General features: G+C 52.5%; 83 protein-coding genes, 3 pseudogenes and 1 riboswitch (1 of these 87 running past the window's edge). Of the genes and pseudogenes, 47 read left to right on the top strand and 39 right to left on the bottom strand.

The genetic code is table 11. The features are described from left to right. A partial coding sequence (locus tag ACHHZ7_RS10765) for an IS1 family transposase (RefSeq protein WP_001691633.1) occupies positions 1-112 on the top strand: 112 nt, incomplete at its 5' end. Between the two features lie 936 nt (positions 113-1,048). Here ACHHZ7_RS10765 and gss read toward each other — a convergent pair. Continuing rightward, positions 1,049-2,908 carry a bifunctional glutathionylspermidine amidase/synthase gene (gene gss / locus ACHHZ7_RS10760; protein WP_060683236.1) on the bottom strand — a complete coding sequence of 620 codons (1,860 nt, stop codon included), beginning with the start codon at positions 2,906-2,908 and terminating at the stop codon, positions 1,049-1,051. A 153-nt stretch (positions 2,909-3,061) separates the two neighbouring features. Continuing rightward, positions 3,062-5,350, bottom strand: coding sequence for an FdhF/YdeP family oxidoreductase (locus ACHHZ7_RS10755; protein WP_060683235.1), 2,289 nt, complete (start codon positions 5,348-5,350; stop codon positions 3,062-3,064). A 218-nt stretch (positions 5,351-5,568) separates the two neighbouring features. Here ACHHZ7_RS10755 and yghU point away from each other — a divergent pair, with 218 nt between their 5' ends. Next, the gene (gene yghU / locus ACHHZ7_RS10750) at positions 5,569-6,435 is read left to right on the top strand and encodes a glutathione-dependent disulfide-bond oxidoreductase (RefSeq protein ID WP_060683234.1); all 867 of its coding nucleotides are present in this window, start codon (positions 5,569-5,571) and stop codon (positions 6,433-6,435) included. 94 nt (positions 6,436-6,529) lie between these two features. Here the strand turns inward: yghU and hybG are convergent, their stop codons facing one another. The 11 genes from hybG to yghX form a co-directional block, all read right to left on the bottom strand. Continuing rightward, entirely contained in the window at positions 6,530-6,778 is a 249-nt protein-coding gene (hybG, locus tag ACHHZ7_RS10745) for a hydrogenase maturation factor HybG (protein ID WP_003024459.1), read from the bottom strand. Between the two features lie 30 nt (positions 6,779-6,808). Then, the gene (gene hypA / locus ACHHZ7_RS10740) at positions 6,809-7,150 is read right to left on the bottom strand and encodes a hydrogenase maturation nickel metallochaperone HypA (protein WP_003828349.1); all 342 of its coding nucleotides are present in this window, start codon (positions 7,148-7,150) and stop codon (positions 6,809-6,811) included. After that, positions 7,143-7,631, bottom strand: a complete 489-nt coding sequence (gene hybE / locus ACHHZ7_RS10735; protein ID WP_008785804.1) for a hydrogenase-2 assembly chaperone — start codon at positions 7,629-7,631, stop codon at positions 7,143-7,145. The genes hypA and hybE overlap by 8 nt, the downstream gene beginning before the upstream one ends. Continuing rightward, positions 7,624-8,118, bottom strand: coding sequence for a HyaD/HybD family hydrogenase maturation endopeptidase (locus ACHHZ7_RS10730; protein WP_032944999.1), 495 nt, complete (start codon positions 8,116-8,118; stop codon positions 7,624-7,626). Before ACHHZ7_RS10730 ends, hybE begins: the two co-directional genes overlap by 8 nt. Then, the gene (hybC, locus tag ACHHZ7_RS10725) at positions 8,118-9,821 is read right to left on the bottom strand and encodes a hydrogenase 2 large subunit (RefSeq protein ID WP_003828353.1); all 1,704 of its coding nucleotides are present in this window, start codon (positions 9,819-9,821) and stop codon (positions 8,118-8,120) included. The genes ACHHZ7_RS10730 and hybC overlap by 1 nt, the downstream gene beginning before the upstream one ends. Then, positions 9,818-10,996, bottom strand: coding sequence for a Ni/Fe-hydrogenase cytochrome b subunit (gene hybB / locus ACHHZ7_RS10720; protein ID WP_060683233.1), 1,179 nt, complete (start codon positions 10,994-10,996; stop codon positions 9,818-9,820). The genes hybC and hybB overlap by 4 nt, the downstream gene beginning before the upstream one ends. Next, entirely contained in the window at positions 10,986-11,972 is a 987-nt protein-coding gene (gene hybA / locus ACHHZ7_RS10715; RefSeq protein WP_003828357.1) for a hydrogenase 2 operon protein HybA, read from the bottom strand. Before hybA ends, hybB begins: the two co-directional genes overlap by 11 nt. Before the next feature lie 2 nt (positions 11,973-11,974). Beyond that, positions 11,975-13,093, bottom strand: a complete 1,119-nt coding sequence (hybO, locus tag ACHHZ7_RS10710) for a hydrogenase 2 small subunit (RefSeq protein WP_003024486.1) — start codon at positions 13,091-13,093, stop codon at positions 11,975-11,977. A gap of 188 nt (positions 13,094-13,281) precedes the next feature. Beyond that, positions 13,282-13,569 carry a DUF2623 family protein gene (locus tag ACHHZ7_RS10705; RefSeq protein WP_003024490.1) on the bottom strand — a complete coding sequence of 96 codons (288 nt, stop codon included), beginning with the start codon at positions 13,567-13,569 and terminating at the stop codon, positions 13,282-13,284. 84 nt (positions 13,570-13,653) lie between these two features. After that, entirely contained in the window at positions 13,654-15,294 is a 1,641-nt protein-coding gene (locus ACHHZ7_RS10700) for a methyl-accepting chemotaxis protein (RefSeq protein WP_008785806.1), read from the bottom strand. A gap of 215 nt (positions 15,295-15,509) precedes the next feature. Continuing rightward, a complete protein-coding gene (yghX, locus tag ACHHZ7_RS10695) occupies positions 15,510-16,397 on the bottom strand; it encodes a YghX family hydrolase (protein WP_060683232.1) in 888 nt (295 codons plus the stop codon). A 155-nt stretch (positions 16,398-16,552) separates the two neighbouring features. On the opposite strand from yghX, the gene ACHHZ7_RS10690 reads away from it, so the two are divergent. Then, positions 16,553-17,593, top strand: coding sequence for an aldo/keto reductase (locus ACHHZ7_RS10690; RefSeq protein ID WP_032945003.1), 1,041 nt, complete (start codon positions 16,553-16,555; stop codon positions 17,591-17,593). A gap of 68 nt (positions 17,594-17,661) precedes the next feature. On the opposite strand, the gene ACHHZ7_RS10685 is transcribed toward ACHHZ7_RS10690, so the two are convergent. Beyond that, positions 17,662-18,165: an ESA_00282 family adhesion-associated protein gene (locus ACHHZ7_RS10685; RefSeq protein WP_008785809.1), complete on the bottom strand. Its 504-nt coding sequence runs from the start codon at positions 18,163-18,165 to the stop codon at positions 17,662-17,664. 104 nt (positions 18,166-18,269) lie between these two features. Here ACHHZ7_RS10685 and ACHHZ7_RS10680 point away from each other — a divergent pair, with 104 nt between their 5' ends. Together ACHHZ7_RS10680 and ACHHZ7_RS10675 are read left to right on the top strand one after the other, a co-directional pair. Next, on the top strand, positions 18,270-18,674 hold the full coding sequence (locus ACHHZ7_RS10680; RefSeq protein ID WP_008785810.1) for a hypothetical protein: 405 nt from the start codon (positions 18,270-18,272) through the stop codon (positions 18,672-18,674). A gap of 1 nt (position 18,675) precedes the next feature. Next, positions 18,676-19,083: a hypothetical protein gene (locus ACHHZ7_RS10675; RefSeq protein ID WP_057068268.1), complete on the top strand. Its 408-nt coding sequence runs from the start codon at positions 18,676-18,678 to the stop codon at positions 19,081-19,083. A gap of 77 nt (positions 19,084-19,160) precedes the next feature. Here ACHHZ7_RS10675 and exbD read toward each other — a convergent pair whose 3' ends face one another. Beyond that, positions 19,161-19,586 (bottom strand): TonB system transport protein ExbD, encoded by a 426-nt coding sequence (gene exbD, locus ACHHZ7_RS10670; protein ID WP_008785812.1) that lies wholly within the window; start codon positions 19,584-19,586, stop codon positions 19,161-19,163. 6 nt (positions 19,587-19,592) lie between these two features. Beyond that, positions 19,593-20,327, bottom strand: coding sequence for a tol-pal system-associated acyl-CoA thioesterase (exbB, locus tag ACHHZ7_RS10665; RefSeq protein ID WP_003024507.1), 735 nt, complete (start codon positions 20,325-20,327; stop codon positions 19,593-19,595). 250 nt (positions 20,328-20,577) lie between these two features. Between exbB and metC the strand changes: the two genes are divergently transcribed. Both metC and yghB read left to right on the top strand, forming a co-directional pair. Next, positions 20,578-21,765, top strand: coding sequence for a cystathionine beta-lyase (gene metC, locus ACHHZ7_RS10660; RefSeq protein WP_060683231.1), 1,188 nt, complete (start codon positions 20,578-20,580; stop codon positions 21,763-21,765). 131 nt (positions 21,766-21,896) lie between these two features. After that, entirely contained in the window at positions 21,897-22,556 is a 660-nt protein-coding gene (gene yghB / locus ACHHZ7_RS10655) for a DedA family general envelope maintenance protein YghB (protein WP_003024510.1), read from the top strand. A gap of 70 nt (positions 22,557-22,626) precedes the next feature. Here the strand turns inward: yghB and ACHHZ7_RS10650 are convergent, their stop codons facing one another. Further along, positions 22,627-23,526 (bottom strand): AraC family transcriptional regulator, encoded by a 900-nt coding sequence (locus ACHHZ7_RS10650; RefSeq protein WP_060683230.1) that lies wholly within the window; start codon positions 23,524-23,526, stop codon positions 22,627-22,629. Positions 23,527-23,720: 194 nt separating this feature from the next. Between ACHHZ7_RS10650 and yqhD the strand changes: the two genes are divergently transcribed. The 4 genes from yqhD (at position 23,721) to ACHHZ7_RS10630 (ending at position 28,079) form a co-directional block, all read left to right on the top strand. Then, positions 23,721-24,884: an alcohol dehydrogenase gene (yqhD, locus tag ACHHZ7_RS10645; protein WP_048215537.1), complete on the top strand. Its 1,164-nt coding sequence runs from the start codon at positions 23,721-23,723 to the stop codon at positions 24,882-24,884. A gap of 224 nt (positions 24,885-25,108) precedes the next feature. Next, a complete protein-coding gene (dkgA, locus tag ACHHZ7_RS10640) occupies positions 25,109-25,936 on the top strand; it encodes a 2,5-didehydrogluconate reductase DkgA (protein ID WP_032945014.1) in 828 nt (275 codons plus the stop codon). A gap of 188 nt (positions 25,937-26,124) precedes the next feature. Continuing rightward, entirely contained in the window at positions 26,125-27,579 is a 1,455-nt protein-coding gene (locus tag ACHHZ7_RS10635) for a DASS family sodium-coupled anion symporter (RefSeq protein WP_060683229.1), read from the top strand. 44 nt (positions 27,580-27,623) lie between these two features. Continuing rightward, positions 27,624-28,079 (top strand): HIT family protein, encoded by a 456-nt coding sequence (locus tag ACHHZ7_RS10630; protein ID WP_008785817.1) that lies wholly within the window; start codon positions 27,624-27,626, stop codon positions 28,077-28,079. 103 nt (positions 28,080-28,182) lie between these two features. Here ACHHZ7_RS10630 and ACHHZ7_RS10625 read toward each other — a convergent pair whose 3' ends face one another. Next, on the bottom strand, positions 28,183-30,354 hold the full coding sequence (locus tag ACHHZ7_RS10625; protein WP_060683228.1) for a YgiQ family radical SAM protein: 2,172 nt from the start codon (positions 30,352-30,354) through the stop codon (positions 28,183-28,185). Between the two features lie 199 nt (positions 30,355-30,553). Between ACHHZ7_RS10625 and ACHHZ7_RS10620 the strand changes: the two genes are divergently transcribed. Beyond that, positions 30,554-32,029, top strand: a complete 1,476-nt coding sequence (locus ACHHZ7_RS10620; RefSeq protein ID WP_020996330.1) for a TrkH family potassium uptake protein — start codon at positions 30,554-30,556, stop codon at positions 32,027-32,029. 16 nt (positions 32,030-32,045) lie between these two features. Here the strand turns inward: ACHHZ7_RS10620 and ftsP are convergent, their stop codons facing one another. The 3 genes from ftsP to parC all read right to left on the bottom strand — a co-directional run bounded on the left by ftsP (position 32,046) and on the right by parC (position 36,721). Next, the gene (ftsP, locus tag ACHHZ7_RS10615) at positions 32,046-33,458 is read right to left on the bottom strand and encodes a cell division protein FtsP (protein ID WP_060683227.1); all 1,413 of its coding nucleotides are present in this window, start codon (positions 33,456-33,458) and stop codon (positions 32,046-32,048) included. 71 nt (positions 33,459-33,529) lie between these two features. Beyond that, positions 33,530-34,267 (bottom strand): 1-acylglycerol-3-phosphate O-acyltransferase, encoded by a 738-nt coding sequence (gene plsC / locus ACHHZ7_RS10610; protein WP_003024540.1) that lies wholly within the window; start codon positions 34,265-34,267, stop codon positions 33,530-33,532. 195 nt (positions 34,268-34,462) lie between these two features. After that, positions 34,463-36,721, bottom strand: a complete 2,259-nt coding sequence (parC, locus tag ACHHZ7_RS10605; protein WP_057068261.1) for a DNA topoisomerase IV subunit A — start codon at positions 36,719-36,721, stop codon at positions 34,463-34,465. 277 nt (positions 36,722-36,998) lie between these two features. Between parC and tssD the strand changes: the two genes are divergently transcribed. Genes tssD through ACHHZ7_RS10585 form a run of 4 tightly spaced genes read left to right on the top strand, consistent with a single transcriptional unit; the run spans position 36,999 to position 40,354 of the window. Next, positions 36,999-38,666, top strand: a complete 1,668-nt coding sequence (gene tssD, locus ACHHZ7_RS10600) for a type VI secretion system tube protein TssD (protein ID WP_225623082.1) — start codon at positions 36,999-37,001, stop codon at positions 38,664-38,666. Further along, positions 38,644-38,985, top strand: coding sequence for a hypothetical protein (locus ACHHZ7_RS10595; RefSeq protein WP_225623083.1), 342 nt, complete (start codon positions 38,644-38,646; stop codon positions 38,983-38,985). The genes tssD and ACHHZ7_RS10595 overlap by 23 nt, the downstream gene beginning before the upstream one ends. Continuing rightward, positions 38,982-39,665: a DUF2931 family protein gene (locus tag ACHHZ7_RS10590; protein WP_020996332.1), complete on the top strand. Its 684-nt coding sequence runs from the start codon at positions 38,982-38,984 to the stop codon at positions 39,663-39,665. Before ACHHZ7_RS10595 ends, ACHHZ7_RS10590 begins: the two co-directional genes overlap by 4 nt. A gap of 5 nt (positions 39,666-39,670) precedes the next feature. Further along, complete coding sequence (locus tag ACHHZ7_RS10585) at positions 39,671-40,354, top strand: DUF2931 family protein (RefSeq protein ID WP_192464008.1); 684 nt, start codon at positions 39,671-39,673, stop codon at positions 40,352-40,354. 45 nt (positions 40,355-40,399) lie between these two features. On the opposite strand, the gene ACHHZ7_RS10580 is transcribed toward ACHHZ7_RS10585, so the two are convergent. Beyond that, positions 40,400-40,798, bottom strand: a complete 399-nt coding sequence (locus ACHHZ7_RS10580; protein WP_003024544.1) for a YgiW/YdeI family stress tolerance OB fold protein — start codon at positions 40,796-40,798, stop codon at positions 40,400-40,402. Positions 40,799-40,948: 150 nt separating this feature from the next. On the opposite strand from ACHHZ7_RS10580, the gene qseB reads away from it, so the two are divergent. From qseB to ACHHZ7_RS10550, 6 genes and pseudogenes are all read left to right on the top strand, one after another. Further along, complete coding sequence (qseB, locus tag ACHHZ7_RS10575; RefSeq protein ID WP_003828394.1) at positions 40,949-41,608, top strand: quorum sensing response regulator transcription factor QseB; 660 nt, start codon at positions 40,949-40,951, stop codon at positions 41,606-41,608. Beyond that, the gene (gene qseC, locus ACHHZ7_RS10570; RefSeq protein WP_060683225.1) at positions 41,605-42,954 is read left to right on the top strand and encodes a quorum sensing histidine kinase QseC; all 1,350 of its coding nucleotides are present in this window, start codon (positions 41,605-41,607) and stop codon (positions 42,952-42,954) included. Before qseB ends, qseC begins: the two co-directional genes overlap by 4 nt. Before the next feature lie 344 nt (positions 42,955-43,298). Beyond that, positions 43,299-44,480, top strand: coding sequence for a DUF2169 domain-containing protein (locus tag ACHHZ7_RS10565; protein WP_060683224.1), 1,182 nt, complete (start codon positions 43,299-43,301; stop codon positions 44,478-44,480). Then, positions 44,477-47,197 (top strand): annotated as a pseudogene (locus ACHHZ7_RS10560) (PAAR-like domain-containing protein); the annotation flags it as partial. The gene ACHHZ7_RS10565 and the pseudogene ACHHZ7_RS10560, both read left to right, overlap by 4 nt. A gap of 1,046 nt (positions 47,198-48,243) precedes the next feature. Next, entirely contained in the window at positions 48,244-48,891 is a 648-nt protein-coding gene (locus tag ACHHZ7_RS10555) for an RHS repeat-associated core domain-containing protein (RefSeq protein ID WP_225623084.1), read from the top strand. A gap of 13 nt (positions 48,892-48,904) precedes the next feature. Beyond that, positions 48,905-49,291 (top strand): hypothetical protein, encoded by a 387-nt coding sequence (locus tag ACHHZ7_RS10550; RefSeq protein WP_225623085.1) that lies wholly within the window; start codon positions 48,905-48,907, stop codon positions 49,289-49,291. Positions 49,292-49,336: 45 nt separating this feature from the next. On the opposite strand, the gene ACHHZ7_RS10545 is transcribed toward ACHHZ7_RS10550, so the two are convergent. Next, positions 49,337-49,666: a SymE family type I addiction module toxin gene (locus ACHHZ7_RS10545; protein WP_060683223.1), complete on the bottom strand. Its 330-nt coding sequence runs from the start codon at positions 49,664-49,666 to the stop codon at positions 49,337-49,339. A gap of 71 nt (positions 49,667-49,737) precedes the next feature. Here ACHHZ7_RS10545 and ACHHZ7_RS10540 point away from each other — a divergent pair, with 71 nt between their 5' ends. The 3 genes from ACHHZ7_RS10540 to ACHHZ7_RS10530 all read left to right on the top strand — a co-directional run bounded on the left by ACHHZ7_RS10540 (position 49,738) and on the right by ACHHZ7_RS10530 (position 50,849). Continuing rightward, on the top strand, positions 49,738-49,911 hold the full coding sequence (locus ACHHZ7_RS10540; RefSeq protein ID WP_164091706.1) for a hypothetical protein: 174 nt from the start codon (positions 49,738-49,740) through the stop codon (positions 49,909-49,911). A gap of 250 nt (positions 49,912-50,161) precedes the next feature. Then, positions 50,162-50,461, top strand: coding sequence for an HNH/endonuclease VII fold putative polymorphic toxin (locus ACHHZ7_RS10535; RefSeq protein ID WP_081003614.1), 300 nt, complete (start codon positions 50,162-50,164; stop codon positions 50,459-50,461). Between the two features lie 10 nt (positions 50,462-50,471). Next, positions 50,472-50,849: an Imm50 family immunity protein gene (locus ACHHZ7_RS10530; protein WP_060683774.1), complete on the top strand. Its 378-nt coding sequence runs from the start codon at positions 50,472-50,474 to the stop codon at positions 50,847-50,849. A 46-nt stretch (positions 50,850-50,895) separates the two neighbouring features. On the opposite strand, the pseudogene ACHHZ7_RS10525 reads toward ACHHZ7_RS10530, so the two are convergent. Next, positions 50,896-51,200, bottom strand: a pseudogene (locus ACHHZ7_RS10525) (SymE family type I addiction module toxin). 299 nt (positions 51,201-51,499) lie between these two features. Between ACHHZ7_RS10525 and ACHHZ7_RS10520 the strand changes: the two are divergent. Then, a complete protein-coding gene (locus ACHHZ7_RS10520) occupies positions 51,500-52,081 on the top strand; it encodes an NAD(P)H-dependent oxidoreductase (protein ID WP_060683222.1) in 582 nt (193 codons plus the stop codon). Positions 52,082-52,111: 30 nt separating this feature from the next. Next, complete coding sequence (locus tag ACHHZ7_RS10515; protein ID WP_003024557.1) at positions 52,112-52,426, top strand: putative quinol monooxygenase; 315 nt, start codon at positions 52,112-52,114, stop codon at positions 52,424-52,426. Positions 52,427-52,532: 106 nt separating this feature from the next. Here ACHHZ7_RS10515 and parE read toward each other — a convergent pair whose 3' ends face one another. Genes parE through nudF form a run of 5 tightly spaced genes read right to left on the bottom strand, consistent with a single transcriptional unit; the run spans position 52,533 to position 56,938 of the window. Beyond that, positions 52,533-54,425, bottom strand: a complete 1,893-nt coding sequence (gene parE, locus ACHHZ7_RS10510; RefSeq protein ID WP_003024571.1) for a DNA topoisomerase IV subunit B — start codon at positions 54,423-54,425, stop codon at positions 52,533-52,535. Positions 54,426-54,453: 28 nt separating this feature from the next. After that, positions 54,454-55,035: an esterase YqiA gene (yqiA, locus tag ACHHZ7_RS10505; RefSeq protein ID WP_003024575.1), complete on the bottom strand. Its 582-nt coding sequence runs from the start codon at positions 55,033-55,035 to the stop codon at positions 54,454-54,456. Further along, positions 55,035-55,862, bottom strand: coding sequence for a 3',5'-cyclic-AMP phosphodiesterase (gene cpdA, locus ACHHZ7_RS10500; RefSeq protein WP_008785825.1), 828 nt, complete (start codon positions 55,860-55,862; stop codon positions 55,035-55,037). The genes yqiA and cpdA overlap by 1 nt, the downstream gene beginning before the upstream one ends. A gap of 24 nt (positions 55,863-55,886) precedes the next feature. Continuing rightward, positions 55,887-56,309 carry a DUF1249 family protein gene (locus tag ACHHZ7_RS10495; protein ID WP_060683221.1) on the bottom strand — a complete coding sequence of 141 codons (423 nt, stop codon included), beginning with the start codon at positions 56,307-56,309 and terminating at the stop codon, positions 55,887-55,889. Further along, on the bottom strand, positions 56,306-56,938 hold the full coding sequence (gene nudF / locus ACHHZ7_RS10490) for an ADP-ribose diphosphatase (RefSeq protein WP_032945031.1): 633 nt from the start codon (positions 56,936-56,938) through the stop codon (positions 56,306-56,308). The genes ACHHZ7_RS10495 and nudF overlap by 4 nt, the downstream gene beginning before the upstream one ends. Positions 56,939-57,137: 199 nt before the next feature. On the opposite strand from nudF, the gene tolC reads away from it, so the two are divergent. From tolC to ACHHZ7_RS10475, 3 genes are all read left to right on the top strand, one after another. Continuing rightward, positions 57,138-58,616, top strand: coding sequence for an outer membrane channel protein TolC (gene tolC, locus ACHHZ7_RS10485; protein WP_100247260.1), 1,479 nt, complete (start codon positions 57,138-57,140; stop codon positions 58,614-58,616). A 147-nt stretch (positions 58,617-58,763) separates the two neighbouring features. Continuing rightward, positions 58,764-59,441: a DUF1190 family protein gene (locus ACHHZ7_RS10480; protein ID WP_003024591.1), complete on the top strand. Its 678-nt coding sequence runs from the start codon at positions 58,764-58,766 to the stop codon at positions 59,439-59,441. A 5-nt stretch (positions 59,442-59,446) separates the two neighbouring features. Continuing rightward, positions 59,447-60,607 carry a glutathionylspermidine synthase family protein gene (locus tag ACHHZ7_RS10475; RefSeq protein WP_060683220.1) on the top strand — a complete coding sequence of 387 codons (1,161 nt, stop codon included), beginning with the start codon at positions 59,447-59,449 and terminating at the stop codon, positions 60,605-60,607. 85 nt (positions 60,608-60,692) lie between these two features. Here the strand turns inward: ACHHZ7_RS10475 and ygiD are convergent, their stop codons facing one another. Next, the gene (ygiD, locus tag ACHHZ7_RS10470; protein ID WP_032945034.1) at positions 60,693-61,481 is read right to left on the bottom strand and encodes a 4,5-DOPA dioxygenase extradiol; all 789 of its coding nucleotides are present in this window, start codon (positions 61,479-61,481) and stop codon (positions 60,693-60,695) included. 147 nt (positions 61,482-61,628) lie between these two features. Here ygiD and zupT point away from each other — a divergent pair, with 147 nt between their 5' ends. Next, positions 61,629-62,402: a zinc transporter ZupT gene (gene zupT, locus ACHHZ7_RS10465; protein ID WP_003024600.1), complete on the top strand. Its 774-nt coding sequence runs from the start codon at positions 61,629-61,631 to the stop codon at positions 62,400-62,402. A gap of 65 nt (positions 62,403-62,467) precedes the next feature. Here the strand turns inward: zupT and ACHHZ7_RS10460 are convergent, their stop codons facing one another. After that, complete coding sequence (locus tag ACHHZ7_RS10460; protein WP_071845265.1) at positions 62,468-62,644, bottom strand: hypothetical protein; 177 nt, start codon at positions 62,642-62,644, stop codon at positions 62,468-62,470. A 397-nt stretch (positions 62,645-63,041) separates the two neighbouring features. Between ACHHZ7_RS10460 and ACHHZ7_RS10455 the strand changes: the two genes are divergently transcribed. From ACHHZ7_RS10455 to dsbI, 3 genes are read left to right on the top strand one after another with little or no spacing between them, the layout of a single operon-like run. Then, the gene (locus ACHHZ7_RS10455) at positions 63,042-64,838 is read left to right on the top strand and encodes an aryl-sulfate sulfotransferase (RefSeq protein ID WP_192464006.1); all 1,797 of its coding nucleotides are present in this window, start codon (positions 63,042-63,044) and stop codon (positions 64,836-64,838) included. Between the two features lie 23 nt (positions 64,839-64,861). Continuing rightward, positions 64,862-65,530 carry a thiol:disulfide interchange protein DsbA/DsbL gene (locus ACHHZ7_RS10450; RefSeq protein WP_060683219.1) on the top strand — a complete coding sequence of 223 codons (669 nt, stop codon included), beginning with the start codon at positions 64,862-64,864 and terminating at the stop codon, positions 65,528-65,530. Positions 65,531-65,544: 14 nt separating this feature from the next. After that, positions 65,545-66,222, top strand: coding sequence for a protein-disulfide oxidoreductase DsbI (gene dsbI, locus ACHHZ7_RS10445; protein ID WP_060683218.1), 678 nt, complete (start codon positions 65,545-65,547; stop codon positions 66,220-66,222). 84 nt (positions 66,223-66,306) lie between these two features. Here the strand turns inward: dsbI and ribB are convergent, their stop codons facing one another. Further along, positions 66,307-66,960, bottom strand: coding sequence for a 3,4-dihydroxy-2-butanone-4-phosphate synthase (ribB, locus tag ACHHZ7_RS10440; protein WP_003828424.1), 654 nt, complete (start codon positions 66,958-66,960; stop codon positions 66,307-66,309). A 106-nt stretch (positions 66,961-67,066) separates the two neighbouring features. Next, a riboswitch (FMN riboswitch) is annotated at positions 67,067-67,216 on the bottom strand. 132 nt (positions 67,217-67,348) lie between these two features. Between ribB and ubiK the strand changes: the two genes are divergently transcribed. Beyond that, positions 67,349-67,645: a ubiquinone biosynthesis accessory factor UbiK gene (gene ubiK, locus ACHHZ7_RS10435; protein WP_020996337.1), complete on the top strand. Its 297-nt coding sequence runs from the start codon at positions 67,349-67,351 to the stop codon at positions 67,643-67,645. Between the two features lie 33 nt (positions 67,646-67,678). Here the strand turns inward: ubiK and glgS are convergent, their stop codons facing one another. Then, positions 67,679-67,885 (bottom strand): cell surface composition regulator GlgS, encoded by a 207-nt coding sequence (gene glgS / locus ACHHZ7_RS10430; protein WP_008785836.1) that lies wholly within the window; start codon positions 67,883-67,885, stop codon positions 67,679-67,681. A gap of 128 nt (positions 67,886-68,013) precedes the next feature. On the opposite strand from glgS, the pseudogene ACHHZ7_RS10425 reads away from it, so the two are divergent. Beyond that, positions 68,014-68,142 (top strand): annotated as a pseudogene (locus ACHHZ7_RS10425) (hypothetical protein); the annotation flags it as partial. 111 nt (positions 68,143-68,253) lie between these two features. On the opposite strand, the gene hldE reads toward ACHHZ7_RS10425, so the two are convergent. From hldE to ACHHZ7_RS10410, 3 genes are all read right to left on the bottom strand, one after another. Beyond that, on the bottom strand, positions 68,254-69,687 hold the full coding sequence (gene hldE / locus ACHHZ7_RS10420; RefSeq protein ID WP_060683217.1) for a bifunctional D-glycero-beta-D-manno-heptose-7-phosphate kinase/D-glycero-beta-D-manno-heptose 1-phosphate adenylyltransferase HldE: 1,434 nt from the start codon (positions 69,685-69,687) through the stop codon (positions 68,254-68,256). Between the two features lie 59 nt (positions 69,688-69,746). Next, the gene (gene glnE / locus ACHHZ7_RS10415; RefSeq protein ID WP_395149034.1) at positions 69,747-72,587 is read right to left on the bottom strand and encodes a bifunctional [glutamate--ammonia ligase]-adenylyl-L-tyrosine phosphorylase/[glutamate--ammonia-ligase] adenylyltransferase; all 2,841 of its coding nucleotides are present in this window, start codon (positions 72,585-72,587) and stop codon (positions 69,747-69,749) included. A gap of 126 nt (positions 72,588-72,713) precedes the next feature. Next, positions 72,714-74,015, bottom strand: a complete 1,302-nt coding sequence (locus ACHHZ7_RS10410) for an inorganic triphosphatase (protein WP_048236782.1) — start codon at positions 74,013-74,015, stop codon at positions 72,714-72,716. Between the two features lie 241 nt (positions 74,016-74,256). Between ACHHZ7_RS10410 and ACHHZ7_RS10405 the strand changes: the two genes are divergently transcribed. Continuing rightward, positions 74,257-74,877, top strand: coding sequence for a TIGR04211 family SH3 domain-containing protein (locus ACHHZ7_RS10405; RefSeq protein WP_003828434.1), 621 nt, complete (start codon positions 74,257-74,259; stop codon positions 74,875-74,877). A gap of 62 nt (positions 74,878-74,939) precedes the next feature. Next, a complete protein-coding gene (locus tag ACHHZ7_RS10400; protein WP_032945041.1) occupies positions 74,940-76,175 on the top strand; it encodes a multifunctional CCA addition/repair protein in 1,236 nt (411 codons plus the stop codon). Positions 76,176-76,284: 109 nt separating this feature from the next. Here the strand turns inward: ACHHZ7_RS10400 and bacA are convergent, their stop codons facing one another. Next, positions 76,285-77,103, bottom strand: a complete 819-nt coding sequence (gene bacA / locus ACHHZ7_RS10395; RefSeq protein ID WP_060683215.1) for an undecaprenyl-diphosphate phosphatase — start codon at positions 77,101-77,103, stop codon at positions 76,285-76,287. Positions 77,104-77,189: 86 nt separating this feature from the next. Further along, positions 77,190-77,558 carry a bifunctional dihydroneopterin aldolase/7,8-dihydroneopterin epimerase gene (folB, locus tag ACHHZ7_RS10390; protein WP_003024659.1) on the bottom strand — a complete coding sequence of 123 codons (369 nt, stop codon included), beginning with the start codon at positions 77,556-77,558 and terminating at the stop codon, positions 77,190-77,192. Positions 77,559-77,664: 106 nt separating this feature from the next. Here folB and plsY point away from each other — a divergent pair, with 106 nt between their 5' ends. Further along, positions 77,665-78,282, top strand: a complete 618-nt coding sequence (gene plsY, locus ACHHZ7_RS10385; protein WP_003828443.1) for a glycerol-3-phosphate 1-O-acyltransferase PlsY — start codon at positions 77,665-77,667, stop codon at positions 78,280-78,282. 31 nt (positions 78,283-78,313) lie between these two features. Here plsY and ACHHZ7_RS10380 read toward each other — a convergent pair whose 3' ends face one another. Then, entirely contained in the window at positions 78,314-79,255 is a 942-nt protein-coding gene (locus ACHHZ7_RS10380) for a LysR family transcriptional regulator (protein ID WP_032945042.1), read from the bottom strand. A 213-nt stretch (positions 79,256-79,468) separates the two neighbouring features. Here ACHHZ7_RS10380 and ttdA point away from each other — a divergent pair, with 213 nt between their 5' ends. The 8 genes from ttdA to ureE all read left to right on the top strand — a co-directional run. Beyond that, entirely contained in the window at positions 79,469-80,377 is a 909-nt protein-coding gene (ttdA, locus tag ACHHZ7_RS10375) for a L(+)-tartrate dehydratase subunit alpha (protein WP_003828445.1), read from the top strand. Beyond that, complete coding sequence (gene ttdB, locus ACHHZ7_RS10370; RefSeq protein WP_003828447.1) at positions 80,374-80,979, top strand: L(+)-tartrate dehydratase subunit beta; 606 nt, start codon at positions 80,374-80,376, stop codon at positions 80,977-80,979. Before ttdA ends, ttdB begins: the two co-directional genes overlap by 4 nt. Before the next feature lie 48 nt (positions 80,980-81,027). Then, positions 81,028-82,491 carry an anion permease gene (locus ACHHZ7_RS10365; protein WP_008785842.1) on the top strand — a complete coding sequence of 488 codons (1,464 nt, stop codon included), beginning with the start codon at positions 81,028-81,030 and terminating at the stop codon, positions 82,489-82,491. 123 nt (positions 82,492-82,614) lie between these two features. Beyond that, on the top strand, positions 82,615-83,439 hold the full coding sequence (locus ACHHZ7_RS10360) for an urease accessory protein UreD (protein WP_202960863.1): 825 nt from the start codon (positions 82,615-82,617) through the stop codon (positions 83,437-83,439). A gap of 10 nt (positions 83,440-83,449) precedes the next feature. Further along, complete coding sequence (locus tag ACHHZ7_RS10355; protein WP_003024678.1) at positions 83,450-83,752, top strand: urease subunit gamma; 303 nt, start codon at positions 83,450-83,452, stop codon at positions 83,750-83,752. 9 nt (positions 83,753-83,761) lie between these two features. Beyond that, entirely contained in the window at positions 83,762-84,082 is a 321-nt protein-coding gene (locus ACHHZ7_RS10350; RefSeq protein ID WP_003828455.1) for an urease subunit beta, read from the top strand. After that, entirely contained in the window at positions 84,075-85,778 is a 1,704-nt protein-coding gene (gene ureC / locus ACHHZ7_RS10345; RefSeq protein ID WP_060683213.1) for an urease subunit alpha, read from the top strand. The genes ACHHZ7_RS10350 and ureC overlap by 8 nt, the downstream gene beginning before the upstream one ends. Before the next feature lie 9 nt (positions 85,779-85,787). Further along, positions 85,788-86,236, top strand: partial view of an urease accessory protein UreE gene (gene ureE / locus ACHHZ7_RS10340; RefSeq protein ID WP_020996339.1) — the 5' portion only. 10 nt of this gene lie beyond the right edge of the window; 449 of the gene's 459 nt are visible here — the first part of the coding sequence; it begins with the start codon at positions 85,788-85,790; its stop codon lies beyond the right edge, outside the window.

The following is an 86,236-nucleotide window of genomic DNA, read 5'->3' as shown; positions in this document are numbered from 1 at the left end:
TCTGAGGCAGCACCTGGCACGGCTGGGACGGAAGTCGCTGTCGTTCTCAAAATCGGTGGAGCTGCATGACAAAGTCATCGGGCATTATCTGAACATAAAACACTATCAATAAGTTGGAGTCATTACCTAAGAGGCATTACTGATGAATAACGATGAACAAATAACAATAATGTGTAGAAATAAATTCTCTAAAAAACAGATTAATAACCTAAATAAATTATCATAAAAATTCTCAACATCATTATATGACACGGTTTCTGAACTGGTAAGATGCTTTCCCCGTTCTTCATTTATTCATATTTTCTCTCTCATTATTATAATTTATCAGTACCTTAATGATATCAAACAAGACTATTATACCCCATCACTTATCTTTCTTTATGTTGGAATATTGTGCTTTATATATTTAATACTTCATATATTTGCACCATTACCCCAAGGATATAAAGCAAGAAAAATCATAAAAAAACCAGAGAAAAATAGATTCCTAATAGGAATCACACATTACATTATAATTTAATGGTTAATATAGGTTTTATAGCCAATTTTATAAGTTCACATTGCACACACAGGGATGTTTTTAATTTAGCGGACACATAAACCACTAAATATATAAAAAGACAATAATAATTAATACAATTAAAAAAATCAAGTCTTCTCGCAAACATCCCCTTGACTATAAATGGGATTTGAAAAAACAGCATACCAAAAAAAATAATCAAGGCATGTTGTAACGCCCTCTTAGCTGATAAGCAAATTATATCATGCAAGTCATTTAAATTTACTTGCATTGAGGATTCTTTATCTTTGATTTTTTTGAACATATAGAGTTCTTTTGGAGGAAACTCGACCTCTTGTATTTTATCTTTCAATTTAACGTTTTTAATTTCCTTTCAGCACCTCGATGACAAGAAAAAAGCATAGGAATATTTATATCAAACCACTAAAGAAAGACCCCGTCCTAGAGGCATTTCTTTTGGATATTTCGAAAATTATTCCCATCAAATAACCCCGTGATGGCAACATCACCATCACAGGGGTTGCGCGGTTATTCCTTCACCACAATCAGCGGTTCAATATCGCTCTCTTTTTTAATCACCAGCGACTCGTCACCGCGCAGGCAGGTACCGCCGTAGTTACCACCTACGGTAAAGGTACAAACCTGGATATATTTACCGGCAACTTTTGGCAGACACCAAAGCTGCTGATAAATGTTCTTCTGCTCGGCAAACTTACCGCTGGTTTTATCCAGTAGCTCTTCCTGATGACTCACAAGATCGATGTTGCTGCCACAACGTCCTGCAATAGGTTTCACCGCATAACCGGTTTGCGCCAGCTCTTCATTAACAGTGAAATCCGTATCTAGCAGATAACGGTGGTGCGGGAACAGTTGCCAGAGGATCGGCAGAATCGCTTTGTTGCCAGGGATAACCGTCCACAGAGGTTCGAAGACCAGCACTTCCGGGCGCAGCAGCACGTCGATTAAACGCACTTCCTGATTCGTATGCCCGGTACGAATTGGCACCGCGGCGTACTCCGTTTCGCTGACCTCGCGCACCTGCTCAATTGCGGTTTCCCACGCCCAGGTCTTCCAGACGCAGTTCACCAGACGGCCATCACCGTCAATCAGCTGACCGGCATCATCCCAGCACAGTTCATCCAGACCTCGCAGAATTTTGCTGTCAAACCCGGCCTGACGCAGCGCCTGCTGCATAAACTGCGCGTGATAGTTTTCCTCGATATCCTTATCCTGCATGATGTGGACAAACGGACGTGCACGGCTGTGCTTCCAGGCACCCGCCAGTTCGTTGATCAACCCTTCAGCCGGGTTGTGTCCCTGCCCTGTGTAACCACGCTCGGCCCATCTTTCGAGAATCAAACCGGCTTCGGTATGACACGATGCGGAATCGGCGTTGTACTCATACACCTTCAGTCCACGTTCATCCATACAGAAATCCATACGCCCCGTAATCATATGATGCCGACGACGCTGCCAGGAAAGGCGCAGGCGCGGCCAGAGGATTTTCGGGATATCAAACAGCGCCAGCAGGTTGTCGTCTTTCAGCACCTTGTCGGTCGCATGCAGATACATCAGGTGCAGCTCGTTGGTGGCTTTAATCAGCTCCTGCTCGGCGCTCTCGGTAATGGTGAAGTACTGATGGGGGTCCTGATTAATCACATGCCCATTCGCCAGCACGTAGGCTTTTTGCAGCGGATCCTGCTCATTCAGCCATTTACCGTCAAATTGCCCGTTATCTTCCAGTCGCGCGCCGCCAATTTTCAGCGAGTCATTGGCGATCTCCGGCTGCGGTAGGCTGAAACGGGTATCATCGGTCTGGATCATCCAACCAAGAATAGTCGTATCGTCAAAGGTATCACGCAGGGTGTAACAACCGTTCTCAACCACCATCTCCAGTTCGCGGGTCCACTGCTGTCCGGGAGGCAGCGGCGTATGGAGCACGTTCTGTTCGGCAATACGGATTTTGTTTTCCAGCAACTGGGTGACGACCGCCACATGCCCGGTATCTTTAAATTCACCGCCTTTTTGCCAGATAAGCAGAGCCCCTGCTACCGGCGCGCGGGGCGAACCATTCGGAAATGCCTGTAACGGTAGGATGTTGTCATTCACTACTTCGCGCAGGAAGCGTAAGGAGAAGATCTCCCAGGCCATACCCACATCGGTGAAGACCATGCCATAGTTAAGGAAGAGAAAGCGGCGTGCGAACTCTACGCACTGCCATTTGTGGCCCATGTATTCATCGTCGATATAGCTGCGAAATGCTGCATCATCGTCGTAGTCCCGTGGGTCGAGGGAGCTGTAATCTGAAGAGTAGATTGCTACGCCACCTGGGGCATAGCCCAATAATGTCCCGAATGGGGCATCCTGACTGGTCGTTCCTTTGCTCATGCACCTTACCTCAAAACAATACAGCCTGAGCAGGTTGGCGTGAATTTTTCGCTCTGATTGCCTGCTCTGCGACACTAACCGGACAGAGGTCGACATCATCATACACCTCAACGCAGCGGCTGGCGCTCAGAGGCGAAAAATTCACAGCAGGAACTACGCTTTGGTCAGGGTGACCGGTACGCTTTTATACGCCGGAGTCAAACTTTGTGTATCTACCGCATCCAGCGAAAGCAGGACATTCGCTTCAGGCAGATAAGCGCCAATTGAGCCAGCCGCCATGTTGTAAATCACCACCGTTAAGCCGTACATGATGCGATCCGCGCAGGGCTGACCGTTGTCGTCCAGCGCCTGAACGTTGACCACATCACCCTGGCTCAGACCGCGGCTCGTCGCTTCTTCGGCGCTTAAAAACACCACATCCCGACGGCCAGTAATGCCACGATAGCGATCGTTCATCCCATAAATCGTGGTGTTGTACTGATCGTGGCTACGCAGCGTCGCCAGAACCAGTGCATCAGCAGGCTGATGTTCCCGCTCTACCGCCCGCTGATGGCTGACGATAAAGTTGGCTTTGCCATTCTCCGTTCGCCATTCACGGCGCGAAGCAGGCGTATCCATACGAAATCCGCCCGGCTCGGCAATACGTGCGTTGTAATCGTGGAACGCCGGGATCACGGCTTCAATGGCGTCACGGATCAACGCGTAGTCCCCGGTAAATGCTTCCCAGCTGATCGGAGAATGCGGCAGCGTGGCACGCGCCATGCCCGCCACAATCGCGGGCTCCGATTTTAGCCAGCGGGAAGCCGGCTTCAGCGCGCCACAGGAAGCGTGGACCATCGACATAGAATCTTCGACGGTCACCGACTGGATCCCCGTCGCCTGCATGTCGTGCTCCGTTCGGCCTAATGCAGGTAGCAGGTAGTTATGCTTTGCCAGCAGCAGATGCGATCTGTTCAGTTTGGTCGCCACATGGACCTGCAGATCCAGATTTTTCATCGCCGCAAAGGTACGCTGCGGCTGGGGCATCGCTACCGCCAGATTGCCGCCCATGCAGATGAGCGCTTTTGCGTCTCCCCGCTCGATGGCCCGAATGCTCTCCACGCTGGAGCGTCCATGTTTGCGCGGAACGCGGATAGAAAAATGCTTCTCAAGGCGTTGCAGGAAGTCTTCGGACGCCGCTTCGTTGATCCCCACAGAACGATCGCCCTGCACGTTAGAATGGCCGCGTAACGGGCAGATCCCCGCCCCCGGCTTACCCATATTGCCTTTCAGCAACAACAGATTTACCAGCTGCTGGACGTTCTCGGTGCCGTTTTTATGCTGAGTGATGCCCAGACCATAACAAACAATCGTGGCGCTGGATTTACTGTAGCTGTGCGCCAGATCTTCCATCTGACTGCGCGTCAGACCCGAGTCCTGTTCCAGCTCCGCCCAGTGATGCTGACGTAAGTCGTCATACAGCGCTGCATATCCCGCGGTATGTTGGTCGATAAACGCATGATCGAGCGTCGGCTGCTGATCCAGTAGGATCCGCGCTTCGTCCATTTCGATCAGCGCCTTCATTATGCCTTTGAGCAACGAGGCGTCTCCGCCCATTTTTACCTGGTAGTAGTCGTTGCTCAGCTCCGTCGCCTGACCGGTGAACATCTCTTTCGCGCTTTGCGGGAAGCTAAAGCGCTCAAGCCCCCTTTCGTTCAGCGGGTTGATGGAGATAATTTTGGCTCCACGTTTGGCAACGTCGCGTAAGGTGGTCAGCATGCGTGGATGGTTAGTACCAGGGTTATGCCCGATACAAATCACCAGATCGCAGTGGTCAAAATCATCAAGTTCAACGGTCCCTTTCCCAAGGCCAATGGCTGGCGTTAGCCCTGCGCTGGTCGGTCCGTGGCACATGTTTGAGCAATCAGGAAAGTTGCTGCTACCATATTCGCGGGCAAACAGCTGATACAGGAACGCCGCCTCATTTGACGTTCTGCCGGAGGTATAAAACTCAACCTGTTGTGCTGAATCATAGCTGCGCAGACGCTCGCCGATCTCCCGAAAGGCGATATCCCAATCCACCGCCTGCCAGGTGTCTGACACTGCATCGTATTTCATTGGATGCGTCAAACGACCAATGTTTTCCAGTTCATAATCGCTGTAGTGCCAGAGTGTGGAAACCGGGTGACGACTGAAAAATTCCGGTGACGCTTTCTTACTGGTTGTCTCCCAGGAAACCGCCTTAACGCCATTTTCGCACAGCTCCATTGGCGCACGATGCCCGGGGTCCGGCCACGCACAACCCGGACAATCGAACCCTTTCACCTGGTTCATTTTGAACATCGCGATAATGTCGCGCGCGACAGCCTTTTGCGAAAACACCGAAGCAGTGACGGCTTTTACCGCACCCCACCCACCCGCAGGGCCCTGATAACCGCTTACTCCTGGAACACCATTTTTCATTATTACTGCTTATTCACCGCCAATTTTTGATGGTGAATACGGTAGCAATTTCCGTCCAACATTGATTTCCTCTTCATGGAGTACGGGCCAGGTACAATGAACGGGTTAGATTTATCTTCCCCTTTCAGCACAAAGCGACATAAAGTCCCAATCTGTTAAATTGAGTTCTACCTAACTGCTACACTGCATCAACACAACCACTCAGAAGGCAGGTCAATATGTCAGACAATACCTATCAGCCCGCGAAAGTCTGGACGTGGGAAAAATCGAACGGCGGCGCATTCGCCAATATCAACCGCCCGATTTCCGGCGCCACCCACGAAAAAACGCTGCCGGTTGGCAAGCATCCGCTGCAGCTCTATTCGCTGGGTACACCAAACGGGCAGAAAGTGACGATTATGCTGGAGGAGCTGCTGGCGCAGGGCGTGAAGGGCGCGGAATACGATGCCTGGATTATTCGCATTGGCGATGGAGATCAGTTTTCCAGCGGCTTTGTTGAGGTGAATCCGAACTCGAAGATCCCGGCACTGCGCGACCACTCGCAAAACCCACCGGTTCGCGTATTCGAATCTGGCGCAATTCTGCTCTATCTGGCGGAAAAATATGGTTATTTCCTGTCGCAGGATTTGGCAAAACGTACTGAAACGCTGAACTGGTTGTTCTGGTTACAGGGTGCGGCGCCGTTCCTCGGCGGTGGTTTTGGTCACTTCTATAACTATGCGCCGGTAAAAATTGAGTACGCTATTAACCGCTTCACGATGGAAGCCAAACGCTTACTCGACGTACTGGATAAGCAGTTAGCACAAAATCAGTTTGTGGCAGGAGATGAATACACCATTGCCGATATGGCGGTTTGGCCGTGGTTTGGCAATGTGGTGCTGGGTAACGTGTACGACGCGGCAGAGTTCCTCGATGCAGGAAGTTACAAGCACGTGCAACGCTGGGCAAAAGAGGTTGCCGCGCGTCCGGCAGTTAAGCGAGGTCGTATTGTAAACCGCACTAACGGGCCGCTAAACGAGCAGCTTCATGAACGTCATGACGCCAGCGACTTCGACACCAATACCGAAGATAAGCGCCAGGGTTAACGCAAGATGCCGGATGGCGGCATAAATGCCTTATCCGGCCTACATAGAAGGCGTAGGCCTGATAAGCGTAACGCCATCAGGCACTAACCGATTGTCACGCGCTGGTGACGTCGTACTCCATGCGGCGAAGTGCGTCTAACGTGGCTTTAGCTTCATCTTCATCAATGATGCTCATGGCGAACCCTACGTGCACCAGCACCCATTGCCCGACCAGCTCAGCGGTATCACCTTCACAAATCAGGGCAATATTGACATCACGTTTGATGCCGCACACTTCAACCTGCGCAAGCTGGTGAATATCTTCACCAACGGCCAGAACCTGACCAGGGACTCCAATACACATATCTGACTCCGCCCCATAGCAACCTATGGGTTATTCGACTTCAATACTTTTCACTTTCAGTGAATCGCCTGCATCAACCCGCAGACGATCGCCCTGACATAGTGGACACTGCGCATCATGCTGGGTGATTTCCACAACCTGACTGCAATCCCAGCACCATGCCTGGGCTGGTTTGTAATCAATATGCAGCTCACACCCTTGCGCCAGCGTGCCCTGACAGACGATGTCGAAACTGAAACGGACGGCGCTCTCTTCAACGCACGAGAGCGCTCCGATCTCCAGCCAAACGCCGGTTACACGTTTGACACCGTGCTGCTCTGCCTGCTGTTGAACAATCTCAACCGCGCTCTGACAAAGGGACAGCTCATGCATTTTCGCAGTTCCGACGACCCAGCAGCAGCGCGCGGCGATTTAGCTGCGGCGCATTCGGATCGCTCACCGGCAGCGATAACAGCATGCGCGCGCAATCGTCAGTCAGACGCACACCTTCTTGCGCCGACATACTGTGCGAAAGCGGCGACATCAGTGAACAGGAAAGGTATTGCGATACGCCCTCCAGTTCACCAACGGTAAAGGTCATCTCGCCATACGGCAGACGCAGCCCGATTTTTTCGCTGACTTTACGCACCGGCCAGATCTGGTCCGGTCCGGGGAAAATCAGTGCGCTGAGCATCCAGGGTGTGATAACACACCCCGTCCACTGTCCTTCAAACAGCGTAAAATCAGAGACATATACCGGCATATTCGGATGCAAGAAAGAGAGATCGTGCATCGAACGCCGGGCAACCTCTTCAAACGCTGCCTGAATCTGCGTCTTCGGGGCCGTCTGAAAACCGACAAACTCCTCAGACATGAGCCGCCTCCCGAGGGATCGCTTCAACGCCTGATTCGCGAAGCGCGGCAAGAACCTGCTCCAGCGCAGGTTCAATCATCGCTTCAACCGTTGGCGTTAGCCCGATATGCGGTTCCAGCGATTCCGGAATAACGCCGACTAAGGTCAGCTTTTTCGGAAACTCGCCGGTAAAACGCAGGGCCGACAATACGTCGGCCAGGCCAAGCTGGTGCGGTGAGATTTTGTTGGTAAACAGCGCTGGGATCTCTTCATCCCGCAGGACCATCATCGTTCCTGGCGTGTTTTTCTTCGACACAATGGCGTCAGCAATGATCAGATGATCTCTGTTCGCCATATCGCCGAGAAGCTCCATCCCAGCCGTACCACCGTCCAGAACATCAACAAAGTCTGGCAGGATGTACCGTTGCTCTAATGCCTCAACGATACGTACCCCGATGGCTTCGTCGGTCAGCAAAATATTGCCGACCCCTAAGACTAATATCCGCATTACAGAACCTTAACTGAGACCACTTCGTTCCCGTCAACGTCCACCACATGCACCGCACATGACATACAAGGGTCGAAGGAGTGAATGGTACGAACCACTTCCAGCGGTTTGTTTGGATCGGCAATCGGCGTACCTACCAGCGAGCGCTCATACGGTCCCACTTCATCATTAAAGTTACGTGGGCCAGAGTTCCAGGTTGACGGTACAACCGCCTGGTAGTTGCTGATAATGCCGTCTTTAATCACCATCCAGTGAGACAGCATACCGCGTGGCGCTTCGAGGAAACCAACACCTTTGAATTCGCCTGTTGCCGGAATATCCGGTTTCACGAAGGTGGTGTGGTCGCCTTTACCGATGTTCACAATCAGCGCGTTGTACTGATCCTGCAGAACGTTCTGCAGTTCACAGCAGTGAACGGTACGGCCAATAATACGGCCCAGCGTAGAGTGCAACTGCGACACTTCGATAGTTTTACCGGTCAGCTTGGTGTAAATCGCGATGATTTCATTCAGCTTGGCATGGGTAGACTCGCGTTTGGCCGCCAGTTTACACAGCATGTTGGCCAGCGGACCCACTTCAACCGTTTTACCGTAGAAAGTAGGCGCTTTAACCCAGGAGTATTTGCCATCATCTGACCAACCGGTGTAATCAGGAACCGTTGTGCCTTCCCACGGAGCCTGCGGCGCTTCGTCTTTGTACCACGCGTGTTTCGCACTCTCCTGAATCCCTTTGATCAGGTACTCATCGGAGTGAGAGGTGATCGGACGATAGGTCGACAGATCAGCATCGGTGATATAACCGCCCGGGAACAGGAAGCTGCCGTTTTTACCGTCTGTCGGGAATTCCGGCGCACTCAGATAGTTAACCGCACCCTGACCACGTTCCAGCCACTCAGGATAGAACGCAGCAATAACCGCGGTATCAACCTTGTACACCTGCTCAACGAAGTCGCTCAGCTTATCGATGAAGGACTTGATGTACATCAGGCGTTCAAGGTTCAGCACGCCGAGGCCGTCAAGGTTAATTGGGTTAGCAACCCCACCTACCGCCAGGTTCTGGATGTGCGGCGTTTTACCGCCCAGCAGTGCCACAACGCGGTTGGCATCACGCTGGCATTCCAGCGCTTGCAGGTAGTGTGCGACCGCAATCAGGTTCACTTCCGGCGGCAACTGCATTGCCGGGTGACCCCAGCAACCGTTAGCAAAAATGCCTAACTGACCGCTGGCAACAAGATCTTTGATCTTGTTCTGAACCTTGGTGAACTCTTCTGCGCTGTTCAGGTGCCAGGAGGACACGCCGTTCAGCATGGCAGACGCTTTCGCTGGGTCGGCTTTCAGTGCAGAGGTGATATCCACCCAGTCCAGCGCAGACAGCTGATAGAAGTGAACAATGTGGTCATGCGTGGTGTGCGCGGCCAGAATGATGTTACGGATATACTGTGCGTTCACCGGAACATCAATATTCAGCGCGCTTTCTGCTGCACGAACGGAAGAGATAGCGTGAGTGGTCGTACAAACGCCACAGATACGCTGCACAATCATCCAGGCATCGCGCGGATCGCGGTTTTTCACGATCTCTTCCATGCCGCGCCACATGGTACCGGAAGCCCATGCTTTAGATACCACGCCATTTTCGATTTCGCAGTCGATGCGTAAATGACCCTCAATACGGGTTACCGGATCAATAGTAATTCTCTGGCTCATGCTTTGCTCGCCTCATGACGATTTTGATCGTTTTGTTTTAAAGGAGGAAGTATCGGCAGTAGACGAATGAGTACGATGTATGCACAAATCTCAATAGCCACAAAACCAATAGAAATCAACAGCTCTTCCCAGGTCGGGAAGTAGTGGTAGCCACCACCAGGATTGAACGCCACCAGCGAATAGGACAGACGCCATGTTGCACAACCCAGCAACGCGCTCAGCGCAGACAGATACAGCATGCGCGAGTCATTACGCAGCTTAGTGACGCGCAGCACCATCAGTGGGAAGACCATCAGCACGACTTCAAGCCAGAACATCAGGGAGTAAAGATCGCCTGAGAACGCATAGGACAGCTTGTCGCGATAGATCAGTTCGCCAAAGCGCAGGACGACGAAAATCGCCAGCAGCACGCTGATGGTATTCGTCAGCTTGATGAACAAACTTTTCTCGTCCGGACCGTTACCTTTCAGACCGGCTTGTACCAACGAGCCTTCAAAGATGACGATCGAGAAGCCCATAATAAAGGCGGTTAATACCGAGAAAAGCGGCAGCATTTCATAAGCTTGCCATAGTGGATGCACCTTATAACCCGCAGAAATCATCAATGAACCCATTGAAGACTGGTGCATGGTTGGCAGCAGCGCGCCGAGGGCAATAATAAAGAACATCACTTTATTCAAACGTTTGAGGGATACTTTCCACCCCAGACGTTCAAACAGAGCCGGAGCAAATTCCAGCGCCATGATGCCGATATAGATGGTCATACAGACCGCCGTTTCGAACAGTACTGAGTTCACGTTGAAGTGACCCGGAATGTAGAAATACGGCAGGTTCCAGTAACGACCGACGTCAATGGTGATCGACAGACCACCCAGCGAGTAGCCAAACAGGCTCGCCAGCAGCGCCGGACGAACCAACGGATGGTATTGGCCTCTGTTGAAAACATACACCGCCCACGCCAGCGCCCAACCACCGCACGCGAAGCCAGTACCAATCAACAGGTCAAACGCGATCCATACACCCCATGGGAAACCGCCGTTCAGATCGGAGACTGAGCCCAGTCCGAAGACCAGACGTTTCACGATCAGGAGCATACACAGGACGATAAGCGGCCCAAAAATAATGACCGGTTTGCTGATTATTTTTCCGCCCAGCGGTTTAGGATCATGACTCATGATCGTCTCCTCCATCGTGATGGTCGTTTTTCGTGTTACGACGAACCAGCACGGTTAAGCCCGCCAGCGCAGCCAGGGGTAATATCATGCCCTTGTACAGGGAATGTTGAACATGTTCGGAACGCGCACCAGTTGAAAGATCATCCAGCTTCGGCAGATCCAAATCCTCGTAAGGAACACCCGTCAGTACCATAACCTGCGTACCACCACCTTCTTTCTCACCGTACAGGTGCGGGTAGTACTTCGGTACCGTATGCAGATAGGTATCGCCTGCTTTCACCGTCTGACGCGGATAGTGGTATTCGCTACCAGGCTTCAGCGCGAGACGTTTTTTCGCCTCAGCCATCAGCTCTTCACGCGTACCAAAAATCACCGCACCGGCTGGGCACACTTCAACACAACCCGGTAAACCACCTTTGTCCAGACGCTCAACACCTTTCTGGTTACACAGTTCACATTTGTGAAGCGCACCAAACGGGTTGTTGTAGTCGTACTTAGGCACGTTGTACGGGCAGGCGACCATGCAGTAACGACAGCCCGTGCAGACATCTTTGTCATAATGGACGATGCCGGTTTTCGGATCTTTCTTCAGCGCGGAGACCGGGCAAACGGAAACGCAGTTCGGATCAACACAGTGCATGCACTGTTTCTTGATGTATGCGTAACCATTTTCTTCCTGGTCTTTGTTAACGCCTGTTCCGCTACGCCACACCTGAATGATGTTATTGGTATACGGCGACAGTTTGTCGTTGTTCGACCAGGTTTGCTCGCCTTCCGGGTTACGCGCCGGGAAGTTGATATCCTGACACTTGGTGACACAGGCCTGGCAGCCTACGCACAGCGTCGAGTCATAGAGCATCCCAAGAGAACCAGGGATCGGCGGACGGTTTTCTGCAGCCGCATGGCTGATGGACGGCGCTGCGCCCAACAGCAATGCCCCGCTGGAGGCTGCTTTAATAAAGTTACGTCTGTTCACGGTTATTCTCCCCGTGAGTCAGCGTTATCTTTCTTCTGCTGACGCCCCAGTTCACGAACCGCCATCACGCTGACACCGGCAACCAGTCCTACTACGCCACCCAGCAGTCCAATCGCTCCGGCAGAAACATTGCCGCCTTCTTTCATGTTGACGTCAGGTTTCTCGGAACGCGGCGTTTGGTTTTCTACATGAGCAAGCTGGTGAATACCTTTATGGAAGCCGACGCCTTCTTCGTTACAGCCGTAGCAAGGGTGACCGATAGCCACCGGCCACACGCCGCCCACATCGCAGAATTGCAGCGTTGAGCAGTTGCCGTAGGTTTCTGGTCCTTTACAGCCCAGATGGTAGAGGCACCAACCTTCACGGTGGCCTTCATCACCAAACTCTTTAGCAAAACGACCAGCATCGAAGTGCGGGCGACGTTCGCAGTGTTCGTGAATCAAACGGCCATAGGCGAATGTCGGACGGTTTTTGGTATCCAGCTTCGGCGGCTTACCATAAGTGATGATATGCGCGACCGTTGCGAGGAAGTTATGCGGGTTCGGCGGACAGCCGGGGATGTTGATGATGGTTTTGCCTGGCAGAACTTCTTGCAGGCCGACGGCACCCGTTGGGTTAACGCCAGCGGCAGCAACACCACCCCACGCGGCGCAAGAGCCGATGGCAATGATAGCGGCTGCGCCTTCTGCGGCCCGGCGGATGTGATCCACGATCGGCTCGCCGGCAACCATGCAGTAAATACCATTATCTTTCAGTGGGATAGAACCATCTACTACCAGAACATATTGCCCTTTGTACTTCTCCAGAGCGTTATGTTTGTTCTCTTCGACCTGATGGCCGAAGGCGGCAGAGAGCACCTCATGGTATTCCAGAGAGATTGTCTCCAGAACGAGGTTTTCCACTGTAGGGTGTGTCGCGCGAAGCAGCGATTCAGTACAACCCGTACACTCCTGAGCACCAATCCAGATAACCGGTGGGCGCTGAGGACGAGAAACTGATTCGGCCATTTCTGCGGCGGCTTTGCTACTGAGCCCCATGGTAGCGGCCAGTGCTGCACAAAGCTTCATGAAATCACGGCGATTAATGCCGCTCGAATTGATGAGAGAGTTATCTCCAGTCATTTTATAGTTATTCCGTTGCGAAGACCTGGCTTTTATTTTGCACCATTCGCATGTTGCATATTGCGATCGGCGCGCCATTACCACACTTTTTATATGGTTATGTGCATTATAATACTTCGGCGGAGCAACAAAACGAAGGCGTAGGTCAATAGTGTAATTAATTAAAGCAAGATAATACCCCTTTCGGATCAAGCTTCGAGTCGATAGCCGGCCATGAAAAACCGAATTGTTGTACTGGACTGGTTCTCTTTAAAGAAATCCATCACCATCTCTTTATCCAGCCCATAACGGCGCGTCAGGATCCCTGCTTCCCACGCGCTGAGCTGTCGATCGCCCGTTTTTTCAAACATTCGATGTGAAAATCCCAGCACAAAACCACGCTTATAATCCGCACAAAAATTCGCCACTGAGCGTGCACTGTCCGCACTTGAGGCGTTTAATCCGGCCATCAGACCTTTACCAAAATGGTTGTCCATGCATAACCTCCAATCGCTATATAATAAATTATATAGCGATTTTTTAAGCAAAAACCAGAGGTATCACGAACTTTTTATAACGGCTTAAAAGGACACCCACTCATCCGTTTTAGCGGCCGCAGACGTTTTGCTGTCTGCTGAAGAGGAAGTGGTTTGGCTGGCTGCGTATTGCACATCATTAGCGGAAAGGCGGAACTGTTGCACCGAGCGTTGCAGCTCCTCTGTTTGTCGTTCCAGCGCCACTGCCGCGGCGGAAACTTGTTCTACCAGCGCAGCATTCTGTTGCGTTACGCTGTCCATCTGCGTGATCGCCACGCTCACCTGCGAGATACCCTTATTCTGTTCTTCCGAGGCAGAGGCAATTTGCTTCATGATGACAGTCACTTCGGTGGCGCCGCGCAGAATCGCCTCCATGGTTAATCCTGTTTCTTTAACCAGACGAGCACCCTGATCAACACGACGCGATGACTCGCCAATCAGCGTCTCAATCTCTTTCGCCGCCCCGGCGCTGCGACTGGCAAGGTTACGTACTTCACCGGCGACGACGGCAAAACCGCGCCCCTGCTCGCCTGCCCTGGCTGCTTCAACCGCCGCGTTCAGCGCCAGAATGTTGGTCTGGAAAGCAATGCTATTAATAACTGACGTGATTTCCGCGATCTGTTTAGAGCTGGCGGCAATGCCGTCCATCGTCTCTACCACTTCTGAAACCAACGTGCTCCCTTTGCCTGCCGTTTCTGTGGCCGTATCGGCAAGTTGGCTGGCTTCACGCGCATTTTCTGCGTTCAGTTTTACCGTTGCGGTCAGTTGCTCCATGCTGGCAGCGGTCTCTTCCAGTGCCGCAGCCTGCTCTTCAGTACGTGAGGAGAGATCGTTATTGCCGGTCGAAATTTCCGTCGCCCCTCGCCAGATGTTGTCACTACCTGAACGGATGGTACTGACGGCTTCACGTAGGCTATCCTGCATCGCGCACAATAACGGCACCAGTTGACCCACACAGTTACGACCAAAATCTTCGATGGGATGGCTGAGATCGCCCTGCGCAATCTGCTGGAACTGTTGGCGAATACGTCCCAGCGGTTTCACCATCATGGAAACAAGGTAGCGGTCGGTAAAGAAAAGGAGGGCAATCCCAAGGATAACGGCGGTGATAATTAGCGTCCGGATGATAGAGGTTTTGCCATCGACCATCACGCGGGTGGTATCGAGTCGCTCACCTGCCGTGGCGTTAAAACGCTCGGCACTGGCGCCAAATTCACGGCTCAACGCAGGTGTAATAGTGCTGGCATGCTCAGCAAAGGCCGTAAGCGTTCCCTGCTGCGCCAGTTGCATTTGCGGGATCACGCCGTTGTCCAGCAGCGCCTGCCACTTCGTCAGTACTGCGTTAGCGACGTCAGGGTCCATAGGGCCCGGAGATAATGTTTTCATCTCCTGGAGTTTTTTGCTCATATTCTCCAGGGACTGTTGCGCTGGCGCAAAATCAGGCGTTCCGCCACTCATTTTGACATCCATGGCGCGACTTAAGCGCGTTACGAAGCGAAAGTACTGATCGTTGCCCTGACTGAGAACCGTCATCTGATGGACAAGATGACGGTCAATATCATTGCCTTCAGATATTTTTGATAACGAATGAAGACTGAATAAACCCACGCCCGACCAGAGCAGGCAAAAAAGTCCCAGTATTGCCAACATGACAATACGAATAGTGAAGTTTTTCAGCAAACGCATAATAATTTCCTTGCCGTTGATGAGGAATTCGCCATCAGGCGATACTTATCCTTGTTATCGGCAGGCAGTAGAGAAGATATAATGCGTTCTTTATTTTTTTACTTTCTTAAGTACATCCACTATCTCTCCACACTATATCAATATGAATGCTAATGAAATTAGGTAGCATTATTATTCAGGTAATTAGTTATAAGCATTAAATAATCTATTGTTTTCTATAGCAAATATTTGTTAAACCACGCAAGAGTACGTTCCCAGGCTAAATCAGCGGCAGCTTTATCATAACGGGGGGTCGAATCGTTGTGAAAGCCATGATTAACACCGGGATAGATATAGGCTTCATAGACTTTCTTATTGGCCTTAAGCGCCGCTTCATAGGCAGGCCATCCCTCATTAATACGTGTGTCTAATTGCGCATAGTGCAGTAATAAAGGCGCGTTTATTTTAGGGACATCTGATGCAGGAACCTGCCGCCCATAAAAAGGCACCGCGCAGGCCAGTTCAGGGAAAGCCACAGCAGCGGCATTCGACACACCACCACCGTAGCAAAATCCGGTAATACCTACCTTTCCCGTCGTCCCTGAATAATGTTGCATAAATTCAATGGCGGCAAAAAAATCATTCATCAACTTTACGGGATCAACCTGCTGCTGCAATTCCCGACCTTTATCATCATTGCCAGGATATCCTCCTACCGAACTTAATCCATCCGGTGCAAGTACCATAAAGCCCGCCTTCGCCACCCGTCTCGCCACATCTTCAATATACGGATTCAGCCCACGATTCTCATGCACTACCACCACCGCCGGAACTTTCCCTGTCACCTTCGCAGGTTTAACTAAATATCCCCGCACATCACCATGCCCTTCAGGCGAAGGATAGGTTATATATTCCGCCAGAATATCGGGATCGGTAAATTCTACCTGCGTTGCGAGGGCATAATTGGGTTTCAATAAATTGAATAAAGCCAACGCCGTCATGCCACCCACTGCATATTTCGCTGCCAGATTGAGAAACTCGCGTTTCGTTATTTTGCCATGCGCGTAATAGTCATAGTAGTCGAGCAGTTCTTGCGGAAAATCTTTGGCAGTCAAACGCGGCATCGTCGCACTCCTGATTGATGTTTTTTTAAGCAAAGCACAGTGACCTGTTTTTGCCCAGTTTTTCATCTCAGTGTGACCTGGTGAACGGGATATTCACCGTGAACCCGCTAGAATAGAAACGTTGTTTCGAAATTCACCTGCACTAAGGAGATCTCATGGCCTGGTTTGCCAATCCTGAACGTTACGAGCAGATGCTCTATCGTTACTGTGGGCGCAGCGGTTTGCGTTTACCCGCGCTATCGCTGGGTTTATGGCACAGTTTTGGGCACGTTCAGGCGCTGGATTCACAGCGCGCCCTGTTGCGTAAAGCATTTGATTTAGGCATCACGCATTTTGATTTAGCCAATAACTATGGGCCGCCACCAGGCAGCGCAGAAGAGAATTTTGGCCGATTACTGCGCGAGGATTTTGCACACTATCGCGATGAACTGATTATCTCCACCAAGGCAGGCTATGACATGTGGCCTGGGCCATACGGTTCTGGCGGTTCGCGCAAATACCTGCTCGCCAGCCTCGACCAGAGTCTGAAACGCATGGGTCTCGACTATGTCGATATCTTCTACTCTCACCGCGTTGACGAAAATACGCCAATGGAAGAGACCGCCTCGGCGCTGGCCCACGCCGTGCAAAGCGGTAAAGCGCTGTATGTCGGCATCTCATCCTATTCTCCGGAACGTACGCAGAAAATGGCCGAGTTGATGCGGGAATGGAAAATTCCATTGCTGATCCATCAGCCGTCTTACAACCTGCTTAACCGCTGGGTAGACAGCAGCGGCCTGCTGGATACTCTGGAATCCAACGGCATGGGCTGCATCGCATTTACGCCGCTGGCTCAGGGACTGCTGACGGGGAAATACCTCAACGGTATTCCGGAAGGTTCACGCATGCAGCGTGAAGGGAAAAAAGTTCGTGGGTTAACGGAAAACATGCTGACGGAAGAAAACCTTACCAGCCTGCGCTTGCTTAATGAGATGGCGCAACAGCGTGGACAGTCGATGGCACAAATGGCCTTAAGCTGGCTGCTAAAAGACAACAGGGTAACGTCGGTATTGATTGGCGCCAGTCGACCGGAGCAACTGGAAGAAAACGTTCAGGCGCTGGCGAATCTGACGTTCAGCGCCGAAGAACTGGCGCAGATCGATAAGCATGTCGCGGACGGTAAGCTGAACCTGTGGCAGGCCTCATCTGACAAATAACCGTAGGTAACACCGTGCCGGGTGGCGGCGTTAGCCTCCCCGGTACGTAATACGGGCCAGCCAGTCCCTCACACCTCTTCTGCTTTGATTTCTGGGCGCTGATATTCCGGCCACACCAGCGCGACAAGTGCAGGATAGGCTTCCAGGCTGAACTCCCTGAAGCACTGACGTAAGTTAAGCACGTCCAAATCGGCATGCGGGACTTTCTCGCCACTCAGACAGCGTTTTTTAATATTGTCGTAATATTTATACACCGCAGAGTTGAGATCGCTGCAACGCCGCTGTGCATCAAATAGCCCTGGCGTCTCATTCAGCTCCACCATTGTCATCCGTTTGATCGTCGAGTGGATAAAATCGATATATTCGTGATTGACACGCCAATACCAAACCGGAGTAATCGAATTCATCAGTACCGAGAAATGATCTTCACCCTCTTCTTTACTCAGTATTTCCGGCTGGTTTTCAGCGTATCCATTTTCTGCATTACGGTTTTTATTTGCACTGCGCATCAACAAAAGTACCCCGCAGGTCAGCAATAGCAGGGTAATAACAGAATAAAATATACTGTTCATATACTGGCTCCATTTTTTTTGATTTTAAAATTACGCCATGCTATTGTCAACGCGGCATGGTTTATTTAAAACAACATATCATTGGCATCAAAGGATATTTCAACATGCTTCCCGAGCATCTTGTTCCCTCGCGTTTTCACTTATCCAGCTCACCTGACAATACCACCTCCACAGATAATAGTGAAAATTTGACTCAGGGGAAGATAACATTAAGCGATTACGAATCCGATATTTTGATTAGCTCTGCTGCTACCGGCCAGTCACGAAATATGCTATTTGAAGAGTGCGACCGCCATTTAAAAGAGCGTCTATTTCGTGCAGCAAAAATTGAGTCATTCTCTCGCCTGCTCAATTCACTACAGGCAGAAGGCGACATTAATGCACAAGAATTAAGTAAAATTTTGACTCAAAAAACAGCCATCATAAATGAACAGGGCAACAAAATTTGGCTTAATTTAATTACCCGTGAGACCAGCGACCCTATTTTTTATTCTCTGGAAGAGAAATAAAATGAAAGATGTTGAGGATAATAATGTTTATTTGGCTTTAGATAACCATAAAAGCGATGAGTTTGTCTTAAAGCAAAATTTAGCCGTGTTGATTGCCAATAAAACCGCGACACTGGAAAGCGTTGCTCAGGAGATAGTCTCTATTCCCGCTGCACTGGTGCGGATGAAATGGCAAAATCGCCGTGAAATTTACTCGCTACAGGCTAAAGAAGAGATCTACGGTGCCGCGATCGAAGCCATTATGGAGCAGCAACCAGAACTGCGGGACAAAATCATGGCCCGACTGGAAAGCACCTACCAGCATATACTCGCGCGGGAAACGGCCACCTTACGCCTGACGCGAAAGCTGTCTGAAGGGAACTACGAACCCACCAGGATAACCACGGTCGCGTTAGATGAGAACAGATAAGAACAAGTGTGCGAGGGAGTTGAATCAGGAGAGACACGCCGGGTAAGGCGGCAACCATTACCCGGCAATGAGGAAGATTACTTCGCTTTCACAGTCTCTTCGCCAACCAGACCAATCTTCAGGAAGCCCGCCTGATGCAGCGTATCCATCACCTTCATCATGGTCTCATAATCAACGGTTTTATCTGCCCGGAAGAAAATCGTGGTGTCTTTCTTCCCGTCAGTTAACGCATTTAGCTCGTTAATCATGGTTTCATCCGTCACCTGATTGTTGCCAATAAACATACTCTTATCGGCTTTAACTGACAGGTAAACCGGTTTTTCCGGACGCGGCTGCGGCGTGCTGGTGGAGGCAGGGAGATTCACCTTCACATCTACGGTTGCCAACGGCGCGGCAACCATAAAGATGATCAATAAAACCAACATAACGTCGATAAACGGCGTCACGTTGATTTCATGCATTTCACCGTTATCGTCCAGGTTTTCATTAAAGCTCATAGCCATGGAACATTATCCTACACGTAATTTCTGCGCTGCACGTACCGGATGCGCGGACGCGCTTGCATTCAGGTCCAGATCGCGACTTTGCAGCAACAGCACCTGTGCCGCGACGTCGCCCAGCATCGCTTTATAGCTGCCAATCTGACGTGCGAAAATGTTGTAGATAACAACCGCTGGAATTGCTGCGACCAGACCGATTGCGGTCGCTAACAGCGCTTCTGCAATACCCGGCGCAACAACGGCGAGGTTGGTCGTTTGAGTTTGTGCAATCCCGATGAAGCTATTCATGATGCCCCATACGGTACCGAACAGACCGACGAATGGAGAGATAGCCCCGATGGTGGCCAGGTATCCGTTACCGCGGCCCATATGACGACCTACCGCCGCCACACGACGCTCCAGACGGAAGCCGGTACGCTCTTTAATGCCTTCGTTATCGTCGCTGCCTTCTGACAGTTCCAGCTCGTTCTGCGCTTCGTTAATCAACTGTGCGCCCAGGCTTTTGCCATCGAATCCTGCGGCAATTTCACTTGCCTGATCTAAAGAGCGGGCTTCCGCCAGCAGTTGCTGTTCACGCTTAAGGCGGCGTTTCTGAGTAAAGAACTCAAGGCTCTTACTAAAGAAGATAGCCCAGGTGACCACTGACGCCAAAATCAGCCCAATCATCACGCACTTAACCACGATATCGGCGTGCTGATACATACCCCAGACGGAAAGATCCGTCTGCATCAAATTATTACCCACTCTGTATCTCCAGGACGCAAATCACAAAATCTGAGCGTAATCATATCAAAACGACGTCGAATTGATAGTCGTTCTCATTACTATTTACATATTGCCGCACCTTTGGTTTCTTTTCCTTGCGCTTACGCAGTAAAAAAGTCACCAGAAGCATTTTGAGATTATTTTCTACTGTATGACCGTTCTGCAGGATGCGTCATCTTTGATTCATGGTAGTTTAGACATCCAGACGTATAAAAACAGGTAAGACAACATGGCAGATAAGCAACTTGAAACCAAACTCGTTCACGCAGGACGCAGTAAAAAGTACACGCTGGGCTCGGTAAATAGCGTGATCCAGCGCGCTTCTTCGCTGGTTTTTGACACCGTAGAGGCTAAAAAACAGGCCACGCACAACCGGGCGAACGGTGCGCTTTTCTATGGGCGTCGCGGAACCCTGACGCATTTCTCTCTGCAGGAAGCGATGTGCGAACTGGAAGGTGGTGCGGGTTGCGCGCTGTTTCCCTGCGGTGCGGCGGCCGTGGCCAACACCATCCTTGCCTTTGTAGAGCAAGGGGATCATGTGCTGATGACCAACACAGCCTATGAACCCAGTCAGGATTTCTGTACCAAAATTCTCGGCAAGCTCGGCGTGTCCACCGGCTGGTTCGATCCGCTGGTTGGCGCCGATATCGTTAAGCACATACAGCCGAACACGAAAGTCGTATTTCTGGAATCTCCCGGCTCTGTCACTATGGAAGTGCATGATGTTCCAGCTATTGTTGCCGCCGTCAGAAGCGTCGCGCCGGATGCAATCATCATGATTGATAACACCTGGGCTGCCGGGGTGCTGTTCAAAGCGTTGGATTTTGGCATTGATATCTCTATTCAGGCAGGCACCAAATATCTGATTGGTCATTCTGACGGCATGGTCGGCACGGCGGTATCTAATGCCCGCTGCTGGGATCAACTGCGCGAAAATGCCTATCTGATGGGGCAAATGCTGGACGCCGATACCGCCTATATGACCAGCCGTGGACTGCGTACGCTGAGCGTTCGCCTGCGTCAGCACCATGAAAGCAGCTTAAAGGTCGCCGAGTGGCTGGCCAGCCATCCGCAGGTCGCCCGCGTGAACCACCCGGCACTGCCCGGCAGTAAAGGCCATGAATTCTGGAAGCGTGATTTCGCCGGCAGCAGCGGCCTGTTCTCCTTTGTATTGAATAAGAAGCTCAATAATGAGGAGCTTGCTGCGTATCTGGATCACTTCAGCCTGTTCAGTATGGCCTACTCCTGGGGCGGTTTTGAGTCGCTGATTCTCGCCAACCAGCCGGAACACATTGCGGCAATCCGTCCGCAAGGCGAGGTGGATTTCAGCGGAACGCTCATCCGTTTACATATCGGTTTAGAGAATGTTGACGATTTGATTGCCGATTTGGCCGCAGGATTTGCCCGAATCGAGTAAAATTGCCACAGATGGACATATATGCAGACACTTCTGGTGGAAAAGTCTGCAATTGTTGCGTCCGGGATCAAGGCATCCCGGGCAATTCAGGAGTACAATCCACACATAAACGCTGTTCCACAGGAAAGTCCATGGTAGTCATTCAAGATATTGTCTCCGCGCTCTGGCAACACGATTTTGCCGCACTGGCGGATCCGCACGTTGTGAGCGTGGTGTACTTCGTCATGTTCGCCACGCTGTTTTTAGAAAATGGCCTGCTGCCCGCCTCCTTTTTACCCGGAGACAGCCTGTTATTACTGGCAGGAGCGCTGATCGCTCAGGACGTGATGAGTTTTTTACCTACCATAGCTATTCTGACGGCCGCAGCCAGTCTGGGCTGCTGGCTGAGTTATATTCAGGGACGCTGGCTAGGCAACACGCGCACGGTGAAAGGCTGGTTGGCGCAATTACCGGAAAAATACCATCAGCGCGCGACCTGCATGTTTGACCAACACGGTCTGATGGCGCTGCTGGCAGGGCGTTTCCTGGCGTTTGTTCGCACCTTGCTGCCAACGATGGCGGGCATTTCAGGGCTTCCTAACCGTCGGTTCCAGTTTTTTAACTGGCTGAGTGGCCTGCTGTGGGTCACCGTCGTCACCAGTTTCGGCTATGCGCTGAGCATGATCCCGTTCGTTAAACGCCATGAAGATCAGGTGATGACCTTTCTAATGATCCTGCCGATTGCCCTGTTAACCGCAGGATTGTTGGGAACATTGTTCGTGGTGATTAAAAAAAAATACTGTAGCGCCTGAGTATTATCCGTAGCCGGGGTAATTCCCGGCATTATGCCTGATGGCGCGCGGCTTTAAGGCCTACAAGAAATCAACTCCCCTGCATCATACGAATTCTTGCCGCATCTTCCCCCGGCGTTACACCAAAGAAACGTTTGAACTCCCGACTGAATTGCGATGCGCTCTCATAGCCGACGCGCATGGCAGCCGCACTGGCCTTCATCCCATCGTGAACCATCATCATCCGTGCTTTATGCAGGCGATAGCTCTTAAGATATTGCAGCGGCGACGTGCTGGTCACCGCTTTAAAATTATGATGAAACGCCGACACGCTCATGTTCGCCTCTGCCGCCAGCTGTTCTACATTGAGGTTTTCGGTGTACTTGGTTTCAATCCGCTTCAGTACCCGGCTTATCAAACTGAAATGCGTCTGGCGACTGACCAGAGCAAGTAACGCGCCGCCGCGCGGTCCGGTCAGCACATGGTAGAGGATCTCGCGAATAATCTGTTTCCCCAGAATACGCGCATCCAGCGGTCGCTCCATCACATCCAGCAGGCGCTCAGCAGCGCAGAGAATTTCGTCAGAGAGCGTTGCAGAGTTAATCCCGCTGGCCGCCATGGCGGGCTGGAACAGCTCGTCTTCCCCAATGTCCATCAGCAGCTCCTGCAATTGCAGGATATCGACATTCAGATAAATACCGGCCAGAGGAACCTCCGGCGTCGCATAGGTTTCACATTCAAAGGGTAAAGGTACGGTTAGCAGCAGGTATTCGTTGGCGTCATAGCGAAATACGCGCTCATTGATGTAACCAATTTTATGTCCCGAAAAGAGAAATATGATGCCTGGCTGATACATGACCGGTGTACGCGCCGCCGGCTCCGTACCGTGTAGCAGGCGGACATCTGGCAGCAGTTCGTTAAGTTTATTTTCATTGCTTTTCAGCTGCTTAATTTTATCTGTCAGCAGAAGACAGATCTCATCACGGTTCATGGGGCACCATTTCATCATCGGTTTTCGACCCTGACATAATGCGCAGATTTATCCGTTTTCTCCAGCAGTCTGTAGAAATGGGCAAGACATCGACAGAAATGAGCATTGAGAGCAGCGCGGCGGGCGACCACAATGTTCATCATCCGGCAGACACTCACCTGCCCTCTTTTATTACCCACCAAAGGGAACGAGCAATGAACAACTTTAATCTCCATACCCCAACACGTATTTTGTTTGGTAAAGGCGCGATTGCTGAACTGCGCGATCAAATTCCTCAGGACGCTCGCGTACTGGTTACCTATGGCGGCGGCAGCGTGAAAAAAACTGGCGTCCTGGCACAGGTTCAGGACGCGCTGAAAGGCCTGGATGTGCTGGAGTTTGGCGGTATCGAGCCAAACCCGTCTTACGAAACGCTGATGAACGCAGTAAAAATCGTGCGTGATGAGAAAGTGACGTTTCTGCTGGCGGTAGGTGGCGGTTCAGTGCTGGACGGCACCAAATTCATCGCGGCAGCGGCACAGTACGCTGACGGCATCGATCCATGGCGCATTCTGGAAACCCATGGCAACGACGTAACAAGCGCCATCCCGATGGGATCCGTATTAACCCTGCCTGCAACCGGCTCTGAATCTAACTCCGGCGCGGTAATTTCGCGTAAAACCACCGGCGATAAACTGGCCTTTATGACCCCGTTTGTGCAGCCAGTGTTTGCCGTTCTGGATCCGGTTTACACCTACACCCTGCCGCCGCGTCAGGTTGCAAACGGCGTCGTAGATGCCTTCGTGCATACCGTCGAACAGTATGTGACTTATCCGGTAGACGGGAAAATTCAGGATCGCTTTGCCGAAGGCATTCTGCTCACGCTGGTAGAAGAAGGTCCGAAAGCCTTGCAGGAGCCGGAAAACTACAACGTGCGTGCGAACGTCATGTGGGCGGCAACCCAGGCGCTGAACGGCCTGATTGGCGCAGGCGTACCGCAGGACTGGGCAACGCATATGCTGGGCCATGAACTGACCGCAATGCACGGTCTGGATCATGCTCAAACGCTGGCCATCGTTCTGCCAGCGCTGTGGAATGAAAAACGTGATACCAAGCGTGCCAAACTGCTGCAATACGCAGAGCGTATCTGGAATATCACCGAAGGTTCCGACGACCAGCGCATCGACGCCGCCATTGCCGCTACCCGTGCTTTCTTCGAACAAATGGGCGTACCCACTCGCCTGTCTGACTATGGCCTGGACGGTAGCTCCATCCCGGCATTGCTGGAAAAACTGGAAGCACACGGTGGTACGCAACTGGGCGAACATCAGGACATTACGCTTGAAGTCAGCCGTCGGATTTACGAAGCTGCCCGCTAAGGTTTTTTAACCTCCGCCTTTCGTTTTTGGGTATTTATACCAGGCTTAAGTCACACCTAACTCACCGGGGGCTGCCCCGGTGAACTCAATTTACACCCAATCATTCATGATGCATCGAGGCGGCAATTAAGTGAATCCCCGGGAGCGTACATAAGTACGTGACCGGGGTAAACGCAAGCAGCCAACAAAGAGGCAGCCTGAAGGATTAAGTGTGGGGGGGAATTATGACCAGTCCAACCATTATCAAGCTACAGGATGGTAACGTCATGCCACAACTGGGCCTGGGGGTCTGGAAGGCAAGCAACGAAGAAGTCATCACCGCCATTCATAAAGCGCTGGAAGTGGGGTATCGCTCAATTGATACCGCTGCGGCGTACAAAAACGAAGAAGGTGTCGGCAAAGCAATACGCGATGCTGGCGTACCACGGGACGAGTTATTCATCACCACCAAGCTGTGGAATGATGACCAAAAACGCCCCCGGGAAGCCTTGCTCGAAAGCATGGAAAAACTCCAGCTTGATTACCTCGATCTGTACCTGATGCACTGGCCGGTTCCGGCGATCGACCACTACGTTGAAGCGTGGGAAAACATGATCGACCTGCAAAAAGAAGGGCTGATTAAGAGCATCGGCGTGTGCAACTTTCAGATCAATCATCTCCAGCGGTTGATGGATGAAACCGGCGTACCTCCGGTGATTAACCAGATCGAACTTCATCCGCTTATGCAACAGCGCCAACTGCACGCCTGGAACGCAACGCATAAAATCCAGACCGAATCCTGGAGCCCGCTGGCGCAGGGCGGCAAAGACGTCTTTGATCAAAAGATCATCCGTGACCTCGCTGAGAAATATGGCAAATCACCGGCGCAGATTGTCATCCGCTGGCACCTGGATAGCGGGCTGGTGGTGATTCCAAAATCGGTCACCCCTGCGCGTATCGCAGAAAACTTTAACGTCTGGGACTTCCGCCTGGATAAAGACGAATTAGGCGAAATCGCGAAACTCGATCAGGGCAAGCGTCTGGGGCCAGACCCGGATCAGTTCGGCGGTTAACCCCTTCCCTCCAGCCCGACACTCTCGTCGGGCCTTTACTGATTTGAAATATCAGGAAACAATTCACACACATATATTGATGTATTTCTTGCAGTCGCTGGAGCAGCATTACGCAACATAACCTGTTAATTATTAAATAAATATATTTATTTGATGAATGTATTCACCATATCCATAGGTGCGTAAACGTGACTGAGAAAAAAAGTAGCGGAGTCAAATGGCTCCCATTAATTCTTATAATATTCATTTCTGCCGGACTGTGGCAGCTTACTCCACCTTCCGGGCTAAGTGCGCCAGCCTGGCATTCGGCAATTATTTTCGTCGCTACTATTGCCTCTATCGTGGCAAAAGTATTACCCATCGGCGCGGTCGGCATTATTGGTATTACTGTATTCGCGCTCGCCTATGCTGCCGGAGATAAAACCGCCAGCGGCGCTATCACCACGGCACTGAGTGAGCTGAACAGTTCACTTATCTGGCTTATCGTCGTGGCTTTTATGATTGCCCGCGGGTTTATCAAAACCGGCCTCGGACGACGCATTGCGCTGCAGATGATCCGTCTGCTCGGCAAGCGCACGCTGGGACTCGCCTATGGTCTGGCTTTTGCCGATCTGATCCTCTCCCCGGCAATGCCGAGTAATACAGCACGCTGCGGCGGCGTCATCTATCCGATTGCTGACTCTCTGGCACGCAGTTTCCATTCGAACCCGGAAGATGAGTCCCGCAATAAAATCGGTACCTTTCTTATCACCTGTATTGGCAACGTCAACGACGTCACCGCCGCGCTCTTTATGACCGGCTATACCGGCAACCTGTTGGCGGTGAAGCTGGCGGCCAATGCGGGCGTCACGCTGACCTGGGGCGGCTGGTTTATGGCGGCGCTGCTGCCATGCCTGGTGTCCTTACTGCTGGTTCCACTGCTGGTCTACTGGATCGTGCGCCCGGAAATTAAACACACGCCGGATGCCCCTAACCTGGCACGCAAAGAGCTGGCGGAAATGGGCAGTATGTCTCGCGGCGAATGGCTGATGCTGGCTACCGTCGGCGTGCTGCTGGTGCTGTGGATTTTTGGCGATACGTTAGGCGTCGACGCCACCACTGCCTCGTTCGTGGGACTTTCCATTTTATTGCTAAGTGGCGTTCTGAGCTGGGAAGATGTGAAGAGCGAGAAAGGCGCATGGGACACACTGATTTGGTTTGCCGCGCTGTTGATGATGGCGAACCAGCTGAAAAAACTGGGCTTCACCACCTGGTTTGGCAATCTGATCGGCGATAGCCTGAGCAGTACTATGCACGGTACCAGTTGGGTGATCGTCCTGCTGCTGCTGAACGCTGCCTACTTCTATACCCACTACTTTTTTGCCAGCGGTAATGCACAGATTGCCGCGCTGTACGCCGTTTTCCTTGGTGTCGGCCTGCATCTGAATATTCCAGCAGCCCCCACGGCATTAATGCTGGCCTTCACCAGCAGTTTGTACTGCTCGCTCACCCAGTACACCCACGCTCGCGGTCCAATCCTGTTTGGTGCCGGGTACGTTCCAACAGGCGTCTGGTGGCGTACAGGATTTATCATCAGCTTGTTTAACCAGGCGGTGTTTATCACCGTGGGTCTGATGTGGTGGAAGGTGTTGGGTCTGTACTAAACTGACTGCGTCCTGACGAATCACCTTACCTGCGGAGAAAAGGAATGACCTGTATTTTCTGTCAAATAGTTGAAGGTAAAGCACCCTGCCATAAGGTCTGGGAAGACGAGCATCATCTGGCTTTTCTGTCGATTTTCCCGAACACCGACGGTTTCACCGTGGTGATCCCGAAAAAGCATTATCCCAGCTATGCCTTCGATATGCCGCCGCAGGCACTGGCTGATCTGATGCTGGCGACCCAAAAAGTGGCTAAGAAACTGGATAAGGCTTTCCCGGATGTCAGTCGTACGGGTATGTTCTTCGAAGGTTTCGGCGTAGACCATGTGCACAGCAAATTAAGCCCCATGCATGGCACTGGCGATCTAACCCACTGGAAACCGATTGAAGCGCGGCAGAACAAATTTTTCGAGCAGTATGAAGGATATCTTTCGTCACACGATCATGAACGGGCGGATGATGCAAAACTGGCCGCATTAGCGGCCAGAATTCGTGAAGCATAAATACTGTGTCTCTTTGCCGGATGGCGGTTCAAGCACCTTATCCGGCCTACAAAACTGTTCTATTCGTAGGCCTGATAAGCATTTCACCACCGGGCAAGGCAGATTAGCGCCCTGCCACTTTCCCGCGTTTTTTGTTCGCGGCAGGCGTCTGGCGCTGATGCGCCACCGGTGTGTGCTTGGTCAACGCCGGACGGGTATGACGGTTCTGGCGACGCGCTTCGCGCATCTCTTCCAGCGTAGGCGCCGGGACCAGACATTCGCGACGACCGCCGATCAGATGCTTTTTACCCATATCTTCCAGCGCCTGGCGGATTAACGGCCAGTTGGCTGGATCGTGGTAACGCAGCAGGGCTTTATGTAAACGACGCTGCTTATCACCTTTCGGCACCACCACATCTTCACTCTTATAACCAATTTTACCCAGTGGGTTTTTCCCGGTGTAATACATGGTTGTGGAGTTCGCCAACGGCGATGGATAGAAGTTCTGCACCTGATCCAGACGGAAACGACGTTGCTTCAACCACAACGCCAGATTCACCATATCTTCATCACGCGTACCCGGGTGCGCGGAAATAAAGTACGGGATCAGGTACTGCTCTTTACCCGCTTGCTTAGAGTAGGTATCGAACAATTCCTTAAAGCGATCGTAGCTGCCCATCCCCGGCTTCATCATCTTCGACAACGGGCCTTCTTCGGTATGCTCTGGCGCAATCTTCAGATAGCCGCCAACGTGGTGGGTCGCCAGTTCTTTGATATAGCGCGGATCTTCAACCGCGATGTCATAACGCACGCCCGAAGCGATGAGGATCTTTTTAATGCCTTTCAAATCACGCGCACGACGATAAAGGTTAATCGTCGGTTCGTGGTTGGTGTCCATATGCGGACAGATATCCGGGTAGACGCATGACAGACGACGGCAGGTCTGCTCCGCGCGCGGTGACTTACAGCGCAGCATATACATGTTCGCCGTTGGGCCGCCGAGGTCGGAAATCACGCCGGTAAAACCTGGAACGGTGTCGCGAATGGCTTCGATTTCATTGATGATCGAGTCTTCAGAGCGGCTCTGGATGATGCGACCTTCGTGCTCAGTGATCGAACAGAACGAACAGCCGCCAAAGCAGCCACGCATAATGTTGATCGAGAAACGGATCATCTCATAGGCCGGAATGCGGCTGTCGCCATACGCCGGATGCGGCACGCGTTTGTACGGCAGCGCAAAGACGCTATCCATCTCTTCGGTAGAGAGCGGAATGGCTGGCGGGTTGATCCAGATGTAGCGATCGCCGTGCTTTTGCATCAGCGCACGCGCGCAGCCTGGGTTGGTTTCGTGGTGCAGGATACGCGACGCATGCGCATACAGCACTTTATCGCCCTTCACTTTTTCGAAGGACGGCAGCAGCACGTAGGTTTTTTCCCACGGTTTCGGGCGCGGCGGCTGTACGGTTACCGCTTTCGCTTCCTGCTTTTTCGGTGCGACCGGCTTGTTGTCAGCACACGGCAGATCTTCACCATACGGATGCGGGATCGGGTCAATCTTACCCGGCGTGTCGAGGCGCGTGGAATCCACCCCACTCCAGCCCGGCAGCGCTTCTTTAACCATAATCGCAGTGTTACGCACGTCGCGGATCTGATCGATGGTTTCGCCCATCGCCAGACGATGCGCCACTTCCACCAGCGGACGTTCGCCGTTGCCGAACATCAGCATGTCGGCTTTGGAATCCACCAGAACAGAGCGACGAACGGTATCGGACCAGTAGTCATAGTGCGCGGTACGGCGCAGGCTGGCCTCAATACCGCCGAGAATAACCGGCACATATTTCCATGCTTCTTTACAGCGCTGGGTATAGACCAGCGTGGCGCGGTCCGGACGTTTGCCCGCAACGTTGTCCGGCGTGTAGGCATCGTCATGGCGCAGTCGGCGATCGGCGGTGTAACGGTTGATCATCGAGTCCATGTTGCCTGCGGTCACACCAAAGAACAGGTTCGGTTTACCCAAACGCATAAAATCGTCTTTGTTGTTCCACTCCGGCTGGGCGATAATCCCTACGCGAAAGCCTTGTGCTTCCAGCATACGTCCGCAAATTGCCATGCCAAAGCTGGGATGATCGACGTATGCATCGCCGGTAACCAGAATGATGTCGCAGCTATCCCAGCCAAGTTGGTCCATTTCGTCGCGTGACATCGGCAAAAACGGTGCCGGGCCAAAACAGGCAGCCCAGTACTGCGGCCAGGAGAAAAGGTCTCTGTCCGGCTGGATCAGGGATATTGCGCTCATAATGCTTCCAAAAATGGTAAAAAAATAATCAAAGGCCGAGGATTATACGCTGTATGTCGGCAAGAAATGAAGTGGAGTCTGAACCAGACCAGTAGAAAGTTATATAAATTGTTAAATTTTACGACGATCATTTTTATCAATCATAATTAACACCATGCCAGCCAGCTGAGATAACTCTTTTTCGGCGGGGGATTTTTCATTGCGACTCAACGATTCACTGCATATTTCCCAGTTACGGGTTGTTGTTCACCTGTGCGGATTTCTGGTTCTTCTCTACAGCTTTTCTATGCTGCCGCCGATGCTCATCGCTTTGTTAAACAAAGAGCGGAGCTTGTTCGCTTTTTTCAGCACGTTTATGACTTTCTTCACCCTCGGCGGCGGGGCGTGGTTGGCAACCAAACATGCGGGGATTCAACTGCGCACCCGGGATGGTTTCGTCATTATCGTCCTGTTCTGGCTGTTGTTTTCGTTTATCAGCGCGATGCCGATGTGGATGGACGATGGCTTAAACCTCTCTTTTGCGGATGCCCTGTTTGAAGGAGTTTCTGGGATTACCACTACAGGCGCAACGGTGATTGATGACGTCAGCGCCTTGCCGAAGTCGTATCTGTACTATCGGGCTCAGCTCAATTTTATTGGCGGTCTGGGTGTTATCGTCCTCGCCGTGGCGGTATTGCCTCTGCTGGGTATTGGTGGCATGAAGCTGTATCAGTCTGAAATGCCGGGCCCTTTTAAAGAAGAACGCCTCACGCCAAGACTTGCTGATACTGCACGCACGCTGTGGATGACCTATGTCATTCTGGGTCTTATTTGTACTCTGGCCTACTGGGCTGCCGGGATGTCGTTTTTCGACGCCTTATGCCACGGGCTGTCGACGGTCTCTCTCGGCGGATTTTCCACTCGCAGCGAGAGCATCGGCTTTTATAACAGCCATGCCATTGAGCTTGTCGCCGGGATATTTTCACTGCTGTCTGCATTTAACTTCACCCTCTGGTACGTTGCTATCGTGAAACGTACCTTCAAACCCTTTCGTCGTAATGCCGAATTGCGTTTCTTTTTGCTTATTGCGTTGGTGGTCACTCTGATCGCCACCTGGCAAGTTTGGCGGGCAGGCATGTACGGATTAACGGACAGCCTGGTGCATGCTTTTTTTCTGGCCAGTTCGATGCTGACAGATAATGGCCTGTCGACGGCGGATTACGCGCAGTGGCCTTCGCACACGATCTTCATGCTGCTCAGCGCCAGTTTCTTCGGCGGTTGTGTGGGTTCGACCTGCGGGGGGATTAAGGTGCTACGCTTTTTGATTATGTTCAAGCAGTGCCGTCAGGAGTTACACCAGCTCGCGCATCCCCGTGCCCTGCTGAATATCAAAGTGGGCAATAGCGTGGTAAGCGACCGGGTGGTGCGTTCGGTATGGAGCTTTTTCTTTCTCTACGTTTTGTTCACCAGCTTTTTTATCTGGGCGCTCAATCTGATGGGCTACGATCTCTTCTCCTCTTTCGCCACCGTCGCCGCCTGCATCAACAATATGGGGCTGGGATTTGGCGTCACCGCCACGACATTTGGCACCTTAAACGAGGAAGCAAAGCTACTGATGTGCGCGGCCATGATCATGGGGCGTCTGGAGATTTACCCCATTCTGATCCTGTTCTCGCGCATGTTCTGGCGGGCGTAACGAATACCCCGGCGCATTACGGCGCCGGGTTCACCAACATCTGTCCGATTGAGCCACGATCCGCCATTTCCAGCGTCTGGCTATTAAAGTAGAACGGGAAATGGGCCCAGGAAGGCTGTCCGTAATAAACCAGTAATTCAACCTGGCCATCAACCCAGACAGTATCTTTCCAGCCTCTGTCTTCCGGGAACGGCATCGCGCCATTCACATTACGGATCAGGAACGAAACACCTTCAATATGGAAGGACTGGGGCATATCCGCCCGCACCGTCCAGCGTTCCCAGGAGCCCTGCTGGGCAGTAATATCCATACGATTGACGTCCCACAGCTGACCGTTGATGCCAGGATCGTCGTCCAGGCTGATATCACGGCTGCGAATCGGCGAACCGCTGAGGATTTCCGTTGGCAGCAGGCGCATTGGCAGGCTGTCAGTCACCAGCGGCAGGAGACCTGTCGGGCGCAACGTCAATACCAGCGTGGAGATGAGAATACTGGAGGGCTCAAAGAACCCGCGGATCCTGTCGACAATACTGGCCGCCTCACCACAGGTGATAGAGACCTCATTACCGTTAGTCATATCCACCAGGATCTCACGACGCTCGCCCGGAGCCAACGAGAGCTGCTTCACCGAAACAGGTGCAGGTAAAAAACCCTGATCACCGGAAATCACATGCAGCGCACGGCCATCACTCATTTGCAGCTGGTAACGACGCGAGTTTGAAGCGTTCAGCAAACGCAAGCGCACCCAGCCGCGGGAGACTTCGACATACGGGCTTTGCGCCCCGTTGACCAGTAACGTATCGCCAACAAAACCACCGCTACCGGGCTCGCTGTATTCCGGCGTGCCAAAGTTGTCCAGGCGCTTGTCCTGGATAATGATCGGAAAATCATCCACGCCATAGTGGTTTGGAATAGACAGTGACTTACTCACTTCATCTTCAACCAGCCACATCCCGGCAAGACCGTTGTAAACCTGCTGAGCAGTACGATTTGGCGTATTAGCGTGATACCACAACGTGGCGGCATTCTGGCGAATCGGTAGCACCGGCGCCCAGTCAGCATTCGGGGACATCATGCGCGCCGGGCCGCCCATCAGCGGGCCAGGTACCTGTAACCCGGCGACGGTCATCGAGACATTTTCAGTCAGACGGTTGCTGTAGATAAGCTTGACGTCATCCCCTTTCCAGACGCGGATTGTCGGTCCCAGATAGCGGCCGTTAATTCCCCAGACAGGTGCGCGCGTGCCTTGTGTAAAGGACCAGTGCGCACGTTGCAGCGTCATAAATAGCGGCTGCCCCCGGCGGGATTCCAGCAGCGGAGGCACGGGTAACGGTTGTTGCTGACCGGCAGCATTAGCCTTCAGCGGAACAGCACCTGCACACAGTGCGATCCCCGATGCCTGAATGAACTGACGCCGACTGAATGACATATAAACTCCATAAAAAACTGGCTATTAACACGCAGGAAGTCATTTCCTGTAAAAAACCCGAATTGCGCGGATTAAACCTTACCGGCGGCTTCCCGCTCAGCAACTTCTTTATCGAGTTCTGCGATTTTTTGTTCCATCAGCGTGCGGCAATGCGCTGCCAGTTCACGAACCTGATCTTTCCCAAAGTGGCTAATATCCACCGGTGGCAACATCTCGACAATTGCCAGACCATTATTGAGTCGATTGAGTTTTATCTTGTTCGAGGTTGTGGAAACGCACACCGGAATGACCGGGACACCAGCAGCAATCGCTGCATGGAACGCGCCGGTTTTAAACGGCAGCAGACCGCGACCGCGGCTACGCGTCCCTTCAGGGAACATCCAGATAGAAATGCGACGTTTTTTGAAATGATTCACCACGGCAGCAATGGTGCTGTGCGCTTTAGCGCGGTTGTTTCTGTCAATCAACAGGTTACCGGTTAACCAGTACAGCTGCCCGAAGAAAGGGATCCACAGCAGGCTTTTTTTACCTACCGTCACCGTCGGCGGCTGAACGATATTCGCAGCGGTAACCATGTCATAGTTGTTCTGATGGTTACAAATATAGATAGCATTACCATAGTTCTGCGCGTCTGCCGGCATGCGGCACTCGACCTTCAGGCCATAAAGGGGAGCCAGGCGGCCAAACATATGGCCGAACGTTGCAACGTGTTTTGGATTTCGTGGGCTGAACAGACAGTATATGCAACCGAAAATACAGACCAGAACGCAGTAAATAACAGTAATAATTAAACGAAAAATATATAGCATAACAACCTCTAAGGCCTAAGAGCCTGGCATTTTACGTCACCTGATTCATCACGCGGTATCAGGTTAGGGCTTTGTTAAGGGCGGCTCTCTGGAAAAGCGTATTGTTAATCGCAACGCACGAATAAACAACGGTTTCACGGGAATTTTTAACGTTGGCTCTCCCTGAGCTTTAACAGGGAGAGCCGGACGGTAGCGTTATTCTTCGCTGTCGCCGTGACTGGCGCGTCGAGGCGAGTCAATCTCAATGCTGTCGATACGCTGCAGACCACGCATTAGCGTGCCGCGACGGCCGCGCTCTCCGGTCACTTTCTGCAACTCTTCAGGACGCAGTTTGATTTTGCGCTTACCGACGTGGATGGTCAGCGTGCTCTGCGGCGGCAGCACGTAAAGTTGCGCCAGGCCATCCTCGCCTTTCGCCGCTTCCGCTGAAGGGATATTAATGATCTTGTTCCCTTTGCCTTTCGACAACTGCGGTAAATCGCTCACCGGGAACATCAACATGCGGCCAGCCTGAGTAATAGCCAGTAGCATGTCGGTTTCATCTTCAATCACCACCGGCTGCATCACGCGCGCATTTTCTGGCAGCGTAATCAATGCCTTACCCGCACGGTTACGTGCGACCAGGTCATTGAAGGTACAGACAAAACCGTAGCCCGCATCGGAGGCCATCAGCAGTTTCTGATCGTCGCCTTCCATCAGCATGTGCTCAACCGTCGCGCCTGGCGGCAGCGTGAGCTTCCCGGTCAGCGGTTCACCCTGACCGCGCGCCGACGGCAGCGTAATCGGGTCGATGGCATAGCTGCGTCCGGTCGAGTCCACGAACACCACCGGCTGGTTGCTCTTACCCTTCACTGCCGACTTAAAGCTGTCGCCCGCTTTATAGCTTAATCCTGGCGCATCGATGTCGTGGCCTTTCGCGCTACGCACCCAGCCACTCTGGGACAACACAATGGTCACCGGCTCAGATGGCAGCATGTCGTGCTCGCTCATCGCCTTCGCTTCTTCACGTTCCTGCAACGGAGATCGACGATCGTCGCCATAGGCATCTGCATCGGCCTGCAGCTCTTTCTTCAGCAGGTTACTCATTTTACGTTCGGAAGCCAGAATGGCCTGCAACTGATCGCGCTCTTTCGCCAGCTCATCCTGCTCACCGCGGATTTTCATCTCTTCGAGTTTGGCAAGGTGGCGCAATTTCAGCTCAAGGATGGCTTCAGCCTGGGTTTCAGAAATGCCAAACCGCGACATCAGCTCAGGCTTAGGTTCATCTTCATGACGAATAATTTCGATGACTTCGTCAATGTTGAGGAACGCCACCAGCAAACCTTCAAGGATGTGCAGGCGCTTGAGCACTTTTTCCAGACGATAATTCAGGCGGCGACGTACGGTATCGCGGCGGAACGCCAGCCATTCGGTGAGGATCTCCAGCAGGTTTTTCACCGCCGGACGACCATCAAGACCGATCATGTTCAGGTTGATACGGTAGCTTTTTTCGAGATCGGTAGTGGCAAACAGGTGGTTCATCACCTGCTCCATATCCACACGATTAGAGCGTGGAACAATCACCAGACGGGTCGGGTTTTCGTGATCCGATTCGTCGCGCAGGTCGTCTACCATCGGCAGTTTTTTATTGCGCATTTGAGCAGCGATCTGCTCCAGCACTTTTGCCCCGGAAACCTGATGCGGCAGCGCGGAAATCACCACCGCGCCGTCTTCTTTCGTCCATACCGCACGCATACGTACGGAGCCGCGTCCGTTCTCGTAAATCTTACGAATTTCCGCGCGCGAAGTAATAATCTCCGCTTCGGTCGGGTAATCCGGCCCTTGTACGATATCCAGCAACTGATCCAGCGTCGTTTTCGGCTGCTCAATCAGAGTTATCGCTGCTTTTGCCACTTCACGCAGGTTATGTGGCGGAATGTCCGTTGCCATACCTACGGCAATACCGGTCGTGCCGTTCAGCAGAATATTTGGCAGACGCGCAGGCAGCATCTTCGGCTCCTGCATGGTGCCGTCGAAGTTTGGCACCCAGTCCGACGTTCCCTGACCGAGTTCGCCCAGCAGGACTTCCGCATATTTAGACAGACGGGATTCGGTATAACGCATCGCCGCGAAGGATTTCGGATCGTCCGGTGCCCCCCAGTTCCCCTGCCCGTCAACCAGCGGGTAACGGTAAGAGAACGGCTGCGCCATCAGCACCATCGCTTCATAGCAGGCTATGTCGCCGTGCGGATGGTATTTACCCAGCACGTCACCGACGGTACGGGCGGATTTTTTAAATTTGGCGCTGGCATTCAGCCCCAGTTCGGACATCGCGTATACGATGCGACGCTGAACGGGTTTCAAACCATCGCCAATAAACGGCAACGCCCTGTCCATGATGACGTACATGGAATAGTTCAGATAGGCGTTTTCCGTGAATTCATGCAGCGCCAGGCGCTCTGCCATATCGCTCATTAATCGTGGTTCCTCAACTTTGTACCCCTCTATTGAAGGGCAATATTGCCGCAGATACTACCCTATCTGACGTGTTGAGTCACAAAGAAAAGGGCCGCGAATGCGGCAGTATCGCCATCACAGGCAGAGAGAAGGCAGGCTATTTTTTCTATTAGCGCTTCCTTTTACGATTAAATAATAAACTAAATTTGCGACTTAATTTGATTGATGGCAGGTTATTTTATCCGTTTTATCATTACGCTTCTTCCTGAGTAAAAACCTCCTTAAAGGAAAATAAATGAGCAGCCTTATTTATTTAACGCTTGAGGGTGATATTCAGGGACCGATTTCTGCAGGCTGTAACTCGCAGGCCTCAGTGGGCAATCGCTATCAGTCAGCGCATGAAGATAGTATCTTTGTCTTCAGCCTGACGCAGGCGCAAAGCAGCATACAAGGCGGCGTTAAGCACCTCGGCCTGCGCTTTTGCAAACTCCTGGATAAAAGCTCTCCGTTATTCTGCAATGCTATTAATAATAATGAACGTCTTAAAATGACGTTTGATATATACCGCATCAATCGATACGGTCGCATGGAAAAATATTACTTAATCGAACTTCGTGGTGCGACGGTGCAGGCTATTCACCAGGAGTCCAAGATGAACGATATGGATTATGAATATATATCGATAAATTACGATTATATTCTGTGTCGCCATCTGATCGCCTGCACCGAGTTTGATTACCTGCTGACACCGGACAATTACGATCGGCTTTTCCCGGTGGTGCAAAAGAGCATTTTGCCCGCAGAGCAGCCGGTGCGTAAGGTGACGCTGGTACTGGGGATATTCTTCGACGGTACCGGCAATAACGCCGTGAATACCCGCAACATGCTTGAGGCGCTCACCGCGCAGCATTTTGATATTGAGAGTCCAGATGCCCAAAGCATTCTTGCCAGAAATGCACAGGAGAAGATGGGGATCAGCGGGGTAGGAGCGACCAGCTATCTGGGGTATTACACGAATATTCACTGGTTGAATGAGTTATATAAACAAAAATTTCCGCCAGAGAGTCGTTACGTACAAAGTGCAGTCTATGTCGAGGGCATTGGCACCCGGGCGGGTGAACCCGATAACCCGATAGGTCTGGGACTGGGCACCGCAGAAACCGGGATTATTGCCAAAACCGATGATGCGGTGGCGCAACTGGCGACAGCCATTGATGCCGCGCTTGCTTTACTGAAAGGGGCGTTTGTCGTCGACACACTGCTGTTTGATATCTTCGGCTTCAGCCGCGGCGCAGCCGCAGCCCGCCACTTCGCTAACCGTGTCCAGGCAGAAGACCAGGCCATTATCAACGCCATTAATACAGGAATGATGGAGTATGAATATCGTGGTGCTCCCGCAGGCAACACCCGTTTTCTCGGCATCATGGACACCGTGGCGGCTGTCGGTACGGTAACCAACGGACTCGACCCACACAGCGCCGACACCGGCAACGTTACCCTCCGGCTGCGTCCGGGCGTGGCGCAAAAGGTGTTTCATCTTACCGCCCAGAACGAGTGCCGCTACAACTTCGCCCTTAACAGCGTGGCCCCGCCTGGCCAGAGCTGGCACTCCCCGGCGTGCACTCCGATATCGGCGGCGGCTATATGCCGCAACTACGCGAAGACCTCTTTCTCACCCGTCCGCAGGTGGAAACCCTGCCGCAGAACCAGCCCGGGGCGCAGTCTCACATATACGCGCAGACGATGGCGCAGTTGCGTGTGCTCGAACATTCACCGGCTATCATGCCCATTATACGCACCCATGAGATCACCCCGGAGGTCTGGGAGGACCCGCGGGCACCTACTGACCGTTACACCCACAGCCACAAAAACGCACCTTTACCGCCCTGACGTTGCGCCAGCGGACGGTCTTTTCCGACTGGTCGAAGGTGGCGTTGCGGGTGATGGTCGATGCGGCGGTTGAGGCTGGGGCGTTATTGGCTGACGTCGATAAAATTCAAAGACACGCCCTGCCGGATGCGCTAAAGCCGTTGTGCGAACAAGCCCGGGAAATGGGAAAAGCGGCCCGTCAGCACAGAAGCACCGCTGGCTTTACACCAGAAGAGGTGGATCGGATTGCCGGCCGCTATATCCACTGCTCAGCCCACTGGAACGCAGTGGATCTCAAACAGAGCGGGGAGTTACAGGGTGGAGCATCAGCCTCGGAAACCGTCAGCTTTGTCAACCGACCGGACGCTAACTGGATCAGAACCATTTACAACATGGATGGAAATAAACGATGAAAATATCTTATGCCCTGGCGCTTGCGCTGTTACTGGCCGCTGCAGGCTGCAGCCCACATCAGTCGCCCCCTTTACAGTCAAAACAGGCCGCCAGCGGCGACTGGACCCTACCTTATGGTAAGTGGATCTTCGCTTTTATCACCCCCAGAGAATTACCCTCAATGGTCAACCATGCAAGAGTTATCGATACCGATGGTTATCTGTATACGTTTAATACGCTTGACCAGGCTTCCCCTGACCCAGATTCCGTCAAAGAATGGGCTGAAAATGCTCATGGTTTTGGCGACCAGTTCAACAAAGTCAAAAAACCCCCTCAGTACATTGTCTTCTGCTGGGATTCCTATATTGACCAGCAGACCTATGAAACCAGCGCCGTCTTCGGCCCCGAAACCTGGCAGAGGATGAAAACACCTGCCGATCATACCCGCCCATCGGGCGCCCCTGTCTGGTACAACAGAATGGTGTTTGGCCTGTCTCCCGGCGGCAAGGTCAAAATCTGGTTTTCCGATGTCGCCGGACGCCCCAGCCTGCCGGTCACGCCCCTGAAACTGACAACCCGCTCCGGCAAGGACCTGACCCTGTGTAAAGACTACGTCGTCCCAGGCGGCAGTTTTACCTTCCTCCCGTCAACGCAGGCATTTATCAACGGTAAAACCTACCCCTATGGCAACTGGGATTAAGAGGGATGAAAATGCGCAAACTGCTGATACTTGCCCTGTTACTGGCCGCTGCAGGCTGCAGCCCACATCAATCTCACCCTTTACAGTCAAAACAGGCCGCCAGCGGGGACTGGACTCTACCTTACGGTAAGTGGAATTTTTCTTTTATCACCCCCTATGAGTTGCCAGCAGAAGCGCTTCATGTCCGGGTGATCGATACCGATGGTTACTTGTATACCTTTAACACGCTTGACCCAACCTCTCGTGACTCTGAATCCGTGGACAAGTGGACTGATGTGACCTTTGGCGGCAGCGTTAATTTCAACAAAGTCAAAAAACCCCCGCAGTACATTGTCTTCTGCTGGGATTCCTATATTGACCAGCAGACCTATGAAACCAGCGCCGTCTTCGGCCCCGAAACCTGGCAGAGGATGACAACACCTGCCGATCATACCCGCCCATCGGGCGCCCCTGTCTGGTACAACAGAATGGTGTTTGGCCTGTCTCCCGGCGGCAAGGTCAAAATCTGGTTTTCCGATGTCGCCGGACGCCCCAGCCTGCCGGTCACGCCCCTGAAACTGACAACCCGCTCCGGCAAAGACCTGACCCTGTGTAAAGACTATGTCGTCCCGGGCGGCAGTTTTACCTTCCTCCGGTCAACGCAGGCATTTATCAACGGTAAAACCTACCCCTATGGCAACTGGGATTAAGACTGGTTCTAAAGAAAAGGGCCGCGAATGCGGCCCTGATGGGGATTACTTAGCAACTTTGGTAATCTGTTTCACGTCGATTTCAACGGAGTTCCAGTCTTTATCCACTTCACCCTGGATTTCAACCACATCCTGTGGTGTGACGGTTACGCCGTTCCAGCGCTTGTGGTCGATATCCACATTCACCGTGCCGGTCGCATCTTTAAACACGTACAGGTCGTCGGAAATACGCTCAACGATGTTCCCGCGCAGGGTAACCCAGGTGTCATCACGCAGTGATTTGGCGCTTTCTACCGTCGTGCTGCTACCGTTCGGGCCGACAAATCCGCCGTTTTGGCTCTGCGTGGTGGTTGTCGTTGGTCCAGAGAAGCCGCCCTGCTGAGCTGCCAGAACAGGTGCGGAACACAGTGCCATTACGGCAACCATTGCAGCTAATTTTTTCATCGTCATGTCTCCCTTTCATGTTGGTTTACGACTATTAAATAAGTTAATCCTTAACAAGTTCTTAAGGCAAAAAAAGATACTTTTTTTGCTGTACAGAGACTGTAGCCACAGGTTTACTGACTGCAAATGAGTTATCGCAGGGATGAACATATGCGTATTTTACTGATCGAAGATGACACGTTGATTGGCGATGGCCTGAAAACAGGTCTGAGTAAAATGGGTTTCAGCATCGACTGGTTTACCGAAGGTCGCCAAGGGAAAGAAGCACTCTACAGCGCACCTTATGATGCGGTAATCCTCGACCTGACGCTGCCAGGCATAGACGGACGGGACATTTTGCGCGAATGGCGAGCCAACGGAAAGCAGGAGCCTGTGCTGATTCTGACCGCTCGCGACGCGCTGGCAGAACGCGTTGAAGGCCTGCGCCTGGGGGCAGATGACTATCTGTGCAAACCCTTTGCGCTGATTGAAGTTGCCGCCAGACTGGAGGCGCTGGTGCGTCGTGCCAGCGGTCAGGCCAGCAACACATTGTGCCATGGCCAGGTAACGCTCGATCCCGGCGCGCTGGTCGCCACGGCGGCGGGTGAACCTTTGTCACTCAAACCTAAAGAGTTCGCGCTGCTGGAACTGCTGATGCGCAACAAAGGTCGCGTCCTGCCCCGCAAACTGATTGAAGAAAAACTGTATACCTGGGACGAAAATGTCTCCAGCAATGCGGTTGAGGTCCACGTCCATCACTTACGCCGTAAGCTCGGCAGCGACTTTATCCGTACCGTGCATGGCATTGGCTATACCCTGGGTGACGCATGAAACTTACACAACGCCTCAGCCTGCGAGTCAGGCTAACGCTTATTTTTCTGATTCTGGCATCAGCAACCTGGGCCGTATCCAGTTTTGTGGCCTGGAGGCAGACTACCGATAATGTCGATGAGCTGTTTGATACGCAGCTGATGCTGTTCGCCAAGCGGCTTAGCACGCTGGATATCAGCGATGTCACCACCTCAAGCAATATGGCCCGCACGCCAAAAAAACTGAAACATGGCCATATTGATGACGACGCACTGGCGTTTGCCATCTACTCCACCGACGGCAAAATGGTGCTACACGATGGCGACAATGGCCAGGATATTCCCTACAGCTACAGCCGGGAGGGGTTTAGCGACGGCCAACTCAGGGGCGACAACGATTCCTGGCGCTTCCTGTGGCTGAATTCCGCTGATGGAAAATATCGCATTGTGGTGGGCCAGGAGTGGGAATACCGGGAGGATATGGCGCTGTCGATCCTTACCGCACAGTTAACCCCGTGGCTGGTTGCGCTGCCGCTGATGTTGCTGATCCTGGTGGTCATGCTGAGTCGCGAACTCAGGCCGCTAAAAAAACTGGCGCAAGCTCTGCGCTGGCGCGCCCCGGAATCAGAAGAACCGCTCGACCCGAAAGGTGTGCCAAGCGAAGTGCGCCCGCTGGTTGAATCGCTTAATCAGCTGTTTACTCGCATTCACTCTATGATGGTCCGCGAACGGCGCTTTACCTCTGACGCCGCTCACGAGCTGCGCAGTCCGTTGACCGCGCTGAAGGTGCAAACCGAAGTGGTGCAACTGTCAGACGACGACCCGCAAACGCGGGAAAAAGCGCTGGTGCAGCTGCATGCGGGAATTGAACGCGCCACCCGACTGGTCGATCAGCTCCTGACGCTTTCGCGCCTCGACTCCCTCGATAATCTTCAGGATGTGGCAGAAATCTCGCTGGAGGAGCTACTGCAATCCGCGGTGATGGATATCTACCACCCGGCCCAGCAGGCGCATATTGACGTACGTTTGCAGATTAACGCACACAATATCACGCGCACAGGACAGCCGCTGTTGCTGAGCCTGATGGTACGAAATCTGCTGGATAATGCCATTCGCTACAGTCCGCAGGGGAGCATTGTGGAAGTGACGCTCAACGCCCGTAACTTCAGCGTCAAAGATAACGGTCCTGGCGTTGCGCCGGAGGTACTTACACATATCGGTGAACGCTTTTATCGTCCACCGGGACAAAGCGTGACCGGCAGCGGTCTCGGCCTGTCGATTGTCCGTCGTATCGCGATATTGCATGGGATGAGCGTTTCCTTTGCAAATACCGATCAGGGCGGGTTTAAGGTAACGGTGCGGTGGTAACAATATGATTCGGAGGTTCGTCACATCGATCCTCCGAATAAGTTAAAACTGATTACCTCATACCACAAATAGAAATGATAAGAATGAACCATTATTTTTAGATAATATTTACAACATACAAAAACAACAATTCATACATACAAAATTTAAATATATAAGTACCCCCTGTGTAATTTATTTATAACGAAACAATTAAAAATAAAAATCACGACCATGACTAATATCAACAAACATATTTAGAAACAGGTTTTTAATTATTGCCATTCTCATAATAGCGATACATTTAATTAATAAGCACCAGAAATATAACAATCATAATTCAATATCACTCAGGTATAAATGAAATGGAATTTCGTAATCTGACGCCATTCTCAGTGATGGAATATGCGATGGCCGATAAACATGGCGAGCGGTATCACGTCATTGCCATGAAAACCGGTTTTCGTATTGTGCCGGACGGTGATGGCCAGTGGCGGACTCTGCTGATGGAATATCCGGCGCTGCCGTTATGCCTGGAAGATAAATTTTTCGGGGAATTAAATACTTCTCCGGTGAGGCAGGAAAGTGACCTTGCCCCCTTCAAACCCGTTTGCGACATCATCGTTAATGGAACGGCTTACACCCCGAATGGCGTCGCTGCGCCAGAAACGCTCGCCGGTGTATTAATACACGCCCCATCGGGTGAAATGATACTGGACAAAAGACTGCTTATCACCGGCCAGCATTTTTACCGGCAACAGCCAATAACCGGACAATGGCATGAAACAGAGCCGGAGCCATTTACCTCCCTGCCGCTGAATTATCACTACGCCTTTGGCGGTGAATGTCGCATCGAACCTGACAGCGAATATGCTGACCGCATCCCGGCAGAATACCGTCTTACCGACGAACAACGGCGCGTACACCCTGAACCATATAATCCCCCGCTGGCACACACGGTCTGCCCGGTAAACCCTCTGGGGCTGGGCTTTATACAGCCGTGGTATCAGCAGGCCGGTAAAATCCAGCAGGCCGAAGCGCCCCGAATCATCTCTGTTGAATATCCATTCACCCTTCATCATTTTATTGCCTGCCTGGACGGGAAAGCAGACGGGTCTGCACCTGAATTTCAGCCTGCGGGTTTTGGTGCCATTGGCCGTACATGGCTACCCCGGCTGCCGCTGGCCGGGACTTATGACCGGGAATGGCTGGAAAACCGCCATCCAGGCCTGCCGGAGGATTTTAATTTCCGCTACTGGAACGCAGCCCCGCATGACCAGCAAATTCCTTTTCCGGCCCCCGGTACAAGGTTCGTCCTGAGTGGCCTGCATCCTGAGGGTGATATCAGTTTTACCTTACCCGCCAGTCGGGCCGCCATTCTGCTGCGGATGGACTCTGGCGAATGTATTCCGCAGATGATGTGGACCGACACGCTGCTTATTGACACGGACGCCCTGACCATCGAACAGACCTGGCGATGTCTGTTACCCGTTAATTCGTCAGTGCGGGTGATGGAAGCCCGTTATCACGTGACAGGAGAAGAATGATGGCGAAGAATTATATCGCCCGCCAGGACGGGCTGTGGACGGCCATCAGCCTGACACCGGATGTCTGTAAAACCCCGATGGGCCCGGCCACGCCGCCCGTCCCTTATCCTGTTACCGCCAGTCTGGGTGATGCGGTGCGGGTTGTCCCGTCAGTCAAAGCGAACGGACACCCGGTGCTGGTACTGGATCAAAGTTTCGTTCCCGCGACAAAAGGCGATGAGCCGGGTGTGGCTAAGGGAGTGAAGAGCGGTACGGTGGGTGATATCTGCGAACCGCTGGAACACAGCACCACCTTCAGAGTCAGCGGCAGGCCCGTTCTGCGTCACTTTGATACGTTCTGGATGAACGCCCGCAATACCACCGGCATCATTATCGGCCAGCCACCTGCCGCCAGTATCATGGCAAAAGAGGCAGACCCGGAAATCAGATCTGAAACTGCGGAAGAGCAGACGTTTATGGACACGCTGTCCCGTGCTTATGAACGCGAAGCTGAGTCACGAAGACTGGAAGCGCAGTCCATGGCTGAAACAGCGCAGGCAATTAAGCAACAAGTCACTGATTTTTTTACCGATCATAGTCAGGATGGCGTAATGAACAGCGCGGCTATTGGCGCAATGCTCAACGCCGCTGCCCGTTACAATACAACGCCGGAAGCCGCGCAAAACATGGCAGAGCAGGTTGGTGGGGAAGCGCTGGACACCTTTAATGCCATGAATACGCCTGAAAATCAGGGGCTGATGACTACCGCGCAAAGTCTGTTCATGGCTTTTTCACTGAGAACTGCCGGTGGCGCAGACATGGATGGCGCCATCATAAAAGGGAAGGGAAAAAGAAAGGCCGGACAGGGGGAAGAGTTTGAGGGTGACTTCCTGACGTGCCGCAGCGATCCGGTTGATGTGGTGAGTGGCAGTCTGCTCCAGCAACTGAATGTCCTGCACATTCCGGGTTCTGTCCCGCTCGGACTGTCACGGTTTTACCGCTCACGCGCCAAGAAAAAGGGTTTGTTTGGAGGCATGTGGTCAGATGACTGGTCCCAGTCGCTGACGTTACAAAACGATAATCTGTGTTTTACCGACCATGAAGGCGTGGTACTCCGGTACCCCATGCCACAGGATGGTGTTTTTCACGGGGCCGTTAATTCCCGTCAGACGCGTTACCGGTTATCCGGTATCATGCGCAGTGAGCTCACCCTCTTTGACCGCCGCTCACAGCAGACGCGAGTTTTTTCTCCGACAGACGCCGGTATTTACTTACTGTCTGCCATTCACGACAGCTACGGCAACCGGATTGATTTTATCCGCACAGAAACACAACTGACAGAAATCCGCCACAGCGACGGTTACACCCTCGTGCTCGACTGGCAGCAACAGCAGCTAATGAGCATTGACCTGGTCGTGCCGCAGCGCCAGCGGCTGGTGACCTGTAAATACGACGATAACGGCTTTCTGGCGGAGTGTGACACGTTCCAGTTCACGCACCTGTGGCACGAATATACCCCAGAGGGTCTGATGACCCGCTGGCAGGACACGGATAAAACCCAGGTTAATTATCGCTATGATGAAGCAGGCCGGGTCACCCATGTCTCCACGCCGGAAGGCTATTATAACGACCACTTTGTCTATAACGATGAGGAACACTGCACCACCTACCTTGATGCCGAAGGCGGGGAAACCCGCTACTGGTATAACGAAGATGGCCTGGTCACCCGCAGCCTCGACCCGCTGGGCCGGGAAGAAATCACCGTCTGGGAGAACACGCAGCTTCAGTCCCGCACCGATGCGCTGGGACGTACTACGCAATATCAGTACAACGACGAAGGCGATATCCGCCAGATTGCTCTGCCGGGCGGCTACAGTCTGTATTACGACTATAACGAACACGGTCAACTCACCCGGCTGACCGCACCGGGTAATCAGGTCTGGCGGTGGGCTTACGACGAGAAAGGCAGTATCGTCAGCCTGACCGACCCGCTGGGACGTCAGCAGCAGTTCAGCTACAGCAAACAGGGCGATTTACTCCGGCAGATTATGCCGGGCGGTGCCACCTGGCAGTGGAATTACAATGCACTGCATCAGCTCAGGGAGACCACCGCGCCGGACGGCGGCGTGACGCAGACCGAACAGGACGTTCTGGGCAGACTGCTGAGCGTGAAAGACCCGCTGGGCTTCACCACCCTGTTCCGCCACAGTCAGAGCCATGCCGGGCCTCAGGGCAGCGTGGAAGAAATCAGCCGCCCGGACGGTGTGCGCGAACTGATGCGCCAGAACAGCGAAAAGCTGCCGGAAAGCGTCACCGATGGCGAAGGTAAAACCACCCGCTACGAATATGGCGCGTTTGACCTGCTGACCGCTGTTGTCCGCCCGGACGGCGAACGGCTGGAGTGCCGTTACGATAAACTCACCCGCCTGACTGAAATCACCAACGCCGAAGGTGAACGCTACCGCCTCGAATACGATAAAGCCGGGCAGCTTGTCGCTGAAACCGACTTTACCGGGCGCACGTTAACCTATAGCTATGATGCCGCCGGGCGCTGCATCTGCACCACCTTCCCCGACGGCACTCACCTGAACCGCCAGTACAGTGTCACAAACCAGGTGACCCACGAGGAAGTGACCCAGGGCGGCAGTGACCGGGTACTCAGTCGTACAACGTTTACTTACGATACTCTCTGCCGCCTGACAGAAGCCCGCAACGACGATGCCACCGTCACGTATGAATATGACGACGCCAGCCGGGTCACTGCCGAAACCCTTAACGGCAGGCGCACTGAATATCAGTACGATGCCGTACAGGATACGGTCTCGCAGCGCACCACCGCCGGTATTACTGAGCACTTTACCCGCAGTCTTATGGGTGACCTGACCTCGTGGCAGATAGCGGACCATGCTCCCCTGATTTTTGAGCACGACCTGTGCGGCCAGGAAATATCGCGGCAGAGTGAAGCCGGGTTCAGCCTCCGCCAGAGTTACACTCACACCGGGATGCTGACGGAACAGCAGGCTGGTGACCTGAACGAACAGAATCCGCACTACCGGCGCAATAACACCCTGCACCGCCAGTGGCTGTATGACAAAGCGTACAACCTGACGATGATATCGGACTCGCTGCGCGGAACGATGGTCAACAGCGTGACGGCAAACGACCAGATAAGCCACGCCACCTGGACCGGCAGCAGTAACATCCCCATGCAGGAAGAGCGCTTTACTTACGACCAGAATCTTAATATCTCCCGCCGCCAGACCTGGATGAATGAGGTGATGGAAAGTGAGGCGCACCAGCGCCAGCTGCATGGCCGGGTGACGTCCAGGGAGTACAAAGAATGGCGGCACTCAACACATCGTATAAACCCTGACAGCGGGATGCCGGAAGAAGGTAAATTTGTCAGAGTCATCCGGGATGAGCAGACCACCTGGAAATACGATGCTAATGGTCGCCTGGTGGAAAACGGGTTGATAAAGGCGGCTACCGCCCACTCCAGTGGCGCTACCGCTGGGATGCACGAAGTCAGCTTACCGGGCTGGAAACACCAGAGGGCGAACGCTGGGAGTACAAATACGACCCGTTCGGCAGGCGCATCAGCAAGCGCTGCATTAACCGGGATAAACCCGGCAGGGATTTTCACTGGAACGGTGACCAGCTAACGGGCGAGATTCCTGTTGGTCCTGATGGTAAACCGGAAGATGAAAATGCCATTCGCTGGATTTACGAACCGGGCAGCTTCACGCCACTGGCACGTTATGAGAAAAGACAGCTGCACTATGCAGTGACTGATGCAGTTGGACGTATTCAGGAACTGCTGACGGAAGACGGTACGATAGTCTGGCGCGGTAAGCAACAACTCTGGGGCCGTGAAGAAGGCAGGAACAAAGATGATGCGCCCGCCTGTCGCCTGCGTTTTCCGGGACAGTATGAGGATGCTGAATCGAGACTGTACTACAACCGGTTCCGGTACTATGATTGCGGGACAGGGCAGTATCTGTGCGCGGACCCGATAGGGCTACGTGGGGGTATTAATCCCTATAGTTACGTATCGAATCCACTAAAATATATCGACCTGCTTGGATTGGCTTGCGTATGTCCAGATAAAGCAAATCGTTTATTAGATTCTGGTGCAAGTAAAGTTACGGTCAGATCAAGAAGCGATGCAGAGCAACTATTCTTGGATCGGTATGTTGGTGATGGATATAGGAATATGACTGGCGAAAGTGGTCCCAGTACTAAAAACCTAATGGACTTTCTGACAAATAACAAAACCAAAGCAGGTACTTATCATTGGGATGATGTAATGGATTCATCGAATCCAGGTAGAGTTGCAGGTCATGGGCCGGGAAATCCTGATGGAGATCTTCCTCATCTCCAGATACATCAGCATGATGGTAAAGTAATACATATATTCTTCCCATGGGAGTAATCGGGGTATTTATATGAAACATAAAAATATAGATCATCTATTACGCGGTAGAACGCTCCTTCTTGAAGTAGCATCTGGTAGTATTGATTATAGAACGTGGGTTGAGGTTTCATTGGTGGATGAATTAAAACCAATCTATCCATTCAGAACAGATAGCTATGCAATGCTAGGTAATTCTCCATATTCAAATTATTGTGATTATGATAGCGCTGCCTTTAAATTAAGAAAATCATCTTTTTTAGTATCAGATATAGAAAATGATTTTGACCCATCATACGATATGGTCGGAAACTATATAAAATTAAATACAGTAGATGATTTAATTAGATACTTAGATGAAAATAAATTATCTATAGATAATTTTGTTGATTCATCCTATGTTGATGATTATCCGTTATAAATCCCATGTCGGGAAGGTCGTTATGATCTTCCCGGCTTTTATTATTTAATCCCCGCTCACCACACTTTTTATTCCCTTCTTAATACTCTTCACAGACTGCTTCACCTGATAAAGTTCCTTCCGTAATTCCCTCACTTCGTCTGTCTCCACAATCAGAGTCAAGCATCCTTCCGAAACCTTCACGGTCACGCTCGTCCCGGTATCAAATCCCGCTTCCTTTAACCAGTCGCCTTTAAGGTGCAGGCTGGGGCTGCGCGAGTAATAGGTGGTCATGCCGGTTTTGCTGTTTTCGTGGCGGACGCTGACATAGCCCACCTGGTAATGACGCTGGGTTTTGGAAATGGTGACTTCTGGCGTAATATCGTGTTCAGCCATGATTAACTACCTCGATTAGTTGCTTGTGGTGAGCGGCGGTAATCACCCCGCGCCAGCCGTCACGGGTTCCCATGATCCGCACTGTAGGCGCAGCGTTACTGCGTAACGGCGGTGTGTGCTGCGGGCCTCTGGCGGGGCCAGCCGCTGCGCGTCTGGCCCCGCAACGGCAGCATAATAATGCGCGGATCGCGTGTGGGTGCTATGATGACCGGGCGTTAAAACGCACGTCGGGAAAGTTGGGTTAACGTGCTGTTAAATAAGTAAAAGGTGATGACCGGGAAGCCAGAAACGGCGCGGGCGGTAGCGTGTTAAAAAGTATGATGGCACCGGAATCGCTCCTATGACCCGATAGGGCTGGCGGGGGGACTGAATCCTTACGCTTACGTACCAAATCCATTAAAATATGTAGATCCGCTGGGATTGGCTTGTTGTCCACCTAAATTTGGATCTAGAAATGAAGCTTTCAGAGCTGCGAAAAGAGATACTGGTATTCCAATGAATCAACAACCAGATAGAATATTTAATTCTAAAACTGGATTTTATGGTGATCACAGAAATGTACCAATGACTGATTCCAGAAAAAATCCTATTTTTGATAGCAATGGCAAACAAGTTTGGACAAGAGAATATCAATTTACCAGATCGGATGGCTCTAAAATTATCATCCAGGACCACTCTGCTGGACACTCTTATCCTAATGGAATAGGAGATCAAGGTTCTCATTTAAAAGTAAGACCAATCGAAAATATTCGAACGGGTTCGGTTCCTGGTACATTGGATCATTATGAATTTTGAGGAGGGCATCGTGTACTGGAATGATATTGATGGTAGCGTGTTGTTTAATAAGGTTTTCACCAAAAATATTGAAGTAAATGAAATCGATATTTTTGACATCAAAATAGATCGTGAAGCTGCTACGGTATTAATAACTTTTGACTTAGTTAATGAATTACCAGATAACCCGCCCCCGAAATGGGTTAAAGGTTATAATAGATGTAGATGCGGTATAAATTGTAGCGGAGTTAAATATTTAAAAATAGATGGCATGTCTATAGATATGTTGGCAAAAATAGAGATAGATACTAATAACAATGAGGTTTTAGTAAAAGGAACTGATATTTTTTTAAATCTTAAGTGTTCTCACATACAACTGATGGGGCCTTCAGTATATATCAGTCAATAAAATAAAAGTCGGGACAGATCTTAAATCTTCCCGGCTTTTTTATTATTTAATTTTCGTTCAATCCACTAAACAATCACGTCCTTAATCTCCTTAACCACCTGTTTAGCCTGATAAAGCTGCTCCCGCAGCTCCCGCCCCCCTCCGAGATCTTCACTGTCACGCCGCGCCCGGTCTCAAATCCCGCCTCTTCCAGCCAGTCGCCTTTAAGGTGCAGGCTGGGGAGCGTGTATATCCCATGGGGACTTTGGTTTTACGGTTAGCGCGGGAAATACCTACATAGCCGACTTTATGACCGATATACCTTTTGGTTACATAGATGAAAACGGACGGCAGAGAAAAAGGGAATGACAGGTCCTGGTGGTATACTGACGAGGTATAGCAATACCACCTGAAAAATCACTCCAACCTGTTGTTAATTAGGATATAATTTTATGAAACGGGTTTCAGGTGCCTGACAGGTCTTAATCTGTGCAATCAACGTAGCAACATGCTTCACCAGGCAATAATGGTCACCAGTGTCACTGCAAAATTGCTCACTCACCAAAAATATTATTGCTCAAACAGCAAAAGACTTTGCACATTTTGCTAATTTCACCGCACCGCTGGTGGGAGTAAAATCGTCCTCAAACGTATTTCCTTGAGGACACAAAATGGGCAACATTCTGATTATCAACGGGGCGAAAAAATTCGGCCATTCTAATGGTCAACTGAATGACACCCTGACCGAGGTCGCGGACGGTATCCTGCGCGACCTCGGGCATGATGTTAAAGTCGTACGCGCAGACAGCGATTATGACGTAAAAGCAGAAGTGCAGAATTTCGTCTGGGCCGATGCGGTTATCTGGCAGATGCCTGGCTGGTGGATGGGCGCACCGTGGACCGTGAAAAAATACATCGATGACGTGTTTACCGAAGGTCACGGTACGCTGTACGCCAGCGACGGCCGCACACGTTCAGATGCCTCTAAAAAATACGGCTCCGGCGGGCTGATTCAGGGCAAAAAATACATGCTGTCCCTGACCTGGAACGCACCGATGGAAGCCTTCACTGAAAAAGACCAGTTCTTCCATGGCGTTGGCGTTGATGGCGTCTATCTCCCTTTCCATAAAGCAAACCAGTTCCTGGGAATGGAAGCGCTGCCGACCTTTATCACCAATGACGTGATTAAAATGCCGGACGTCCCGCGTTATATCGCAGAATATCGCAAGCATCTGACCGAAATTTTTGGTTAACTGGTAACCTGGAATTAGAAGGAGTTAACCATGCTTACCGTTATTGCAGAAATCCGTACACGTCCAGGTCAACATCACCGCCAGGCGGTACTGGATCAGTTTGCCAAAATCGTTCCGACCGTACTGAAAGAAGAAGGCTGCCACGGCTATGCGCCGATGGTGGATCATGCCGCAGGTGTGAGTTTTCAGACTACAGCACCAGATTCAATCGTGATGGTTGAGCAGTGGGAAAGCATCGCGCATCTTGAAGCGCATTTGCAGACCCCGCATATGAAAGCCTACAGCGAAGCCGTGAAAGGTGACGTGCTGGACATGAATATTCGTATTCTGGAGTCGGGCATTTAAGATTGTCGATTTGCCGGGTGACGCTTAGCTATCCGGCATAAATCGCTTCGTCAGATGAGAGCCGGATAAGGCATTTTACGCCCGTCTCCGGCTTTTCTACATGCAATTACCCTTCGAGATCCGCCAGGTCGCCTTTCTCCTGCAACCAGTTACGACGATCTTCAGAACGCTTCTTGGCCAGCAGCATATCCATCATTGCGTTGGTACGCTGATCGTCTTCATCATCGATAATGAGCTGCACCAGGCGACGGGTGTTCGGATCCAGCGTAGTTTCACGAAGCTGCATCGGGTTCATTTCACCCAGACCTTTAAAGCGCTGCACGTTCGGCTTGCCTTTCTTACGCTTTAACTGCTCCAGTACGCCCGCTTTCTCTTCTTCCGTCAGCGCGTAATAGACCTCTTTGCCGAGGTCGATACGGTATAACGGCGGCAGCGCCACGTAGACGTGACCGTGTTTCACCAGCGTGCGGAAGTGCTTCACAAACAGCGCGCACAGCAGCGTAGCGATGTGCAGACCATCGGAGTCCGCATCCGCCAGGATACAGATCTTGCCGTAGCGCAATTGGCTCAGATCGTCGCTGTCCGGATCGATACCGATCGCCACGGAAATATCGTGAACTTCCTGCGAAGCCAGCACTTCATCGGAAGAGACTTCCCAGGTATTGAGGATCTTACCTTTCAGCGGCATGATCGCCTGATATTCACGATCGCGCGCCTGCTTGGCCGATCCGCCCGCCGAGTCACCTTCGACAAGGAACAGTTCGGTGCGATTAAGATCCTGTGCGGTACAGTCCGCCAGTTTACCCGGCAGTGCCGGACCGCTGGTCAGCTTTTTACGCACTACTTTTTTCGCTGCACGCAGACGACGCTGCGCGCTGGAAATCGCCATCTCAGCCAGCAGTTCGGCTGACTGCACGTTCTGGTTCAGCCACAGGCTGAATGCATCTTTCACCACGCCAGAGACGAATGCCGCACACTGACGCGAAGAGAGGCGCTCTTTGGTTTGTCCGGCAAACTGCGGATCCTGCATTTTTACCGACAGCACGTAAGCACAGCGATCCCAGATATCTTCCGCCGACAGCTTCACGCCACGCGGCAGGATGTTACGGTATTCGCAGAACTCGCGCATCGCATCCAGCAGTCCCTGACGCAGACCGTTAACGTGCGTACCGCCCTGCATGGTTGGGATCAGGTTCACATAGCTTTCGGTCAGCAGCTCGCCGCCTTCCGGCAGCCAGAGCAGCGCCCAGTCCACCGTCTCCGTCTCACCGCTGAAATTACCGATAAACGGTTTTTCCGGCAGCGTCGGTAGGCCATTCACCGCTTCGCTCAGATAGTCATTTAAACCATCCTGGTAGCACCAGCGCTGTTCGCTGTTGTTGACCTCATCCTTAAAAGTGATCTCAACGCCTGGGCACAGTACCGCTTTTGCTTTCAGTACGTGCGTTAAGCGCGAAACAGAAAAACGCGGGCTGTCAAAGAAGCTTTCATCCGGCCAGAAGTGCACGCTGGTCCCGGTATTGCGTTTGCCGCAGGTACCGACAACCTGTAAATCCTGCACTTTATCGCCATTCTCAAACGCGATGTTGTATACCTGCCCGTCGCGGCGCACGTTCACTTCCACACGTTTGGACAGGGCGTTAACAACGGAGATACCCACACCGTGCAGACCACCAGAGAACTGGTAGTTCTTGTTAGAGAACTTGCCGCCCGCGTGCAGACGACAGAGGATCAGCTCAACCGCCGGAACGCCTTCTTCAGGGTGAATATCTACCGGCATGCCGCGTCCGTCATCAATGACTTCCAGAGACTGGTCGGCATGTAAGATCACGTCCACGCGTTTTGCGTGGCCCGCCAGTGCTTCATCCACACTGTTATCAATCACTTCCTGCCCAAGATGGTTCGGACGGGTCGTATCGGTGTACATCCCAGGGCGACGGCGTACCGGCTCAAGCCCAGTGAGTACCTCAATGGCATCAGCGTTATAAGTTTGCGTCATGGTTTAAATAAGCAATTCGAATTGATCGTCAGAAACTGTGCAGTCCAAGGAAATCGACAATCGGGTTGAAATAATCTTCGAAGCCCGTGAATGCGTGGTTTCCGCCCTCAATAACTGTCTGACGGCAGGAGGCGTAATATGCCACCGCCTGGCGGTAGTCCAACACTTCATCGCCCGTTTGTTGGAGCAGCCAGATCAAATCCGGCGCTTCCAGCGGGTCAATCTGCATGACTTTAAGATCGTAAATATGGCGTGACTCTAGCACATATTGCTGCCCCGTGTAGGGGTTCTCGTTTTGACCGAGATAGTCGACCAGCAGTTCATAAGGCCGTACGGCAGGGTTCACCACCACTGCCGGCAGCATAAAACATTGCGACAGCCAGGTGGCGTAATAGCCGCCTAAAGAGGAACCGACAATCCCCAGCGACTCTCCGCCGTGTTCAAGAATGATCGATTCCAGCATCTCTGCGGCTTGCGCAGGATACGGAGGTAGCTGCGGCACGATCATCTCAACGTGCGGGTGGTGTTCCGCCAGCCAGTTTTTCAGTAAACACGCCTTCGCCGAACGAGGAGAGCTATTAAATCCGTGAAGATAGAGAAGCGTAGACATCAGTAGCCTTCTGAAGCGGTATCAGGGTGGAACCGATTACCCTGCAGACGACGTACCTGAGTCTGCAACGTCCCGTCGGCAAAAAGCTCCAGCGTCCGCCAGCCTGGGCTGATGGTATCCAATGTGAAGTTGGAACAGTGCGGTTTAAATTGCACGCAGGTCGACGGCGTCGCCAGCAGACGGCGACCGTTCCAGTCCAGATCCAGTTCCTGATGAATATGCCCGCACAATAGATACCTGGCGCGAGGATAATTCACCAGCACGTTATCCAGCTCAGCGGCATTACGCAGACTGTGCTGATCGAGCCAGCTGCAGCCCGCAGGCAGAGGATGATGATGCAGAAGCAGCAAGGTATTACGCTCTGGCGCATCAGCAAGTTTACGCTCCAGCCATTCGAGCTGGAATTCACTTAACTCACCGTGGGGAACGCCGAACACCTGGCTGTCGAGCAGCAAGATTTGCCACTGTTCGCCAATGAAAACGCGTTTGGCCGGGGAAATGCCCGCATCCTGCAGCGCGCTGTACATTGCCGGCTGAAAATCGTGATTGCCCGGTAGCCAAACGCAGGGCGCACGAAAACTTGCGATGCCCTCAGCAAAATGCTGATAAGCCGCAGCGGATTGATCCTGCGCCAAATCACCCGTCGCGACGATCAGATCGTACTCAGGCGACTCTGCATGTATTGCATCCAGTACGGATTGATAGCTGTCCCAGGTGTTCACACCCAGCAGCGTTTCATGCTTTTCGGCAAACAGGTGAGTGTCTGTAATTTGTAAGATCCTGACTCTGGCCTCACCAGCCAAAGGAAGGGTTAACAGGCTTTCCAAATGGTGTCCTTAGGTTTCACGACGCTAATAAACCGGAATCGCCATCGCTCCATGTGCTAAACAGTACCGTAACCAGTCGGCCAAAAACTGATTAATTTGATGCTTTTCGTCGCGTTGATGCAACTTTTTATTTGGATAATCATACCGCGCTTTGAAGCGAAAGATCTGCTGACTTGAACACACTTCAGCCACCCTTGCGTCATGATACAGGCGCACGGTCAATGAAGGCAGGCTCCAGTATGTGACGGCCGGTGCCGTTTGTTCGATCGCAACAAGCGTAGTGTATCGGGTCGATTCCACGATCGTTAACCGATATTGTGCGTTTGCTACCTGATAGCTCACTGTTTCACCGGCTGCTTCATTACGTGGCAGCAGGCGGCGCAATTGCGAATAGTTGGTTTCGCACAGACGCATCATTTCAGGGAAGTCAGGTGTGTAACGCTTCATTTTTTCCACTCAGTTTTTAACTCTTGATAGTGCAGCTGTAACCATTGCAAGGCGATGACAGACGCTGCGTTGTCGATTTTCCCCTCTTCTACCCATTGGTAAGCCTGTTCCCGGCTTACCACATGAACACGAATATCTTCGTTTTCATCAGCCAGACCATGGATCCCGCTCGCGGTCGTGGCGTCCACTTCGCCGACTAAAATAGACAGGCGCTCACTGGTGCCACCCGGGCTTGCCAGATAGCTCAGAACGGGCTTCGTCCGCTTAACTTCCAGCCCGGCCTCTTCCATTGCTTCACGACGGGCTACATCTTCAACGGTTTCGCCCTCTTCGATCATCCCGGCCACCATTTCCAGTAACCACGGGCTTTCGCTGGTATCAAATGCCGCGATACGGATCTGCTCGACCAGCACAACTTCATCTCGCTCAGGGTCAAAGGGTAGCAAGACTGCCGCGTGTCCGCGCTCAAAAATTTCGCGCGTTACCTCGCCGCTCATCCCCCCGTTAAACAGGCGATGGCGAAACCGATAAAGATCCAGTGAAAAAAAACCGCGGTATAGCTTTTCTCGTGCAATAATTTCTACATCATTTTTAGTGAAAGTCATTGGCAAGTTGTCTGGTTTACGCATTGTGCTGTCCTGAAACCAATAGTGATTAAAATGTGAATTTCAAGGTCGTTTGACTGATGTTTGAACGCCCTTGTGTTAAATTGATGCAAATTAACGCCGTATGGCACGTAACGCCAACTTTTTGAAGTGGCGGATTCTGCTAGAATCAGCAAATATTTTTACAATTTGATCAGCGCTAAATACTGCTTCACAACAAGGAATGCAAATGAAGAAATTGCTCCCCATCCTTATCGGCCTGAGCCTGTCGGGGTTCAGTACTTTGAGCCAGGCAGAAAACCTGATGCAGGTTTATCAGCAAGCACGCCTGAGCAACCCGGAATTGCGTAAATCCGCCGCCGATCGCGATGCTGCATTCGAAAAAATTAACGAAGCGCGTAGCCCATTACTGCCGCAACTGGGTTTAGGTGCCGATTACACCTACAGCAATGGCTACCGTGATGCAAATGGCGTCAACTCCAACGCCACCAGCGCATCTTTGCAGTTAACTCAGTCTATTTTTGACATGTCTAAATGGCGTGCCCTGACGCTGCAAGAAAAATCAGCGGGCATCCAGGACGTGACCTATCAGACCGATCAGCAAACGCTGATCCTGAATACCGCCACGGCCTATTTTAACGTACTAAACGCAATTGACGTGCTTTCTTACACTCAGGCACAGAAAGATGCGGTCTATCGTCAGTTAGATCAGACCACTCAGCGTTTTAACGTTGGCCTGGTTGCCATCACTGACGTACAAAACGCCCGTTCACAATACGATACTGTACTGGCGAATGAAGTTACCGCGCGTAACAATCTGGATAACGCGGTAGAACAGCTGCGCCAGGTAACCGGTAACTACTATCCGGAACTGGCTTCACTGAACGTTGATGGTTTTAAAACCAACAAACCGCAGGCGGTGAACGCGCTGCTGAAAGAAGCAGAAAACCGCAACCTGTCGTTATTGCAGGCCCGTTTGAGCCAGGATCTGGCACGTGAGCAGATTCGTCTGGCGCAGGATGGTCATTTACCGACCCTGGATTTGACCGCCTCTACCGGGGTATCTGACACCTCGTACAGCGGGTCTAAAACCAACACCTCCCAGTATGACGACAGCAACATGGGCCAGAATAAAATCGGTCTGAGCTTCTCACTGCCGCTGTACCAGGGCGGAATGGTTAACTCGCAGGTGAAACAAGCGCAGTACAACTTTGTTGGCGCGAGTGAACAACTGGAAAGCGCACACCGCAGCGTGGTGCAGACCGTTCGTTCTTCGTTCAACAACATTAATGCGTCTATCAGTAGCATTAACGCGTACAAACAAGCGGTTGTCTCTGCACAAAGTTCTTTGGATGCGATGGAAGCTGGCTATTCCGTAGGTACACGTACCATTGTGGATGTGTTGGATGCCACCACCACGCTGTACAACGCCAAGCAGCAACTGGCGAATGCGCGTTATACCTATCTTATTAACCAGTTAAACGTCAAATCTGCGCTCGGTACGCTGAACGAGCAGGATCTGGTGGCACTAAACAATACGCTGGGTAAACCAGTATCCACGACTCCGGATACGATCGCGCCGGAAAACGCGCAGCAAGATGCCGCGGCGGACGGTTATACGTCCAACAGCGCGACGCCTGCGGCACAGCCGACAGCAGCACGTTCAACCAGCAGCACCGGCAACAACCCGTTCCGTAACTGATGCTGATGACGGGGCTTCGGCCCCGTCTGAACGTAAGACAACGTAAAGATCCGCCCCTTCTTCCGCATTCTCGCCTCTTACCGCTTCAATTTCGACCAGTCATCCTCTATTCTGAGCAGAGTTACCACTGGGTACTGGAAGACATAAATGAAACGGACAAAATCTATACATCACGCCTCGTTCCGCAAAAGCTGGAGCGCGCGCCATCTGACTCCTGTCGCCCTGGCAGTTACCGCTGTGTTTATGCTCGCGGGCTGTGAAAAGAGCGACGAAACGGTTTCGCTTTATCAGAACGCTGACGACTGCTCTGCGGCGAATCCGGGTAAAAGCGCCGAATGTACTACCGCGTTTAACAATGCGCTGAAAGAAGCTGAACGTACCGCGCCAAAATACGCCACTCGTGAAGACTGTATCGCTGAATTCGGCGAAGGCCAGTGCCAGCAGGCTCCTGCGCAAGCAGGTATGGCGCCGACCGGTGAAGGCCAGGCTCAAGCGCAGAATCAAAGCAGCGGCAGCTTCTGGATGCCGCTGATGGCAGGCTACATGATGGGTCGACTGATGGGCGGCGGAATGGGCGCTCAGCAACCGCTGTTCAGCTCGAAAAACCCAGCCAGCCCGGCTTACGGCAAATACACGGATGCCAGCGGTAAAAACTACGGCGCAGCAACGCCGGGTCGCACCATGACCGTACCGAAAACCGCTATGGCACCGAAACCTGCCACCACCTCTACCGTAACCCGCGGCGGATTTGGTGAATCTGTGGCCAAACAGAGCACCATGCAGCGTAGCGCAAGCGGTACCACCACACGTTCAATGGGTGGCTGATCGTCATGGAAAGAGTCAGTATTGTTGAGCGCCCGGACTGGCGCGACAAAGCCACCGAATACGGTTTCAATTTTCACACTATGTACGGCGAACCGTACTGGTGTGAAGAAGCGTACTATAAGCTCACTCTTGCTCAGGTTGAAAAGCTGGAAGAGGTCACCGCAGAGCTGCATCAAATGTGCCTCAAGGTGGTGGAAAAGGTCATCGCCAGCGATGAGTTGATGACCAAGTTTCGCATTCCGAAGCATACCTGGGGCTTTGTCCGCCAGTCCTGGCAGACACAGCAACCGTCGCTCTATTCACGTCTCGATCTGGCGTGGGACGGCACGGGTGAACCCAAGCTTTTAGAAAACAACGCCGATACGCCAACCTCGCTGTACGAAGCCGCGTTTTTCCAGTGGATCTGGCTGGAAGATCAGCTCAATGCGGGCAACCTGCCGGAAGGCAGCGATCAGTTCAACAGTCTGCAGGAAAAACTGATCGAGCGTTTCACCGAGCTGCGTGAGCAGTATGGTTTTCAACTGCTTCATCTGACCTGCTGTCGTGATACGGTAGAAGATCGCGGTACGATCCAGTATCTGCAGGATTGCGCTGCCGAAGCTGAGATCGCTACAGAATTCCTCTATGTAGAAGATATTGGTCTTGGTGAAAAAGGTCAGTTCACCGATATGCAGGATCAGGTGATTTCTAACCTGTTCAAGCTCTATCCTTGGGAATTCATGCTGCGTGAAATGTTCTCCACCAAGCTGGAAGATGCTGGCGTTCGCTGGCTGGAACCGGCCTGGAAGAGCATTATCTCCAACAAAGCACTGTTGCCGCTGTTATGGGAAATGTTCCCGGACCATCCGAACCTGCTGCCAGCGTACTTCGCCGAAGACGACCATCCGCAGATGGATAAATTCGTCGTAAAACCGATCTTCTCGCGCGAGGGGGCTAATGTCTCCATCGTTGAGAACGGTAAAACGATCGAATCCGTGGAAGGACCGTACGGTGAAGAAGGCATGATCGTGCAGCAGTTCCATCAGCTACCGAAGTTTGGCGACAGCTATATGCTGATTGGCAGCTGGCTAATCAACGATCAACCAGCTGGGATCGGCATTCGTGAAGACCGCGCGTTGATCACGCAGGATCTGTCACGTTTCTATCCGCATATTTTTGTCGAATGATTGAAAGTGCCGGGTGGTGGCTTCGCCTTACCCGGCCTACGACGCGAACTTAATGCCCGATAAGCGCAGTGCCATCGGGCATTCATCATCCAACCTGCACCGACAACATACTTAAACTTCCCATCTCAATACCATCTACCGGGATCGTGACAGACTCTTTACCGTCCCAAGCCCCGAGTACATACAGCAGCGGCAGATAGTGATCCGGCGTCGGGTTCGACAACGATCCACCTTCATGATCGAGATAGTTCACCAATGGGTGCTGCTCAACCGGTCCCTGCCATGTCAGGTTTGCCTTAACATAGTCATTGAATGAAGTCGCCCACGGATAAGGCGTGTTCTCACCGTGCCAACGCGCAGTGCGCAGGTTATGCACCACGTTACCACTGGCCACCAGCATAATGCCCTCATCACGCAGCGCCGCCAGCTTACGGCCCATCTCAAAATGCCATGACGCGGGTTTGGTGCTGTCGATACTCAACTGCACCATCGGAATGTCCGCATTCGGATACATCTTGATCAGCACGCCCCAGGAACCGTGGTCAAAACCCCAGGCTTCTTTGTCCAGGGTCACAGGCACTGGAGCAAGTAAGTCAACCAGATGCTGCGCCAGTTCAGGCGAGCCAGGAGCCGGGTAATGGGTGTCATATAATGCTTGCGGAAAACCGCCAAAATCGTGGATCGTTTTGGGGGCTTCCATCGCTGTCACACCCGTTCCACGGGTGAACCAGTGCGCCGAGACAACCACAATGGCTTTCGGACGCGGCAACGTTTCCCCCAGTTGCTGCCAGGCACGGGTATAAACGTTATCTTCCAGAACATTCATCGGGCTACCGTGACCCAAAAACAATGCTGGCATACGAGTTGAAGACATGATGATATCCTTACTGAGGGAGTCATTTTGATACCACCACAATACGCTTATTCGGTTGATGAAGAACTCAGATAACCATGATGAAGATCATCAGTTATTTTGACGATCTAACCCGGACAGCAGATTGATAAGGAGTTTTATTTGTCGATGTCAGTACCTTTACTTCTGACTTTACTGGCAGGTGCCGCCACGTTTATCGGCGCATTTCTCGGCGTGTTAGGGCAAAAACCGTCTAACCGCGTTCTCGCCTTTTCTTTAGGCTTCGCCGCCGGGATTATGTTACTGATCTCCCTTATGGAGATGCTACCTGCTGCGCTGGCCGCTGAAGGTATGTCGCCAGTGCTGGGCTACGGAATGTTTATCGTCGGCTTACTGGGCTACTTTGGCCTGGACCGTCTATTGCCGCACGCGCACCCTCAGGATCTGGTACAAAAAACAACGCAGCCTCTACCCGGCTCTATTAAACGCACCGCGATTTTATTAACGCTCGGCATCAGCCTGCACAACTTTCCTGAAGGGATTGCGACGTTTGTTACCGCCAGTAGCAACCTTGAGCTGGGCTTTGGTATTGCCCTCGCTGTTGCATTGCACAATATTCCTGAAGGATTAGCGGTGGCGGGTCCCGTCTATGCCGCCACAGGCTCCAAACGTACGGCGATATTCTGGGCAGGGATTTCAGGTATGGCAGAAATACTGGGCGGCGTACTGGCGTGGTTAATTCTCGGTAGCCTGATATCACCGGTGGTGATGGCGGCAATAATGGCGGCAGTCGCAGGTATTATGGTGGCGCTGTCCGTCGATGAATTGATGCCGTTGGCAAAAGAGATCGATCCCAATAATAATCCCAGCTATGGGGTGTTATGTGGAATGTCGGTGATGGGATTAAGCCTCGTCATCCTCCAGTCAATGGGAATCGGATAATCCAGAGGGCGGATGCCACCCTGCAAATTTACAGCATCCGCTCATCCATAGCAGAATATGAAGGACTAATCCTGTTCCTTAATCGCGCTGTTATCTTCACCAGCGCGACGAAAGAGTTTGTTTCGCGCTTCAAGTAAGGCATCTCTGTCCTGGCGGAATGCCCGACAATAACGTTTCATATGGCAATAATAACCCACCGCAATGAGTGCAATTAATACAATCCAATACCAGGCAATAAACATTCTTTTACCCTTAAAATTTAACATCATTAAACATTTAACGTTAAAATTTTACACAAACTTATTCTGACATACTCATATAGTGGCATATTTCAGAAACAAATATATGATTTCGATCATATAAATCAGCGGCTACGCTATTAGCCAAACTCGTTATAAACAATTAAAACAATGTCGACAAGATCACACTACGCAATAATAAATATTGTTCTTAAAATATCTCACTCATACTATCAAAAAAAATAATAAAAATTAGTTTCTGCAGAATAATACATTTCATCAATATTAATTAATGCATTACAAAAGTAGTATTAGCAATGCTGCTTTATTTTATCAAAACAGTAAAAACATAATATATTCAGCAAGATTATATTTATAGGTAATATAAGGAGATATATCCATGTTTACACAATACCGAAAAACACTTCTGGCAGGGACTCTGGCACTGACATTTGGATTAGCAGCAGGAAACTCTCTTGCCGCTGGTTTTCAACCGGCCCAACCTGCAGGAAAATTGGGCGCAATAGTAGTTGACCCTTATGGAAATGCCCCACTTACTGCGCTGGTTGAATTAGATAGCCACGTTATTTCAGATGTTAAAGTTACCGTCCATGGTAAAGGTGAAAAAGGCGTTCCGGTGACTTATACCGTCGGCAAAGAGTCACTCGCCACGTACGATGGCATTCCTATTTTTGGCCTTTATCAAAAGTTCGCAAATAAGGTAACCGTTGAATATAAAGAAAACGGTAAGGCCATGAAAGATGATTATGTGGTGCAAACTTCCGCCATCGTAAATCACTACATGGATAACCGCTCAATATCTGATTTACAGCAAACAAAAGTGATTAAAGTAGCACCGGGTTTTGAAGATCGTCTTTATCTGGTGAATACCCACACCTTTACCCCGCAGGGGGCGGAATTCCACTGGCATGGTGAAAAAGATAAAAATGCCGGCATCCTGGATGCGGGTCCAGCTGGCGGCGCACTCCCCTTTGATATCGCACCCTTTACCTTTGTCATCGATACGGAAGGTGAATATCGGTGGTGGCTGGATCAGGACACCTTCTATGACGGCCATGACATGGATATCAACAAGCGCGGCTACCTGATGGGTATTCGTGAAACACCGCGAGGCACCTTCACCGCCGTCCAGGGCCAGCACTGGTATGAATTCGATATGCTGGGGCAAATTCTTGCCGACCATAAGCTGCCTCGCGGATTCCTGGATGCTTCACATGAGTCGGTCGAAACAGTGAACGGCACCGTACTGCTTCGCGTGGGTAAACGCGATTATCGCAAAGAAGATGGCCTTCACGTACATACCATCCGCGACCAGATTATTGAAGTCGATAAATCTGGACGTGTTGTTGACGTATGGGATCTGACACAAATTCTCGACCCGATGCGTGACGCGCTGCTGGGTGCTCTGGACGCAGGCGCGGTATGCGTCAACGTGGATCTCGCTCACGCAGGTCAACAGGCGAAACTGGAGCCAGATACCCCCTATGGTGACGCCCTCGGCGTTGGTGCGGGCCGTAACTGGGCTCACGTAAACTCCATTGCCTATGACGCTAAAGATGACTCCATCATTCTTTCTTCCCGCCATCAGGGTGTCGTCAAAATCGGTCGTGATAAACAGGTTAAATGGATCCTGGCACCGTCTAAAGGCTGGAATAAGGCGCTGGCAAGCAAACTGTTAAAACCGGTTGATGATAAGGGCAACGCGCTGAAGTGTGATGAAAACGGTAAGTGCGAGAATACTGATTTCGATTTTACCTACACCCAACACACCGCCTGGCTCTCCAGCAAAGGAACACTAACCATCTTTGACAATGGCGATGGCCGTGGACTCGAACAACCGGCTCTACCTACAATGAAATACTCCCGATTCGTCGAATATAAAATTGACGAGAAAAAAGGAACCGTTCAGCAGGTTTGGGAATACGGGAAAGAGCGCGGTTATGATTTCTACAGTCCTATCACGTCGGTAATTGAATATCAAAAAGACCGCGACACGATGTTTGGATTTGGTGGTTCTATTAATTTATTTGACGTTGGACAGCCAACCATCGGCAAAATCAACGAAATTGACTACAAAACAAAAGAAGTCAAAGTCGAAATTGATGTCCTTTCCGATAAACCAAACCAAACTCACTACCGCGCATTACTGGTTCGCCCACAACAAATGTTTAAATAATTTCGTTAGATTAAGGATTAATTATGTCATCTAAATGGATTACTTCATTATTTAAAAGCGTGGTATTAACGGCGGCGCTGGTATCACCATTTGCAGCATCGGCTTTTACTGAAGGTACTGACTATATGGTACTGGAGAAACCGATTCCCAATGCTGATAAGACGTTGATAAAAGTATTCAGCTACGACTGCCCATTCTGCTACAAATATGATAAAGCCGTGACCGGCCCGGTGTCAGAAAAAGTTGCCGATCTCGTCGCCTTCACACCGTTTCATCTCGAAACTAAAGGAAAATATGGCAAACAGGCCAGTGAAGTATTTGCAGTAATGATTGCGAAGGATCAGGCCGCAGGGGTCTCATTGTTTGACGCCAAATCACAGTTTAAAAAAGCCAAGTTTGCTTACTACACTGCCTACCACGACAAGAAGGAACGCTGGTCTGACGGTAAAGATCCCGCTTCATTCATCAAAACAGGGCTGGATGCTGCGGGTATGAGTCAAGCAGACTTCGAGAACGCCTTAAAAGAACCCGTAGTCCAGGAGAACTTGGAAAAATGGAAAGCGGCTTATGATATTGCCAAAATTCAGGGCGTTCCGGCTTACGTCGTCAATGGTAAGTACCTGATCTACACCAAAAGCATCAAATCGATTGATTCCATGGCTGAGCTTGTCAGAGAGCTGGCGACAAAATAAACAGGGAACCGGCTATGGCTTTTATTAAAGGATTGTGGCGAGACTTATGTACCGCACCGGTTGATACCCTGGTGAGATGGCAGGAGCGACGCTTTTTGTGGTTGCTAATGGCTTGTGCCATGGGTGGGTTAATTATTCTGGCGCACTCGTTCTTCCAAATCTATCTCTACATGGCCCCCTGCGAGCAATGTGTATACATCCGCTTTGCCATGTTTGTGATGGTTTTGGGTGGGCTGATCGCGGCAATAAACCCTAAAAACCTTATTCTAAAACTGGTCGGCTGCATTGCGGCATTTTATGGCAGCATTATAGGTATTAAGTTCTCCATCAAACTTAATGGCATTCATTATGCGGTACATAACCCGGACCCGGATTCGCTCTTTGGCGTACAGGGATGTTCCACCGATCCGACATTCCCTTTCAATTTGCCGCTGGCAAACTGGGCTCCAGAATGGTTTAAGCCCACTGGAGATTGCGGCTATGACGCACCTGTCGTTCCTGATGGCGTAGCGCTTAGCAGTGTGCAAAAGTGGTTTGTCGATCTGTACCAGCAGTCCGAAGGCTGGTATCTGCTCCCGCCATGGCATTTTATGAATATGGCGCAGGCCTGCCTGCTCGCTTTTGGTTTGTGTTTAGTGCTGTTGCTGGTAATGAGCGGAGCCTGGGCACTTAAACTGGCCAGAACTAAATAGCCAGGCTGCAATAACAAAAAACCGAAGCCAGAAAACTGACTTCGGTTTTTTTATCCCTACCACGGTTGTCGCGGTAGTCAGCAATTAGCTGGCTTTGCGCTCATGCGCCTGACGGTAGGCCACCAGGTCTTCGATAGTCACTACAGCCATATTATGCTTACCGGCAAATTCGATGCACTCTGGCGCACGGGCCATGGTGCCGTCATCATTGGTCAGTTCGCACAGCACACCGGCTGGTTTAAACCCTGCCAGCGTCATCAGGTCGATGGTTGCTTCAGTATGACCACCGCGGGTCAACACGCCGCCTGCCTGAGCACGCAGCGGGAAAACGTGCCCCGGACGGTTAAGATCGGAAGGTTTTGCGCCATCCTTAATTGCCGCACGCACCGTTGTAACACGGTCTGCTGCGGAAACGCCGGTGGTTACGCCTTCTGCGGCTTCAATGGTCACGGTAAAACCGGTACCGTAAGCGCTGGTGTTATTTTCCACCATCATTGGCAGATCGAGCTGTTTGCGTCGGTCTTCAGTGATGCACAGGCAAACAATACCGCTACCGTGACGGATGGTCAGCGCCATCTGTTCTACGGTCATGGTTTCTGCCGGGAAAATCATATCGCCTTCGTTTTCACGGTCTTCATCGTCAAGCACCATTACACCGCGTCCTTCACGCAGCGCAGACAGCGCATGTTCAACACGTTCGAAAGGCGTACCAAAAGAGGAAAGTAGCGTCTGATTCATGGTAAAAAAACCTCACTAAAATTATGGTTACCAGAATCAGGGCAGTCTTAGGAGTACCGTCTAAGCGGCAAAAAAATAACGTGAGCGGGTCCATGCCCGACTGGATCGTTACTCTCTCCCATCCGGACTCTAACCGTCGGCCCCGGAATTACACCGGATCTGCTGACCTTTTTGCCGTAACAAAAAGCGCTCGCGGGCTTTCAACATCAGTTGATTTACCGCCGGTGGGGAATTTCGCCCCGCCCTGAGAATAAGCGGGTTAACTATAACGCTATTGATTACCTTCATCAACGCCTTTACTCGTCTTAGCTTCACACAATTCTGGTTTATGCCTGTGCCAGTTCGCACTACAATAGGCAGCAACACGTACCAGTTCAGGGAAACCACAATGATTGACCCGAAAAAAATTGAGCAGATTGCTCGTCAGGTTCACGAGTCGATGCCGAAAGGGATCCGCGAGTTTGGCGAAGACGTCGAGAAGAAAATTCGTCAAACGCTGCAGTCACAGCTGACCCGTCTGGATCTGGTAAGCCGCGAAGAATTCGATGTACAGACTCAGGTTTTATTGCGCACGCGTGAAAAGCTGGCGCTGCTTGAGCAACGTCTGACTGAGCTTGAATCACGTGATAAAACGGCAGACGTTAAGCCTGCCCCCGCGATCCCGTCAGTTGATCCGCAAGAGTAAAAACGACAACGGGCCGCAAGGCCCGTTTTTCTGTTAGTGTTCCAGTTCTAGCTTCCTGGCTTCCGTCGCTTGCTGGCAGTACAGCGCATAGCGTTTGCAAAACCAGCTACGATGTTCTTCATCCATATTCCCGGTTATCGCCTGGATATCAATGGGATGGCCCTCAGCCTGCATCCTGGCAAAACTACGGGCCAGGAAATCGAAATTGTTCAGTGAATACATATTGCTGTTCATGAGCATACCCTCCAGTTATTGAATATCTGCTAAGGCCATATGCTTTTTCTAATTTCAGTATTTCCCTGGATACGAAGTTATTCTGTACATATTGTGCGCAAAACAACTGCGCGGGTTCACAGTTTCCGACAACTCTTCCTTATCGTACACAAGCGCCGCTGATTGACTCGCTGTTAAGTGAAATTGGATTGTCCAGCGGTTCGCTGTCAGCACTGGCCGAGCTGTTAAAATCAGTGGAAAGTAGCGCTGTGGCTCAAGAATAAAACGTAAAAATGCCGGATGGCGACGCGAAAGCGTCTTATCCGGCCTACAAACGTTACGTCACGTAGGCCGGATAAGGTGTTTACACCGCCATCCGGCAAACTTTTCAGGTGTTATTTATCGCTGTCTTTCTGGATCTTCTTGATGATATTTGTCGTGGAGCAGCCATCTTCGAAGTTCAGCACCAGCACTTCACCGCCGTTCGCCCACACCTCTTCACTACCCGCAATCTGCTCCGGCTTATAGTCGCCGCCTTTGACCAGCAGATCCGGCAGAATGCCAGCAATCAGACGCTGCGGCGTATCTTCTTCAAAAGAGACCACCCAGTCGACGGATTCCAGCGCGCCCAGTACGATCATACGCTGTTCCAGCGGGTTGACCGGACGCGTTTCACCTTTCAGACGTTTGGTCGAAGCATCGCTGTTGACCGCCACGATCAGGCGATCGCCCAGCTTGCGCGCATTCGCCAGATAGGAAACATGGCCCGCATGCAGGATGTCGAACACACCGTTGGTCATTACCACTTTCTCGCCGCGCTTGCGGGCGCTGGCAACGGCCTGTTTCAGCTCAGATTCGCTCATCACGCCAAAGCCAGTATCGGCCCGACCGCGCACGGCGTTTTCCAGTTCAATCGGAGAAACGGTGGAGGTCCCCAGCTTACCAACGACAACACCGGCTGCGGCGTTAGCAAAATAGCACGCCTCTTCCAGTGAGTTACCCGCCGCCAGCGTCGCCGCCAGCACGCCGATAACCGTATCGCCTGCACCGGTCACGTCATACACTTCCTGCGCCTGCGTCGGCATATGCAGTGGAGATTTGCCCGGTTGCAGCAACGTCATCCCCTGCTCGGATCGCGTGATCAGCAGTGCGGAAAGGTCGAAATCAGCAATCACTTTCATGCCGCGTTCAACCAGTTCATCTTCGCTGTTGCACTTGCCCGCCACCGCTTCAAACTCAGACAGGTTCGGCGTCAGCAGCGTTGCGCCACGGTAGCGTTCAAAATCGGTTCCTTTCGGATCGATAAGCACCGGCACCCCAGCCTTACGCGCCAGAGCAATCATCTGCTGCACGCTTGCCAACGCGCCTTTGGCGTAGTCGGAGAGCACCAGAGCACCGATAGAACCCAGCGCCTGGTTAATACGCTCGTGCAGCGGCTGCGGATCCACACCTTCAAAACCTTCTTCGAAATCCAGGCGAATCAGCTGCTGGTTGCGGGAAAGCACGCGCAGTTTGGTGATCGTCGGATGGGTCGGCACGGATACGAAATCGCATTTTACGTTTACATCCGTCAGCGTTTTGCTCAGCGCACGCGCCGCGTCGTCAATACCGGTCAGGCCCACCAGGTGCGAATTCGCTCCCAGAGAGGCAATGTTCATCGCCACGTTTGCTGCGCCACCGGGACGTTCTTCGATGGTATCCACTTTTACCACCGGAACAGGCGCTTCAGGTGAAATACGGCTGGTAGGACCGTACCAGTAGCGATCCAGCATCACATCACCGACAACCATGACTCCTGCACGTTCAAACTCTGGCAGAGTTACTTTCATTCCTGTCTCCTAAGAGATTCTCTGAGTGTCTTAAAATTTGCGCGCGATAATAGCACACTTCACTCGGCACCCAGCCACTTCTGCCAGCTGTCACGCACCAGTGTACGTTCAGCGTCGAAGTGCTCCGGCGCCACATGGCCCGGAAGTTCCTGCAATGCAAGATGGTGAAGTTCATCACGCAACGTCGTATAAGCTCGGGTAAGCGCCAACGCTTCCTGCTCGTATATAATGTCGTTTTGCGCCAGTAATTCCAGAATGCGCACGTTATCCGACCAGCGCGTCAGCTTCGGTTTTTCATGCGCATAGCGCAGCACCAGATACTGCGTAATAAACTCAATGTCTGTGATGCCGCCTTCATCCGCTTTGATATCAAAACGATCGCGATGCTTATTGCCCAAATGGGCACGCATTTTCTCACGCATTTCGCGCACCTCGGTCTGCAAGGTTTTCCCATCGCGGACAAGGGTCATGATATCGCGACGAATCGCATCAAACTGAGAGGTTAACTGCGGGTCGCCATACACTACACGAGCACGCACCAGCGCCTGATGCTCCCATGTCCAGGCTTCGTTACGCTGATAATCGGCGAAAGCATCAGCTGATGTCACCAGCATTCCCGCCGCCCCTGACGGACGCAAACGCGCATCCACTTCGTACAAAATACCGGACGAAGTACGGGTACTGAAGAGGTGCATAATGCGCTGCGCCAGACGCAGATAGAACTGTCGCCCGTCAATCTCACGCTCACCGTCCGTCATCACGTCCATCGGACAGTCATGCAGGAAGATCAAATCGAGATCCGAGCTGTAACCCAACTCCCAACCGCCCAGTTTGCCATAGCCGACGACGGCAAAGCCACGCCCCTCGCGTTCGCCAAGATGAGTGGGTTGACCGTAGCGCGCGACCATCTGCGTCCACGCCTGCTGGACTACCGCATCAATAATAGCTTCCGCCAGCCAGGTTAAATGGTCGCTCACCTTCATCACCGGCAGCGTACCGGCGATATCAGCTGCAGCAATACGCAGTAGCTGCGTTTGCTTAAACTGGCGCAGAGCCTCAAGTTGCTGCTCTTCGTCATCTTCCGGCACGCGCAGCAAATACTGGCGCAGCTCATCACGGTAAGCATCCGTCGCGGTAGGTTGATACAGGGTGTTCGGATCCAGCAGTTCGTCGAGCAACAGCGGATACCGCGCCAGCTGGCTGGCGACCATCGGCGAGGCCGCACAGAGCGAAATCAGATGCTTCAGCGCCCCGGGGAATTCGCTCAGCAGTTCCAGATAGGTCGTACGGGTAACAATCCCCACCAGCAGAGGGGTAATGCGCGATAGCGGGACTGAGGCATCGTCACGCGTACAGACATCGCTCAGCAGATGCGGCATTAAATGATCCAGCACCTGGCGTCCGCGTGGGCCAATGGTGCGTTTATCCAGCTCTTTGCGGAAATCTGCAATCAGAGACAGCACGCGCCGGCGATCGTCATCCGCCAGATGCGTCAGCACCGGCGTGGTGTCATCTTCCTGTAATGCATCCTGCCACAGTTCGCGCCACTGTTCTGAAAGCGACTCTTCCTGGGTTTCAGCTTCGTCATCGCCAATCAGCTCGTTAAATACCCGGCGTACGTTGTCCATATGATTGGCCAGCACATCAGTTAATTGCTGCCAGTCATCAACGTTCATCCCCCACGCCAGCCGCGCGCGATTCAGTTCATCGCCTGGCAACGTTTGGGTCTGTTCATCATTGATGCTTTGCAGCAGGTTTTCCAGGCGGCGTAAATAGAGATAGGCTGCTCGCAGTTGTTCCGTATCGGTATCAGACAGCAGGTGCAGCGCATTGATGGCGCTAAGCGTCGGTAACAGCGAGCGGGATTGCAGCGACGGTTCACGTCCGCCGCGAATCAGCTGGAATACCTGTACGATAAATTCGATTTCACGAATACCGCCCGCCCCCAGCTTGATGTTGTCTTTCAGGCCACGGCGGCGCACTTCACGAGCAATCATCCCTTTCATGTTACGCAACGACTGGATCACGCTGAAATCAATATAGCGACGGAAAACAAAAGGCCGCAGCATGGCACGAAGCTCGCTGACGTAAGTGCCGTCGGCATCGCCCATAATGCGGGCTTTGACCATCGCATAGCGTTCCCAGTCGCGCCCTTGCTCCTGGTAATAATCCTCCAGCGCAGAGAAGCTCAGTACCAACGGACCGCTGTCTCCAAACGGGCGTAAACGCATATCCACCCGATAGACAAACCCATCCATTGTAGGCTGATCTAATACCTTGATGAGCCGCTGGCCCATACGGGTAAAGAACTGGGCGTTATCCAGCTCGCGGCGCCCGCCCTGTGTGCTGCCGTGCTCCGGCCAGGCAAAAATCAGGTCGATATCGGAGGAAAAATTCAGCTCGCCGCCGCCCAGTTTCCCCATGCCTAAAATCAGCAGCGGCTGCGCCACACCTTCAGGATTACAAGGCGTACCCCATTCGCGACAGCAGGCGGCGTATAACCAGTCGCGCGCGGCGACGATCAACGTTTCAGCCAGATGGCTTAGCTGCTGCAAAATACTCTCTTCAGTCACCAGCGACAGCGTCTGTGCCCAGGCGATACGCACCATAATGCGACGGCGAAACAGGCGTAACTCACGCATCAGCGTGTTTTCATCACTAACGTCAGCCAATGTTTGCTGTAACCAGTCGGCATAGTGTTGCCATTCATCCGCCAGGGGGGGAGCGCTTTCCAGCTCAGCCAGCCATTCGGGATGGGCAATAATGCTGTCACGGACAAAATCGCTGAATGTAAGTACTGACTTCGCCTGAACGCTAAGCGAGGACTTAGATATTGCTGCTGGCAGCCGCTCAACAACGGTCGGCCAGTACTGCTGTAACGGTGAAGAGAGCTGCTTCATTTACGGGTTATCCTTTGAATGGTGCCGGATGGCGGCGTTTAGCCTTATCCGGCCTACATGACAGTTACACACATCGCGTAGGCCTGATAAGCGCAGCGCCATCAGGCATCCAGGCCTCGGCCCTGATTATCGTTTTCCGCTGTGTAGCCAGAACGGTTCCAGCGCGATTGCCTCGTTGCGGAAGTGTTCAATTTCAATATATTGATTGGCCGCAATGGCGTGACGCAAACCCTGCCAGTTGGCGATCCATTCTGATGCGACATTTTCGTCGTAGTATCCCGCCAGCATCAGCATGCTATCAATGTTGCGCGTCAAACGAGGAAGCTGATCGGCGTACTGATCGCCCAGCGGCTGCGCAAAAGCGGTCTTCAGCTCAGCGGCATGGCGTGAAAGATGGGTATCCGAGAAACGCTTAAAGGAGTCGGCAATTTTTCCCTGCGCCTTCGCATCAAGGAACGGCTGCCATCCTTTGGTCACCAACCATTCGGTCAGCGCCAGCTTGGCCATTGCCGTTTGCGTGCTGTAAACCGCCGAAACAGCAGAAACGTCCGACGAAATGATCGCTTCCGACTGGGTCAACAAATCACGTAAGTGAGCGCTCGCTTTTCGCGGCACATTACCGCCAAACAGCATCAGAATGTGACGCACCAGGCCCATAGCCGCCAGCACCTCGGCTTTCGCCCCTTTAACGCCGCGCACCCACAGCTCTTCATGGTACTGCCACTGTGATAATGCCAGCTCCAGCGCCGCTTCCAGCCCCTGCTCAATACTCGCTTTCGCCGGAACTTTCAAAATGCGTGTCGGTTTGAGTTCGCGCGGCGCATTCCCCTGAGCAAGGTGATAACCGCGCGCTGCTTTGCTCAAGCTACCCTGGCGTAAACCGGTTTGCGAAACCAGCTGGTTTGCCAGCTTCAGTACCGCACGGGTATCGCCGCTTAGCAGTTCAAGTTCAAGCTCACAGATAGGTTCTGCAAACTCGCCCGCTTTCACCTCCCCCAGATCGAGGGCCATTTCAATCCGGCTGCCATCAACATCAACCAACCATTTCTCACGGTAAAAATCGGTGCTGAACAACGGCTGCACTTGAGAAGCAAGTTCAGCGGGCAGCTCGCCATCAGGCCAGACTTCCGTTGGGAACAAGGTGAGGTCCAGCTCAGGCGCGTTTAGCGCAACGTTATATTCTGGCCGCTGGTGCAGTCCGCCCGTCACGCGTCCGGCAATTTTCATGGTCATTTCGTAATGACCATTTTCACCGCGAATACGCAGCCCCATATCGTGACCACGCAACCACGCATCCGGTGTTTCGTAGTAGATATTCAGCAACTGGCTGGGCGCATGATGTTCTCCCCCCAGCGTATTCAGACGTTCACGTAGCGCATCTACAGCGTCATTATTGACGATAAATTTTAATTCGATTTCCTGGGCCATGGTCTTGTACTTATGGGTTATGTCACAGTTGAGAAAACTGACTGCGAACTAAGTTCGTTCTTTATGGTCAGTAGATAGTATTTTGCGCCAAATTGCCATGCAACGAGCAATTTGACGGGCGTAAAAGTTTCAAGTGGTGGCAAAAAGGACACAGATGATTCCGATTGATGTCGAATGCTTTGCGTAGAGACACTGATGCCACTACTATCGTTCCACTTTCTATGACAATAACGACAGCCTGATGCCAAAATTACGCCTGATTGGATTAACTTTACTCGCACTTAGCGCCACTGCAGTCTCTCATGCCGAAGAAAAGCGCTATGTCTCTGACGAACTGAACACCTGGGTCCGCAGCGGTCCGGGAGATAATTATCGCCTCGTGGGTACGGTTAACGCCGGCGAGGAAGTCACGCTATTACAGACCGATGCCAACACTAACTACGGCCAGGTGAAAGACAGCACCGGACGTACCGCCTGGATCCCACTGAAAGAGCTGAACAGTACGCCGAGCCTGCGTACCCGCGTTCCCGACCTGGAAAACCAGGTTAAGACCTTGACCGATAAGCTCAATAATATCGATACCACGTGGAATCAGCGCACCGCTGATATGCAGCAAAAGGTAGCGCAAAGCGACAGCGTGATCGACGGGCTGAAACAAGAAAACCAGAAGCTGAAAAACGAGCTTATCGTGGCGCAAAAGAAGGTCAGCGCAGCCAACCTTCAGCTTGATGACAAACAGCGCACCATCATCATGCAGTGGTTTATGTACGGTGGCGGCGTGTTGGGTCTTGGTCTGCTGCTCGGCCTGGTTCTGCCACACATGATCCCAAGCCGTAAACGCAAAGATCGCTGGATGAACTGAATCGCCTTCTCCGCCACACTGACATATGATTAAGGGATCATAGTTTTCAAAAGGAAAGTGGCGTGAAGATTTATCTGGTCGGTGGTGCTGTTCGGGATGCGTTATTAGGGCTACCGATTAAAGATAAAGATTGGGTTGTTGTTGGCGCCACGCCGCAAGAGATGCTCGACGCGGGCTACCAGCAGGTAGGCCGCGATTTTCCCGTGTTTCTGCATCCGCAAACCCGCGAAGAGTATGCGCTGGCGCGTACCGAACGTAAGTCAGGCTCGGGGTATACCGGGTTCACCTGCTATGCCGCCGCAGATGTCACGCTGGAGGCCGATCTTCAGCGTCGTGACCTGACCATCAACGCAATCGCCCGCGATGACGACGGGGAGATTATCGACCCGTATAACGGACGCGACGATCTGGAAAACCGTCTGCTGCGCCATGTTTCATCTGCCTTTAGCGAAGATCCGCTGCGCGTGCTGCGCGTGGCACGCTTTGCTGCCCGCTATGCGCACCTCGGTTTTCGGATTGCTGACGAAACCATGACGCTAATGCGTGACATGACCGCCGCTGGTGAACTGGAGCATCTGACACCAGAGCGGGTGTGGAAAGAAACCGAAGGCGCATTAACCACCCGTAACCCACAGGTATTTTTCCAGGTCCTGCGCGACTGCGACGCACTGCGCGTCCTGTTTCCGGAAGTGGATGCTTTGTTTGGCGTTCCTGCCCCCGCGCAGTGGCATCCGGAAATCGATACCGGCATTCACACGCTGATGACGCTGTCGATGGCAGCCATGTTAAGTCCGGAGGTCGACGTGCGTTTTGCTACGCTGTGCCACGATCTTGGCAAGGCATTGACGCCTAAAGCGCTGTGGCCGCGCCATCACGGCCACGGTCCGGCAGGTGTTAAGCTTGTCGAACAACTGTGCCAACGCCTGCGCGTGCCGAATGACATCCGTGATTTAGCCAAACTGGTTTCCGAGTTCCACGACCTCATTCATACCTTCCCGATCCTGCAGCCGAAAACCATCGTTAAGCTGTTTGATTCCATCGATGCCTGGCGCAAACCGCAGCGCGTGGAGCAAATCGCCCTCACCAGCGAGGCCGATGTGCGTGGGCGAACCGGTTTTGAAGCGGCAGATTATCCGCAAGGCAGACTGTTGCGCGAAGCCTGGCAGGTTGCACAGGCGGTACCAACGAAAGACGTGGTTGAAGCTGGATTCAAAGGTCAGGCAATTCGTGAAGAACTGACCCGGCGTCGCATCGCGGCGGTAGCCAGTTGGAAGGAGCAGCGGTGCCCGAAAGCGTAGACACTGCGTTGCCGGATGCGCTGTGCTTATCCGGCCTACAGGTTCGAAACGGATATAACCCGTAGGCCGGATAAGGCAGAACGCCGCCATCCGGCACCACGGTAAGACATCAGAAGAACACGACGTAAACGGCAGCCGCCACAATAAAGCGGTAAATCGCAAACGGAATGAACGAGATGCGTTTAATCAGTTGTAGGAAGGTTTTGATCGCTACCAGCGCCACGATAAACGCCGTCACAAATCCGACTGCAAACATCGGGATATCTGATGCGCTGAGGAAAGACCAGCTCTTGTAGAGATCCAGCGCCGTCGCGCCCATCATCATCGGTACGGCCAGCAGGAAGGAGAATTCAGAGGCCGCGTAACGACTCACGCCCATCAGCATGCCGCCAGAAATCGTCGCCCCGGAGCGAGAAAAACCCGGCCACAGCGCCAGACACTGGAAACAGCCAATCATAAACGCCTGGCGACAGGTCATATCATCCAGACCCGGCGCACGCGGCTCTTTCGGCTTCAGGCATTCTGCGGCAATCAGCAGTACACCACCCACCACCAGCGCATACATCACGTTGATCGGGTTAAACAGCGATTTGATGGTGTCGTGGAAGATTAGCCCCAGTACCACGGCTGGAATCATCCCCAACAGGATATGTCCCAGCGTCAACCGACCTTTGCCAGAGCCTTCATGCGGAGCCTTGCCGAAGTGAATGCCGATCAAGCCAAACAGACGTCGCCAGAACATCACCACCACCGCCAGAATAGAGCCCAGCTGAATCACCACTTCAAATGTTTTTGCAGTGTCACCCTCAAAACCCAGCAGGTGGCCAACAATAATCATATGGCCAGTACTGGAAACGGGTAAAAATTCCGTCAATCCTTCGACCACACCCAAAATTGCCGCCACCAGCAGCGAGTGCATATCACTCATTAATAAACCCCTAGATAGAGAAACCACGGCAAAAAAGAGCCGACGAAAGGACCCTTTTATACCCGTTTGTTTTAGAAATTATTAAATTAATTATTTTCTTTCAGATTATTGCCACGCTCAATGATAACCCCGACGTTCGCCGCACGGGCTACCGCGCCAGGTTTACTGAGTTTGATCCGTACCCAGGGAGAATTAAAGCGGCTAAGCAGCAGATCCGCCACCTCTTCCGCAACCCGTTCTACCAGCGCAAAGCGCCCACCTTCCACATGATTAACAACCGTTTGAGCAATATCAGCATAGCTCAGGCAATCAGCCACATCATCGCTTTTAGCCGATTTGCGGTTATCCCATGCCATTTCGATATCGAACACCAACCGTTGTTCGATCGTTTGTTCCCAGTCGTAAACACCAATAGTGGTGATTACAGAAAGTTGCTCTATAAATACAATATCCATCACGACCTGCCTGCTTTTTGGCTAACCCGGATACCACTTCCGGCGAAATATGCGTATTATCCACAGAAGTAGCGTTTTACACGACATTTTCAAAACGGAACAGCTTATGAGTGCAATCGCGCCTGGAATGATTATCTTCGCGTACCTCTGTGGCTCAATTTCCAGTGCTATTCTGGTATGCCGCCTTGCTGGATTGCCGGACCCGCGCGACAGCGGCTCTGGGAATCCGGGCGCGACAAACGTGCTGCGCATCGGTGGCAAGGGAGCCGCCGTCGCGGTACTGATTTTCGACGTCCTGAAAGGTATGTTACCCGTCTGGGGTGCCTATGCGCTAGGCGTCAGCCCCTTCTGGCTGGGATTGATCGCAATCGCCGCCTGTCTGGGCCACATTTGGCCGGTATTCTTCGGCTTTAAAGGTGGGAAAGGCGTTGCCACCGCTTTTGGCGCGATTGCGCCGATTGGTTGGGACTTAACCGGCGTGATGGCCGGGACCTGGCTGCTGACCGTCCTGTTGAGCGGCTACTCGTCGTTAGGCGCTATCGTCAGCGCGTTGATCGCCCCTTTTTACGTCTGGTGGTTCAATCCCCAGTTCACTTTCCCGGTGTCCATGCTGTCGTGCTTAATTCTGCTTCGTCACCATGACAACATTCAGCGTCTGTGGCGTCGTCAGGAGCCGAAGATCTGGACCAAGTTGAAGAAAAAACGCGAACGAGACCCCGAGTGATTTTATTGTCGGATAGCGACGCAACGGCGTCTTATCCGGCGTGGGGGATGTGATACCCCTCCACCGGTTTGCCTAATCGGTTTTGACACCACGTCGCCAGAAATTCCACGCACACGCGCAGCTTCACGCTGCGATACAGCGGCTCCTGATAAACCGCCCAGATATTAGCGCTCTGCGCATAGTCCGGCAGCACACGCACCAGTTCACCGCTGGCCAGAAACGGCTGCACATCCCATTCAGAACGCAGCATGATCCCTTTTCCCTGTAGCGCCCACTGCAACACAATCTCACCGCTGTTAGAGGAAAGATGTCCCGCCACCTTGACCGACTTTTTCTCCTGACCATTGTCCAGTTCCCACACCCCGTGAGTCATATCGCGTTCTTTGGTGACCAGACAATCATGACGACTTAATTCCTGTAACGTCATCGGCTCACCGTATTTTTGTAAGTACGGTGGGGCCGCACACAATATTCTTTTGTTTTTCGTTAACAAATGCGCAATATAATAATCCGGTATCTCGTCATTAATACGAATATCCAAATCGATATTATCCTGTGCCAAATCAATTTGCCGATCGTAAAGCTCAAAATGCACCTGTAATTCAGGGTAGCTATGCATCAATTCGGTAATTGCCGGTGCAATATAACTGCGCCCAAAGCCAAAACTACAGCCGATACGAATCATCCCTGCCGGGCGCGTTTTGAGTTGCGTGACGTCATCGACCAGATGCTGATAGCCCGCGAGGATCGCCTGCGCATGTTCATAGCAACGTTGACCACTCTCCGTGAGCGCTACACCACGCGCAGAGCGGCTTAGCAGCGTCGTCCCCAGCGTGGACTCTAGGATCTGAATGCGTTTTGTCACAAACGCCGGCGTTTGCCCCAGCGTCGCGGCGGCAGCGCTGAAGCTGCCGCTATGCACAATTTCAACCAACACCTGCAGGTCTTTCGCCAGGGGATACGTGTTCAGCATGATCGGTCTATCCGTAATGTTGTTCACCGCAGTGTAATTCTCTCATGCGTCTTAAACCCTGCCTTTGCGCAATTTTTATTGCCTTATCCGGACATCATTCACGAACTGTTAATTAGATATTCACAGTGGCAAATAATATTAACCCACATTTTTAGTGGTAGTTTGTGGCGGAGAATTTATTTCCAGATAAATAAAAGAACTGGAGTTAACAAGATGAGCAATCAAAATAACCAAAATGCGATAAATACGCTGACGAACATTGTCGCTGATTTTACCGCCATGATTTCTACCCGCATGCCCGATGACGTCGTGGATAAATTAAAACAGCTGCGTGAAGGCGAAACCTCGCCGATGGGTAAAATCATCTACCACACCATGTTTGACAACATGCAGAAAGCTATCGACCTGAACCGCCCAGCCTGTCAGGACACCGGCGAGATTATGTTCTTCGTGAAGGTCGGTTCCCGTTTTCCGCTCCTCGGCGAACTGCAAAGCATTCTGAAGCAGGCCGTTGAAGACGCCACGGTAAAAGCGCCGCTGCGCCATAACGCGGTCGAGATTTTTGACGAAGTGAATACCGGCAAAAATACAGGTACCGGTGTGCCGTGGGTCACCTGGGACATCATCCCTGATAACGATGACGCGGAAATCGAAGTCTACATGGCAGGCGGCGGCTGTACGCTGCCGGGACGCTCGAAAGTGTTAATGCCTTCTGAGGGCTACGAAGGTGTGGTGAAATTTGTTTTTGAAAATATCTCCACGCTGGCAGTCAACGCCTGTCCGCCAGTGCTGGTGGGTGTAGGTATTGCCACCTCCGTAGAAACCGCCGCCGTTCTTTCTCGTAAAGCGGTGCTGCGCCCTATCGGCTCACGTCATCCGAATCCGAAAGCGGCCGAGCTGGAACTGCGTCTGGAAGAAGGACTTAACCGTCTGGGCATTGGTCCGCAAGGATTGACCGGTAATAGCTCGGTGATGGGCGTGCATATCGAATCCGCCGCGCGCCACCCGTCGACTATCGGCGTTGCCGTCTCTACTGGCTGCTGGGCCCACCGTCGCGGCACGCTGTTGGTTCATGCTGACCTCTCCTTCGAAAACCTGTCTCACACCCGGAGCGCGTTATGAAAAAGATCCTCACAACCCCGATCAAAGCCGAAGATCTGGCAGACATTCGCGTTGGCGATGTCATTTACCTGACCGGTACGCTGGTGACCTGCCGTGACGTTTGCCACCGCCGCCTGATCGAACTGAAGCGCCCGATTCCTTATGACCTGAACGGCAAAGCCATTTTCCACGCGGGCCCGATCGTACGTAAGAACGGTGAAAAATGGGAAATGGTTTCCGTCGGCCCAACCACCAGCATGCGTATGGAAGCGTTTGAGAAAGACTTTATCGAACAGACTGGCGTCAAACTGGTGGTCGGCAAGGGCGGCATGGGACCGCTGACGGAAGAAGGCTGCAAGCAGTTTAAAGCGCTGCACGTCATCTTCCCGGCAGGCTGCGCAGTCGTGGCGGCAACCCAGGTTGAGGAGATCGAAGAGGTGCACTGGACGGAACTCGGCATGCCGGAGTCCCTGTGGGTGTGTCGGGTAAAAGAGTTCGGCCCGCTGATCGTTTCCATCGATACCCACGGCAATAACCTGATCGCTGAAAACAAAAAGCTGTTCGCTGAACGTCGCGACCCTATCGTCGATGAAATCTGCGAGCACGTGCATTACATCAAATAACCCTCCCGGAGAGGCGCTACGCCTCTCCCCTTTCGTAGGGATACAACAATGGCACCTTTAGCTGGTTGGTGGCGATACCTGGCTCCGCTGGTGGTCATCGCCATTATTGCTGTTCTACCCGTCCCCACCGGTCTTGAGAGCCACACCTGGCTCTATTTTGCCGTCTTTACCGGTGTGATTGTCGGGCTTATTCTGGAACCTGTACCGGGCGCGGTAGTGGCGATGATTGGCATTTCGATCATCGCCGTCCTTTCACCGTGGCTGCTGTTCAGCCCGGAGCAACTCGCGCAGGACGGTTTTAAATTTACCGCCAAATCGCTGTCGTGGGCGGTATCTGGCTTTTCAAACTCGGTCATCTGGCTGATCTTCGCGGCCTTTATGTTTGGCACGGGCTATGAGAAAACCGGACTCGGTCGGCGAATCGCGCTGATGCTGGTGAAAAAGATGGGGCATAGGACGCTGTTTCTCGGCTATGCGGTGATGTTCTCCGAACTTATCCTCGCTCCCGTCACACCTTCCAACTCCGCCCGTGGGGCCGGAATAATCTACCCGATTATCCGCAACCTGCCGCCGCTGTATAACTCACAACCCAATAGCGCCAGTTCACGCTCTATTGGCTCGTACATCATGTGGATGGGCATTGTCGCTGACTGCGTTACTAGCGCCATTTTCTTAACGGCAATGGCGCCGAACCTGCTGTTGATCGGTCTGATGAAAGGCGCATCCCACACCGCGCTGAGCTGGGGTGACTGGTTCTTAGGCATGCTGCCGCTGAGCATTTTACTGGTGCTGATCGTGCCGTGGCTGGCGTACGTGTTATATCCACCGGAGCTGAAATCCGGCGATCAGGTTCCACGCTGGGCGGATACTGAACTAAAAGCGATGGGACCGCTCTGCGCTCGCGAGAAAAAGATGCTGGTGCTGATGGTCGGCGCGCTTGTGCTGTGGATCTTCGGCGGCGATTATATTGACGCCGCGATGGTCGGATACAGCGTGGTGGCGTTGATGCTGGTACTGCGCATCATTAGCTGGGATGACATCGTCAGCAATAAAGCCGCATGGAACGTCTTTTTCTGGCTGGCCTCGCTGATCACGCTGGCCACCGGGCTCAATAACACCGGTTTTATTACCTGGTTCGGCAAGCTGCTGGCAAACGGGCTGAGCGGTTATTCGCCGATGATGGTGATGGTAGCGCTGATCGTGGTGTTCTATCTGCTGCGTTACTTCTTTGCCAGCGCCACGGCCTATACCTCCGCCCTCGCACCGATGATGATTGCCGCCGCGCTGGCGATGCCGGAAATCCCGCTACCGGTCTTCTGCCTGATGGTCGGCGCCGCCATTGGTCTGGGCAGCATTCTGACCCCGTACGCCACCGGCCCTAGCCCTATCTACTACGGCAGCGGCTATTTACCAACGGTAGATTACTGGCGACTCGGTGCTATTTTTGGCCTGATTTTCCTCGTGCTACTGGTGATTACCGGTCTGGTCTGGATGCCCCTCGTTTTACTGTAAAACCCTGGTGGGGCGACGTATTGTCGCCCCTTTATCCATAAGCTTCTCATATGATCGATTTCCCGATGCGCTGAGGCATACTTTTTTGTATGCAAACACCCTCATGCTGATAGGGGAAACGCTCTGGACACGGTTGCGCACGAGACACTCACACGGGGCTGGCAGGCCGAACTGGATCTGCATTTTACCTGCACCGGGCACAAAACGGTGCTCGCCTCGGCGCGTCATCATGGTCCATTGACGGTTCAACGCCCGTTTTACCCGGAAGAGGACGTATGCCATCTCTATTTGCTTCATCCACCGGCGGGGATCGTCGGCGGGGATGAGCTCCATATCGCCGTAACGCTCGACGAAAACAGCCACGCGTTAATCACCCAGCCTGGCGCGGGAAAGTTTTACCGCAGCCGTGGACCGCAGGCATTGCTGCGCCAGCATTTTACCCTCGCACCCCACGCGACGCTGGAGTGGCTGCCGCAGGATACGATCCTCTTTCCCGGCGCCAACGCCGCTATTCAGACCGTCTTTCATCTGACATCCGCAAGCCGCCTGCTGGCCTGGGATCTGCTGTGTCTTGGCCGACCGGTTATGCAGGAGACCTTCAGTTACGGCACGCTGCAAAACCGCCAGGAAGTATGGCGAGATGGGCAGCCACTGCTGATAGAACGCTTGCAGTTGCAGGAGGGGAATCTGAGCGGCGTCGCACATCATCCCTGGGTCGGCACGTTGCTGTGTTATCCGGCCAGCGAACATATGCTCGAGGGCACGCGGGAGCGGCTTACGGCGCTTGGCGATTACGCCGGGGCAACGCTTAACGATTCGCTGCTGACAATCCGTTTTCTTGCTAACGACAACCTGGTTGTCCAGCGCGTTATGCGCGACATCTGGCAATTTCTGCGCCCGCTGCTGACACACAAAGCGCCCGTACTCCCGCGAATCTGGCAAACCTAAGAGAACCCTTATGGAACTGACTCCCAGAGAAAAAGACAAGCTGTTGCTATTTACCGCCGCGCTGGTGGCGGAACGTCGCCTGGCCCGCGGGCTGAAGCTGAACTACCCGGAATCGGTGGCGCTGATTAGCGCTTTCATCATGGAAGGGGCGCGGGACGGGCAAACCGTGGCCGCACTGATGGAAGACGGGCGTCACGTCCTGCGCCGCGATCAGGTGATGGAAGGCGTACCGGAGATGATCCCGGATATTCAGGTTGAAGCCACATTTCCGGACGGATCGAAGCTGGTCACCGTCCACAATCCGATCGTCTAAGGAGCAGCAATGATCCCAGGTGAATATCAGATCGCAAAAGGCAATATTGCGCTTAATCAAGGGCGGGAGATCTGCACGATCGTGGTGGAAAATCATGGCGACAGACCCATCCAGGTGGGATCGCACTATCACTTTTACGAAGTGAACCCGGCGCTGCGCTTTGACAGGCTGGCTGCACGCGGTTTTCGTCTGAACATTGCTGCGGGCACGGCAGTACGTTTTGAGCCGGGACAAAAACGCGAAGTCGAACTGGTGCGCGTTGCCGGTGCACAAAGGATCGTGGGTTTTCGCAGCGAAGTGATGGGCGCACTGGAGGCAGATAATGAGTGACATTTCCCGGCAGGCATACGCCGACATGTTTGGCCCAACCACCGGCGATAAAGTGCGCCTGGCGGATACCGACCTGTGGATCGAGGTGGAACAAGACTTCACCACCTACGGCGAAGAGGTCAAATTCGGCGGCGGAAAAGTGATCCGCGACGGCATGGGCCAGGGACAAATGCGCGCCGATGCATGCGTGGATCTGGTGATAACCAACGCGCTGATCGTCGATCACTGGGGGATCGTGAAAGCGGATATCGGCATCAAAAACGGCAGGATCTTCGCCATCGGCAAAGCAGGTAATCCCGATATTCAACCCAACGTCACGATCCCGATAGGCGTAGGAACTGAAGTCATCGCTGGGGAAGGTAAGATCGTCACTGCGGGCGGCGTGGATACGCATATTCACTGGATTTGCCCACAGCAGGCGCAGGAGGCGCTGGTTTCTGGCGTGACGACGATGATCGGCGGCGGCACCGGTCCGGCCGCAGGAACCAACGCCACCACCTGCACACCGGGCCCCTGGTACATCGCGCGCATGCTGCAGGCGGCAGATGCGTTGCCGGTTAACATCGGTTTACTGGGCAAAGGTAATGGCTCAAACCCAGACGCCTTGCGCGAGCAAATCAGCGCGGGTGCAATTGGCCTGAAAATCCATGAAGACTGGGGCGCCACGCCTGCCGCTATCGACTGCGCGCTGACTGTGGCCGACGAGATGGACATCCAGGTCGCGCTGCACAGCGATACGCTCAACGAGTCCGGATTCGTTGAAGATACGCTGGCGGCGATTGGCGATCGCACCATTCATACCTTTCACACTGAAGGCGCGGGCGGCGGCCATGCGCCGGATATCATCACCGCCTGCGCGCATCCGAATATTCTGCCCTCCTCCACGAATCCGACGCTGCCCTATACCGTCAACACCATCGACGAGCATCTCGACATGCTGATGGTTTGCCACCACCTCGATCCGGATATCGCCGAAGACGTGGCCTTTGCCGAATCCCGCATTCGCCGGGAAACAATCGCTGCCGAAGATGTGCTGCATGACATTGGCGCGTTTTCCCTGACCTCGTCCGACTCACAGGCGATGGGGCGCGTGGGCGAAGTGATCCTGCGTACCTGGCAGGTGGCGCACCGCATGAAGGTTCAGCGTGGCCCGTTGGCAGAAGAAACCGGTGACAACGACAACCTGCGCGTTAAACGCTACGTCGCCAAATACACCATCAACCCGGCATTAACCCACGGTATCGCCCATGAAGTCGGCTCCGTTGAGCCTGGCAAACTGGCCGATCTGGTGCTGTGGTCGCCCGCCTTTTTTGGCGTAAAACCGGCGACGATCGTCAAGGGCGGGATGATTGCCTGCGCGCCAATGGGCGATATCAACGCCTCGATCCCCACCCCGCAGCCGGTGCATTACCGCATGATGTTCGGCGCGCTTGGCGCGGCGCGGCACCACACCCGGCTGACCTTTATTTCGCAGGCCGCTGACGCGCAAAACATCCCGCAGCAGCTCAATCTGCAAAGCGCTATCGCCGTCGTCAAAGGCTGTCGGACGGTGAAAAAGGTCGACATGATCCACAACGGCCTGCAACCCAATATCACCGTCGATGCTCAGACTTACGAGGTGCGTATTGATGGCGAACTTATCACCAGCGAATCGGCAGATGTTTTGCCGATGGCGCAACGCTATTTTCTGTTTTGAGGAGTGACGATGATCTATCTGACCCAACGCCTTGACCACGCTCACCGCGTTACTGCAAGCGTCACGCTGCCCATTGATGTCCGGGTAAAAAGTCGTGCCAGGGTAGCACTGAACGACGGTCGCGAAGCCGGGCTAATGCTACCGCGTGGTTTGCTGCTGCGCGGTGGCGATCTGCTAAGTACCGAAGATGGCAGCGAAGTGATCGAAGTGATCGCCGCACCGGAGTCGGTTTCCGTGGTGCGCTGCGCCGATCCTTTCCTGCTCGCCAAAGCCTGTTATCACCTCGGTAATCGCCACGTTCCGCTGCAAATCCTGCCTGATGAACTGCGTTACCATCACGATCATGTGCTGGACGACATGCTGCGCCAGTTCAACCTTGAGGTGACGTTCGCCCAGTTGCCGTTTGAACCTGAAGCAGGCGCTTATGCCAGTGAATCACACGGGCATCACCACGGCCA

This window comes from Citrobacter freundii complex sp. 2024EL-00216 (genome assembly GCF_043945515.1).
GTDB lineage: Bacteria > Pseudomonadota > Gammaproteobacteria > Enterobacterales > Enterobacteriaceae > Citrobacter > Citrobacter portucalensis.
The sequence above is the reverse complement of the archived record's forward strand: the minus strand, read 5'-3'. Positions and strand labels throughout refer to the sequence as shown.

What these genes read in the sequence shown, in the direction of transcription:
- gss (WP_060683236.1), bottom strand. Translation starts at nt 2,908, where the DNA reads ATGAGCAAAGGAACGACCAGTCAGGATGCCCCATTCGGGACATTATTG.
- ACHHZ7_RS10755 (WP_060683235.1), bottom strand. Translation starts at nt 5,350, where the DNA reads ATGAAAAATGGTGTTCCAGGAGTAAGCGGTTATCAGGGCCCTGCGGGT.
- yghU (WP_060683234.1), top strand. Translation starts at nt 5,569, where the DNA reads ATGTCAGACAATACCTATCAGCCCGCGAAAGTCTGGACGTGGGAAAAA.
- hybG (WP_003024459.1), bottom strand. Translation starts at nt 6,778, where the DNA reads ATGTGTATTGGAGTCCCTGGTCAGGTTCTGGCCGTTGGTGAAGATATT.
- hypA (WP_003828349.1), bottom strand. Translation starts at nt 7,150, where the DNA reads ATGCATGAGCTGTCCCTTTGTCAGAGCGCGGTTGAGATTGTTCAACAG.
- hybE (WP_008785804.1), bottom strand. Translation starts at nt 7,631, where the DNA reads ATGTCTGAGGAGTTTGTCGGTTTTCAGACGGCCCCGAAGACGCAGATT.
- ACHHZ7_RS10730 (WP_032944999.1), bottom strand. Translation starts at nt 8,118, where the DNA reads ATGCGGATATTAGTCTTAGGGGTCGGCAATATTTTGCTGACCGACGAA.
- hybC (WP_003828353.1), bottom strand. Translation starts at nt 9,821, where the DNA reads ATGAGCCAGAGAATTACTATTGATCCGGTAACCCGTATTGAGGGTCAT.
- hybB (WP_060683233.1), bottom strand. Translation starts at nt 10,996, where the DNA reads ATGAGTCATGATCCTAAACCGCTGGGCGGAAAAATAATCAGCAAACCG.
- hybO (WP_003024486.1), bottom strand. Translation starts at nt 13,093, where the DNA reads ATGACTGGAGATAACTCTCTCATCAATTCGAGCGGCATTAATCGCCGT.
- ACHHZ7_RS10705 (WP_003024490.1), bottom strand. Translation starts at nt 13,569, where the DNA reads ATGGACAACCATTTTGGTAAAGGTCTGATGGCCGGATTAAACGCCTCA.
- ACHHZ7_RS10700 (WP_008785806.1), bottom strand. Translation starts at nt 15,294, where the DNA reads ATGCGTTTGCTGAAAAACTTCACTATTCGTATTGTCATGTTGGCAATA.
- yghX (WP_060683232.1), bottom strand. Translation starts at nt 16,397, where the DNA reads ATGCCGCGTTTGACTGCCAAAGATTTTCCGCAAGAACTGCTCGACTAC.
- ACHHZ7_RS10690 (WP_032945003.1), top strand. Translation starts at nt 16,553, where the DNA reads ATGGCCTGGTTTGCCAATCCTGAACGTTACGAGCAGATGCTCTATCGT.
- ACHHZ7_RS10685 (WP_008785809.1), bottom strand. Translation starts at nt 18,165, where the DNA reads ATGAACAGTATATTTTATTCTGTTATTACCCTGCTATTGCTGACCTGC.
- ACHHZ7_RS10680 (WP_008785810.1), top strand. Translation starts at nt 18,270, where the DNA reads ATGCTTCCCGAGCATCTTGTTCCCTCGCGTTTTCACTTATCCAGCTCA.
- ACHHZ7_RS10675 (WP_057068268.1), top strand. Translation starts at nt 18,676, where the DNA reads ATGAAAGATGTTGAGGATAATAATGTTTATTTGGCTTTAGATAACCAT.
- exbD (WP_008785812.1), bottom strand. Translation starts at nt 19,586, where the DNA reads ATGGCTATGAGCTTTAATGAAAACCTGGACGATAACGGTGAAATGCAT.
- metC (WP_060683231.1), top strand. Translation starts at nt 20,578, where the DNA reads ATGGCAGATAAGCAACTTGAAACCAAACTCGTTCACGCAGGACGCAGT.
- yghB (WP_003024510.1), top strand. Translation starts at nt 21,897, where the DNA reads ATGGTAGTCATTCAAGATATTGTCTCCGCGCTCTGGCAACACGATTTT.
- ACHHZ7_RS10650 (WP_060683230.1), bottom strand. Translation starts at nt 23,526, where the DNA reads ATGAACCGTGATGAGATCTGTCTTCTGCTGACAGATAAAATTAAGCAG.
- yqhD (WP_048215537.1), top strand. Translation starts at nt 23,721, where the DNA reads ATGAACAACTTTAATCTCCATACCCCAACACGTATTTTGTTTGGTAAA.
- dkgA (WP_032945014.1), top strand. Translation starts at nt 25,109, where the DNA reads ATGACCAGTCCAACCATTATCAAGCTACAGGATGGTAACGTCATGCCA.
- ACHHZ7_RS10630 (WP_008785817.1), top strand. Translation starts at nt 27,624, where the DNA reads ATGACCTGTATTTTCTGTCAAATAGTTGAAGGTAAAGCACCCTGCCAT.
- ACHHZ7_RS10625 (WP_060683228.1), bottom strand. Translation starts at nt 30,354, where the DNA reads ATGAGCGCAATATCCCTGATCCAGCCGGACAGAGACCTTTTCTCCTGG.
- ftsP (WP_060683227.1), bottom strand. Translation starts at nt 33,458, where the DNA reads ATGTCATTCAGTCGGCGTCAGTTCATTCAGGCATCGGGGATCGCACTG.
- plsC (WP_003024540.1), bottom strand. Translation starts at nt 34,267, where the DNA reads ATGCTATATATTTTTCGTTTAATTATTACTGTTATTTACTGCGTTCTG.
- parC (WP_057068261.1), bottom strand. Translation starts at nt 36,721, where the DNA reads ATGAGCGATATGGCAGAGCGCCTGGCGCTGCATGAATTCACGGAAAAC.
- tssD (WP_225623082.1), top strand. Translation starts at nt 36,999, where the DNA reads ATGAGCAGCCTTATTTATTTAACGCTTGAGGGTGATATTCAGGGACCG.
- ACHHZ7_RS10590 (WP_020996332.1), top strand. Translation starts at nt 38,982, where the DNA reads ATGAAAATATCTTATGCCCTGGCGCTTGCGCTGTTACTGGCCGCTGCA.
- ACHHZ7_RS10585 (WP_192464008.1), top strand. Translation starts at nt 39,671, where the DNA reads ATGAAAATGCGCAAACTGCTGATACTTGCCCTGTTACTGGCCGCTGCA.
- ACHHZ7_RS10580 (WP_003024544.1), bottom strand. Translation starts at nt 40,798, where the DNA reads ATGAAAAAATTAGCTGCAATGGTTGCCGTAATGGCACTGTGTTCCGCA.
- qseB (WP_003828394.1), top strand. Translation starts at nt 40,949, where the DNA reads ATGCGTATTTTACTGATCGAAGATGACACGTTGATTGGCGATGGCCTG.
- qseC (WP_060683225.1), top strand. Translation starts at nt 41,605, where the DNA reads ATGAAACTTACACAACGCCTCAGCCTGCGAGTCAGGCTAACGCTTATT.
- ACHHZ7_RS10565 (WP_060683224.1), top strand. Translation starts at nt 43,299, where the DNA reads ATGGAATTTCGTAATCTGACGCCATTCTCAGTGATGGAATATGCGATG.
- ACHHZ7_RS10550 (WP_225623085.1), top strand. Translation starts at nt 48,905, where the DNA reads ATGAAACATAAAAATATAGATCATCTATTACGCGGTAGAACGCTCCTT.
- ACHHZ7_RS10545 (WP_060683223.1), bottom strand. Translation starts at nt 49,666, where the DNA reads ATGGCTGAACACGATATTACGCCAGAAGTCACCATTTCCAAAACCCAG.
- ACHHZ7_RS10540 (WP_164091706.1), top strand. Translation starts at nt 49,738, where the DNA reads ATGATCCGCACTGTAGGCGCAGCGTTACTGCGTAACGGCGGTGTGTGC.
- ACHHZ7_RS10535 (WP_081003614.1), top strand. Translation starts at nt 50,162, where the DNA reads ATGAATCAACAACCAGATAGAATATTTAATTCTAAAACTGGATTTTAT.
- ACHHZ7_RS10520 (WP_060683222.1), top strand. Translation starts at nt 51,500, where the DNA reads ATGGGCAACATTCTGATTATCAACGGGGCGAAAAAATTCGGCCATTCT.
- ACHHZ7_RS10515 (WP_003024557.1), top strand. Translation starts at nt 52,112, where the DNA reads ATGCTTACCGTTATTGCAGAAATCCGTACACGTCCAGGTCAACATCAC.
- parE (WP_003024571.1), bottom strand. Translation starts at nt 54,425, where the DNA reads ATGACGCAAACTTATAACGCTGATGCCATTGAGGTACTCACTGGGCTT.
- yqiA (WP_003024575.1), bottom strand. Translation starts at nt 55,035, where the DNA reads ATGTCTACGCTTCTCTATCTTCACGGATTTAATAGCTCTCCTCGTTCG.
- ACHHZ7_RS10495 (WP_060683221.1), bottom strand. Translation starts at nt 56,309, where the DNA reads ATGAAGCGTTACACACCTGACTTCCCTGAAATGATGCGTCTGTGCGAA.
- nudF (WP_032945031.1), bottom strand. Translation starts at nt 56,938, where the DNA reads ATGCGTAAACCAGACAACTTGCCAATGACTTTCACTAAAAATGATGTA.
- tolC (WP_100247260.1), top strand. Translation starts at nt 57,138, where the DNA reads ATGCAAATGAAGAAATTGCTCCCCATCCTTATCGGCCTGAGCCTGTCG.
- ACHHZ7_RS10480 (WP_003024591.1), top strand. Translation starts at nt 58,764, where the DNA reads ATGAAACGGACAAAATCTATACATCACGCCTCGTTCCGCAAAAGCTGG.
- ACHHZ7_RS10475 (WP_060683220.1), top strand. Translation starts at nt 59,447, where the DNA reads ATGGAAAGAGTCAGTATTGTTGAGCGCCCGGACTGGCGCGACAAAGCC.
- ygiD (WP_032945034.1), bottom strand. Translation starts at nt 61,481, where the DNA reads ATGTCTTCAACTCGTATGCCAGCATTGTTTTTGGGTCACGGTAGCCCG.
- zupT (WP_003024600.1), top strand. Translation starts at nt 61,629, where the DNA reads ATGTCAGTACCTTTACTTCTGACTTTACTGGCAGGTGCCGCCACGTTT.
- ACHHZ7_RS10460 (WP_071845265.1), bottom strand. Translation starts at nt 62,644, where the DNA reads ATGTTTATTGCCTGGTATTGGATTGTATTAATTGCACTCATTGCGGTG.
- ACHHZ7_RS10455 (WP_192464006.1), top strand. Translation starts at nt 63,042, where the DNA reads ATGTTTACACAATACCGAAAAACACTTCTGGCAGGGACTCTGGCACTG.
- ACHHZ7_RS10450 (WP_060683219.1), top strand. Translation starts at nt 64,862, where the DNA reads ATGTCATCTAAATGGATTACTTCATTATTTAAAAGCGTGGTATTAACG.
- dsbI (WP_060683218.1), top strand. Translation starts at nt 65,545, where the DNA reads ATGGCTTTTATTAAAGGATTGTGGCGAGACTTATGTACCGCACCGGTT.
- ribB (WP_003828424.1), bottom strand. Translation starts at nt 66,960, where the DNA reads ATGAATCAGACGCTACTTTCCTCTTTTGGTACGCCTTTCGAACGTGTT.
- ubiK (WP_020996337.1), top strand. Translation starts at nt 67,349, where the DNA reads ATGATTGACCCGAAAAAAATTGAGCAGATTGCTCGTCAGGTTCACGAG.
- glgS (WP_008785836.1), bottom strand. Translation starts at nt 67,885, where the DNA reads ATGCTCATGAACAGCAATATGTATTCACTGAACAATTTCGATTTCCTG.
- hldE (WP_060683217.1), bottom strand. Translation starts at nt 69,687, where the DNA reads ATGAAAGTAACTCTGCCAGAGTTTGAACGTGCAGGAGTCATGGTTGTC.
- glnE (WP_395149034.1), bottom strand. Translation starts at nt 72,587, where the DNA reads ATGAAGCAGCTCTCTTCACCGTTACAGCAGTACTGGCCGACCGTTGTT.
- ACHHZ7_RS10410 (WP_048236782.1), bottom strand. Translation starts at nt 74,015, where the DNA reads ATGGCCCAGGAAATCGAATTAAAATTTATCGTCAATAATGACGCTGTA.
- ACHHZ7_RS10405 (WP_003828434.1), top strand. Translation starts at nt 74,257, where the DNA reads ATGCCAAAATTACGCCTGATTGGATTAACTTTACTCGCACTTAGCGCC.
- bacA (WP_060683215.1), bottom strand. Translation starts at nt 77,103, where the DNA reads ATGAGTGATATGCACTCGCTGCTGGTGGCGGCAATTTTGGGTGTGGTC.
- folB (WP_003024659.1), bottom strand. Translation starts at nt 77,558, where the DNA reads ATGGATATTGTATTTATAGAGCAACTTTCTGTAATCACCACTATTGGT.
- plsY (WP_003828443.1), top strand. Translation starts at nt 77,665, where the DNA reads ATGAGTGCAATCGCGCCTGGAATGATTATCTTCGCGTACCTCTGTGGC.
- ACHHZ7_RS10380 (WP_032945042.1), bottom strand. Translation starts at nt 79,255, where the DNA reads ATGCTGAACACGTATCCCCTGGCGAAAGACCTGCAGGTGTTGGTTGAA.
- ttdA (WP_003828445.1), top strand. Translation starts at nt 79,469, where the DNA reads ATGAGCAATCAAAATAACCAAAATGCGATAAATACGCTGACGAACATT.
- ttdB (WP_003828447.1), top strand. Translation starts at nt 80,374, where the DNA reads ATGAAAAAGATCCTCACAACCCCGATCAAAGCCGAAGATCTGGCAGAC.
- ACHHZ7_RS10365 (WP_008785842.1), top strand. Translation starts at nt 81,028, where the DNA reads ATGGCACCTTTAGCTGGTTGGTGGCGATACCTGGCTCCGCTGGTGGTC.
- ACHHZ7_RS10355 (WP_003024678.1), top strand. Translation starts at nt 83,450, where the DNA reads ATGGAACTGACTCCCAGAGAAAAAGACAAGCTGTTGCTATTTACCGCC.
- ACHHZ7_RS10350 (WP_003828455.1), top strand. Translation starts at nt 83,762, where the DNA reads ATGATCCCAGGTGAATATCAGATCGCAAAAGGCAATATTGCGCTTAAT.
- ureC (WP_060683213.1), top strand. Translation starts at nt 84,075, where the DNA reads ATGAGTGACATTTCCCGGCAGGCATACGCCGACATGTTTGGCCCAACC.